Source organism: Pseudomonas oplopanacis, from assembly GCF_057128725.1.
In genome coordinates this window covers 1-113,545 of record NZ_JBSKHV010000003.1, presented here as the reverse complement: position 1 = coordinate 113,545, position 113,545 = coordinate 1, and the positions used below count along the sequence as shown (strand labels likewise).

General features: G+C 59.6%; 101 protein-coding genes, 1 tRNA gene and 2 pseudogenes (1 of these 104 cut by a window edge). 51 read left to right on the top strand and 53 right to left on the bottom strand.

Features of this window, described 5'->3' with window-relative positions; translation table 11 throughout:
• The 7 genes from ACWKV5_RS08465 to ACWKV5_RS08435 form a co-directional block, all read right to left on the bottom strand.
• Positions 1-598: the 5' portion of a 2OG-Fe dioxygenase family protein gene (locus ACWKV5_RS08465; RefSeq protein ID WP_483840930.1), read on the bottom strand. Its footprint begins 152 nt before the window's first position; the window shows 598 of its 750 coding nt (coding positions 1-598); its start codon is at positions 596-598; its stop codon lies beyond the left edge, outside the window.
• Positions 599-828: 230 nt separating this feature from the next.
• The gene (locus ACWKV5_RS08460; RefSeq protein ID WP_483840929.1) at positions 829-2,115 is read right to left on the bottom strand and encodes an OprD family porin; all 1,287 of its coding nucleotides are present in this window, start codon (positions 2,113-2,115) and stop codon (positions 829-831) included.
• 229 nt (positions 2,116-2,344) lie between these two features.
• Positions 2,345-2,959 (bottom strand): DsbA family protein, encoded by a 615-nt coding sequence (locus tag ACWKV5_RS08455; RefSeq protein WP_483840928.1) that lies wholly within the window; start codon positions 2,957-2,959, stop codon positions 2,345-2,347.
• 300 nt (positions 2,960-3,259) lie between these two features.
• Positions 3,260-3,472, bottom strand: a complete 213-nt coding sequence (locus ACWKV5_RS08450; RefSeq protein WP_123435406.1) for an HAD family hydrolase — start codon at positions 3,470-3,472, stop codon at positions 3,260-3,262.
• A 245-nt stretch (positions 3,473-3,717) separates the two neighbouring features.
• The gene (gene aguA / locus ACWKV5_RS08445) at positions 3,718-4,824 is read right to left on the bottom strand and encodes an agmatine deiminase (protein WP_123435405.1); all 1,107 of its coding nucleotides are present in this window, start codon (positions 4,822-4,824) and stop codon (positions 3,718-3,720) included.
• 5 nt (positions 4,825-4,829) lie between these two features.
• Positions 4,830-5,708 (bottom strand): N-carbamoylputrescine amidase, encoded by an 879-nt coding sequence (aguB, locus tag ACWKV5_RS08440; protein WP_483840927.1) that lies wholly within the window; start codon positions 5,706-5,708, stop codon positions 4,830-4,832.
• A gap of 213 nt (positions 5,709-5,921) precedes the next feature.
• A complete protein-coding gene (locus ACWKV5_RS08435) occupies positions 5,922-8,834 on the bottom strand; it encodes an aminotransferase (RefSeq protein ID WP_483840926.1) in 2,913 nt (970 codons plus the stop codon).
• Between the two features lie 197 nt (positions 8,835-9,031).
• Here ACWKV5_RS08435 and rfbC point away from each other — a divergent pair, with 197 nt between their 5' ends.
• The 4 genes from rfbC to ACWKV5_RS08415 all read left to right on the top strand — a co-directional run bounded on the left by rfbC (position 9,032) and on the right by ACWKV5_RS08415 (position 13,374).
• The gene (gene rfbC, locus ACWKV5_RS08430) at positions 9,032-9,577 is read left to right on the top strand and encodes a dTDP-4-dehydrorhamnose 3,5-epimerase (protein WP_483840925.1); all 546 of its coding nucleotides are present in this window, start codon (positions 9,032-9,034) and stop codon (positions 9,575-9,577) included.
• Between the two features lie 104 nt (positions 9,578-9,681).
• Entirely contained in the window at positions 9,682-11,490 is a 1,809-nt protein-coding gene (locus ACWKV5_RS08425; RefSeq protein WP_123435584.1) for a sensor histidine kinase, read from the top strand.
• A complete protein-coding gene (locus ACWKV5_RS08420) occupies positions 11,487-12,878 on the top strand; it encodes a sigma-54-dependent transcriptional regulator (RefSeq protein ID WP_483840924.1) in 1,392 nt (463 codons plus the stop codon). Before ACWKV5_RS08425 ends, ACWKV5_RS08420 begins: the two co-directional genes overlap by 4 nt.
• A gap of 40 nt (positions 12,879-12,918) precedes the next feature.
• Positions 12,919-13,374, top strand: a complete 456-nt coding sequence (locus tag ACWKV5_RS08415) for a thioesterase domain-containing protein (protein WP_483840923.1) — start codon at positions 12,919-12,921, stop codon at positions 13,372-13,374.
• Between the two features lie 160 nt (positions 13,375-13,534).
• Here ACWKV5_RS08415 and cysQ read toward each other — a convergent pair whose 3' ends face one another.
• Together cysQ and nudE are read right to left on the bottom strand one after the other, a co-directional pair.
• Complete coding sequence (gene cysQ, locus ACWKV5_RS08410; RefSeq protein ID WP_483840922.1) at positions 13,535-14,362, bottom strand: 3'(2'),5'-bisphosphate nucleotidase CysQ; 828 nt, start codon at positions 14,360-14,362, stop codon at positions 13,535-13,537.
• Entirely contained in the window at positions 14,359-14,925 is a 567-nt protein-coding gene (gene nudE / locus ACWKV5_RS08405) for an ADP compounds hydrolase NudE (RefSeq protein ID WP_483840921.1), read from the bottom strand. The genes cysQ and nudE overlap by 4 nt, the downstream gene beginning before the upstream one ends.
• Positions 14,926-15,015: 90 nt before the next feature.
• On the opposite strand from nudE, the gene yrfG reads away from it, so the two are divergent.
• Positions 15,016-15,678, top strand: coding sequence for a GMP/IMP nucleotidase (gene yrfG / locus ACWKV5_RS08400; protein ID WP_483840920.1), 663 nt, complete (start codon positions 15,016-15,018; stop codon positions 15,676-15,678).
• A 115-nt stretch (positions 15,679-15,793) separates the two neighbouring features.
• On the opposite strand, the gene lysM is transcribed toward yrfG, so the two are convergent.
• Positions 15,794-16,234 (bottom strand): peptidoglycan-binding protein LysM, encoded by a 441-nt coding sequence (lysM, locus tag ACWKV5_RS08395; RefSeq protein WP_027922218.1) that lies wholly within the window; start codon positions 16,232-16,234, stop codon positions 15,794-15,796.
• A gap of 137 nt (positions 16,235-16,371) precedes the next feature.
• Between lysM and ACWKV5_RS08390 the strand changes: the two genes are divergently transcribed.
• From ACWKV5_RS08390 to ACWKV5_RS08375, 4 genes are all read left to right on the top strand, one after another.
• A complete protein-coding gene (locus tag ACWKV5_RS08390; protein WP_123435391.1) occupies positions 16,372-17,259 on the top strand; it encodes a LysR family transcriptional regulator in 888 nt (295 codons plus the stop codon).
• A 92-nt stretch (positions 17,260-17,351) separates the two neighbouring features.
• Entirely contained in the window at positions 17,352-18,191 is an 840-nt protein-coding gene (fdhD, locus tag ACWKV5_RS08385) for a formate dehydrogenase accessory sulfurtransferase FdhD (RefSeq protein ID WP_027922220.1), read from the top strand.
• On the top strand, positions 18,188-20,536 hold the full coding sequence (locus ACWKV5_RS08380; protein WP_483840919.1) for an FdhF/YdeP family oxidoreductase: 2,349 nt from the start codon (positions 18,188-18,190) through the stop codon (positions 20,534-20,536). The genes fdhD and ACWKV5_RS08380 overlap by 4 nt, the downstream gene beginning before the upstream one ends.
• 337 nt (positions 20,537-20,873) lie before the next feature.
• The gene (locus ACWKV5_RS08375) at positions 20,874-21,362 is read left to right on the top strand and encodes a glycine zipper domain-containing protein (protein WP_483840918.1); all 489 of its coding nucleotides are present in this window, start codon (positions 20,874-20,876) and stop codon (positions 21,360-21,362) included.
• Between the two features lie 71 nt (positions 21,363-21,433).
• Here ACWKV5_RS08375 and ACWKV5_RS08370 read toward each other — a convergent pair whose 3' ends face one another.
• The 3 genes from ACWKV5_RS08370 to ACWKV5_RS08360 all read right to left on the bottom strand — a co-directional run bounded on the left by ACWKV5_RS08370 (position 21,434) and on the right by ACWKV5_RS08360 (position 25,186).
• Positions 21,434-21,853, bottom strand: a complete 420-nt coding sequence (locus tag ACWKV5_RS08370) for an acyl-CoA thioesterase (protein WP_483840917.1) — start codon at positions 21,851-21,853, stop codon at positions 21,434-21,436.
• 30 nt (positions 21,854-21,883) lie between these two features.
• Positions 21,884-23,110, bottom strand: coding sequence for a 3-hydroxyacyl-CoA dehydrogenase (locus ACWKV5_RS08365; protein ID WP_483840916.1), 1,227 nt, complete (start codon positions 23,108-23,110; stop codon positions 21,884-21,886).
• A 141-nt stretch (positions 23,111-23,251) separates the two neighbouring features.
• Positions 23,252-25,186, bottom strand: coding sequence for a RecQ family ATP-dependent DNA helicase (locus ACWKV5_RS08360; protein WP_483840915.1), 1,935 nt, complete (start codon positions 25,184-25,186; stop codon positions 23,252-23,254).
• 263 nt (positions 25,187-25,449) lie between these two features.
• Here ACWKV5_RS08360 and ACWKV5_RS08355 point away from each other — a divergent pair, with 263 nt between their 5' ends.
• The 6 genes and pseudogenes from ACWKV5_RS08355 to ACWKV5_RS08330 all read left to right on the top strand — a co-directional run bounded on the left by ACWKV5_RS08355 (position 25,450) and on the right by ACWKV5_RS08330 (position 28,554).
• The gene (locus ACWKV5_RS08355) at positions 25,450-25,596 is read left to right on the top strand and encodes a hypothetical protein (protein WP_483840914.1); all 147 of its coding nucleotides are present in this window, start codon (positions 25,450-25,452) and stop codon (positions 25,594-25,596) included.
• Between the two features lie 318 nt (positions 25,597-25,914).
• Positions 25,915-26,187 (top strand): hypothetical protein, encoded by a 273-nt coding sequence (locus ACWKV5_RS08350; RefSeq protein ID WP_483840913.1) that lies wholly within the window; start codon positions 25,915-25,917, stop codon positions 26,185-26,187.
• A gap of 75 nt (positions 26,188-26,262) precedes the next feature.
• The gene (locus ACWKV5_RS08345; RefSeq protein ID WP_483840912.1) at positions 26,263-27,390 is read left to right on the top strand and encodes a hypothetical protein; all 1,128 of its coding nucleotides are present in this window, start codon (positions 26,263-26,265) and stop codon (positions 27,388-27,390) included.
• Positions 27,391-27,618: 228 nt separating this feature from the next.
• A complete protein-coding gene (locus ACWKV5_RS08340; protein WP_483840911.1) occupies positions 27,619-27,915 on the top strand; it encodes a hypothetical protein in 297 nt (98 codons plus the stop codon).
• Positions 27,916-27,973: 58 nt separating this feature from the next.
• A pseudogene (locus ACWKV5_RS08335) lies at positions 27,974-28,078 on the top strand (transcriptional regulator); the annotation flags it as partial.
• Between the two features lie 122 nt (positions 28,079-28,200).
• The gene (locus tag ACWKV5_RS08330; RefSeq protein ID WP_483840910.1) at positions 28,201-28,554 is read left to right on the top strand and encodes a DUF1493 family protein; all 354 of its coding nucleotides are present in this window, start codon (positions 28,201-28,203) and stop codon (positions 28,552-28,554) included.
• Between the two features lie 143 nt (positions 28,555-28,697).
• On the opposite strand, the gene ACWKV5_RS08325 is transcribed toward ACWKV5_RS08330, so the two are convergent.
• From ACWKV5_RS08325 to ACWKV5_RS08315, 3 genes are all read right to left on the bottom strand, one after another.
• The gene (locus ACWKV5_RS08325) at positions 28,698-30,239 is read right to left on the bottom strand and encodes a phosphoenolpyruvate carboxykinase (RefSeq protein ID WP_483840909.1); all 1,542 of its coding nucleotides are present in this window, start codon (positions 30,237-30,239) and stop codon (positions 28,698-28,700) included.
• 180 nt (positions 30,240-30,419) lie between these two features.
• Positions 30,420-31,322 carry an Hsp33 family molecular chaperone HslO gene (gene hslO, locus ACWKV5_RS08320; protein WP_483840908.1) on the bottom strand — a complete coding sequence of 301 codons (903 nt, stop codon included), beginning with the start codon at positions 31,320-31,322 and terminating at the stop codon, positions 30,420-30,422.
• 413 nt (positions 31,323-31,735) lie between these two features.
• Positions 31,736-32,143, bottom strand: coding sequence for an RNA-binding S4 domain-containing protein (locus ACWKV5_RS08315; RefSeq protein ID WP_027922234.1), 408 nt, complete (start codon positions 32,141-32,143; stop codon positions 31,736-31,738).
• A gap of 216 nt (positions 32,144-32,359) precedes the next feature.
• Here ACWKV5_RS08315 and rimB point away from each other — a divergent pair, with 216 nt between their 5' ends.
• Both rimB and rimK read left to right on the top strand, forming a co-directional pair.
• Positions 32,360-32,839, top strand: a complete 480-nt coding sequence (gene rimB, locus ACWKV5_RS08310; RefSeq protein ID WP_007949200.1) for a retropepsin-like aspartic endopeptidase RimB — start codon at positions 32,360-32,362, stop codon at positions 32,837-32,839.
• Positions 32,836-33,741 carry a 30S ribosomal protein S6--L-glutamate ligase gene (rimK, locus tag ACWKV5_RS08305; RefSeq protein WP_007949201.1) on the top strand — a complete coding sequence of 302 codons (906 nt, stop codon included), beginning with the start codon at positions 32,836-32,838 and terminating at the stop codon, positions 33,739-33,741. The genes rimB and rimK overlap by 4 nt, the downstream gene beginning before the upstream one ends.
• Before the next feature lie 128 nt (positions 33,742-33,869).
• Here the strand turns inward: rimK and ACWKV5_RS08300 are convergent, their stop codons facing one another.
• Positions 33,870-35,183: an ATP-binding protein gene (locus ACWKV5_RS08300; protein WP_123436312.1), complete on the bottom strand. Its 1,314-nt coding sequence runs from the start codon at positions 35,181-35,183 to the stop codon at positions 33,870-33,872.
• Between the two features lie 114 nt (positions 35,184-35,297).
• Entirely contained in the window at positions 35,298-36,038 is a 741-nt protein-coding gene (gene ompR, locus ACWKV5_RS08295; RefSeq protein WP_427632099.1) for an osmolarity response regulator transcription factor OmpR, read from the bottom strand.
• 361 nt (positions 36,039-36,399) lie between these two features.
• On the opposite strand from ompR, the gene ACWKV5_RS08290 reads away from it, so the two are divergent.
• The 7 genes from ACWKV5_RS08290 (at position 36,400) to tauD (ending at position 44,800) form a co-directional block, all read left to right on the top strand.
• Complete coding sequence (locus ACWKV5_RS08290; RefSeq protein ID WP_483840907.1) at positions 36,400-38,724, top strand: Tex family protein; 2,325 nt, start codon at positions 36,400-36,402, stop codon at positions 38,722-38,724.
• Entirely contained in the window at positions 38,724-39,107 is a 384-nt protein-coding gene (locus ACWKV5_RS08285) for a PaaI family thioesterase (protein ID WP_483840906.1), read from the top strand. The genes ACWKV5_RS08290 and ACWKV5_RS08285 overlap by 1 nt, the downstream gene beginning before the upstream one ends.
• Positions 39,108-39,363: 256 nt before the next feature.
• On the top strand, positions 39,364-40,947 hold the full coding sequence (gene gshA, locus ACWKV5_RS08280) for a glutamate--cysteine ligase (RefSeq protein WP_483840905.1): 1,584 nt from the start codon (positions 39,364-39,366) through the stop codon (positions 40,945-40,947).
• Positions 40,948-41,193: 246 nt separating this feature from the next.
• Positions 41,194-42,171 (top strand): taurine ABC transporter substrate-binding protein, encoded by a 978-nt coding sequence (tauA, locus tag ACWKV5_RS08275; RefSeq protein WP_123436317.1) that lies wholly within the window; start codon positions 41,194-41,196, stop codon positions 42,169-42,171.
• A gap of 16 nt (positions 42,172-42,187) precedes the next feature.
• A complete protein-coding gene (gene tauB, locus ACWKV5_RS08270) occupies positions 42,188-42,982 on the top strand; it encodes a taurine ABC transporter ATP-binding subunit (protein ID WP_483840904.1) in 795 nt (264 codons plus the stop codon).
• Positions 42,979-43,812, top strand: a complete 834-nt coding sequence (tauC, locus tag ACWKV5_RS08265; RefSeq protein ID WP_483840903.1) for a taurine ABC transporter permease TauC — start codon at positions 42,979-42,981, stop codon at positions 43,810-43,812. Before tauB ends, tauC begins: the two co-directional genes overlap by 4 nt.
• Before the next feature lie 145 nt (positions 43,813-43,957).
• Positions 43,958-44,800: a taurine dioxygenase gene (gene tauD / locus ACWKV5_RS08260; protein WP_483840902.1), complete on the top strand. Its 843-nt coding sequence runs from the start codon at positions 43,958-43,960 to the stop codon at positions 44,798-44,800.
• A 153-nt stretch (positions 44,801-44,953) separates the two neighbouring features.
• Here tauD and mgrA read toward each other — a convergent pair whose 3' ends face one another.
• The 4 genes from mgrA to ACWKV5_RS08240 form a co-directional block, all read right to left on the bottom strand.
• Positions 44,954-45,991 (bottom strand): L-glyceraldehyde 3-phosphate reductase, encoded by a 1,038-nt coding sequence (mgrA, locus tag ACWKV5_RS08255; protein ID WP_483840901.1) that lies wholly within the window; start codon positions 45,989-45,991, stop codon positions 44,954-44,956.
• A 136-nt stretch (positions 45,992-46,127) separates the two neighbouring features.
• Positions 46,128-46,592 (bottom strand): type II toxin-antitoxin system HicB family antitoxin, encoded by a 465-nt coding sequence (locus ACWKV5_RS08250; RefSeq protein ID WP_483840900.1) that lies wholly within the window; start codon positions 46,590-46,592, stop codon positions 46,128-46,130.
• Complete coding sequence (locus tag ACWKV5_RS08245) at positions 46,589-46,771, bottom strand: type II toxin-antitoxin system HicA family toxin (protein WP_483840899.1); 183 nt, start codon at positions 46,769-46,771, stop codon at positions 46,589-46,591. The genes ACWKV5_RS08250 and ACWKV5_RS08245 overlap by 4 nt, the downstream gene beginning before the upstream one ends.
• 128 nt (positions 46,772-46,899) lie before the next feature.
• Positions 46,900-47,790 carry a LysR family transcriptional regulator gene (locus ACWKV5_RS08240; protein ID WP_483840898.1) on the bottom strand — a complete coding sequence of 297 codons (891 nt, stop codon included), beginning with the start codon at positions 47,788-47,790 and terminating at the stop codon, positions 46,900-46,902.
• 117 nt (positions 47,791-47,907) lie between these two features.
• Here ACWKV5_RS08240 and ACWKV5_RS08235 point away from each other — a divergent pair, with 117 nt between their 5' ends.
• Both ACWKV5_RS08235 and ACWKV5_RS08230 read left to right on the top strand, forming a co-directional pair.
• The gene (locus ACWKV5_RS08235; protein WP_483840897.1) at positions 47,908-48,645 is read left to right on the top strand and encodes an SDR family oxidoreductase; all 738 of its coding nucleotides are present in this window, start codon (positions 47,908-47,910) and stop codon (positions 48,643-48,645) included.
• 137 nt (positions 48,646-48,782) lie between these two features.
• A complete protein-coding gene (locus ACWKV5_RS08230; protein ID WP_483840896.1) occupies positions 48,783-49,043 on the top strand; it encodes a hypothetical protein in 261 nt (86 codons plus the stop codon).
• 17 nt (positions 49,044-49,060) lie between these two features.
• On the opposite strand, the gene betT is transcribed toward ACWKV5_RS08230, so the two are convergent.
• Together betT and epsC are read right to left on the bottom strand one after the other, a co-directional pair.
• The gene (gene betT / locus ACWKV5_RS08225) at positions 49,061-51,016 is read right to left on the bottom strand and encodes a choline transporter BetT (RefSeq protein ID WP_177327593.1); all 1,956 of its coding nucleotides are present in this window, start codon (positions 51,014-51,016) and stop codon (positions 49,061-49,063) included.
• Positions 51,017-51,383: 367 nt separating this feature from the next.
• On the bottom strand, positions 51,384-52,310 hold the full coding sequence (gene epsC / locus ACWKV5_RS08220) for a serine O-acetyltransferase EpsC (RefSeq protein ID WP_027922246.1): 927 nt from the start codon (positions 52,308-52,310) through the stop codon (positions 51,384-51,386).
• 190 nt (positions 52,311-52,500) lie between these two features.
• Between epsC and ACWKV5_RS08215 the strand changes: the two genes are divergently transcribed.
• The 13 genes and pseudogenes from ACWKV5_RS08215 to ACWKV5_RS08155 all read left to right on the top strand — a co-directional run bounded on the left by ACWKV5_RS08215 (position 52,501) and on the right by ACWKV5_RS08155 (position 65,626).
• Positions 52,501-53,499 (top strand): D-cysteine desulfhydrase, encoded by a 999-nt coding sequence (locus ACWKV5_RS08215; protein WP_483840895.1) that lies wholly within the window; start codon positions 52,501-52,503, stop codon positions 53,497-53,499.
• A 346-nt stretch (positions 53,500-53,845) separates the two neighbouring features.
• Entirely contained in the window at positions 53,846-54,646 is an 801-nt protein-coding gene (tcyJ, locus tag ACWKV5_RS08210; protein WP_483840894.1) for a cystine ABC transporter substrate-binding protein, read from the top strand.
• Positions 54,646-55,311, top strand: coding sequence for a cystine ABC transporter permease (gene tcyL / locus ACWKV5_RS08205; RefSeq protein WP_483840893.1), 666 nt, complete (start codon positions 54,646-54,648; stop codon positions 55,309-55,311). The genes tcyJ and tcyL overlap by 1 nt, the downstream gene beginning before the upstream one ends.
• Positions 55,312-55,314: 3 nt before the next feature.
• Complete coding sequence (tcyN, locus tag ACWKV5_RS08200; protein ID WP_483840892.1) at positions 55,315-56,067, top strand: L-cystine ABC transporter ATP-binding protein TcyN; 753 nt, start codon at positions 55,315-55,317, stop codon at positions 56,065-56,067.
• 492 nt (positions 56,068-56,559) lie between these two features.
• On the top strand, positions 56,560-57,324 hold the full coding sequence (locus ACWKV5_RS08195) for a hypothetical protein (RefSeq protein WP_483840891.1): 765 nt from the start codon (positions 56,560-56,562) through the stop codon (positions 57,322-57,324).
• A gap of 368 nt (positions 57,325-57,692) precedes the next feature.
• Positions 57,693-58,934 carry an SfnB family sulfur acquisition oxidoreductase gene (locus ACWKV5_RS08190; protein ID WP_483840890.1) on the top strand — a complete coding sequence of 414 codons (1,242 nt, stop codon included), beginning with the start codon at positions 57,693-57,695 and terminating at the stop codon, positions 58,932-58,934.
• A 38-nt stretch (positions 58,935-58,972) separates the two neighbouring features.
• Entirely contained in the window at positions 58,973-60,166 is a 1,194-nt protein-coding gene (locus ACWKV5_RS08185) for an SfnB family sulfur acquisition oxidoreductase (protein WP_483840889.1), read from the top strand.
• Positions 60,166-61,524, top strand: coding sequence for an LLM class flavin-dependent oxidoreductase (locus ACWKV5_RS08180; protein ID WP_483840888.1), 1,359 nt, complete (start codon positions 60,166-60,168; stop codon positions 61,522-61,524). The genes ACWKV5_RS08185 and ACWKV5_RS08180 overlap by 1 nt, the downstream gene beginning before the upstream one ends.
• 127 nt (positions 61,525-61,651) lie before the next feature.
• The gene (locus ACWKV5_RS08175) at positions 61,652-62,461 is read left to right on the top strand and encodes a MetQ/NlpA family ABC transporter substrate-binding protein (RefSeq protein WP_483840887.1); all 810 of its coding nucleotides are present in this window, start codon (positions 61,652-61,654) and stop codon (positions 62,459-62,461) included.
• A 2-nt stretch (positions 62,462-62,463) separates the two neighbouring features.
• A complete protein-coding gene (locus ACWKV5_RS08170) occupies positions 62,464-63,585 on the top strand; it encodes a methionine ABC transporter ATP-binding protein (RefSeq protein ID WP_483840886.1) in 1,122 nt (373 codons plus the stop codon).
• Entirely contained in the window at positions 63,575-64,219 is a 645-nt protein-coding gene (locus tag ACWKV5_RS08165) for a methionine ABC transporter permease (protein WP_027922257.1), read from the top strand. Before ACWKV5_RS08170 ends, ACWKV5_RS08165 begins: the two co-directional genes overlap by 11 nt.
• Positions 64,220-64,740: 521 nt before the next feature.
• Positions 64,741-64,833 (top strand): annotated as a pseudogene (locus ACWKV5_RS08160) (DUF6124 family protein); the annotation flags it as partial.
• A 163-nt stretch (positions 64,834-64,996) separates the two neighbouring features.
• Complete coding sequence (locus ACWKV5_RS08155; RefSeq protein WP_483840885.1) at positions 64,997-65,626, top strand: class I SAM-dependent methyltransferase; 630 nt, start codon at positions 64,997-64,999, stop codon at positions 65,624-65,626.
• Between the two features lie 127 nt (positions 65,627-65,753).
• On the opposite strand, the gene ACWKV5_RS08150 is transcribed toward ACWKV5_RS08155, so the two are convergent.
• From ACWKV5_RS08150 to ACWKV5_RS08140, 3 genes are read right to left on the bottom strand one after another with little or no spacing between them, the layout of a single operon-like run.
• A complete protein-coding gene (locus ACWKV5_RS08150) occupies positions 65,754-68,804 on the bottom strand; it encodes an efflux RND transporter permease subunit (protein ID WP_483840884.1) in 3,051 nt (1,016 codons plus the stop codon).
• Positions 68,801-69,877, bottom strand: coding sequence for an efflux RND transporter periplasmic adaptor subunit (locus ACWKV5_RS08145; protein WP_483840883.1), 1,077 nt, complete (start codon positions 69,875-69,877; stop codon positions 68,801-68,803). The genes ACWKV5_RS08150 and ACWKV5_RS08145 overlap by 4 nt, the downstream gene beginning before the upstream one ends.
• Complete coding sequence (locus tag ACWKV5_RS08140; RefSeq protein ID WP_483840882.1) at positions 69,874-70,977, bottom strand: efflux RND transporter periplasmic adaptor subunit; 1,104 nt, start codon at positions 70,975-70,977, stop codon at positions 69,874-69,876. The genes ACWKV5_RS08145 and ACWKV5_RS08140 overlap by 4 nt, the downstream gene beginning before the upstream one ends.
• Positions 70,978-71,152: 175 nt before the next feature.
• On the opposite strand from ACWKV5_RS08140, the gene ACWKV5_RS08135 reads away from it, so the two are divergent.
• Entirely contained in the window at positions 71,153-72,322 is a 1,170-nt protein-coding gene (locus ACWKV5_RS08135) for an AAA family ATPase (protein WP_483840881.1), read from the top strand.
• A 137-nt stretch (positions 72,323-72,459) separates the two neighbouring features.
• On the opposite strand, the gene ACWKV5_RS08130 is transcribed toward ACWKV5_RS08135, so the two are convergent.
• The 12 genes from ACWKV5_RS08130 to ACWKV5_RS08075 all read right to left on the bottom strand — a co-directional run bounded on the left by ACWKV5_RS08130 (position 72,460) and on the right by ACWKV5_RS08075 (position 84,815).
• Positions 72,460-73,323 carry a transporter substrate-binding domain-containing protein gene (locus tag ACWKV5_RS08130; RefSeq protein ID WP_123436343.1) on the bottom strand — a complete coding sequence of 288 codons (864 nt, stop codon included), beginning with the start codon at positions 73,321-73,323 and terminating at the stop codon, positions 72,460-72,462.
• Entirely contained in the window at positions 73,320-74,102 is a 783-nt protein-coding gene (locus tag ACWKV5_RS08125) for an amino acid ABC transporter ATP-binding protein (protein WP_483840880.1), read from the bottom strand. The genes ACWKV5_RS08130 and ACWKV5_RS08125 overlap by 4 nt, the downstream gene beginning before the upstream one ends.
• Positions 74,099-74,758, bottom strand: coding sequence for an amino acid ABC transporter permease (locus ACWKV5_RS08120; RefSeq protein WP_483840879.1), 660 nt, complete (start codon positions 74,756-74,758; stop codon positions 74,099-74,101). The genes ACWKV5_RS08125 and ACWKV5_RS08120 overlap by 4 nt, the downstream gene beginning before the upstream one ends.
• Positions 74,739-75,404 carry an amino acid ABC transporter permease gene (locus ACWKV5_RS08115; protein ID WP_008148239.1) on the bottom strand — a complete coding sequence of 222 codons (666 nt, stop codon included), beginning with the start codon at positions 75,402-75,404 and terminating at the stop codon, positions 74,739-74,741. Before ACWKV5_RS08115 ends, ACWKV5_RS08120 begins: the two co-directional genes overlap by 20 nt.
• A 633-nt stretch (positions 75,405-76,037) precedes the next feature.
• A complete protein-coding gene (locus tag ACWKV5_RS08110) occupies positions 76,038-76,820 on the bottom strand; it encodes a MetQ/NlpA family ABC transporter substrate-binding protein (RefSeq protein WP_027922262.1) in 783 nt (260 codons plus the stop codon).
• A 156-nt stretch (positions 76,821-76,976) separates the two neighbouring features.
• Positions 76,977-77,912, bottom strand: coding sequence for a sigma 54-interacting transcriptional regulator (locus ACWKV5_RS08105; RefSeq protein WP_483840878.1), 936 nt, complete (start codon positions 77,910-77,912; stop codon positions 76,977-76,979).
• Between the two features lie 59 nt (positions 77,913-77,971).
• Positions 77,972-78,553, bottom strand: coding sequence for an alpha/beta hydrolase (locus ACWKV5_RS08100; RefSeq protein WP_483840877.1), 582 nt, complete (start codon positions 78,551-78,553; stop codon positions 77,972-77,974).
• A gap of 284 nt (positions 78,554-78,837) precedes the next feature.
• Positions 78,838-79,239 (bottom strand): ExbD/TolR family protein, encoded by a 402-nt coding sequence (locus tag ACWKV5_RS08095; protein WP_259498175.1) that lies wholly within the window; start codon positions 79,237-79,239, stop codon positions 78,838-78,840.
• A gap of 1 nt (position 79,240) precedes the next feature.
• On the bottom strand, positions 79,241-79,966 hold the full coding sequence (locus ACWKV5_RS08090) for a MotA/TolQ/ExbB proton channel family protein (RefSeq protein ID WP_483840876.1): 726 nt from the start codon (positions 79,964-79,966) through the stop codon (positions 79,241-79,243).
• A 44-nt stretch (positions 79,967-80,010) separates the two neighbouring features.
• Entirely contained in the window at positions 80,011-80,814 is an 804-nt protein-coding gene (locus ACWKV5_RS08085; protein ID WP_483840875.1) for an energy transducer TonB, read from the bottom strand.
• 273 nt (positions 80,815-81,087) lie between these two features.
• Positions 81,088-82,431: an aryl-sulfate sulfotransferase gene (locus ACWKV5_RS08080; RefSeq protein ID WP_483840874.1), complete on the bottom strand. Its 1,344-nt coding sequence runs from the start codon at positions 82,429-82,431 to the stop codon at positions 81,088-81,090.
• Between the two features lie 23 nt (positions 82,432-82,454).
• The gene (locus ACWKV5_RS08075; RefSeq protein WP_483840873.1) at positions 82,455-84,815 is read right to left on the bottom strand and encodes a TonB-dependent receptor; all 2,361 of its coding nucleotides are present in this window, start codon (positions 84,813-84,815) and stop codon (positions 82,455-82,457) included.
• A 166-nt stretch (positions 84,816-84,981) separates the two neighbouring features.
• On the opposite strand from ACWKV5_RS08075, the gene ACWKV5_RS08070 reads away from it, so the two are divergent.
• Complete coding sequence (locus ACWKV5_RS08070) at positions 84,982-85,926, top strand: LysR family transcriptional regulator (protein WP_483840872.1); 945 nt, start codon at positions 84,982-84,984, stop codon at positions 85,924-85,926.
• Between the two features lie 199 nt (positions 85,927-86,125).
• A complete protein-coding gene (locus ACWKV5_RS08065) occupies positions 86,126-87,742 on the top strand; it encodes an alkaline phosphatase family protein (RefSeq protein ID WP_483840871.1) in 1,617 nt (538 codons plus the stop codon).
• 104 nt (positions 87,743-87,846) lie between these two features.
• Here ACWKV5_RS08065 and ACWKV5_RS08060 read toward each other — a convergent pair whose 3' ends face one another.
• The gene (locus ACWKV5_RS08060) at positions 87,847-88,767 is read right to left on the bottom strand and encodes a TauD/TfdA dioxygenase family protein (RefSeq protein WP_483840870.1); all 921 of its coding nucleotides are present in this window, start codon (positions 88,765-88,767) and stop codon (positions 87,847-87,849) included.
• A 183-nt stretch (positions 88,768-88,950) separates the two neighbouring features.
• Here ACWKV5_RS08060 and ACWKV5_RS08055 point away from each other — a divergent pair, with 183 nt between their 5' ends.
• Positions 88,951-89,871, top strand: a complete 921-nt coding sequence (locus ACWKV5_RS08055) for a LysR family transcriptional regulator (protein WP_483840869.1) — start codon at positions 88,951-88,953, stop codon at positions 89,869-89,871.
• Between the two features lie 106 nt (positions 89,872-89,977).
• Here ACWKV5_RS08055 and ACWKV5_RS08050 read toward each other — a convergent pair whose 3' ends face one another.
• The gene (locus tag ACWKV5_RS08050; protein ID WP_483840868.1) at positions 89,978-90,991 is read right to left on the bottom strand and encodes an ABC transporter substrate-binding protein; all 1,014 of its coding nucleotides are present in this window, start codon (positions 90,989-90,991) and stop codon (positions 89,978-89,980) included.
• 278 nt (positions 90,992-91,269) lie between these two features.
• Between ACWKV5_RS08050 and ACWKV5_RS08045 the strand changes: the two genes are divergently transcribed.
• From ACWKV5_RS08045 to ACWKV5_RS08035, 3 genes are read left to right on the top strand one after another with little or no spacing between them, the layout of a single operon-like run.
• A complete protein-coding gene (locus ACWKV5_RS08045; RefSeq protein WP_483840867.1) occupies positions 91,270-92,868 on the top strand; it encodes an ABC transporter permease in 1,599 nt (532 codons plus the stop codon).
• Positions 92,865-93,680 (top strand): ABC transporter ATP-binding protein, encoded by an 816-nt coding sequence (locus ACWKV5_RS08040; RefSeq protein WP_483840866.1) that lies wholly within the window; start codon positions 92,865-92,867, stop codon positions 93,678-93,680. The genes ACWKV5_RS08045 and ACWKV5_RS08040 overlap by 4 nt, the downstream gene beginning before the upstream one ends.
• A gap of 14 nt (positions 93,681-93,694) precedes the next feature.
• Positions 93,695-95,305: an arylsulfatase gene (locus ACWKV5_RS08035; RefSeq protein ID WP_483840865.1), complete on the top strand. Its 1,611-nt coding sequence runs from the start codon at positions 93,695-93,697 to the stop codon at positions 95,303-95,305.
• Between the two features lie 119 nt (positions 95,306-95,424).
• Here ACWKV5_RS08035 and ACWKV5_RS08030 read toward each other — a convergent pair whose 3' ends face one another.
• Positions 95,425-96,498 (bottom strand): fatty acid desaturase, encoded by a 1,074-nt coding sequence (locus ACWKV5_RS08030; protein ID WP_483840864.1) that lies wholly within the window; start codon positions 96,496-96,498, stop codon positions 95,425-95,427.
• A 100-nt stretch (positions 96,499-96,598) separates the two neighbouring features.
• Here ACWKV5_RS08030 and ACWKV5_RS08025 point away from each other — a divergent pair, with 100 nt between their 5' ends.
• Entirely contained in the window at positions 96,599-97,603 is a 1,005-nt protein-coding gene (locus tag ACWKV5_RS08025; protein ID WP_483840863.1) for an AraC family transcriptional regulator, read from the top strand.
• 268 nt (positions 97,604-97,871) lie between these two features.
• On the opposite strand, the gene ACWKV5_RS08020 is transcribed toward ACWKV5_RS08025, so the two are convergent.
• Together ACWKV5_RS08020 and ACWKV5_RS08015 are read right to left on the bottom strand one after the other, a co-directional pair.
• Positions 97,872-98,237: a response regulator gene (locus ACWKV5_RS08020; RefSeq protein ID WP_483840862.1), complete on the bottom strand. Its 366-nt coding sequence runs from the start codon at positions 98,235-98,237 to the stop codon at positions 97,872-97,874.
• A gap of 70 nt (positions 98,238-98,307) precedes the next feature.
• Positions 98,308-98,994 (bottom strand): Crp/Fnr family transcriptional regulator, encoded by a 687-nt coding sequence (locus ACWKV5_RS08015; RefSeq protein ID WP_483840861.1) that lies wholly within the window; start codon positions 98,992-98,994, stop codon positions 98,308-98,310.
• A gap of 84 nt (positions 98,995-99,078) precedes the next feature.
• Here ACWKV5_RS08015 and ACWKV5_RS08010 point away from each other — a divergent pair, with 84 nt between their 5' ends.
• Positions 99,079-99,597, top strand: coding sequence for an Mpo1 family 2-hydroxy fatty acid dioxygenase (locus ACWKV5_RS08010; RefSeq protein WP_483840860.1), 519 nt, complete (start codon positions 99,079-99,081; stop codon positions 99,595-99,597).
• Positions 99,598-99,681: 84 nt separating this feature from the next.
• On the opposite strand, the gene ACWKV5_RS08005 is transcribed toward ACWKV5_RS08010, so the two are convergent.
• The 6 genes from ACWKV5_RS08005 to dibA form a co-directional block, all read right to left on the bottom strand.
• On the bottom strand, positions 99,682-100,671 hold the full coding sequence (locus ACWKV5_RS08005; protein ID WP_483840859.1) for a sulfate/molybdate ABC transporter ATP-binding protein: 990 nt from the start codon (positions 100,669-100,671) through the stop codon (positions 99,682-99,684).
• A gap of 3 nt (positions 100,672-100,674) precedes the next feature.
• Complete coding sequence (cysW, locus tag ACWKV5_RS08000) at positions 100,675-101,547, bottom strand: sulfate ABC transporter permease subunit CysW (RefSeq protein ID WP_027922271.1); 873 nt, start codon at positions 101,545-101,547, stop codon at positions 100,675-100,677.
• A 13-nt stretch (positions 101,548-101,560) separates the two neighbouring features.
• Entirely contained in the window at positions 101,561-102,379 is an 819-nt protein-coding gene (gene cysT / locus ACWKV5_RS07995; protein ID WP_483840858.1) for a sulfate ABC transporter permease subunit CysT, read from the bottom strand.
• A gap of 69 nt (positions 102,380-102,448) precedes the next feature.
• Complete coding sequence (locus ACWKV5_RS07990; protein ID WP_059181841.1) at positions 102,449-103,462, bottom strand: sulfate ABC transporter substrate-binding protein; 1,014 nt, start codon at positions 103,460-103,462, stop codon at positions 102,449-102,451.
• Between the two features lie 70 nt (positions 103,463-103,532).
• Positions 103,533-103,715: a sulfur starvation response protein OscA gene (gene oscA / locus ACWKV5_RS07985; RefSeq protein ID WP_134419279.1), complete on the bottom strand. Its 183-nt coding sequence runs from the start codon at positions 103,713-103,715 to the stop codon at positions 103,533-103,535.
• Between the two features lie 196 nt (positions 103,716-103,911).
• Positions 103,912-105,831: a phosphodiesterase DibA gene (gene dibA, locus ACWKV5_RS07980; RefSeq protein ID WP_483840857.1), complete on the bottom strand. Its 1,920-nt coding sequence runs from the start codon at positions 105,829-105,831 to the stop codon at positions 103,912-103,914.
• Positions 105,832-105,978: 147 nt separating this feature from the next.
• Here dibA and desA point away from each other — a divergent pair, with 147 nt between their 5' ends.
• Together desA and ACWKV5_RS07970 are read left to right on the top strand one after the other, a co-directional pair.
• Positions 105,979-107,163, top strand: a complete 1,185-nt coding sequence (gene desA, locus ACWKV5_RS07975) for a delta-9 fatty acid desaturase DesA (RefSeq protein ID WP_027922276.1) — start codon at positions 105,979-105,981, stop codon at positions 107,161-107,163.
• 150 nt (positions 107,164-107,313) lie between these two features.
• Complete coding sequence (locus tag ACWKV5_RS07970) at positions 107,314-108,303, top strand: GGDEF domain-containing protein (protein WP_483840856.1); 990 nt, start codon at positions 107,314-107,316, stop codon at positions 108,301-108,303.
• A gap of 126 nt (positions 108,304-108,429) precedes the next feature.
• Here the strand turns inward: ACWKV5_RS07970 and ACWKV5_RS07965 are convergent, their stop codons facing one another.
• The 3 genes from ACWKV5_RS07965 to gabD all read right to left on the bottom strand — a co-directional run bounded on the left by ACWKV5_RS07965 (position 108,430) and on the right by gabD (position 112,687).
• Positions 108,430-109,644, bottom strand: coding sequence for an HDOD domain-containing protein (locus tag ACWKV5_RS07965; protein ID WP_483840855.1), 1,215 nt, complete (start codon positions 109,642-109,644; stop codon positions 108,430-108,432).
• Between the two features lie 138 nt (positions 109,645-109,782).
• Positions 109,783-111,060 (bottom strand): 4-aminobutyrate--2-oxoglutarate transaminase, encoded by a 1,278-nt coding sequence (gabT, locus tag ACWKV5_RS07960; protein WP_123436364.1) that lies wholly within the window; start codon positions 111,058-111,060, stop codon positions 109,783-109,785.
• 184 nt (positions 111,061-111,244) lie between these two features.
• Positions 111,245-112,687, bottom strand: a complete 1,443-nt coding sequence (gene gabD, locus ACWKV5_RS07955; protein ID WP_483840854.1) for an NADP-dependent succinate-semialdehyde dehydrogenase — start codon at positions 112,685-112,687, stop codon at positions 111,245-111,247.
• Between the two features lie 349 nt (positions 112,688-113,036).
• Between gabD and ACWKV5_RS07950 the strand changes: the two genes are divergently transcribed.
• A tRNA-Arg gene (locus tag ACWKV5_RS07950) sits at positions 113,037-113,113 on the top strand.
• The last annotated feature ends 432 nt before the right edge of the window (positions 113,114-113,545 follow it).

Here is a 113,545-nt window from a genome sequence, read left to right as displayed (position 1 = left end):
TGTAAGTCGTCGACGCCAGATGCTCTTGTTCATGGGCGCTGTACAAGCGGCTTTCCGCCCCCTCCACGTTATTGCGTCCCCAGAAATGCACGCCACTGAACGGGTAACCGTCGCAGTGAATACCTTCCGGGGTGATCTCCAGTTGCTTGCCTGGTTTGATCTCGATACGGATCTGGTGAATCTGGCATTGCCAGATTTCATCGTGCAGTTCCGGCGGCAGAACGTTTTTGTACACCTCGAAATCCGTGTCGATCAGGCTGCGCATCACCGGCGAATGGATGATCTCATCGGAGAAGTCCTGAAAGTGCCGAACCATTCCGCCCACATAGGCATTGTTGGCCTTGGACTGGACGTAGGCGCGGTGCTCCAGCTGCGTCAGTTCACGAGTCTTCGGGTTGTATTCGAAATCGCTGTAGCGTCGGTACCGATTGCCCGCCTCAGCCTGACCGTAGTAACTGTCGGGCTCCATGTTTTCCCAACTTCTGGTCAATCTGATGAAGTCGGAGAAGTGACCGAACAGATTGAAGTCACTACTTTTGACGTTGACGTATTTGTCGCGCCGTAGCGATTCGCCCACTTCTTTGTTCAAAACGAGCATTTTCAAAATCTCCGTGCATTTAGCAACCTAATCTAGAGAGCACAGGATTTGCGTCCATGAGAAAGAATTTCAGGCATATCAAGCGTTGCTTGAAACGGCGTTTGAAGTAGCTGCAATTTGACCATTTACGACTGAAAACAGCGTTTTCTAGCGCTTTTTAACCCTCACCAGGCAAAAAAATCCCCCGAGCCGGTCGAGGGATTTTCGATTTTTTAACGCTTACTCGATCATCAGAAGACGTTGATCGGGTAATCCACGAACACACGCAGTTCGTTACCGCTGACGTTGTACTCGCTGGACTTCTGCGACACACGCAGCACCGAGCTGCGCAGCTTCACACTCAGGTCTTTGGCCGGGCCGCTTTGCACGACGTATTTGAACTGGTTGAAGATTTCGCGCTCGGTACCGCCTTCGCTGGTGGACGTGGTGATGTTGTCACCGCGCACATACGCCACGTTGTACGTCAGGCCCGGAACGCCAAACGCGCTGAAGTCCAGGCCGTAGCCCAACTGCCAGCTGCGTTCGTCTTCTGCGTTGAAGTCGGACCAGTAGGAGTTCGCCAGGTAGATGGTGTTGCCACCGTCGCCCACGCGCCCCTGGTCTTTCTGATAGCCGCCGTAGGCGTAGCCGAGGTTGCTGTCGCCCGTGCTGCGCTGGTGCGCGAGGGTGAACGAGTGCGGGCCGGTGGCGAAGGTCGCGGCCAGGCTCCAGATCTTGTTGTCATCGCCGGTGATACCGTTTTCGCGGACGTAGGAATCGTCCAGCTTGGTGCGGTAGCCGTTGAAATCCAGGGTCAGGGACTGATCCTTGTCGATCGGGAAGATGTAGTTGGCATTCACGTATTGCTTCTTCAACACGTCTTCGACGTCGGAAGCGTACAGCGCGCCTTTGAATTGCTCGGTGAACTGGTAGCTACCGCCCAAGACGTTGATCGACTTCAAGCCACCGCTGTCACGACCTTCAGCGCTTTTACGCGATTCGGCGGTGAAACGACCGGCGTCCAGTTGCAGGCCTTTGATCTCTTTGGAGGTGATCAAGGTACCGGTGTAGCTTTCTGGCAGCAGGCGCGAGTCGTCGTAGCTCAACACCGGCAGGGCCGGCATCTGGTCGCCGTAGGTCAGCGTGGTGCTGGACAGGCGGAACTTGATCGCAGCGCCGCCCTTGGACAGATCGTCAGCCGGCTGGCCGCTGTCGCCCTTTTTGAAAAAGTCGATGCCTTGCGCACCGCTACGGTCTTCGCTGCGCTCCAGATTGAGGGCGTACAGACCGAAAGCGTCGACACCCACACCAACGGTGCCTTGGGTGAAACCGGACGAGAACGTGCCGATGGCCGCTTGGCCCCACTCGGATTTATCCGGGTTGCCGTCTTTGTAATCACGGTTGATATAGGCGTTGCGCAGCAGCACTTTGAGGCTGCTGTCTTCAACGAAACCCTTGGACTCGGCCTGGTCGTTAGCCATGGCCTGTGTAGCACTCAACATCCCCAGAGCGATCAGGCTGATTCGCTTGTTCAACATTTTGTTTTCCTTATTTCGGGTTGAAACGCGCTGTGTCGAACGGCTGAAACGGCGCTATCGCACTCTTTTTTCACCCCAAAACAAAAAGGCCCGCGCACGAGAAAATCGTGGCGGACCTTTTATTATTTTGTGAGTCGTGGCGGTTAGCCACAGGCGTTGGGCGGGATCCTAGTCGCGCCCATAATGCTGTGTCAATTTGATGAATTGACTATGGATAGAAGAAAAACGTCTAAGCGAGTTGCGCCAGCCAAGTCGCAAACGCCTCGGGCTTGCCGAGCCAAGGGCTGACATCGACCAGCGTGAACTGGCCATTTCGCTCAAGTGCCAGTGTCGGAAAACCTTGTCCGCCGAACTTGGCCAACAGGGCGCGACTGTCTTTGATGTGCTGCTCGGTATTGGCGCTTTTTAATGCCGCTTCGAAGGCCAGGGGCTCCAGACCGATCTCTTTTGCCAATTCAAGCAGCACCGATTCATCAGCGATGCGTCGACCTTCAACGTAATGCGCCGTCTGCAAACGCCCCAGCAACTCAATCCCGCGCCCGGCGATTTGTTCGGCGGCCAGCACGGCCGCAATCGGTGGAGCGGAATCAAACACCGCCGTTTCATCGCGCAGCAGACCTTCAAAATACGCTTCGCCAAACGGCTGACCGCTGTACTCGGCAATGCGTCGATCGTGGGGCATCACGTAGTTGCGCAGTTGTGGTGAAACAGCCTTGCGGTTGGCGCCCGTCATCATGCCGCCACCGTGGACAATTACCGGCAACACGCCTTGGGCCGCCTGCACCAATGGTTTGGCGCCGTAGCACCAGCCGCACAACGGGTCATAAATGTAATGAAGGATCATCAGAAGGCTCCGGCATCGAAGTTAGGAAAATTCAATGCCGGCAGACTAATCCTCAGGTGGTTGCGGAAAAACGCTGGAATGGCTTTCAGTCTGTTTCGTCGATCGGTCGAATGGCGCCGGCCGATCGCTAAACCTGTAGGAGTCAGCCTGCTCGCGATGGCGGTGTATCAGTCGCCATGAGTGTTGACTGAAAAACCGCTATCGCGAGCAGGCTCACTCCTACAGTCCCTGAAAAAACCATCGCCCATAAAAAAGCGCCGCCATCCCGGCAGCGCTTTATCAATCCTTTGTTTATTTTTCTTATCCTTCCATCACATCCCACAACGCTTCCAGCTCCGCCTCGCTGAACAAGCCAGCGGGGTAGCGCTCGATCATCATCCGGCGCGGATCAGGTTCACTGATCTGACGCGTTCCATTGGATTTGAACCAGTGCGCAAGGACCTGGAGCGATTCGCTATTAATTGCCAGGGGATGCAACGCCCGCTCGCTCACTACGTTCACTTCGGCGTTCATTTCAGCGCTCTCTCCTGGTTTGTGAGCGGCTAACTTATCCAAGGTTTATGACAGAACATCGCAGTCCTCCCCCTCCCTGTTTCACGCGATGACAGATACAAGAGCTGTGCCAATGTTTCTGAACTGTCGACAAGCGGATACAAAAAAGCCCGCGGTCCATAAGGGCTGCGGGCTTTTCAGGGTGCGGGGAGGGTTCGCCTGAACCCGGTTGATTTTGCAATCGACTCAGGCTGTTACAACCCCACTCACTCCTTGTGCGGTGCGGGTTGCTGTTGGGTAAGGCAGTGAATGTTACCGCCTCCCAGTAACAGTTCCCGGCCTGGCACCATCACCACTTCGTGTTGCGGGAACAGCGTCTGCAAAATTTCCTTTGCCGGGCCGTCCAGCGGGTCATCGAAGCTTGGCGCGATGATGCCGCCGTTGACGATCAGGAAGTTCACGTAGGAACCGGCCAGACGAACGGTTGGATTCCGCTCTTGAGTGCCGTCCACCGGGTCGACACCCGCGCACTCTTCTTCGGTCGCGTACAGCGGCCCCGGAATCGGCATCTTGTGCACCGTGAAGGGGCGACCCTTCGCGTCGGTGCTGCTTTGCAGGACTTTCATCGCCGCCTGGCAGCGCGGGTAGTTCGGGTCTTGCGGATCATCGGTCCAGGCCAGCAATACTTCGCCCGGGCGCACGTAGCAGCAGAAGTTATCCACATGGCCGTCGGTTTCGTCGTTGAACAAACCGTCCGGCAGCCAGATGATTTTATCCACAGCCAGATTGGCGCTGAGCACTGCTTCGATTTCTGCACGATCAAGGTGCGGATTGCGATTGCGGTTAAGCAGGCATTCTTCGGTGGTGATCAGGGTGCCTTCGCCATCGACGTGAATCGAACCGCCTTCGAGCACGAAGCCCTCGGTGCGGTAACGCTGGCTGCGCTCGATCTCGAGGATCTTGCCGCCCACCTGCGAGTCACGGTTCCACGGCGAATACAGGCCGCCGTCGAAACCGCCCCACGAGTTGAAGTCCCAGTTCACGCCACGGACTTCGCCACGGTTATTGATGACGAACGTCGGGCCGGTGTCGCGCACCCACGCGTCATCGCTGGACATTTCCACCACACGAATATTCGGCACGTCGAGACGGGCGCGAGCGTTTTCGTACTGGCCTGCGGAAACCGCGACGGTCACCGGCTCGAAACGCGCGATGGCTTTTGCCACCGCCACGTGTGCGGCTTGCGCCGGTTTGCCACCCAGGCGCCAGTTGTCCGGGCGCTCGGGCCAAATCATCCAGGTCTGGGTTTGTGGCGCCCATTCGGCCGGCATGTAGAAGCCGTCGGCGCGAGGCGTGGTGTGCAAAGTGGTCATGAGAATCAGGACTCCAGGGAACCGTCGAGAGTTTTCAGTGCGCCGTACAGGTTCGGGCGACGATCACGGAACGAACCCCACGCGCTGCGAATGTGTTCCAGCTCGTCGAGGTCGAAAGTGTGCACAAGAATACCTTCTTCGGTTTTGTTGAGCTCCTGAACTTTTTCGCCGAACTGGTTGGCGATGAAAGAAGAGCCGTAGAAGGTAATGTCGTAGCCGTCCTGCTCTTCGTTGCCGATGCGGTTGCTGGCGATCAGCGGCATCAGGTTGGCGCCGGCATGGCCCTGTTGCACACGCTGCCAGTGATCACGGGACGAGATGGTCTTGTCGTGCGGTTCGCTGCCGATGGCGGTCGGGTAGAACAGGATTTCCGCGCCTTGCAACGCCATGCTGCGGGCGCACTCCGGGAACCACTGGTCCCAGCAGATGCCCACGCCGATTTTCGCGTAACGGGTGTTCCACACTTTGAAACCGGTATCGCCCGGGTTGAAGTAGTACTTCTCGTGGTAGCCAGGGCCGTCCGGGATGTGGCTTTTACGATAAATCCCGAGGTTGGAACCGTCGGCATCGATGATCGCGATGCTGTTGAAACGCGCGCGGCCGGCCAATTCGTAGAAGCTGATCGGCAGCACCACTTGCAGTTCTTTGGCGACTTTCTGGAAGTGCTTGATCGCGACGTTGTCTTCAACGGTCGTGGCCAGTTGCAGGTAATCCGCGTTGGGCTTCTGGCAGAAGTACGGGGCTTCGAACAATTCCTGGACCAGGATGATCTGCGCGCCTTTGGCTGCCGCCTCACGGACCAGCTTCTCAGCGGTTTCGATATTGGCTTCAAGATCCCAGGAACAGGCCATCTGGGTAGCGGCGACGGTAACGATACGGCTCATGAATCGGCTCCTGAGCAAAGGCTTGGGGTCGAGTGTGGCATCGACCCGTGACAGAAATGGGAAGCGCTGGGCGTGGATCGTCCACACCGAGGCAGCGGTGACTTTATAGCCGATAAATATCGGCTTTAAAAGCCACCCACAAGCCTTCTGTCATTTTTTTTTGCTTAAAAGCAGATATCTATCGAATTAACTCGCTCCTACAGGGTTATGGGTTTACAGGCCCTCCGCGAGCACCTTCGAAAGCATGTCGACAAAGAAATCCACGCTCTGACGCGAGGTCACCATCGGTGGCTTGATCTTCAGCACGTTGAGGAAATCGCCAGTCGGCTGCATGAAAATCCCCAGCTCGCGCAGGCGATCACACAGCGCCGTGGTTTCTTCGGTTGCTGGTTCCAGCGTGTCGCGATTGCGGATCAGCTCGACGCCCAAATAAAACCCGGAACCGTGAACCGCGCCCACCAGCGGATGAATATCGATCAGCGCTTCCAGGCGCTCCTTGAAATAGCCGCCCACCTCCTGAGCGTTTTCCCAGAGCTTTTCTTCTTCCATCACATCCAGCACCGCTAAGCCGATCTGGCAACTGACCGGACTGCCTCCCGCCGACGAGAAGAAATAACCTTCGGCCTCCAGTGCTTCGGCGATTTCCCGGCGGGTGATCACCGCGCCCAACGGCTGGCCGTTACCCATGCCTTTGGCCATGGTGATGATGTCCGGGACCACGCCCTGCTCTTCAAAACCCCAAAAGAAATGACCCATGCGCCCATAGCCGACCTGCACTTCATCGGCGATGCACACACCGCCCTGGGCGCGAACCATGGCGTAGACCTGCTGCAAATAGCCCGGTGGCAACGAGATTCCGCCGGCATTGCCGTACACCGGTTCGCAAATGAAACCGGCCAGCTTGCGTCCTTGTGCAGCGACTTTCGCAAGATTGTGTTCGACGCTGCGCACGTAGTCCGGCGCGCTGTCCGGGCCACGGAATTCCCCGCGATACGTGTTCGGCGCGACGACTGGATGCACCCAGTCCGGACGACTGCTCAAGGCCTTGGGGTTGTCGGCAATCGACGTCGACACCGCATCGGCGCCCACCGTCCAGCCGTGATAGGCCTCCAGCACGCTCAGCATGTCGCGCCCGCCGCTGTAGGCCCACGCCAGGCGAATCGCCAGGTCGTTGGCCTCGCTGCCGCTGTTGACCAAAAACACCCGGTCCATGGAGTCCGGCGCCAGCTTCAGCAAGCGCTCGGAGAACTCGGCGACCGCCGCATAGTTGAAACGCGAGTTGGTGTTGAGCAGCGACCACTGGCGACCGGCGACCGCCGCCATGCGCGGATGACCATGGCCGAGCACCGCGACGTTGTTGAGCATGTCGAGGTAGGAGCGGCCCTGCATGTCGATCAGGTGGTTGCGCCAGCCGCGTTCAATGCGCGGCGGGTCGATGTAATAGTGCTTTTGGGTCCGGGCGAAACTGGCACTGCGGCGCGCCAGCAGCGTCTGCGAATCCAGTTCCTCTTCAGCGTCACAAGCCAGCCCCAGCAATGTCGCGGGCGACGGGCACAAGGCTTGCCAAGCCAGGGCACGCGAAGGTGTGCAGAACAGCGGCGCATTGAACGCAGTGCCTCGGCACAACTGCACGATCAGCGGACCGCTGACCGAGCCCAGCACCTGGCCTTTGACCAGCGCGGCGCCCACGTGCAGCGACGGGGTCACGCCCCACAGCCGTACGCTCAGTTGCGGACCGTCGAGTTGCAGCACGCCCGCCGAGGGTTGATGAACCACCCCGGCAAACGGCGATTCGACCGCCGTGCCGTGGGGCACTCGCAACTCGACGTGCAACGGGCAAGTGTCCGGCTCGTCCGCAGTGTCTGGCCGGGTTCGCGACAACCGGTATTGCCCATAGCGACTGGCGGCCAACCCGTGGGTGGCGGCGGCTTCCGTCAACAGTCGCTGGTCGATCCCTTCCTGCTCCCAATTGCCCGCCTCGAAATGCGGGCTGAGGACGCCCAGATCGATCAGCGCAAACTCGCGCCCCACCAGGCTTGGCAGCAATGGCGCGAACCCTTCGCTGCCGATGCTCGGCAGGCTCTGGCCAACACACGCCAGAATCGCCGCTTCCATCAGTTCCAGCGGCACCGAGGTGGCCACGCGGAAAATTTCCCACTCATGGGTCAGGTTGTCGCGGCTGTATTGGTTGCCCGGATCAATGCTGACTTGCTGCTCGCCGCTGAGCACCAGCACCGCCGCACGCGCGACGATCAGCGGCCAGAGCGCCAGCAGTTCTGCGGGCTGCAAACGGTTGACCGCGTGATACGCCTCGATGGCCGGCAAAATGTAGAACGGGTCGCTGTTGGCGTGGTGCAGCAGCGCCGCGCACGTCACCGAAAGATCGGTGATGCGCCAGGTGCGGACCAGGTCGCCGAAATCGATCACGCCCTGCAACTGCCACTGGCGTTGCGCATCGCGCTGCCAGACCACGTTGTCGTCAGTGATGTCCATGTGAATGGCCTGCACCGGCAACTTGTCCACCAGCGGTTGCAGATGACGTTCGGCGCGCTCGGCAGCCTCGGCGATCAACCGGCGCTGCGCGTCATCCTTGATCACCGGCAGCAAATGGCCGATCAATGCGTTGGCGTGACGGGCGTCCCACTGCAATGTGCGCTCAAGGCCCGGATGGTCGAACGCGGCCAGGGCCAGGTCCATTTCGCCGCACAACTGACCGAAACCCGCCACCACGGCACCCGGCAGGTGATCCAGATGGGTGAGCGACTGACCTTCGATGTAGTCGAGCAGGCGCACGTGTACCGATTGACCCGCGACATCCAGCGTGAGCAGATCAGCACCATTTTTCGCCAGGATCACTCGCGGCACCTTCACGCCGGACTGCTCACGCAAATGCTTGAGCCCCGCGTGCTGGGCGTGCAGTTCCAGCGCCGAGTAATCGCCGCGGCAGATTTTCAGGACGAAACGCCCCTTGTCGCTGTCCACACGAAAGTTGAGATCCTGCTGGCTGCCCAGGGCCTGCAACGTTCCGCTCAGCCCGTAATGTCCCTCCAGCAGCTCTAGCGCTTGCTGCGCAGACACTTGCGGGCTGGGCAAACTGGCGCGATGAATCAACGTGGCGAGCGGCATACAGCGACCTCTTAAATGTTATTAGCCGCTTATATCGCCACTGCCAGAGGCGATACGCAACCCCCTTTCGATTGCCTGAACTGCCCTTACACTCAACACAACCAGCGATCGGATTAGAAAAAATCAAGTCGTACTCGCCTCCCTCGGCACTTTGCGCAAGAATGTCCGCCATCAACGCCTATTACCGGAGAAGCACCATGAATGTTGTCACCACCGACCTACCCGGTGTTCTGATCATCGAACCCAAGGTTTTTGGTGACGAACGCGGCTTCTTCTATGAGAGTTTCAATGCCAAGGCCTTCGAAGAAGCGACGGGGCTGGACACACAGTTTGTCCAGGACAACCATTCCCGTTCGCAAAAAGGTGTACTGCGCGGCCTGCATTACCAGTTGGAAAACACCCAAGGCAAACTGGTCCGCGTGACGGCCGGTGAAGTGCTGGATGTGGCGGTGGATATTCGTCGTAGCTCACCCCATTTCGGCAAATGGGTAGCGGTGCGTCTGTCGGCCGACAACCATCGCCAACTCTGGGTCCCGGAAGGTTTCGCCCACGGTTTCGTGGTGCTGAGCGAGTTCGCCGAATTCCTCTACAAAACCACCGACTACTACACCCCCTCCGCCGAGCGCAGCATTCGCTGGGACGACCCGGACCTGGCCATCGATTGGCAACTGGAAGACGCACCGCAACTGTCCGGAAAAGACCAGGCAGCCGCATTCTTCAAGGACGCTGAAGTCTTTTCCTGAAACCCTGCCTGCATCTTCGTCGCCACCACGACTTGGCCAAGGTGCGCAGACTGCGCCATCAAGCCTAGGCATAATGCGCCTGTACCCTCAGGCGCTCGATGCTCATGACTCCGACCCTCCCTCGCAGACCCCGCTGGCGCAGCCTCGCCCTGCTGGCGCTGTGCCTGGCGCCGCTGCTGTGGCCGCTGGAGCATTTGGCCGAGCGCTACTACCGCAGCGAACTGGCCGGACAGAACCGTCAGACCCTCGACCTGTACGTCGCCAACCTGCTGGGCACGTTGCACCGTTATGAAGTCTTGCCGCAGATCCTCGGCGACCTGCCGGCCCTGCGCGCCGTACTCGGTGCGCCAGACGATAGCGTCACCCAAGGCAACGCCAACCGCTTGCTGAAAAACATCAGCACCCAAACGGGTGCCGAAGTCATGTACCTGATGGACACCCGTGGCAAGACACTGGCGGCGTCCAATTGGGACAAACATGACAGCTTCGTCGGGCGTAATTTTTCCTTCCGGCCTTATTTCAGTGAAGCTATGGCCGGGCGGCTCGGACGGTTTTTCGGCCTGGGCACGACCTCGGCCAAACGCGGCTACTTCTTCGCCGCCGCGGTACGCGATGGCGAAAAAGTCATCGGCGTGCTGGTGGTCAAGGTCGACCTGGACCACACCGAAAGCCTCTGGGGCAAAACCCCGGAACAACTTCTTCTGACTGACCACAACGGCGTGGTCATTCTCACCTCGCGACCGGAGTGGCGCTTTCGCTCGACCCGCCCGTTGAGCGATGAAGAAAACCAGGCCATTTCTGCGATCCAGCCGTATCCGACCCGCGATCCGAAGCCGCTGAAACTCAATCCCAATGCCTGGCTGACGCAGACCCGGCAAATCGCCGAAACCGGCTGGAACGTCAGCATCCTTGCCCCACGCACCCTGATCGATCGCCCGGTGCGCACGGTGGTCGCCATTGGTGGCGCAACGCTGTTGGTGGTAATGCTGTTGCTCGGGCTGATGATGCAGCGCCGACGCCATTACCTCGAACGGATCGCCTTCGAAGCCAAGGCCCGGCGTGAACTCGAAGGTCGGGTCGCCGAGCGCACCAGCGACCTTGAAGGCCTCAACCGCCGATTGAAACAGGAAGTGCTGGAGCGCGAGCATGCCCAGCAAGAGCTGGTTCGCGCCCAGGATGATCTGGTCCAGGCCGGCAAATTGTCGGCACTCGGCACGATGTCGGCGAGCATCAGCCACGAACTCAATCAACCGCTGGCGGCGATTCGCAGCTATGCGGAAAATGCCGAGGTGCTGCTCGATCATCAACGCACCGACGATGCGCGTGGCAACCTCAAATTGATCAGCGAATTGACCGGGCGCATGGCCTCGATCATCGCTCACCTGCGCGCCTTCGCCCGCCGTGATCGTCACGCGCCGGAAAGCGTGGCCCTGCAACCGGCGCTGGATGACGCGTTGGCGTTGCTGGCCAAGCGTCGACGCAGCATGGAAGTCGAATTGATCCGCGATTTGCCCGCCGCCACGCTGTGGGTCGAGGCCGGGGAAACCCGTCTGCGTCAGGTGCTCGGCAACCTGTTGGCCAACGCCCTCGATGCGCTGACCGAAAAAGGTCCGCCGCGTAAACTCTGGTTGAGTGCCCAATCCACCGCAGACGGCGTCACTTTGTACATTCGCGATAACGGCCCCGGCTTTTGCATGGAAGCCTTGGGGCGTGCGAGCGAGCCCTTCTACACCACCAAGACCCGCACACAAGGGCTTGGACTGGGGCTGGCGATTTGCGAAACCCTGATGCGTGCCTTCGGAGGTGAACTGTCGTTCGCCAACCACAAGGAAGGTGGCGCCCTGATTACCCTGAAGCTGCGCGCTGGCGCACCGGGCGTGAGCCTGCAACCGTCCGAGGACCGAAGTGCATGACCATCGACAATCGCATTCAGGTCGTGTTGATCGACGACGATCCCCATTTGCGTCAGGCCTTGAGTCAGACCCTGGACCTGGCCGGCCTGAAAATCCTGCCGCTGGCCGAAGCCAAAGGCCTGGCCGCGCAACTGGAGCGCGACTGGCCGGGCGTGGTGGTCAGCGACATTCGGATGCCGGGCATGGACGGTCTCGAATTGCTGACCGAACTGCATGCCCAGGACCCGGAGCTGCCGGTGCTGTTGATCACCGGCCACGGCGATGTGCCGCTGGCGGTACAAGCCATGCGCGCCGGGGCTTATGACTTCCTCGAAAAACCCTTCGCCAGCGATGCCCTGCTCGACAGCGTGCGCCGTGCGCTGGCCTTGCGCCGGTTGGTGCTGGATAACCGCAGCCTGCGTCTGGCCTTGAGTGATCGCAACGAACTGAGCACCCGCCTGGTTGGGCAATCGGCGCCGATGCTGCGCCTGCGCGAGCAGATTGGCGCACTGGCCGCGACCAAGGCTGACGTGTTGATCCTCGGTGAAACCGGCGCGGGCAAAGAAGTCGTGGCCCGTGCGCTGCACGATTTGTCGAACCGTCGGAATGGCCCGTTCGTGGCGATCAACGCCGGCGCACTGGCCGAGTCGGTGGTGGAAAGCGAGCTGTTCGGCCACGAGCCCGGCGCGTTCACCGGCGCGCAAAAACGTCGCATCGGCAAGTTCGAGTTCGCCAATGGCGGCACGCTGTTTCTCGATGAAATCGAAAGCATGAGCCTGGATGTGCAGGTGAAATTGCTGCGCTTGCTGCAAGAACGCGTCGTCGAGCGCTTGGGCGGCAATCAGTTGATCCCGCTGGACATCCGCATCATCGCCGCGACCAAGGAAGACCTGCGCCAGTCCGCCGATCAAGGGCGCTTCCGCGCTGACTTGTATTACCGCCTGAACGTCGCGCCCTTGCGCATTCCGCCGCTGCGCGAACGCGGCGAAGACGCGTTGATGTTGTTCCAGCACTTCGCCGACGAAGCCAGCGCCCGCCACGGTTTACCGCCCCACGAATTGCAACCGGGGCAACGCGCCCTGTTGCTGCGCCACACCTGGCCGGGCAACGTGCGTGAACTGCAAAACGCCGCCGAACGCTTTGCCTTGGGCCTGGAGCTGGCGCTGGACAACAACACGTCGGATGGCGCAAGCAGCGTGCCAGTTGAAGGGGTCAGCGGCGGCTTGAGCGAGCAAGTGGAAAACTTTGAAAAGAGCCTGATCGCCGCCGAACTGGCGCGCTCTCACAGCTCCGTGCGCAGCCTCGCCGAAGCGCTGGGCATCCCGCGCAAAACCTTGCACGACAAGCTGCGCAAACATGGGCTGAACTTCGCGGGTAGCGCCAGCGGTACGAGCGACGATCTCGATTGAGCGTCCGTTAATTCATCACTTTCAAACAAGAGGTCCGTGCATGAGCCGCGACAGTCGTCACCTGGAATCCATTCTCCATCACGACATCCCACTGACGCAGGCGATGGGCGTCAAAGTGCTCGACTGGCACGACCAGCAACTGCGCCTGTACTTGCCGCTGGAAGCCAACGTCAACCACAAAAGCACCATGTTTGGCGGCAGCCTGTATTGCGGCGCGGTGCTGGCGGGCTGGGGCTGGCTGCATTTGCGCTTGCGTGAAGAAGGGATTGAAGACGGGCACATCGTGATTCACGAAGGGCAGATCAGCTATCCACTGCCGGTGACCATGGACGCGACGGCGATTTGCCGGGCACCGAGTGCGGCGGTTTGGAAGAAGTTTCTGGCGATGTATCAGCGTTATGGGCGGGCGCGGTTGACGCTGCATTCCAGGATTGTGAATGTCGACAGTGATGAGGATGCGGTGCGGTTTACCGGGCAGTACGTCCTCCACCGCTGAGTAGAGGCCAGCACAAAAACATGTGGGAGCGAGCCTGCTCGCGAAGAGGGCGTGTCAGCCGACATTAGTGTTGTCTGATACACCGCCTTCGCGAGCAGGCTCGCTCCCACAGGGGTTTTGCATAGTTGGCAGATTGCTGGGCAGAGCCCTCTACCCGCGGTCAGGAACGGGCCAGTTCCAGCAATTTTTCGCGCCACGCAGCCTTCGCCGGCAGCGCCAAAAAGAATTCATTCAACAACGACTCCCGCGCCGGATAGCAAAACGGCGCACCGCTCAAATCCAGCACTTCGCCGCCCGCGCCTTCCAGCACGCCTTGCGCCGCGGCCGTGTCCCACTGCGAAGTCGGTGCCAGACGCGGATAACAATCCGCCGCCCCTTCCGCCAACAGACAGAACTTCAACGAACTGCCGATGTTGGCCAACTGCAACTCACCCAGGCTATCGCTCAACCCGGCCAGCAAGCGCTCCTGCTCCGGGCTCGAATGTCGACGACTGGCAACCACCGTAAACGCTTCCCCCGCCGCAGGCACTTCGCGGACCTGGATCGGCAATGGCGAGCTGCCCTTGTCGCCACGCCAGGCGCCCAAACCGGCACCACCGACGTAGAAACGCCCGTTGGTCGGCATCGACACCACGCCAAATACCACCCGTCCCTGCTCAATCAGCGCGATGTTGACGGTGAATTCTTCACTGCCGGAAATGAATTCCTTGGTCCCGTCCAACGGGTCCACAAGCCACCAGCGCTGCCACCCGGCGCGCACGCTTTGCGGAATGTTGGCGTCCTCTTCGGACAGCACCGGGATGCTGGGGTCCAGCGCGGTCAACCCGGCCAGAATCAAATGGTGAGCCGCCAGATCGGCAGCGGTCACCGGCGAATCGTCAGCCTTGGCCGTCACCGCCGTGCCGGTGCGCCAGAACGGCAAAATCGCATCGCCAGCCTTCAACGCCAGTTCAACCACCGGCGCCATCAATGGATGTGGAAAATTCATGGCAGATACACCCCGCGCTGGGTCAGCAGATCACGGGCCAGGTACAGCGCCGCCAAGGCACGGCCTTCGGTGAAACGCGGGTTCTGTGCCAGCGCAGACAGCTCACGCAAGTTGATCCTTTCCACGCCCATCGGCTCGGGCTCGTCGCCCTCAAGGCTTTCTTCATACAGATCGGTGGCCAGCACCACCTGGATTTTCTGGCTCATGTAACCGGGCGACAACGACAACTCGGTCAGATGCTCCAATTGCCGCGCGCCATACCCGGCTTCTTCCTTGAGCTCACGCTCGGCCGCCGCCAGCACGTCTTCACCCGGCTCGATCAGGCCTTTAGGCAAGGACAGTTCATATTCATCGGTGCCGCCGCAGTATTCCTCGACCAACACCGCGTGATCGGCATCGAGCATGGCCACGATCATCACCGCGCCGTAGCCTGCGCCTTTGCCGACCAGACGCTCGTAGGTGCGCTCCACGCCATTGGAAAAGCGTAGTTTCAGCTCCTCGACACAGAACAGACGGCTGGTGGCGACGATCTCGCGGGCGAGTACGGTGGGTTTCTGGCGCATGAAAAGCTCCTGGGCGTGAACGCGTTACTATACCCGGCCTATCCTGATTGTTGACCTCGGATATCTCTTTTACCGCTGGAGAAGTTTTTTATGTCCCTGCTGCCCTGGCGCGACATCGACACCGTTCTGCTGGACATGGACGGCACGCTGCTGGACCTGCATTACGACAACCATTTCTGGATGGAGCACTTGCCACAGCGTTACGCCGAGTTGCACGGGGTGAGCCGGGCCATGGCCGAGATGGAGTTGCAGCCGCTGTTCGAACGCAATGCCGGCCAGTTGCAGTGGTACTGCCTGGATTTCTGGAGCGCCGAATTGAAACTGCCGGTGCGCGAACTGAAGCTGGAAACCGCGCACTTGATCGCCTTGCGCCCGGATGCGGATACGTTTCTGGCGGCGATCAAACAGGCCGGCAAGCGGGTGGTGATGATCACCAATGCGCACCGCGATTCGCTGTCATTGAAGCTGGAAAGGATTGAACTGGCGCCGTATTTCGAGCGTTTGATCAGCTCGCATGATTACGGTTTTCCCAAGGAGAATCCGCAATTCTGGGACGCGTTGCAGGCCGATATCGGCTTTGATCCGGCGCGCAGTCTGTTTATCGACGATACGTTGCCGATCCTGCGCAGTGCGCGCGCTTTTGGCGTAGCGCATCTGTTGGCGGTGAGTGAGCCGGACAGTCGCAAAGGGCCCAAGGACACGGCGGAGTTTGCGGCGGTGGGGGATTATCGGGAGCTGATTGCCGGGCTTTGATTCAAGATGCGGTCATTGTGGCGAGGGTGCTTGCTCCCGCTCGGCTGCGGAGCAGTCGCAAAGACTTTGGGGGCGCTTCGCGCCCCAGCGGGAGCAAGCTCCCTCGCCACAGGGATTACTCAGGAATCCGCAAGGTTTGTCCCGGATAGATCTTGTTCACATCCTTGAGCATTGGCTTGTTGGCCTCAAAGATTTTTTGATACTTGTTGGCGTCATGGTAAACGCGTAACGAAATCGCACTTAAAGTATCGCCCTTCTCAACAACGACGAATCTCGCGGCCACCGCCACCGGCCCGGTCACTGTGATCTGATCATCCACACTGCCCACGCCGGCAATATTGCCCACCGCCAACAGAATCTTTTCCTTCTCCTCCTGGCTGCCGACTTCCCCGGTCACGGTCACTTTGTCGCCATCCACCGTGGCCTGCACATTCGGGTTACCCAGGCCGACCTTGCTGATGTGTTCCTTCAACTGTTCGCTGGCATTGGCATTGCCGGGGGTCAGCAAATCGAGCAGTTTTTCGCCTGCTTCTTTCACAAAGCTCAAAAGACTCATGGTGCACTCTCCTTGGGTTTTGGGTTCCAGACGCAAAAGCCTAGACCAAGCTTGTAATCCCCGGTTCCAACCCGACCAATGACGTTGATCCGGCGCAAGCGCTAGAATCCCCTCCCTCACCGCGCCCTGGAGCGAAGATGGACATCAAGCAGCTGAAATTCCTCATCGCCCTCGACGAAACCCGGCACTTCGGTCAAGCCGCTGCGCGCTGCCACATCACCCAGCCGACCCTGTCCATGCGCCTGCGCAGCCTCGAAGAAGAACTTGATTTGCCACTGGTCAATCGCGGCCAGCGCTTTGAAGGTTTCACGGCACCGGGTGAACGGGTGCTGGCGTGGGCGCGCACGGTGCTGGCTGCTTACGACGGTTTGCAGGCTGAAGCCGCGGCGTGTCGCGGCAATCTGGTCGGTACGCTGCGGTTGGGCGTGGTGCCGCTGTCGAGTTTCGACCCACTGCCCTTGATGCAACGCCTGCATGCCGAACACCCGAACCTGCGTTTCGAACTCTCGGCCCTAAGCTCCGAGCAAATCCTCGAACAACTGGCGAACAACCGCCTCGACCTCGGCGTGTCCTACCTGGAACGCCTGGACGGCGAGCGTTTCGACTCGCTGGCCTTCAGCGAAACCCGCATGGGCCTGCTCTACGATCATCGTTTCTTCAGTTTCGGCGAAGCGCCGCTGACATGGGAATCGCTGATCGAGTTGCCCTTGGGCATGCTCACCAGCGGCATGCACTTTCGTCAGTCCATTGACCACAACTTCCACAGCCGCGGCCTGACGCCCCAACCCCTGTTGCAAACCGACGCCGTCCATCAATTGTTACAAGCGGTGCACGGCGGCCTCTGCTGCGCGGTGATGCCGTTGGACGGAGGCCTGGAAAACCTCACCGATCATTTGCGTCTGCAACCCATCGAAAAAGCCCAGACCCTCGCCCGGCTGGGGCTGATCATGCGTCGAAGCGCACCGCGTTCGGCCTTGGCGGAGGCCTGTTTCGCGATCTATCAGAAATCACCGACAGACTCTTGATCGACGTCATCTATCGGCAGATCAGTAATAGCGATTAGACGCGACCTATTGACGCGCCTAGGCTTAAGCCTGACCAATCCGTCGGTGATGCCATGAACGCCAAGCGCCCTTCCTGCGCGGCGCCAGCCCTTGAAACGCCCGCGCCAGACGCAAGCCAGACCTACAGCTATAGCGACCTCCAATACACCGAATCGGCCAGCACCGCGCTCGCCGAGGAAGTGGCGTTGGCGATCGCCTACAACGGCATCAGCCAGGCGGTGATGCTGGTGACGCCGACTGACCTTGAAGACTTCATCGTCGGTTTCAGCCTGGGCAGCGGCATCATCGAAGACGCCACCGACATCTATGACCTGCAACTCAGCGGCTCGGGGTCGGCGCAATACGCGCAAGTGACCATCGCCAATCGCGCCTTCTGGAACCTCAAGCAGCAACGTCGGCAACTGGCCGGCACCAGCGGTTGCGGGCTGTGTGGCGTGGAAGCGGTTGAACAGGCATTGCCCGACCTCAAGGTATTGCCGGGCGCGCCACTGCCGCCCGCCGAATGGCTCGATGGCCTGCGCCAGCGCATCGGCGCATTCCAGCCGCTCGGTCAGCACTGCGGTGCGGTGCATGCGGCGGTGTTCATGAACGGTCAGGGCGAGTTGCTGCTGGGCCGCGAAGACATCGGCCGCCATAACGCCCTCGACAAGCTGATTGGCGGGCTGATCCGCCAGAAGATCCCGACCACCGGCGGCCTGGCGATTGTCACCAGCCGTTGCAGCCTCGAATTGATCCAGAAAGTGTTGCGTGCAGGCATCCAGACCCTCGTCAGCCTGTCGTCGCCCACGGGCCTTGCCGTGCAATGGGCCCGACGTCACAACCTCAACCTCATCCATCTGCCCCAGAAGAATGCGCCGCGGGTCTACAGCCCGGCTTTGGAGAATCAAGCGTGAGTCAACACCGTCAAGCCGACCAGACACCTGTTCCTCGTTACAAGCCTTACAAAGGTCCGGCCGGTGGTTGGGGCGCGCTGGCCAGCGTTGCCCGGGCCTGGTTGACCAGCGACAACGCGCTGAAAAACCTGCGCATGATGCTCAAGACCAACAAGAACGGTGGGTTCGACTGCCCGGGTTGCGCCTGGGGCGACTCCAAGGAAGCCGGCATGGTGGCGTTCTGCGAGAACGGCGCCAAAGCGGTGAACTGGGAAGCGACCAAGCGCCGTGTCGATGGTGCGTTTTTCGCCCGGCACAGCGTCAGCTCGTTGCTGGAGCAAAGTGATTACTGGCTCGAGTACCAGGGCCGTTTGACCGAGCCGATGTGCTACGACGCCGAAACCGATCGCTACAAGCCGATCAGCTGGGAAGCCGCGTTCGCCTTGATCGCCAAACATTTGCAAGGCCTGTCGAGCCCCAACCAGGCCGAGTTCTACACCTCGGGCCGCGCCAGCAACGAAGCGGCGTACCTCTATCAATTGTTCGTGCGCACTTACGGCACCAACAACTTCCCCGACTGCTCGAACATGTGCCACGAGGCCAGCGGTGTGGCATTGGCACAGAGCGTTGGCGTTGGCAAAGGCACCGTGACCTTTGACGACTTCGAACATGCGGACGCGATTTTCGTCTGGGGCCAGAACCCCGGCACCAACCACCCGCGGATGCTCGAACCACTGCGCGAGGCGGTGAAACGCGGCGCGCAGGTGGTGTGTATCAACCCGCTGAAAGAGCGTGGCCTGGAACGCTTCCAGCACCCGCAACACCCGATCGAAATGCTCACCAACGGCGACAAGCCGACCAACACCGCGTACTTCCGTCCGGCATTGGGCGGCGACATGGCGATCATGCGTGGCATGGCGAAGTTCCTGCTGCAATGGGAACGCGATGCGCAGAAGGCCGATGAGCCTGCGGTGTTCGACCACGACTTCCTCAACGAACACAGCGCCAACGTGCTGGATTACCTGGCCGCCGTCGACGATACGCCGTGGGAACAGATCGTCGAGCAGTCCGGCCTGACCCTGGTGGAGATCGAGCAAGCGGCACGCATGTACGTCAAGGCCAAGAACGTCATCATGTGCTGGGCGATGGGGATTACCCAGCACCGCCATTCGGTGGCGACCATCCAGGAAATCGCCAACCTGATGCTGCTGCGCGGCAACATCGGCCGACCGGGTGCCGGTCTGTGCCCGGTGCGTGGCCACAGTAACGTGCAGGGCGACCGGACCATGGGCATCAACGAGCGTCCGCCGGTGGCGTTCCTCGATTCGCTGGAGCGCCGTTTCCAGTTCAAGGTGCCGCGTGACAATGGCCACAACGTGGTCGAAGCGATCCATGCCATGGCCGACGGTCGCTCCAAAGTGTTCATCGGCCTGGGTGGCAACTTCGCCCAAGCCACGCCGGACAGCTCGCGCACTTTCCAGGCGTTGAGCAATTGCGACCTGACCGTGCAGATCAGCACCAAGCTCAACCGCAGCCATTTGGCTCACGGTAAAGACGCGTTGATCCTGCCGTGCCTGGGCCGTACCGACATCGATATCCAGACCGAAGGCCCGCAAGCGGTGACCGTGGAAGACTCGTTCAGCATGGTCCACGCCTCCAACGGCCAGCTGCAGGCGCTGTCGAACCAGATGCGCTCGGAGCCGTCGATCATTGCCGGCATCGCCGCCGCCACGCTGGGCAGCAAACCAGTGGACTGGAACTGGCTGGTGGCCGATTACGACCGCATCCGCGATCTGATTGCCGACACGATCCCGGGCTTCCGGGACTTCAACGAAAAGGTCAAGAATCCGGGCGGTTTCTACCTCGGCAACAGCGCCGGTTCGCGTAAGTGGAATACTGCGTCGGGCCGTGCGAATTTCCGTGCGAACGTCTTGCCCAAAGACCTGGTGCACGAACGCACCCGCGCGACGGGCGTGCTGCCCGATCTGATCATGCAGTCGATGCGTTCCCATGATCAGTACAACACCACGATTTATGGTCTTGATGACCGTTACCGCGGGGTGAAAGGCCAGCGCGATGTGTTGTTTGTGAACGAAGCCGACATCATTCGCCTGGGTTTCAAACCGGGGCAGAAGGCCGACATTGTTTCGATCTGGGATGACGGGCGTGAGCGCCGCGTGAAGGGCTTCACGCTGTTGGCGTTTGATATTCCGGCGGGGCAAGCGGCGGCTTACTATCCGGAAGTGAATCCGCTGGTGCCGCTGGAAAGCATCGGGGATGGCAGCCATACGCCGACGTCGAAGTTTGTGGCGATCCGGTTGGAAATGGCGAGTGAGACTGGGTTGATATTGGCCAAATCGGCTTAACGCAGCGTCTGATCTGGCCCCATCGCGAGCAGGCTCGCTCCCACAATGGATCTGTGTTGAATACAAGATCCCTGTAGGAGCGAGCCTGCTCGCGATGGCGATAGGTCATTTGGCGAATTTCTCGGATCAACCACTTTCCCATCGCCCACAAAAAAGGCCGTTTCTATAAAGAAACGGCCTATCCGAAGTAACTAAAGACCGGCGAAAAACAGTTAAGTTCCGTCTAAAAAACAGTAACTTATAGAAATGTGCTGAAGTCGTGTTACTCGTCGGATTTCGATTGTCACCACCCTGACACAGCCTCAGGATCGCGCCGTCATCCCCTTGAGGTTCCTCCATGAAGTTCTCCTCGATTCTCTTGTTGTCCCTTGGCTTGTTCAGTGGCCTTGCTTCTGCTGGCGGCACCACCGAAGCAGGTGTGGGCGGCGCATTGGGCGGGGTTCTTGGCTCGGTCGTCGGTCAATCGCTGGGCGGCAATACAGGTTCCACCATCGGCGCGGCCCTGGGCGGCGCGGGTGGTAGCGCAGTTGGCGCAAACAAACACAGCCGCGGCGAAGCCGCCATCGGTGGTGCTCTGGGCGCAGCAGGCGGTAACGTGGTCGGCCGCAGCATGGGCGGCACCACCGGCAGCCTGATCGGCTCCGCAGCAGGCGGCGGCGCCGGTGGCGCGCTGGGTAACTACATGGGCAACAAGAGCAATGATGACGACGATGATCATCGCTCCTATCGTGGCCATGGCGATGATCGTCGCTACTACCGTGACCGCCACCCTGGCCGCGGTCATGCCTACGGGCATCGCAAGCATCACAAGTATTACCGCGACTAAGGCTTCAATCGCCTCGTTGACCGGTACATAAAAAAATCGCAGCCCTTGGGCTGCGATTTTTTTTGCCTGGTTTATACCACCAGGCGTTCCAGCGCCCCACGCAACCCGGCAGGAATCGGTACCGGCTGATTCGAAGCACGATCGACAAACACATGCACAAAGCGCCCGGCCGCGCAGGCATCGTCGTCCCCGTGCTTGAACACCGCCAATTCGTATTGCACTGAACTGTTGCCGAGCTTGCCGACCCGTAGGCCGATCTCGATCCGGTCCGGAAAGGCGATGGACGCAAAGTAATCGCACGCCGAACTCACGACAAAACCCACCACTTCGCCGTCATGGATATCCAGGCCACCCACTTCGATCAAGTAAGTGTTCACCGCCGTGTCGAAGAAGCTGTAGTAGGTGACGTTGTTGACGTGACCGTAAGCATCGTTGTCGTGCCAACGCGTGGTGATGGGCTGGAAGTGTGGGTAGTCGGTGCGTTGGTTCATGCGCAGCTCTCGTCTGGAAGTGGCTGAAGTCTACCGGTCTGCAAAGCCTTTACCCATCGCAGCCAACTCGCCGATCAGGCGTGCCGGTTTCCAGTGGTCGCCCTGCCGGGTTTCCAGGGTCATCAAGCGCTGGTGGATGTCTGCCAGGCCTTGCTGATCCGCCCAGGCCATTGGCCCGCCCTTGGCCGCCGGGAAGCCGTAGCCGTTGAGGTACACCAGATCGATATCGTGAGCGGACTGCGCAATGCCTTCCTGAAGGATCTTCGCCCCTTCGTTGACCAGTGCCAGCAAGCAACGCTCAAGAACCTCCTCAACGCTGATCTCACGACGCTGGAAGCCCAATCCTTCGCTGACCTGCAGCACCAGCGCATCGACGTCCACATCGTGCTCCGCCTGACGGCTGCCGGGCTCGTAGTGGTAATAACCGTTGCCACTCTTCTGACCGAAACGCCCGAGCTCGCAGAGCCGGTTATCCACTTGAACCTCCGGTGCATCCTGCCCTGTGCCCGACAGTTCCCGAGCGCGCCACCCGAGGTCGACGCCCACCACGTCGTACATACGGAACGGCCCCATGGCGAAACCGAAACCTTGCAGCGCGGCATCCACCTGATAGGGATAAGCGCCCTCCAGCAGCATCTTGCGCGCTTCGAGCACGTAGGTATTGAGCATGCGGTTGCCGATAAAACCGTCGCAGTTGCCCGCCACCACGCTCACCTTGCCCATGCGCTTGCCCAGTGCCAGCGCTGCATCAAGCACCGCCGGCGCAGTCTGGGCGCCACGGACCACCTCCAGCAGTTTCATGATGTGGGCCGGACTGAAGAAGTGCAGGCCCAGCACTTGCTGCGGACGGCGAGTGGCGGCGGCGATGGCGTCGATATCCAGCGCCGACGTGTTACTGGCCAGAATCGCTTCGGGTTTGAGCAGGCCGTCCAGCTCGCGGAAGATTTTCTGTTTCAGTTCGAGGTTTTCGTATACCGCTTCGATCACCAGATCGACCTCGCGGATCGCTGCGTAATCCGCCGCTGCGGTCACTCGCGCAGTACGCGCATCGGCCTCAGCCTGATCGATACGCCCTTGTCGCACATTATGTGCGTTGGTTTCGGCCACCGTGGCCAGCGCCTGTTCAAGCATCTGCGGATTGTTATCCACCCACTGCACCGGCACCCCGGCGTTGGCCAGGCACATGACAATGCCACGGCCCATGGTGCCCGCCCCGATGACGGCGGCGCGCTGAATATTGAATGGCGTCTGGCTCATGATTTGCTCTCTTGTTGGCGATCCAAAGACAGCCCCCACCATAGTCAGCCATCGTAGTTTTTTGAAATTTATTCCTGTGATGAGCAACATTCAGCGGATGGATGTGGCCGCAAGATCACCGCAAATTCCTGTGGGAGCGGTTCAGCCCGAGAGATGTTGTTCTGCCCATTCCCGCACTTGGGCATACGGATAGTTTTCCAGCGCCGCGAACCCTGAAACAGCCCGCGCCTTCATCTTGGTAAACAGCGGCACGCTGATCCCGCACAGGAAACGCGTCACCCGTTCAGCAGATGGAACGTTGCCAGTGTGTTGCTCATGCCTGTGGATAAAGTCAGCGCACAGCGCTTCAAAATTTTTATCCACAAGCGTCGGCAATTCAGGCGGCGCAGGCAACCGCGCCACATGCCCGTGACACACCGAGCAATGCCCACATTGCCGAGGCGCATTTTCGTCGCCGAAATACTCGGCCAGGCGGTAGCCCAGGCAGCGGTCAGTGGCGAACAGATCCAACATGGCGTGAATCCGCGCGATCTCGGTACGCTCATGTTGTGTGAAATAAGCGTGCAGTTCGGCACTCAAGGCCTGACTGTCAAAACTCGTTTGCAGCAAGCTGTACACCTCGGTCATCTGCTTGCTCTCAAGCTCGACCCAACCCTTCTCCTGGAAATAATCCAGCGCCTTGACCACCCGATTGCGCTCGGCCTGATGCTGCTCGTACAGCGCATCGAAATTCACCGTGGCCCAGGTTCGTGCGCGGCTGGAGGTCTGGATGATCGCGGCGACGAATTCCTTGCGCTCACCCTCGAACCGCGCAAGCAAGGCCTCCGGCTCTTGCAAATACTTGAACCGGTATTCGGCGTAGTAGGCGTAACGCGGGGCGATCAAGCCGCGAAGCTCCAGTTGAACCAGCAAGGTCTTGAGTGGCAACTGGCGAATGTTGCTTTGATCGGCTAACGGCCCCAACAAGAACTCCCACTGCCCCTCAGGCGCGGCGGCGAGCATTTCATCGAGCACACAGCGGATCCCGTCCTGCTCAGGTGTGTCGCCGTAGACAAAGTTTTCCAACACGTTGAGGCTGTCGCGGTTGGCCAATACCAGGCAGTCGGATGGCTGCCCGTCACGCCCGGCGCGGCCGATTTCCTGGCTGTAGTTTTCAATGGATTTGGGCAGGTCGAAATGCACCACGTTGCGGATGTCGCTTTTATCGATGCCCATGCCAAACGCGATGGTGGCGACAATGCAATTGGACTGTCCGGCCATGAACCGCTTCTGTATGCCTTCACGTTGATCGTGAGGTAAACCGGCGTGATAGGCCTCCGCTTGAATACCGTTGCGCCCTAAGTGTTCGGCGATGTGTTCAGCGGTTTTTTGCAGGGTGACGTAGACGATGCTTGGCTGATTGGGGCGTTCGCTCATCCATTCGACCAGACGTCGGCGTTTGTCCTGACCGCGAACGGGCTCGACCAACAAATTGAGGTTTGGCCGGTAGAAACCCGTGGTCACCACGTCTTCCGGGGCGATGGCGAATTTGGCCTGCATGTCGGCGATCACCTTGGGCGTCGCAGTCGCGGTCAGCAGCAGTGCCTGCGGGATATTGAACTGACGCTGGTAGTCGGGCAGCTTGAGGTAATCGGGGCGAAAGTTGTGGCCCCACTCCGAGATGCAGTGCGCCTCGTCCACCACCAGCAGCGAGATGGGGACTTGCTGCAGGAAGTTGCGGAAGCGCTCGTTCTTCAGACGCTCCACGGAAATCATCAAGATCTTCAACTCACCGGACTTGGCCCGAGCCATCACATCGCTGGCATCATCGCGACTCTGCGCCGAATCGATACTGCCCGCCGCAATGCCATGGCGTTGCAGGAACGCCAGTTGATCCTGCATCAACGCCAGCAACGGAGAAACCACCAGCGTGAGGTGCGGCAGCAACAGGGCCGGCAGCTGATAGCAAAGAGACTTGCCTGAACCGGTGGGAAAAATCGCCGCTGCCGAGCGCCCGGCCAACACCGCGCTGACTGCCGCCTCCTGGCCGGGTCGAAACTGTGGATAACCGAAAACCTGTTCCAGGGTGTTGTGCATAAGCTGTCACTCCGTTGACCGCTGCGAAGCCCAAAGCCTAGCCGGCAAACGCAGCGAGTCGAGAAAAGGTCGGGACCAAAACGATACGGGATGATACAGCGTCGCCCTATGGGGCTTGGCCACAGAATGAAACAAACGAAACACTTTGTTCCTCGCAGTGCCGTTCAGTCTGACGGTAAGGTCTTTCTCGCAAAACAACCGTCCGCGCACTTCACATCACGGCAGGACGCCTGATGGGCGCGGCATTTGAACAAGGAATGACCATGCTCCAAAAATCGATTGTTGCCGTTGCGCTGATCCTGACGTCCCTGCTGCTGAGTGCCTGCGATGGACCACTGACGGAGCCACCGTTACTCGCTACGTGCGACACCCTGGAGTGTTCGACCCAACAGGCTTGGCGAACTTCCTGACAACTGCGGGTCAAGTGTCCCGGCTCTTGCTCGCCCACACAGCTTAAGCCGGGCTGATTCCCCGTAAGCGCACAGTCGTTTTCGAAACGTCCTACAGATTCTGAAGCAACCTCTTCCGAGGTTTGAAGCGCTGTGCCTGACGATCCCGTAGGAAATTCGCCTCCCAAGGGTATTGCTGAAAAAAACCTCGGGCCGCACGTAGGCAAAAGGCGACAACAGCAGTAAATCCCCTACAAACCCTGTCCATTTGCGCGGTATTGCGAGGCTTCGATGCAGGCCCCTATAGTTTGCCGCGCCGCTGAAAACAGGACGGACCTCATGCAAGATCGCTATCGCCCACTCAAAACCAGTTACAGCGAAACTCCCGTGTTGGTCATTGATACCGCTGCCAGTACCGGCGCGATCCTTGACGCCGCGCAACAACGCTTGCGCGCGGCCAGTGACTTGCTCGAAACGCTTTATTGCCTGTGCTTCAAACAGGCGGATGTAAAAGATATCCCCAACATAGTAAATGCGCTGTATTTATTAACGCAGGACGGCTGTGAACTTCTCGATATTGCCAGACAAAGAACACCACCCTCACAAACATAGAAACAATCCATCACTTTCAATATTTAAACTACCGACACTAATCTGCCCGCTCTTTAATCAAACAAGAGCACAACAATGACCACTTTAACTATTTTCTTTTGCGGAACCGGCTCGACTAAATTTGACAGTAAAAATCCAACTTACTGGAACGGCGAACTGGTTTCGACCCTGGCTTCCCTGCACGGTGGGCGAGAGTTTGCCGAATGGATCGTGATCGATGGCCCCGGCACCAGTAACCTGCAAGCGGATGAACTGTTCACCCAGTCCAAAGACTACGGCCTCAGCGGCACCTTGTTCGGAAAAGGCTGGGAGGAGAACGTCAAACACGCCGTCAATGTCATCAAAGGCAAATGTGACTGGCAGCGGGAACAATTGACCGAGACCGAATACAACCGCCTCAAAGCTGCCGGTATTCCGATTGAAGATGTGAAAGTCGAAGGTTCCTGGCTATGGCGTAAATATAATTATGGCGAACGCAGCGTGACCCAACAAAAATTACAGGAACAAATCATCAAGACCTTCCGCAAAGACGGCATTATCCCCACCAAAGTTAATTTGGTCGGTTGGAGCCGTGGAGGCATAAGTTGCCATATGCTGGCCAACGCCATGTTTAAAGATGCGGCATTAAAAAACATTCCCGTCAGTATCTTTGCGATTGATCCCGTACCCGGCATCAGTAACTTTCAGGAAGACAGAGTAAAACTCAATGCCAATGTAAAGGAGTATGTCGGCTTCTACGCCCGCGACGAGCGCTCCAAAGGCTTCAGCTGTGTCATCCCGCAAACGGCCACCGGCACCCGAACCCACATTTACCCCCTGCCCGGCCGCCATGGCACGCTGGTCGGCAATGCCTCAGCCGATGGTGTCAGCGGCCCCAAAACCCTGGCCGAGCCTGGCCTGATCGTCCGCCACTTTGCCGAAGTGTGCTTGAAGCGCTGGGGCGTACCGCTGAACAAAACCCTCAACCTGACCCCGGCCGACCTGCAAAACCATCACAACACCATGACCCGCGACGCCGCAAAATACAAAGCCATGGAAAAGTACTCGTACACCTACTTCACCGAACTGGACCAGGGCGAGCGGTATGTTTCGCTGGGCAGTAACGGGGTGAAGTTCTCGGCGGTGCGGGGCACGATCTACGCGCCGGCGACCGGGTTGAACACTGGCTTGGCGGATGTGGACTCGTATCGGCATATTCGTTGAAGTGAGGGGCGCCGGATCGAGAAAACGAGAGAAATTGTGTCGCGGAAAATTCCTATAGAAAGGGACTAGCCGAGGTTCGGCCGGTTCCTACAGGTCTGGACTCTTTGTCGTCTATCGCTGGTTGGTGGCTCGACCTATAGTCGTGACCGTCGCTGCAAAATCAGCGACTCGGGCTTGGTCACCCGACAAAGAGAGCTCACATTACCCATTACATATAGGTGTTCATCAGTGACAACGTTAAATCCTCTTTTTGATCGCTACCGCCCCCTGCAAACCAACCTCACCGATACCCCGCCCCTGATCATCGACACAGAGGCCAACCCCCAGGACATCCTCGAAGCTGCCATGCAGCGCATCCGCGCATCCAGCGACCTGCTTAAAACCCTGCACTGCATTTGCTTCAAACACGGTGACGTCGAAGACATCCCCCACATTACCCACGCACTTTACCTGCTGACCCAGGACGGCTTCGACCTGATGCAAGTCGCCCAGCAACGCATGATGGGCTGGAAAGCACCAGCCTGATGCCTGCGTGAGTATCGTTCCCACGCGGAGCGTGGGAACGATCAAATACAGGAAAACCATGAGCACATTGTTCGATGATTTACTGGAAAGCGTGCAGCAGATGGATGACATCTTAAGAGGTGCGCGTCGGCCCTCCCGCGAATTTCATATTGGTGCGCTACAAGGGCAAGCAAAAGAAAACCGGGATCATTCCAATGTCTTAGTCGAAGGGAAGAGCAGATCCACCCTTCCCCCAAAGCCAGCCCCCCAATAAGATCCGCGTAAGCCCAACCAGACACCTGAGCAATGAACCTCGCCCCCAACTTCCCCGACGACCACACCATGCACCTGCTCATGCAGCTGCTGCATGAAGAACTCGGTCTGCCCGAACGCAAAACCATCAGCCTGACCACCTCGATCAATTTCGACCTGGGTTGCGACGGTGCCGATGCGCAGCATTTGATGGAAGCGCTGGAAGAGCAGTTCGGGGTCGATTTGGTGGACTACGACGCCTATCGCTATTTTCAGCCGGACGGCTTTGACGTTTCCCTCAAGCGTCGCGCGAAGGGTCGTGGCGACAAGCTCCCACTGACCATTGGCATGCTCTACCAAACTATCAAGACACAACGGTGGGGCACGGAGAAACTGGAAGGCATCTAGCCAACCCTATAAGTGCCATTCTTCTGGTCGTTTGACGCGCTTTCAGCTGGAATATTGGCAGTTGTAGGGTCATTGCTGAAAACCGAACGCCCACAAAAAAGCCGCCCTCAAAGGGCGGCTTTTTCATTACATCAAACCAACACTTACAACTTAGGACCGGCAGCCTTGATCGCGTCGCTCACTTCAAACTTCTTGAAGTTCTCGACAAACAATCCAGCCAGTGCTTTAGCGGCTTCATCGTAAGCAGCCTTGTCAGCCCAGGTGTTACGTGGGTTCAACAGGCCAGTCTCAACGCCCGGTACAACCAATGGCACGTCGAGGTTGATGGTGTCGAGGTGTTCGGTTTCAGCACCGATCAACGCACCGCTCTGGATCGCTGCGATCACGCCACGGGTAGTCGGGATGTTGAAGCGCTTGCCAACGCCGTAGCCGCCGCCGGTCCAGCCAGTGTTAACCAGGTAAACCTTGGAGCCGAAGCCACGGATGCGCTTGATCAGCAGCTCTGCGTATTCGCCAGCCGGACGCGGGAAGAACGGTGCGCCGAAGCAGGTGGAGAAGGTCGACTTGATGCCGCTGCCGGAACCCATTTCGGTCGAGCCCACCAGTGCGGTGTAGCCGGACAGGAAGTGGTAGGCCGCTTGTTCTTCGCTGAGGATCGACACTGGCGGCAGCACGCCGGTCAGGTCGCAGGTCAGGAAGATCACAGCGTTTGGCTCGCCACCGAGGTTCTGCTCGGAACGCTTGGCAACGTGCTCCAGCGGATAGGCTGCGCGGCTGTTCTGGGTCAGGCTGACGTCAGCGTAGTCGGCGTGCTTTGCATCGTCGATAACGACGTTTTCCAGGACTGCGCCGTGCTTGATGGCTTTCCAGATGACCGGCTCGTTCTTCTCGGACAAGTCGATGCACTTGGCGTAGCAGCCGCCTTCGATGTTGAAGACAACGCCTTCGCCCCAGCCGTGTTCGTCGTCACCGATCAGGTAACGGCTTTCGTCAGCCGACAGAGTGGTTTTACCGGTGCCGGACAGACCGAAGAACAGGGTCACGTCGCCTGCTTCGCCGATGTTGGCCGCGCAGTGCATCGGCAGCACGTCGGAAGCCGGCAGCAGGAAGTTCTGCACGGAGAACATGGCTTTCTTCATTTCACCGGCGTAACGCATACCAGCGATCAGCACTTTCTTCTGTGCGAAGTTGATGATAACGCAACCGTCGGAGTTGGTGCCGTCACGCTCAGGAACGCATTCGAAGTTGGCGACGTTGAGCACCTGCCACTCATCACGGCCAGCCGGGTTGTACTCGGCCGGGTTGATGAACAGGCAACGACCGAACAGGTTCTGCCAGGCAGTCTGGGTGGTCATTTTCACGGCCAGGTAGTGATCGGCAGCCGCGCCTACATGCACGTGGGAAACGAAATGCTCTTGCGCGTTGTTGAACGCCTCGACGCGGTCCCACAGGGCATCGAACTTGTCGGCCGGGAACTTGCGGTTGATCGGGCCCCAGGCAATAGCAGCCTGAGTGGTCGGCTCGTCAACGATGAAACGGTCGACTGGCGAGCGGCCGGTACGGTGACCGGTGCGAACAACCAGCGCGCCGGTATCGGCAAGCTCGCCTTCACCGCGATTCAGGGCTTCTTTAACCAGATCATCAACACTCAGATCGGTGTACACGGCGTTATTGGCTTGCGTCATGAGGTTCCCCATCGGCCAGTGGCCGAGTGCTCCAAACGTTTTGTAGTAGAAAGTCGTGCACTACTACCGCGAGAAAAAGTGGGCCGGATTATGCCAGAAAAGCCCAAAAAGAGTAGGGCCCTCCCGTCGTAACGGCGTAATACCGGCGCTAACCAGTGAATTTACCTGCGCTGAACCGTTTTAGTGACGGGTATCTGACGGCGTGTCGACGCCCGCCCCGGCGAATAATTGAGCGATATCGGCGGCATCGAACAGGTAGCGCTGATTGCAAAACTGGCAATCGATCTCGATGTTGCCACCGTGTTCGACGACCAGGTTTTGCGCATCTTCCACACCCAGACTGACCAAGGCATTGGCCGAACGTTCGCGCGAGCAGCTGCAACGGAAGCGCAGTTTCTGTACGTCGAACAGGCGCACCTGCTCTTCGTGGTAGAGGCGATGGAGCACGGTTTCGTTGTCCAGGCTCAGCAGCTCATCGGCGGTCAGGGTGCTGGCCAGCGCGGTGAGGTGCTGCCAGTTGGCGGCGCGTTCTTCTTCGTCTTTCAAGCGGTCGGCGGGCAGTTGCTGCAGCAGCAGGCCACGGGCACGACGGCCATCGGCGTACAGCCAGAAGCGCGTACCGACCTGCTGGGACATGACGAAATAGTTGGTGAAGCATTCGGACAGGGTTTCACCGTCGAGGTCGACGATGCCCTGGTAGCGCTGACCCTGGGTCGGGTCGACCGTCAGCGCCAGGACGCCGTTGGGCATCAAGTCGGCCAGTGTCGCGTCAGGGGCGATCTGGTCGGCCTCGTATCGGGCCAGGCCGCGGATATCGCGCTCACTGGAACACTCGATCATCAGCAGCGGGATCGGGCCGTCGGAACGGGCCTGAAGAATCAGCAAGCCATCGAACTTCAGCGCACCGACCAGCAGCGAGGCGGCCGCCATCAGTTCGCCGAGCAGTTGCTGGACCGGTTCCGGATAGGCGTGCTTGGCCAGGACTTCGGCGTAGCTGAGCTCCAACGAGACCAGCTCGCCACGGGTGTCGCTGTCATCGAAGATGAAGCGTTGGGTGAAGTCGTTATCCGGTAGGTCGGTCATAGGTCTGGGTATCTGAATGGGTGACAATGGGGTTCAACGGTCAAAAATCGCGTGTGTTCGGCATGGCCGGTATTTTATGAACAATCCGGGGGTTGTTCCAAGCAAGGTGGAACGTCCGCCGGTTAGGGCTCTCGCGATTTTGCGTGTCTGGCACTGCTGGCCTTCTGGTTATGGCCTACAGGTCAGAGGCTGTGTGTGATTTTCGACGAGTGGCTGTTTGTCCGCTCGATGCGCCGCTGGCGAATCACCCGATATGGTTACTCAATCGGGTAATTACAAGTCTTCCCCAAGATCCGGTGGCGACTGGCGAGTGCTGCGCACTCGATCGCGGGCAAGTCGAATCGTCGCACCGCACGCTCCCACAGTAGACCGTATATCGCTGTGGGAGCGGGCTTGCCCGCGATGGCTGCAACTCACTCGTCGTTGCTGCTGCCACGGAACTTGAACAAATCCCGGCGCTGTTTCTTGCTCGGCTTGCCATCGGTGGTCATCCCCAACGCGCCTGCCTTGCGCTGGGCGGCGGCGTTTTCGCGCTTGGCGATGCTGGCCTCGGTTTCGGCATACAGCGTCTGAGCCTCCGGCGCGCCACGGCGAACGATCGACAAGGCCTGAACCACCACCGTGCGCTCTTCGAAACCTGCGCGAATCACAAATTCATCGCCTACTCTTGGCTCCTTGCCTGGTTTGCAGCGCTCGCCACGGCAATGCACCTTGCCGCTTTCAATCGCGGCCTTGGCCAAGGCTCGGGTTTTGTAAAAACGTGCAGCCCACAACCATTTATCGAGACGGACTTTGTCGTCCTCTTCGTTTTTTTGTGCCATGGGATTTCCTCATTCTGAAATATTGGTGAACTGTACTACCGTTTCAGTCGTACCAAGAATTCCACCGGCGCGGATTACAATGCATGCATTCCAGAACCTCCTCGGAGGGCTGGAAATCCGGGCCGTAGATATCTGTCGCCTTTTAACCATTATTCTGCGTGAATACCGCGAATTCGGCCGCTTGCGGACCGTGCGGTTTCTACCGGTTGAGCAACTTTGAAGACATTTGATCATTTGACCGTTGTCGGTCTGCGCGAGTGGGTGGCGCTCCCGGATTTGGGAGTCGCGGGCCTGCGGGCAAAAATCGACACCGGTGCCAGTACCTCCAGCCTGCATGCCACCGACATCGAGCCGTTCGAGCGCGATGGCGAGCAGTGGGTTCGCTTCACCGCGCACTTGGGCACGGTGGTGCAACTGCGTCATCGACGCTGCGAAGCGCCGCTGGTGACGATGAAAACCATTAAAAGCTCCAACGGCCACGCGCAGAAGCGCTACGTGGTCAGCACCACCCTGGCCCTCGGTGATCGGGTCTGGCGGGTCGAGTTCACGCTCGCCTGCCGCAAATCCATGCGTTATCGCCTGTTACTCGGCTCCAAAGCCCTGATTCACGGCCAACTGGTGGTCAATCCGGGCATCAAGTACGTACAAGACAAGCCGGTGTTCCCGGTATCTACCTCCTCCACAGGTGTTGCATGAAGATCGCTGTGCTGTCGCGGAACCCGCGTCTGTATTCCACTCGTCGTCTGGTTGAAGCCGGTACCGAGCGTGGCCACGAAATGGTGGTGATCGACACCCTGCGCGCCTACATGAACATTGCCAGCCACAAGCCGCAGATCCACTACCGCGGCAAGCCGCTGGAAGGGTTCGATGCGGTGATCCCGAGGATCGGTGCGTCGGTAACGTTTTATGGCTGCGCGGTGTTGCGTCAGTTTGAAATGATGGGCGTGTTTCCGCTCAATGAATCGGTGGCCATTGCCCGCTCGCGGGACAAACTGCGCTCGCTGCAATTGCTGTCACGTCGCGGGATCGGTTTGCCGGTGACCGGGTTCGCGCATTCCCCGGATGACATTCCCGACCTGATCGACATGGTCAACGGCGCCCCGCTGGTGATCAAGGTGCTGGAAGGCACCCAAGGCATTGGCGTGGTGTTGTGTGAAACCGCGACGGCGGCGGAGTCGGTGATCGAAGCGTTCATGGGCCTGAAGCAGAACATCATGGTTCAGGAATACATCAAGGAAGCCGGCGGTGCGGACATTCGTTGCTTCGTGGTCGGCGACAAGGTGATCGCAGCGATGAAGCGTCAGGCCAAGCCAGGGGAATTCCGTTCCAACCTGCATCGGGGTGGCAGCGCCAGCCTGATCAAGATCACCCCCGAAGAACGCATGACCGCATTGCGTGCGGCGAAGGTGATGGGCCTGGCGGTGGCGGGTGTGGATATCCTGCGCTCCAATCACGGGCCGCTGGTGATGGAAGTGAACTCGTCACCGGGCCTGGAAGGGATCGAGACCACCACCGGGAAGAATGTGGCGGGGATCATCATTGAGCATCTGGAGAAGAATGGTGGGCCGAACATGACGCGCACCAAAGGGAAGGGTTAATCCAGATTGTTATGGCGGCCGCGAGGCCGCCTTCGCGAGCAGGCTCGCTCCCACAGTTGACCGCGTACTTAGTGTGGGAGCGAGCCTGCTCGCGAAGGGGCCATCCGCCCCAGCCAGGATGTCAGCTGTTAAACCGCATCCCGAGGCAACATCAGCCCCAGCGGCAACCGCACTCGCGCTTCCAGTCCGCCACCGGACCGATTGCGCAGCTCGACATTCCCGCCATGCATCGAAGCAATCCGCTTCACGATCGCCAGCCCTAAACCAGTCCCCTTGCCACCCCGGGCACGATCCCCGCGGGTGAATGGATTGAAGATCGCTTCCAGCTCGGAAGGATCAATCCCCGCCCCACGGTCCATGACACTCAGCACCACATACGGTGCGCTGGTATCGCCGGAGACATAAGCCGCCACCTCAACGCCACTGCCCGCGTGATGCAAGGCATTGCCGATCAGGTTGTTCAACAGGCGTTTCATCGACACCCGACGCAACGGAAACGGCTGGATCGGCTCCAGGCGCAGACGTACCTTTTCTTCGTTCTGGTTATACGGCGCAGCAACTTCGCGAACCAGGTCGCTGAGGTCAACCTCTTCCACCGATTCGTCACGGCCATCGCGAATGAACGCCAGGAACTGGTCGAGAATCGCGTCCATATCCTCGATGTCGCGCACCATGTCGTCGGTGAGGTCGGTTCGATCCCCCATCAACTCGAGGGACAGGCGCAATCGGGTCAAAGGCGTACGCAAGTCGTGGGACACCCCCGCCAGCATCAGCTCGCGCTCTCGTCCGGCCTGCTCGACGTCCTCGGCCATCTGGTTGAAAGCGCGATACACCTCGGTCATTTCGCTGGGCGTGTCACTGATCGGCAGACGCACGCTGCGTCCCTGGCCAAGTTGCCTTGCGGCATACACCAGACGCTTCAACGGCTGATTGAGCTGGCTGACGAAAATCCACGCCGACGCAGTCGACAGCAAGCCAATGGCGAGGAACCAGCCGAGCACGTTCCAGATTTTCTGGCCACGCAACGGATGCGGATACAGCGGTACTTTCAGCCAGCCATCGCCCAGGCTCGGTGCCCGGACCCACAGCGCTGGCGGTGAGTGCATGCGTAATCGAACTTCAGTATCGGCACCCAGCTCGGCCTGCATCTGCCGCTGGTAAATCTCGCTGTACGGCCAATGCTGTTCACCCTCCGGCACACCCGCCCCCACAACCCGGATCAGGGTGGCGGCATCGGCAATTTTTGCGCGATTTTCTTCATCGGCGGCCCAGTAGGCGCGCAGCGTCAGGGCGACGCCGTGGCTGTATTGACGGTCCACCAGCACGTCTTCGTTCATCAACAGATAAACCAGGGTCAGCGCCTTGGAAAACAGGACGACGATCAGCACCAGCCAAAGGGTGCGGGAGAAGAAGCTTTGGGGGAACCAAACGGGGGTTTTCATGGATAACCGCTACACACTTGCAGGAGCGAGCGATGCTCGCATATTGCGGATCGCGAGTCTGCGGACAAAGTCATCTGACTACTGCCCGCAAGACCCGCTCCTACAAATCGCCGATCACTTGGTAGCGGCGCCATCCGGAACGAACACGTAGCCCACGCCCCAGACAGTCTGGATGTAACGCGGCTTGGACGGATCAGGTTCGATCATCCGGCGCAGACGGGAAATCTGCACGTCGATGGAGCGCTCCAGGGCATCCCACTCGCGGCCACGGGCCAGGTTCATCAGTTTGTCGCGGGTCAATGGCTGACGCGCGTTCATGACCAAGGCCTTGAGGACCGCAAACTCACCGGTGGTGAGCATGTGCACTTCATTACCGCGCTTGAGCTCGCGGGTCGCCAGCGACAGTTCGTAATCACCAAAGGTGACACTTTCATCTTCGCTACCCGGTGCACCTGGCACAGGCGTCGACTGACGACGCAGGACCGCTTTGACGCGGGCCATCAGCTCATCCGGGTTGAACGGCTTGGCCAGGTAATCGTCGGCGCCCAGTTCCAGGCCCTTGATACGGCTCAGCTCATCGCCCTTGGCGGTCAGCATGATGATCGGGATCTGATTGTTCGCCGTGCGCAGGCGGCGGCAGGCGGTCAAGCCGTCTTCGCCAGGCAGCATCAGGTCGAGGACGACCAGGTTGAACACTTCGCGCGCCAGCAGGCGGTCCATTTGCTCGGTGTTCGGTACGGCGCGGGCACGGTAGCCCTTGCTGACGAAAAAGCGTTCCAGCAGGCTGCTCAGCCCTGGATCGTCGTCAACAATAAGAATTTTTTCGCCTTCAGCAATGTTTGCAGTGCTGCTCATTAGATGCTCCTTTTAGCTCGGCGCGCATTATGGCGTAGCTGCCGTTATACGCACCGTGTGCATTGTTAGCAGATTTTTCCTCTACCGCCAGCAAGCCGGCCATTGTCCCTCCAGTCTGCGATGCCCCCGAACGGTCGAACGCTGGTTATAATGCGCGGCCTTTTGTGTCAGGCAACATCAGACAGGTACTACAGAACGGCGCCATTTATTTCCCGGGCGCGCGCAGTAATTGTTCGATTTCACGGGTCAATGGGGTGCCCTTTGATCCAGGCAGCGGCGCAGGCCAGGCCGCTCAACCAGACTCGCAGAGCCTCTATCTCTGCGCCTGCGAGCCTGCTTTCACAATTTGTCAGGTGGTTTTATGGACAGCATCAACAGCCGCATCGCCGAGGAACTCGGTGTACGCCCACAACAGGTCGAAGCGGCCGTCGCGCTACTCGATGAAGGCTCTACCGTTCCCTTCATCGCCCGTTACCGAAAAGAAGTGACCGGCAGCCTCGATGACATCCAGTTGCGGCATCTGGAAGAGCGTCTGCGCTACCTGCGAGAACTCGACGAACGGCGCATCAGCATCCTCGCCAGCATCGAAGAGCAAGGCAAGCTGACCCCGCAACTTGAGCGTGACATCAAACTCGCCGACACCAAGACCCGCCTCGAAGACTTGTACCTGCCGTACAAGCAGAAGCGCCGCACCAAGGGCCAGATCGCCCTGGAAGCCGGCCTCGGCGAACTGGCCGACGGCCTGTTCAACGACCCGTCCGTGACCCCGGACACCGAAGCCGCACGCTTCATCAACGCCGAAAAAGGCGTGGCCGATGTCAAGGCAGCCCTCGAAGGCGCCAAGTACATCCTCATGGAACGCTTCGCCGAAGACGCCGGTTTGCTGGACAAACTGCGCAGCTACCTGAAGCAGGAAGCCACCCTCAGTGCCCGCGTCATTGCCGGCAAGGAAGAGGAAGGCGCCAAGTTCCGCGACTATTTCGAACACGACGAACCGCTGAAAAGCATGCCATCGCACCGCGCGCTCGCCATTTTCCGTGGCCGCAACGAAGGCATTCTGAGTTCGGCGCTGAAAGTCGGCGACGAACTGCCGGGCACCATGCACCCATGCGAAGGCATGATCGGCCAGCAATTCGGCATCCAGAACCAGAACCGCGCCGCCGACAAATGGCTGGGCGAAGTGGTGCGCTGGACCTGGAAGGTCAAGCTCTACACCCACCTCGAAACCGATTTGCTGGGCGAACTGCGCGATGGCGCGGAAACCGAAGCGATCAATGTGTTCGCGCACAACCTGCACGACTTGCTGCTGTCGGCCCCGGCCGGCCCGCGCGCCACACTGGGTCTCGACCCGGGCCTGCGCACCGGTTGCAAGGTCGCCGTGGTCGACGCCACCGGCAAGCTGCTGGATCACGCCACGGTTTACCCGCACGTGCCGCACAACAAGTGGGATCAGACCCTCGCCGTTCTTGCCGCCCTGTGCGCCAAACATTCGGTCGACCTGATCGCCATCGGCAACGGCACCGCCAGCCGCGAAACCGACAAGCTGGCCGCTGAACTGATCAAAAAATACCCAGCGATGAAAATGACCAAGGTCATGGTCTCCGAGGCCGGCGCATCGGTTTACTCGGCGTCGGAACTGGCTTCCAAGGAATTCCCGGATCTGGACGTATCGATCCGTGGCGCGGTGTCGATTGCCCGTCGCTTGCAGGATCCACTGGCTGAGCTGGTGAAGATCGATCCGAAATCCATCGGCGTCGGCCAGTACCAGCACGATGTGTCGCAACTGAAACTGGCCCGTGGCCTGGACGCGGTGGTCGAAGACTGCGTGAACGCCGTGGGCGTCGACGTCAATACCGCCTCCGTGGCGCTGCTGGCCCGCATCTCCGGCCTCAACGCGACCCTGGCGCAGAACATCGTCAGCCACCGTGACGAACACGGCGCCTTCAAAACCCGCGCCGCGTTGAAGAAAGTCGCGCGCCTGGGCGAAAAAACCTTCGAGCAGGCCGCAGGCTTCCTGCGCGTGATGAACGGCGACAACCCACTGGATTCGTCGGCCGTTCACCCGGAAGCCTATCCGCTGGTGCAGCGCATTGCCGCCGAAACCGACCGTGACATCCGCTCGCTGATCGGCGACGCCAGCTTCCTCAAGCGTCTCGATCCGAAGAAGTACACCGACGAAACTTTCGGTCTGCCAACGGTCACCGACATCCTGCAAGAGCTGGAAAAACCGGGTCGTGACCCGCGTCCAGAGTTCAAGACCGCCGAGTTCCAGGAAGGCGTCGAAGACCTCAAGGACCTCGAACTGGGCATGATCCTCGAAGGCGTCGTGACCAACGTGACCAACTTTGGCGCGTTCGTCGACATCGGCGTGCATCAGGACGGTTTGGTGCACATCTCTGCGCTTTCGGAGAAGTTCATCAAGGACCCACGTGAAGCGGTGAAGGCCGGTGATGTGGTGAAGGTGAAGGTCATGGAAGTCGACATCCCGCGCAAACGCGTAGGCCTGTCGATGCGCATGAGCGACACCCCGGGCGAGAAAATCGACGGCGCTCGCGGCGCACGTCCGGGATCGGCACCACGCCAGTCCCAGAACACTGCACCGCGCAAGGAAACCACGGCAGCGGCCCCGGCCAACAACGCTATGGCTTCGCTGTTCGCCAACGCCAAGCAGTTGAAAAAACGCTGATGGACATCCCTGCCGGGTACACCGAAAGCGCCTTTTTCAAGCTACTGGGGTGTCGTTTGCACAGCCTGGAAACCGGGGTGGCGCACGTCGCCCTGGTGCTTGAGCCAGAGCTGCGCAATCGCGCTGGCAAGCTGCACGGCGGGGCCTTGTTCAGTCTGGTGGACATTGCCATGGGGCTGGCCTGTTCCAGCACTCATGGCTTTGACCAGCAGAGCGCGACCATCGAATGCAAGATCAACTACATTCGCGCCGTCTCGGACGGTGAAGTGATGTGCACGGCGCGAGTGATCCACCCGGGCCGCCGCACGCTGGTGGTCGAGGCCGATGTGATGCAGGGCGACAAACTGGTCGCAAAAGCGCAAGGCACGTTCGCTGTCCTGTAGCTACTCGTCATCAATTTGAGTTAATTTCAGCGCTGTGACCGCAGCGCCGAAGTTTCCTGTGGGAGCGAGCCTGCTCGCGAAGGCGGTGTATCAGACAAATTCAATGTTGACTGACACTCCCTCTTCGCGAGCAGGCTCGCTCCCACAGGGATTGCGCCGATCCAAAACCAGGCGAAAACGCCAGTTTTAACTTCACCCTTGTAGACCGTCTTGCCCACCCCCATATTGGGGCGACTGACGCGTGAAGGAATCCAACTTGAGCGAACTTCTCAACCGCCGCCTGGCCCTGCTTGGCGAGCGCGCTAACCTCTCTCTGCTCGAACAGTGCCTTCACGGCATCGAACGTGAATGCCTGCGCGTGACCGGCGAAGGTCGCCTGGCGCAAACGCCGCACCCGGAAGAATTGGGTTCCGCGCTGACCAACGAACAAATCACCACCGACTATTCCGAGTCGCTGCTGGAGTTCATCACGCCCGCCCTGCCCGACCCGGCGGATACGCTGGCGAGCCTGGACAAGATCCATCGCTTTGCCTACAGCAAGCTCGGCAACGAGTTTCTGTGGAGCCCCTCGATGCCGTGCCCGTTGCCGGCCGAGGAAGACATCCCGATCGCCTATTACGGCACGTCCAACATCGGTCAGCTCAAGTACGTCTATCGCAAGGGCCTGGCCCTGCGGTACGGCAAGACCATGCAGTGCATCGCCGGGATTCACTACAACTTTTCCCTGCCGGAAAAGCTCTGGCCGCTGCTCAAGGAATCGGAAGGCTTTGTCGGCACCGACCGCGACTATCAGTCCTCGGCCTACATCGCGCTGATCCGTAACTTCCGCCGCTACAGCTGGCTGCTGATGTACCTGTTTGGCGCCTCGCCTGCGCTGGACGCCGGCTTCCTGCGCGGTCGTTCGCACCAGTTGGAACAACTGGACCCGGACACCTTGTACCTGCCGTACGCCACCAGCCTGCGCATGAGCGACCTGGGTTACCAGAGCAATGCCCAGGCCGGTCTGACGCCGTGCTACAACGACCTGTCGAGCTACACCGACAGCCTGCGCAAAGCGGTCGCCACGCCGTATGCGCCGTACGTTGAAGTCGGCACGCACAAGGACGGTGAGTGGGTTCAGCTCAACACCAACATCCTGCAGATCGAAAACGAGTACTACTCCAACATCCGTCCGAAACGCGTGACCTACACCGGCGAACGGCCGATTCAGGCACTGGTGGCCCGTGGCATTCAGTACGTTGAAGTGCGTTGCCTGGACATCAATCCGTTCCTGCCGATGGGCATCGACCTCACCGAGTCGCGCTTCCTCGACGCGTTCCTGCTGTATTGCGCGTTGAACGACAGCCCGCTGTTGACCAATACATCCTGCAGCAACGCCACCTCGAACTTCCTCAGCGTGGTCAAGGAAGGTCGCCGTCCGGGCCTGCAATTGCACCGCGACGGGCAGCCGGTGGACCTGAAAGAGTGGGCCAGCGAGTTGCTGGAGCAGATTGCTCCGTTGGCCGCGATGCTCGATCAGAGCCACGGTGGCGATGCTCATAGCAAGGCGCTGGATGTTCAGTTGGCCAAGGTCAGGGATCCGTCCCTGACGCCTTCTGCCCAGGTGCTGGCGGCGATGGCCGAGCACAAGGAAAGCTTTGCTCAGTTCTCTCTACGTCAGAGCCAGGTGCATGCGGAGTATTTCCGCAGTGAGCCGTTGAGTGTCGAAGACCAGGCGAAATTTGAAACCCTGGCGCGTTCGTCGCTGGCGGCTCAGGTTGAGCTGGAGCAGAACGAAGTCGGCGATTTCGATGTGTTTGTCGGGTCGTATCAGGCGAGTATTCTGGCGATCAGTAACTGACCCCGGAAGGTCCTGCGGACCTTATCGCGAGCAGGCTCGCTCCCACAGGGGTGATGGTTGTCCACAAAATTTGTGGCCACCACCCATCCACTGTGGGAGCGAGCCTGCTCGCGATGACCGCGAAGCGGTCGCTTTTTAGTATTTTCCACACATAAGCTAATTCGAAAAAGTTATTTATTTTCGGATTCTTAGATCATTTAGTCTCCTTTCACGCCGACTCTCGGTCGCCTGACAAGGAGCTTCCCAATGAAACTGCATTTCCCTCTTCGCCTCTTGGCGGCCGCCTCTCTGGCTGCAGCGAGCTTCTTTGCCCAGGCGGCTGACGTTACCGTCGCTTACCAGACCACCGTGGACCCGGCGAAAGTTGCCCAGGCCGACGGCGCCTACGAAAAAGCCACCAACGCCAAAATCGACTGGCGCAAATTCGACAACGGCGCCGACATCATTGCCGCCATTGCCTCCGGCGACGTGCAGATCGGCTACCTCGGTTCCAGCCCCCTGACCGCCGCGATCACCCGCAAAGTCCCGGTCGAAACCTTCCTCATCGCCACCCAGATCGGTGCCGCCGAAGCCCTCGTCGCTCGCGACGGTTCCGGGATCAAGACGCCACAAGACCTGATCGGCAAGAAAATCGCCGTGCCCTTCGTGTCCACCGGTCACTACAGTCTGCTGGCCGCGCTGAAACACTGGAACATCGATCCATCGAAAGTCACCGTACTCAACCTCGCGCCGCCCGCGATCATTGCCGCGTGGAAACGTGGTGACATCGACGCCACCTACGTCTGGGACCCAGCCCTGGGCGTGGCCAAGGAAAACGGCAAAGTGCTGATCACCTCGGGTGAACTGGCCAAGTTCGGCGCGCCGACGTTTGATGCCTGGATCGTGCGCAAAGACTTCGCCGAGAAGCACCCGGAAATCGTCACCGCGTTCGCCAAAGTGACCCTGGACGCCTACGCCGACTACCGCAAAGACCCGAAAGCCTGGCTCGCCAATCAATCCAACGTCGACAAACTGGTGAAACTCTCCGGTGCCAAGGCCAGCGATATTCCGTTGCTGCTGCAAGGCAACGTCTACCCGCTGGCGGCTGATCAAGTGATCACCCTCGGCGCGCCGACCACCAAGGCCATCACCGACACCGCCACGTTCCTCAAGGAACAAGGCAAGGTCGAAGCCGTGCTGCCGGACTACGCCCCGTACGTCAGCGCCAAGTTCATCACCAACTGATCGGGAGTTCACTGCGATGGCCTTGCTACAGCTGGAGCGCATCAGCGCACAGTACCCCGGCAGTCCGGAACCGGTACTGACGGATATTTCCCTGAGTCTTGGGCCCCAGCAATTGCTGGTCGCCCTCGGCCCGTCCGGCAGTGGCAAGACTTCGCTGTTGAACCTGATTGCCGGTTTTGTCGAACCGAGCGCCGGGCGTATCACCCTCGACGGCGTGCCGGTCAAGGGCCCGAGCGCCGAGCGTGGCGTGGTGTTTCAAGACGATGCATTACTGCCTTGGCAGGACGTGCTGGCCAACGCCGGATTCGGACTTGAACTGGCCGGTGTCTCCCGGGAAAAACGTGAAATCCGCGCCCGGGAAATGCTCGCGCTGGTCGACCTGACCGGTTTCGAAAACCGTCGTATCTGGCAGCTCTCGGGCGGCCAGAAGCAACGTGTCGGCCTCGCCCGCGCCTTGGCTGCCGATCCTCGTGTCTTGCTCATGGACGAGCCCTTCGGCGCCCTCGACGCCTTCACCCGCGAGCAGATGCAAGAGTTGCTGCTGCAAGTCTGGCAACGCACCGCCAAACCCATATTCCTGATTACCCATGACATTGAAGAGGCCGTGTTCCTCGCCACCGACCTGATTCTGCTGGCGCCGAACCCGGGGCAAATCGTTGAGCGTCTGAGTCTGGATTTCGGTCAGCGTTATGCCGCCGGTGAATCCGCCCGAGCCATCAAGTCCGACCCTCGTTTTATCGAAACCCGCGAACACGTACTCGCCAAAGTGTTCTCCCAACGCAGCGCCGCCACGCGGCAGGAGCGCGCATGAGCAGCTATCAAATTCCGGCCATCGCGGTGAAACCCGGTTCGACCGTGATTCCGGTTCGCCGCAGTTTGAGCACTCGCTGGATCAGCGTACTGACGCTGGTTGCCCTCGTTGCTCTCTGGTGGGCCGTCACCGCCACGGGAATGATCGAGCCGCTGTTCCTGCCGCCGCCGTCCGCCGTGCTGCAAAAGGGCTGGCTGCTGGTGACCAGCGGCTATATGGATTCGACGTTGTGGCAACACTTGGGCGCGAGCCTCAGCCGAATCGGCCTGGGCCTGGGCTTTGCCGTGTTGACGGCGGTGCCGGTCGGCATCGCCATCGGCCATAACCGCATCGCGCGCGGCATTCTTGACCCGCTGATCGAGTTCTACCGCCCGATTCCACCGCTGGCCTATTTGCCGCTGATCGTGATCTGGTGCGGCATTGGTGAGCTGTCGAAGGTGTTGCTGATCTACCTGGCGATTTTCGCCCCGATTGCCATCGCCACCGCCACCGGTGTGCGCACCGTTGACCCGGCCAAATTACGGGCGGCGCAATCGTTGGGCGCTACTAGGGCGCAGTTGATTCGTCATGTGATTCTGCCGAGTGCCTTGCCGGACATTTTGACTGGCGTGCGCATTGGCCTGGGGGTGGGCTGGTCGACCCTGGTCGCCGCCGAATTGATCGCCGCCACCAGCGGGTTGGGCTTCATGGTGCAGTCGGCCGCGCAGTTCCTGGTCACCGATGTGGTGGTGCTGGGGATTCTGGTGATTGCGCTGATTGCCTTCGCCATGGAAATGGGCCTGCGCGCCCTGCAACGCAAACTGGTGCCGTGGCACGGCCAGGCTCACTGAACCATTGCGTGGTGAAAAACCCTGTGGGAGCGAGCCTGCTCGCGAATGCTGAGTGTCAGCCAAAGCTGCTGCAACTGATCCACCGCTTTCGCGAGCAGGCTCGCTCCCACACAAAGCATGACCCCCGAATTCGAAGAGAACCACCATGAGCCAGTTGACCATCGTTCCTTTAAGCTACGCCCTCGGCGCACAGATCAGCGGCGTCGACATCAGCCAGCCGCTGACCCCGGAGCAACGCAACGCCATCGAACAGGCGCTGCTCAAACATCAAGTGCTGTTCTTCCGTGAGCAGCCGATCACCCCACAACAGCAGGCACGATTCGCCGCCAATTTCGGTGACCTGCACATCCACCCGATCTACCCGAATGTGCCGGAACAACCGGAGGTATTGATCCTCGATACCGCCGTCACCGACGTGCGTGACAACGCGATCTGGCACACCGACGTGACCTTCCTGCCGACCCCGGCCATGGGCGCGGTGCTCAGCGCCAAGCTGCTGCCGGAGTTTGGTGGCGACACGTTGTGGGCCAGCGGGATTGCCGCGTATGAAGCGTTGTCGGCACCGATGAAAAGCTTGCTCGAAGGGCTGACGGCGACCCACGACTTCACGCGTTCGTTTCCATTGGAGCGTTATGGCAACACACCAGAAGCGCTGGCTCAGTGGGAAGAAGCGCGGCGCAAGAATCCGCCGCTGTCGCACCCGGTGATTCGCACACACCCGGTGAGCGGACGCCGCTCGTTGTTCGTCAACGAAGGCTTCACGTCGAGGATCAATGAGCTGTCGGAAACCGAGAGTGAAGCGATTTTGAAGTTGTTGTTCGCCCACGCAACGCGGCCGGAATTTACCATTCGCTGGCGCTGGCAGAAGGATGACGTGGCGTTTTGGGATAACCGCGTGACCCAGCATTACGCGGTGGACGATTACCGGCCGGCGCGGCGGGTGATGCAGCGAGCGACGGTGTTGGGAGATGTGCCGTTTTTCCGGTGATCCCTGAACTCTGCGGTGATTGATATGGCCCCTTCGCGAGCAAGCCCGCTCCCACATTTGACCGTGTCCTTACTTGGCAACTCGGTCAAATGTGGGAGCGGGCTTGCTCGCGAAAGCTATCTAACAGGCACCGAATAGTCCGGCGCCAATCGCTTACTCAGCCGTCGAAGGCTTCTCCCAAAGATTGATCCCGCCTTCCTGGGCAAACCGGTCAATCTCCGCCAATTCTTCTGCGCTAAAGCTCAAATTCTTCAACGCCCCGACGTTCTCGATAATCTGCTCCGGCCGGCTCGCGCCGATCAGCGCCGAGGTCACCCGCGGATCGCGCAGCGTCCAGGCCAATGCCAGTTGCGCCAGACTCTGCCTACGGCGCTTGGCTATCTCATTGAGCCCTCGCACATGCGCAATGTTGGCCTCAGACAGGTGCGAGGACTGCAACGAACCACCGCCCGGACGATTGACCCGCGCATCCTTCGGAATGCCATTAAGGTATTTATCGGTCAGCAGCCCCTGCGCCAACGGCGTGAAAGCAATCACGCCAGTGCCGAGTTCGTCGGTGACGTCCAGCAGGTCCTTTTCAACCCAGCGATTGAGCAGGTTGTAGGCCGGCTGGTGAATCAGCAACGGTACTTTCCACTCTTTCAACAGTGCCGCCATTTCACGGGTCTTCACCCCGGAATACGACGAAATCCCGATGTACAACGCCTTGCCTTGTTGCACAGCGGTGGCCAGTGCGCTGGCGGTTTCTTCCAGCGGAGTGTCCGGGTCGAAACGGTGCGAATAGAAAATGTCCACGTAATCCAGGCCCAGGCGCTGCAGGCTTTGATCCAGGCTGGCGAGCACGTATTTACGCGAACCGCCGCCCTGCCCGTAAGGGCCAGGCCACATGTCCCAACCGGCTTTGCTGGAGATGATCAACTCATCGCGATACTGCTTGAAGTCTTCACGCAGCAAACGACCGAAGTTGATCTCGGCACTGCCGTACGGCGGGCCATAGTTGTTGGCCAGGTCGAAGTGGTTGATGCCCAGGTCGAACGCGGTGCGCAACAACGCGCGCTGGGTATCGATCGGCGTGCTGTCACCGAAGTTGTGCCACAGGCCCAGGGACAGTGCCGGCAGCACCAGACCGCTGCGACCCACGCGGCGGTAAGGGATGGAATCGTAGCGGTTTTCGGCAGCGGTGTAGGTCATCGAATCCTCTCTTGTCGGTCTTGAATGTGGTATCGACTGCTTCGCAAGTTGCCCAGCATACGCCCAGACAAACGCCGATAAACCTCGGACTCGAGAAAATGCTGAAACGTTTCACAGATTTTTAATCTGACCCACTTTATGCCGACAACTCACGCAACGCGGCAGCTGCTAAAAACCCGGATCTTGAGCTGTATCGCTGATCTCGCCTGACCGTCTGGTCGATACGCTCAAGCAACTGCTCTGGAAGCGTGGCATTAAAGCGCACTGACTTGCCGAAGTACGGCGTGATATCGAACTCGACCACCCCCCACACTCCGCCCGCGTAATCGGGGTTATCCAGATGAGCATCAATCTCTCGCACCAGAGGCAATGGGTCACCATCGGCGACCAGGCCTTCATAGTGCAACGCCAACGCCTCCTTCACGTTTTCAAATGCCTGCGCCACCGTAGCGCCAGCGGAGAAACAACCCGGCACGTCCGGGATAATCACTCCGTATTCTGAGTCGGCATCCTTGTGCAGAACGACCGGGAATTTCATTTCGGTGAGTCCTTCCTGTGATGTGGCCTCTTTGAGGCTCTCGTTTCCGATGTCGGGCCTCATTTCAGACCCGCCTGTTTCAATATGCTGTTGATCGTCCCTTTTGGAAGATCCGAATCAGGGTGCTTGATCGTTACCCTGCCTGGCTTATACAAATGCTTGTACTGATGGTGGCTGCCTTTGACGACCACCAGATACCAACCATCCTCCTCGATCATCCTGATCATTTCCCGACTTCGCATCACCTTCGTCCTTGTGGGCAGCATCTGCCGAGCACATTACGCGATGACCACAGGATTTATACACACGATACACACTCTGATAAATATTAACAGAATGCAAGCCGGTAAGAGTGGCCGTAGACCACCGGCTACCTCGCCCCCGCAAACACCTCCCCCAACCAATCCACAAACACCCGAACCCGTGGCGACATGTGGCGGTTATGCGGATACAGCACCGATACCGGCATCGGCGGGGGTGGTGTGTCGGTGAGGACTTCCTGCACCAGCCCTTGGGCAATCTGGGTTTCCATCCGGTAATGCGGGCACTGGATCAGCCCGAGCCCGGCAATGGCGGAGGCGGCGTAGATTTGCGCGCCGAACACTGACAGCGCGCCGTCGATGGCGACTTCCTTGAGTTCGCCATTCACCATGAATTCGAACGGAAACAACTTGGCGCTGGTGCGCGAGACGTAGTTCACCGCGCGGTGATGCTTGAGGTCGTCGAGGGTTTTTGGTTCGCCGAATTTGCGCAAATACGCGGGGCTGGCGCAGGTGATCTGGCGCAGGTTGGCGATGCGTTTTCCGATCAGTGCCGAATCACTCAACGTGCCCGCGCGCAGTACACAGTCGACGCCTTCGGCGATCAAGTCGACAAAGCGGTCGGACTCGCTGATGGACAGTTCGATCTGCGGATAGCGTTCCATGAACTGCGGCAATGCGGGGATCACAAAACTTTTCGCCAGCGTGCCGTGCAGGTCGACGCGCAACCGGCCTTTCGGTGCACAGCCACGAAACGCCAGTTCAGCCTCTTCCAGTTCCGCCAGCAGTTGCACGCAACGCAGGTAATACGCCTCGCCGTCCAGCGTCGGGCGCACCTTGCGCGTACTACGCTCCAGCAACCGCGTGCCGAGCCAGGCCTCGAACTGGTTCAGGGTGTGCGTCAACGTGGCACGCGGCAGGTTCAGGTCTTCGGCCGCCAGGGTGAAGCTGCTGCGCTCGTAAATGCGCACGAACACCTTCATCGCTTTGACTTGATCCACGCAGCCTCCGATTGTTGGCGATTATTGAACAGTCAAGGCAACTCTCGTGTATTTATCGGCCTGAGTAAACATGTGAATCTGGCTTCACACCGAGCCCCCTCATCAGGAATCAACACCATGACTGCTACTCAGAAAGTTGCCATCGTCACCGGCGCCTCGCGCGGCATCGGCGCTGTAATCGCCAGACAATTGGCCAGCGACGGTTTCGCCGTCGCGATCAATTACGCCAGCAGCGCCACTGAAGCGTCGGCCCTGGTGGTGGAGTTGCGTCAGGCCGGCCATCAAGCCATAGCGATCAAGGCTGACGTGGCCAACGCCGACGACGTGCGCCGGATGTTCGACGAGACCGAAACACAACTGGGGAAAGTCGATGTGCTGGTCAACAACGCCGGCATCCTCAAGGTGCTGCCGCTGGCGCAGCACACCGATGAATTGTTCGAACAGACGTTCAACATTCACGCACGCGGCACGTTCAACACCTTGCGTGAAGCGGCGACGCGATTGAACAGCGGCGGTCGGATCGTCAATTTTTCCAGCAGCACGGTCGGCCTTAACTTGCCGGGTTACGCGGTGTACATCGCCAGCAAAGCGGCGGTGGAATCGCTGACCCAGGTGTTTGCCAAGGAAATGCGCGGACGCAACATCACCGTGAATGCCGTGGCGCCGGGGCCGGTGGCCACCGAGCTGTTTTTGCATGGCAAGAGTGAGGAGCAGATTCAAAGTTTCGCGAAGATGCCTCCACTGGAACGCCTGGGCCAGCCGGAGGATATTGCTCGGGTGGTGTCGTTTCTGGTGGGGCCGGATTCGGCTTGGGTCAATGGACAGATTTTGCGCGCTAATGGTGGGTTGGTTTAACTATGCTCAATCCGAGACCATAGTGACCCTTTCGCGAGCAGGCTCGCTCCCACATGAGATCGAGGTCTAATGTGGGAGCGAGCCTGCTCGCGAAGGCGGCCGATCAGGCAACAAAAATCTGAAGGATGGACCTCACCATGCACACAGCCATCATCATCACCTTCGGCCTGGCCCTCCTCGCCATGATGCTGTTCATCGGCGAGAAAGTCGGCTTCAGCCGCCAGACCCTGACCTACTGCTTCGTGGTCCTGTGGCTGGCGCTGACGGTGATCAACGGCGCCATCGGCGTGGTCACTGCCGGCCAGTCCTTGAGCTCGGAGCTGGGGATTGGCACGGTGGTGTTCAGTGTGCCGGTGGCGGCGCTGGTGCTGTTCATGGTGTTGAGCGCAGAGGCCTGAAGACAGACCCCGCGTTACTAACGCACCAAATGCAAAAACTGCAGATGCCGTTCGTACTGGTCAAGGATGTCGTTGATGATCTGATCCTTGGTGTAACCCACCAGATCGTAATCCTGACTGCCCTCGCTCAAATGCACCTCTGCCCGGTAGTAACGACGGTTGTTGAGCTGCTTGGAGCCCATGCCGCCACGGGCAAAGGATGGCGTGAAGTAACCGCGCATCTGCACCTGATAAATGAACGGATGCTCTTCACCGTGACCGATTTCCAGGCTGACGCTGTCGTTGACCGGGTCCGGTTGGGTGATCACGTTCAAACCCTTCTCGACGAACACCGCCGACACTTCCTCGATCGCCGGGCGCACCGTCGTATCGAGAAAACGGTACACCTCATCCCGGGACGGGAAGTGCACCGCCTGACTCAGGCGCTGACGCCAGCCGCCGCGCCGTGAGCCGGCCACCGGGGCAAGGGAATGCAGTTGCGCGATCTGCTTCTGCGACTCCAGGTAGAACGCCTTGTGCAGCCCCCACATCATCAATAGCAGAATCAGCGAGAACGGTAGCGAGGTCAGCACCACCGCCGACTTCAACGCATCGATGCTGCCGGAGAACAACAGCGCACTGGTCACCAGCGCGGTCATCGCGCCCCAGAACACCCGCAGCCATTTCGGCCCGTCTTCATCCGGGTTGCCGCCCTTGGCGGACAACGTCGACAGCACCACCGTGCCGGAGTCGGCCGAGGTGACGAAGAACACGAAGCTGATGAACACCGTCACGGCGATCACCGTTTTGCTCCACGGATAGGTTTCCAGCAGCAAGTAGAGGGTCATCGACGGGTTGTCGATGGCCGACATGCCGAGCGCGCTCATGCCATGGTTGAGCACTTGATCGATGGCGCTGTTGCCGAAGATCGACATCCACGCCAGGGTGAAACCGAGCGGGATCAGCAACACGCCGAAGACGAATTCGCGGATCGTGCGGCCACGGGAAATCCGCGCGATAAACAGGCCCACGAACGGTGACCATGCGATCCACCAGGCCCAGTAAAACACCGTCCAGCCGCCCAGCCAGTCGCTGGGTTTGTCGTAGGCGTACAGGTCGAAACTCTTCATCGGCAAGGCGCCGAGGTAGTCGCCGATGTTCTGGATCAGCGTGTTCAGCAGGTGCTGCGTGGGGCCGGCAAACAACACGAACAGCAGCAGCGCGCAGGCCAGCAGCATGTTGATGTCGGACATCACCCGCACGCCTTTATCGACACCGGACACCGCGACGATGATCGCCGCGCCCATCATCAGCGTGATCAGGCCGACCTGTATCCACTGGGTGTGAGCGATGCCAAACAGGTAGTCCAGCCCGGAGTTGAGGTGCAGCACACCGAAGCCCATGTCGGCACCGAGGCCGAACACCGTGGCGATGATGCCGAAGCCGTCCACCGCATAACCGATGGGACCGTTGATGCGCTTGCCGATCAGCGGATACAGCGCCGAACGCAAGGCCAGTGGCAGGTTGTGCCGGTAGGCGAAGTAGGCCAGCGCCATGCCGACAAAAGCGAACACGCCCCAGCCGTGCAGGCCCCAGTGCAGAAACAGAATCTGCATCGCCTGACGCGCAGCCTCCGGTGTACCGGCCGTGCCTTGAGGCGGTTGCGCCAAATGCGTTAGCGGCTCGGACACGCAAAAGAAAAACAGCGTGATGCTGATCCCGGCGGCGAACAACATGCCGGCCCAGGACAGGTAACTGAATTCGGGTTCGTCGTGGTCGGCACCGAGCTTGATCTTGCCGTAGCCGGACAAGGCGGTGACCACCACGAAGACCAGATACAGGGTCATCGCGAGCATGTAGTACCAGCCAACCGTATTGGCCGCCCAGTTTTGCGCTGCCAGCAACCAGGCACCGGCTTGCTCGGGCATGGCGATGACGACAATGCCGAAGAGCAAAATGAAGCTCGCCGAGAAGTAGAACACCGGCGGATTCATGCGGACCAGGCCGCTGGGTGGGATAGACGATGCACTCATGAAACGTGCACCTCGACGGGGTAAAACGTGGCTGTAGAAATCAGACTCAGCAAAGGCAAGCCTCCTGTTGTGAGCGGGCAGCGAACTGCCGATTTAACTTGAATGAACGTTCAAGTTAAACATGAATAGGGGGCTAAGGACTAATCCCTGGGCTCGGCGGTACGGTTTGTACGCTAGCTCAAGGGAGGAAATAAGCAGGATTTAAAAGCTTCGCGAGCAGGCTCGCACAGGGTTCCTGGTCGGTCACAACGTTGTGTGCACCAGAGATCCATTGTGGGAGCGAGCCTGCTCGCGAAGAGGCCAGTGCAGTCAACGGAGATTCAAAGGCCTACTTCTGCGTCCCGTCATCATGCTGCAAATTCGCCTGCGTCAGGTTGCAACCCGCCGGCACGCTGCGGGTCAGCCACACGTTGCCGCCAATGGTCGACCCCTTGCCGATGGTGATCCGCCCCAGAATCGTCGCCCCGGCATAAATCACCACATCATCCTCGACAATCGGATGCCGCGGATGGCCCTTCTGCAACTGACCGTCTTCATCAGACGGGAAGCGCTTGGCGCCCAGTGTGACCGCCTGATAAATCCGCACGCGCTCGCCGATAATCGCGGTCTCGCCGATCACCACGCCTGTCCCGTGATCGATGAAGAAGCTGCGACCGATCTGCGCGCCAGGGTGAATGTCGATACCGGTAGCCGAGTGGGCGATTTCCGAGCTGATCCGCGCCAGCAACGGCAACCCGGCGCGGTACAAATGGTGCGCCAGTCGATGGTGAATCACCGCCAGGATGCCCGGATAGCAAAGCAACACTTCATCGACACTGCGCGCCGCCGGGTCGCCGTGATAGGCGGCCAGCACATCGCTGTCCAGCAAACTGCGCAGCCCCGGCAGGGCGAGTGCAAAGTCCTGAATGATCTGAATGGTTTTCGCCTCGATGTCCGCCTCCGCCTGCTGACTGTGGCGCGCGGCATAGTGCAATTCGAGTCGTGCCTGGGCCAACAGCGCGTTCAACGCCACATCGAGGGTGTGGCCGACGTAGAAGTCTTCACTCTCTTCGCGCAAATCCACCGGCCCCAGGCGCATCGGGAACAATGCCCCGCAGAGCGCTTCAAGAATCTCCGCCATGGCCGCTCGGGAAGGCAATTCGCGCCCGCCCTGCTCGGTGCTGGCACGGCCATTTTGTGCGCGCCACTGCGAACGCGCCGTGCGCAGTTGGCTGACGATGGTCTGCAGTTGCCAATGACTGGAACGCTCGCTCACGGTAAAAACTCCTCACGGGCGGCCGGACTGTCTGGCCGCGCTGACGGCGTTTACTTTACGGCAAGGTCTTGAGGCCGAATTAAGAACCAATTGTGCAGAGCTAAGAATCTTTGGCTATAAGCGATTGGCGGTTGCCCAGGCAAATGGGCGTGCCTATAGTCCTTTCATCTTTCTCCGCCAGTACGGACCCATGATCAAACAACAGCTCGCTCGTTTTAACCGTCTCGATTTACTTGGCCACCCCACCGCCCTGGAAAAACTTGAACGCTTGTCGACCTGGCTGGGCCGCGATGTGTACGTCAAACGCGATGACCTGACGCCACTGGCCATGGGCGGCAACAAACTGCGCAAGCTCGAATACCTCGCCGTCGATGCACTGGCACAAGGCGCCGACACGCTCATCACCGCAGGAGCGCTCCAGTCCAACCACGTGCGCCAGACCGCGGCCATTGCCGCCAAACTGGGCCTGGCTTGCGTCGCGCTGCTGGAAAACCCTTTGGGAACCGACGACGCCAATTATCTCGGCAATGGCAATCGCCTGTTGCTGGACCTGTTCGATACCAAGGTCGAGCTGGTGGAAAACCTCGACAACGCCGACGAGCAATTGCAAGCCCTGGCCGATCGCCTGCGCAACAACGGCAAGAAGCCGTACCTGGTGCCGATTGGTGGCTCGAATGCGCTGGGCGCGTTGGGTTATGTGCGCGCCGGGCTGGAGTTGGCCGAGCAGATCAAGGACACCGGTTTGAATTTCGCCGCCGTGGTCCTGGCCTCGGGCAGCGCCGGAACCCACAGCGGTCTGGCGTTGGCGCTGAGTGAAGCACTGCCGGATTTGCCAGTGATTGGCGTCACGGTTTCCCGTAGTGATGAAGACCAGCGACCGAAAGTCCAGGGGCTCGCCGAACGTACGGCCGAACTGCTCGGCGTGCAGCTGCCAGCGAGTTTCAAAATTGAACTGTGGGACGAATATTTCGGGCCGCGCTATGGCGAGCCGAATGCCGGAACACTGGCAGCCGTGAAGCTGCTGGCGAGTCAGGAAGGCTTGCTGCTGGACCCGGTGTATACCGGCAAGGCCATGGCCGGGTTGCTGGACGGGATCGGACGCGGACGCTTCGATGAGGGGCCGATTATCTTCCTGCACACCGGTGGGGCACCGGCGTTGTTTGCCTACAAAGACTCACTGACTGGATGACGCGTTTTGTGGCGAGGGAGCTTGCTCCCGCTGGGTGCGAAGCGCCCCAAATCTTGCACCGCGGTGTTTTAGTTCAATCGCGGTGACTGGATTTACGACCGCTGCGCAGCCGAGCGGGAGCAAGCTCCCTCGCCACAGGGGTTGCGTCCACCGCATATTCTATTAAAGTATAAATAGATCAATATTTAGTATTTTCCAATCTATAGGCATCATCATATAGTCGCGCCGCAGGCGAATTTGCAGCGAGACGCATATGCTGCTTTAGGGCAGGATATCGCAGTCGTCCAAATCCCGGATTTGCCAACATTCCTAAAGCGTCTTCCATAAGAAAACACAGGGGCTTGTCATGAATTTTTCCGCACTACGTCGAAACCTGCTGGTTGGTTCGCTGGGCCTGGCGCTGAGCGCTGGTTTGCTCGGCCAGGCCGTTGCCGGTGAGCAACTGCAAAAAATCAAGGATGCTGGCGTGATCAACGTCGGCCTGGAAGGCACTTATCCACCGTTCAGTTTCGTTGACGCCGACGGCAAACTGGCCGGCTTCGAAGTCGAGCTCTCCGAAGCACTGGCTAAAAAGCTGGGCGTCAAAGCCAAGATTCAGCCAACCAAGTGGGACGGTATTCTTGCTGCTCTGGAATCCAAGCGCCTGGACGTAGTGGTCAATCAGGTCACCATCTCCGACGAGCGCAAGAAGAAGTATGACTTCTCCGAACCGTACACCGTCTCCGGGATTCAGGCGCTGGTGCTGAAGGACAAGGAAGCCGCGCTGAACATCAAGACTGCCGCTGACCTGTCCGGCAAGAAAGTCGGCGTAGGCCTGGGCACCAACTACGAACAGTGGGTCCGCGCCAACGTGCCGGGTGCTGACGTGCGCACCTACGACGATGATCCGACCAAGTTCGCCGACCTGAACAATGGCCGTACCGACGCCATCCTGATCGACCGTCTGGCTGCGCTTGAATACGCCAAGAAAGCACCGAAAACCGTCGCTGCCGGTCAAGCGTTCTCCCGCCAGGAAGCCGGTATTGCCCTGCGCAAAGGTGAGCCGGAACTGCTGGCAGCCGTGAACAAGGCCCTCGATGAGCTGCGTGCCGACGGCACCCTGAAAAAGCTTTCGGAAAAATACTTCAGCGCTGACGTCACTCAATAATGGAAGAAGCTTTCCAACTCGCACTGGATTCCGCGCCCTTTCTGCTCAAGGGCGCGTACTACACAGTGATCCTCAGCCTGGGCGGAATGTTCTTCGGCCTGGTGATGGGTTTCGGCCTGGCACTGATGCGCCTGTCGCGCTTCAAGCTGGTGAGCTGGATCGCCCGCATCTACGTGTCGTTCTTTCGCGGCACGCCGTTGCTGGTGCAACTGTTCGTGATCTATTACGGCTTGCCGCAACTGGGTGTCGAACTTGATCCGCTGCCGGCCGCCCTGATCGGCTTCTCGCTGAACATGGCGGCCTACGCCTGCGAAATCCTGCGTGCCGCGATCAGCTCCATCGAGCGCGGTCAGTGGGAAGCCGCCGCGAGTATCGGCATGACCCGCGCGCAAACCCTGCGCCGGGCGATCATCCCGCAAGCGATGCGCACGGCCTTGCCGCCGCTGGGCAACAGCTTCATTTCGCTGGTCAAGGACACGGCACTGGCCGCCACCATTCAGGTGCCGGAACTGTTCCGTCAGGCGCAGCTGATTACCGCCCGGACTTTCGAAGTCTTCACCATGTATCTTGCCGCCGCGCTGATCTACTGGATTCTGGCCACGGTGCTGTCGCACCTGCAGAACACCTTGGAAGCGCGGGTCAATCGGCACGACCAGGAGTCCTGACCCATGATTGTCGTGGAAAAACTGACAAAGCAGTTCAAGGGTCAAGTCGTGCTCAACGGCATCGATCTTGAAGTGAAGGAAGGCGAGGTCGTGGCGATCATCGGGCCCAGCGGCTCGGGCAAGACCACGTTCCTGCGGTGCCTGAATTTTCTGGAAGAACCCACCAGCGGCCGGATCAAGGTCGGCGACATCGAGATCGATGGCAGCCGCCCGCTGAACCAGCAGCAAGGTCTGGTACGACGCCTGCGCCAACACGTCGGCTTCGTGTTCCAGAACTTCAACCTGTTCCCGCACCGCACTGCTCTGGAAAACGTCATCGAAGGCCCGATCATCGTGAAGAAGATCCCGCACGCCGAAGCCGTTGTCCTGGGCAAAAAGCTCTTGGCCAGGGTTGGCCTGGCGGGCAAGGAAGATGCTTACCCGCGACGCCTTTCCGGTGGTCAGCAACAGCGCGTGGCGATTGCCCGGGCGCTGGCGATGGAGCCGGAAGTGATCCTGTTCGATGAGCCGACCTCGGCGCTCGATCCGGAACTGGTCGGTGAAGTGCTGGCGACCATCCGCAGCCTCGCCGAGGAGAAGCGCACCATGGTCATCGTCACGCATGAAATGGGTTTTGCCCGGGATGTGGCCAATCGTGTGGTGTTTTTCGACAAGGGTGTGATCGTTGAACAAGGCGAAGCAAAAGCGCTGTTTGCCAACCCGAAAGAAGAACGAACAAAACAGTTCCTCAGCAAGTTTCTGAACAACACTCACTGAAACATCGCTTCACTACTTGTTAACTTCCATGGATGGAAGTGACAACTACCCTGCCAACAAACGCCCTTCCCACCGACTCTTTTCACTTACATCTTAGATAATTTATCGGATGCCTTGTGCGGTACATATATATGTCCTGCAACAGGTCTTTCTCACCTAAGATTTGCTAAACCCTGCGCCCGATGCCGCGCAAGTCTCAGCCATCAGCATCATGAGTGCGCGGTTAAAATCGTGGCCATGTTCGACAGCGTGCTGCGGCATATTAACTTCAGCACGTAGGATTATTCTGAATAACAGGTGATCCAACACTTAACCAGCCAACTCTATTGACACCTATTCAAGCGCACTCTTATCTAGTCGCCAACAGGCGCCAACCTTTGCACTTCAGCTTACTTCCAACTTCCAAGTAACAAGCCGATTTGTTGCCGGGTAATGCGCGCCTTTGAACTTTCAGAAACGGAACTTCGCTGCAAGGCTTCAAGGAGAAAAACCATGACAAGCACTTCGAACACACCCGAACTTGCGGCCCCGACCCTGGCGCAATCGCACAAGGCCGGGGTCAACATGATTGCCGCGACTCATCTCATGATCGACGTGGCGCCCTACCCCGGCATGGACGCTGGCGACCTGATCGAACTGTTCTGGGACAACTGCTACGTCGCTTCCCGCGTACTGGACGCCGACGACGTCGGTGAAGTGATTGGCCTGCGCGTGCCGGAAAGCTTCATTGCCAACGGCAGCGTACGCATTCATTACAAGGTCATGCAGGTGGGGCAAGGGCCTGCGTTGTCACCGGCGACGCGGGTCCAGATCAAGCTGGATTGCCCTGGTGGCCCGCTACCAGCCCTGTGCGGCGATGAAAACCAAAGCCTGGCACCGGTGGGGCTCCCCGAAACCATCCGCCGCCAAGGGGTCAATCCGAACCAGATCAAGCGTGGCGTACCGCTGACCATCGAACCTTATCTGAACATGGCCGTCGACGATGAAATCACCCTGCGCTGGGGCGATGTGCGCATGGACCTGCCCCGGCTCAAGGCAGACGAGGTGGGCCAGCCGATTCAGGTCTGGGTACCGCCGGCAATCATTCTCGAAGCCGGCGAAGACCTGCGGCTGGAAGTGACCTATTGCATCCTCGACCGCGTGGGCAACAACTCGCGTTGGGCACCCCCGCGCTGGCTGAAGATTGGCTGCGCCAATCCCTATCTGAAGGCCCGGCCGAAGGAGATGTTGATGGCGGCCGAGCCCCGCAAAAAATGACACCAAACCTGTGGCGAGGGAGCTTGCTCCCGCTGGGTGCGAAGCACCCCAAAATCTGAAATCGCATTTTTCCCAGTTGAAATGCGTTAGCCAGTTTGCGACTGCTGCGCAGTCGAGCGGGAGCAAGCTCCCTCGCCACAGGGATTGCGGTGACCTCTCTAGAACACCCTTCTATGTATATTCCTAAAAGTTAGTTTATTAATTTTTTATACGCGCTTAGGGTATATACACCGGACCACCGGACATTCTTGATTTTATTCGTCGCCACCCCGCGACGATCCCATGAGATGTGAGGTAGGTATGGTCCGGAACACAATCACCCCAGTGCAGATCGCCAGGGCATTGCGTGCAGCCAAGGAGAGGCACTGATGTCCAGTCTGGCAGATGCAATCGTTCAGAGTGATCTGGACATCGCCCCCTTGTTGTTGCCCGCGCAAGTCTTGCGCAACGACGCACAAGCCATCGAAGCCGCCCATGATCTGGCGCAAGTAGCTCGTCTTCACGCAGCCAAACGTGACCGGCAGCGCAAGTTGCCATGGTCGGAAATCGAACAGTTCACCCGCAGCGGTTTAGGCAGCATTGCCATCCCCCGTGAGTACGGTGGCCCACAGGTTTCTTTCGTCACCGTCGCCGAGGTGTTCGCGATCATTTCCGCGGCAGACCCGGCCTTGGGGCAGATCCCGCAGAACCAGTTCGGCATTCTCAACCTGGTGCTGGGCAGTGCCACTGAAGCGCAGAAAAAACAGCTGTTCAAAAGCGTGCTCGACGGTTGGCGCATCGGCAATGCCGGGCCTGAGCGCGGCACAAAAAACACTCTGGAACTCAAGGCGCGCATTACCGTCGACGGCGACGGTTTTGTCCTCAATGGCCAGAAGTTTTACTCCACCGGCGCACTGTTCGCCCACTGGGTCGCGGTCAAGGCGCTGAACGACGACGGCAAGCAAGTGCTGGCCTTCGTCCGTCGCGGCACGCCGGGGCTGCGCATCGTCGATGACTGGTCGGGCTTCGGTCAGCGCACCACCGCCAGCGGCACCATTTTGCTCAACAACGTGCGGGTCGACGCCGAGTTGGTGGTGGACAACTGGAAGATCAACGACAAGCCGAACCTGCAGGGCGCCGTGTCGCAACTGATTCAAGCCGCCATCGACGCGGGGATCGCCCGGGGCGCCATCGACGACGCCATCGAATTCGTGAAAACCCGCGCGCGTCCATGGATCGACGCCAAGGTTGAACGAGCCAGCGACGACCTCTATGTGATTGCGGATATCGGCAAGTTGAAAATCGAATTGCACGCCGCCGAAGCGCTGCTGCGCAAGGCCGGGCAAGTACTGGATCAGGTCAACGCCGCCCCCGTCACCGCCGAGTCGGCCGCCCGCGCCTCGATTGCCGTGGCCGAAGCCAAAGTGCTGACCACCGAGATCTCGCTGCTGGCCAGCGAAAAACTTTTCGAACTGGCCGGCAGCCGCGCCACCCTCGCCGAATTCAATCTCGACCGCCATTGGCGCAACGCCCGCGTGCACACGCTGCACGACCCGGTGCGCTGGAAGTATTACGCCGTCGGCACCTATCACCTCAACGGCACCTTGCCGGCGCGGCATTCCTGGATCTGACGACCCGTACCCTTTTGACCAGATCTCTGGAGAAACACATGACTTATTCCCACCACGTCGCGGTCATAACCAGCGATGAGCACGCCCTGGTCGTCGCCAGTGACTTGGCTGACGATTTCAAACGCGACAGCGCGCTACGCGACCGCGAACGCCGTTTACCGTACCCGGAACTCGAAGTGTTTTCCCGCTCGGGCCTGTGGGGCATCAGCGTACCCAAGGAGTACGGCGGCGCCGGTGTGTCCAACGTGACGCTGGCCAAGGTAATCGCCTTGATTGCCCAGGCTGACGGTTCGCTTGGGCAAATCCCCCAGAACCATTTCTACGCCCTCGAAGTGCTGCGCGTGAACGGCAGCCCTGCGCAGAAACAACGCCTGTACGCCGAAGTATTGGCCGGCCAGCGCTTCGGCAATGCACTCGCCGAACTCGGCACCAAAACCGCACACGACCGCGTCACCAGCCTCAAGCGCGACGGTGACGGCTATCGCATCAACGGTCGCAAGTTCTACGCAACCGGCGCGATTTACGCGCAACGCATCCCGACCTCGGTGGTGGATGAACACGGCGTGCAGCAACTGGCCTTCGTGCCGCGCGACAGCAAAGGCCTGACGGTCATCGACGACTGGAGCGGCTTTGGCCAGCGCACCACCGGCAGCGGTTCGGTGGTGTTCGAAGACGTGTACGTGGCGGCCGAGGACGTGATCCCGTTCCAGAGTGCGTTCGAACGCCCGACCACCGTCGGCCCGCTCGCGCAAATCCTTCACGCCGCCATCGACACCGGCATCGCCCGCGCCGCCTATGAAGATGCGCTGCATTTTGTGCGCACCAAAACCCGACCATGGATCGACGCCACCCATGAAAAAGCCACTGACGACCCGCTGACCATCAAGAGTTTCGGGCACTTGAGCATTCGCCTGCATGCCACCGAAGCCCTGCTGGAACGCTCCGGCGAATTCCTCGACAAGGCCCAGGCCGACACCAACGCCGAGACTGTCGCCGCCGCCTCGATTGCCGTCGCCGAAGCCCGGGCCATCAGCACCGAAATTTCCCTCGCCGCCGGCAGCACGCTGTTCGAACTGGCCGGCAGCCAGGCGACCCTGATCGAACACGGCCTGGACCGGCACTGGCGCAACGCCCGCGTGCATACCCTGCACGACCCGGTGCGCTGGAAGTATCACGCGGTGGGCAACTACTACCTCAACGATGAAAACCCTCCGCTACGAGGGACCATCTGATGGCCGACGCGAAAAAGAAAATCCTGCTCAACGCGTTCAACATGAACTGCATCGGGCACATCAACCATGGCCTGTGGACGCACCCACGGGACAATTCCACGCAGTACAAGACCATCGAATATTGGACCGAACTGGCGCAGCTGCTGGAGCGCGGGCTGTTCGACGGACTCTTCATCGCCGACATCGTCGGCGTGTACGACGTCTATCAGAACTCGGTGGACGTGCCGCTGAAAGAATCGATCCAGCTGCCGGTCAACGACCCGCTGCTGCTGGTGTCGGCCATGGCCGCCGTGACCAAAAACCTCGGCTTCGGCCTGACCGCCAACCTCACTTACGAACCGCCGTACCTGTTCGCCCGACGCATGTCGACGCTCGATCACCTGAGCCGTGGCCGGGTCGGCTGGAACATTGTCACCGGCTACCTCGACAGCGCCGCCAAGGCCATGGGCCTGAGCGAACAGGTCGAGCACGACCGTCGTTACGACCAGGCCGAGGAGTACCTGGAAGTGCTCTACAAACTCTGGGAAGGCAGCTGGGAAAACGGCGCGGTGCTCAACGACCGCGAGCAACGGATCTACGCGCAACCGGAGAAAGTGCACAAGGTCGAGCACAAGGGCGAGTTCTATCAGGTCGAGGGTTGTCACCTGTGCGAGCCGTCACCGCAGCGCACACCGGTGCTGTTCCAGGCCGGCAGTTCGGATCGCGGTTTGCTGTTCGCCGGGCGCCATGCCGAGTGCGTGTTCATCAGTGGCCAGAACAAACCGTCGACCAAGGTTCAAGTGGACAAAGTCCGCGCCAGCGCCGTTGAGGCCGGACGTAATCCCGAGGACATCAAGGTGTTCATGGGCCTGAACGTGATTGTCGGCGCCACTGAAGAACTGGCCTGGGCCAAGCACGCCGAGTACCTGAGCTATGCCAGTGCCGAGGCTGGCGTGGCGCATTTTTCAGCATCGACCGGGATCGATTTTTCCGAATACACCATCGACGAACCGATCCAGTACGTGAAGAGCAACGCGATCCAGTCGGCGACCAAAAACCTGCAAAACAACGACTGGACCCGCCGCAAATTGCTCGAACAACACGCCCTCGGTGGCCGCTACATCACGGTGGTCGGCTCACCCGAACAAGTGGCGGATGAACTGGAATCGTGGATCGCCGAAACCGGCCTGGACGGCTTCAACCTGACACGGATCGTCACCCCGGAAAGCTATGTGGATTTCATTGAGCTGGTGATTCCGGAGTTGCAAAAGCGTGGGTCGTACAAGACCGCTTATGACGATGGCAGCTTGCGGGAGAAGCTGTTTCACGCAGAGGCGCATTTGCCTGAGCAACACACCGGCTCGGCTTACCGCCGCTAAAAGCTTCGCGAGCAGGCTCGCTCCTACAGGGATTGTGTGAACACCAAAAAACCACTGTGGGAGCGAGTCTGCTCGCGAAGAGGCCCGCCCAATCACCCCAAATTTATGCACTGACTGGAAAACCATCATGACCAAGACCTACTTCTCTCACCCAGTCAAAGCACTGGCCCTGGCCCTCGGTCTGTTCAGCTCGGCAGTATTCGCCGCCGACGCACCATTGAAAATCGGCACCACCGCCGCCTTCGCCATCCCCCTCGAAGCCGCCGTCGAAGAGGCCTCCAAACAAGGCCTGAAAGTCGAGCTGGTGGAGTTCAGCGACTGGATCGCCCCGAACGTCAGCCTCGCCGCCGGTGACATCGACGTGAATTATTTCCAGCACATCCCGTTCCTGGAAAACGCCAAGGCCGCTTCCGGTTTTGACCTGGTGCCGTTCGCACCGGGAATCATCAACAACGTCGGCCTCTACTCGAAGAAATACAAAAGCTTCGACGAACTCCCACAAGGCGCCAGCGTCGCTATCGCCAACGACCCGATCAACAGCGGCCGCGGCTTGCAACTGCTGGCCAAGGCCGGCCTGATCACGCTGAAACCGGGCGTCGGCTACAAGGCCACCGAAGAAGACATCATCGCCAACCCGAAGCAGATCAAAATCCTCCAGGTCGAAGCCGTGCAACTGGTGCGCGCCTACGACGATGCTGATCTGGTCCAGGGCTACCCCGCTTACATCCGTCTTTCGAAGACCTTCGATGCCGGTTCCGCGCTGCTGTTCGACGGCCTCGACCACAAGGAATACGTGATCCAGTTCGTGATCCAGCCGAAGAGCAAAACCGACCCGCGCCTGATCAAGTTCGTCGACATCTACCAGCATTCGCCGGCCGTTCGTGCAGCGCTGGACAAGGCTCACGGCAAGCTCTACCAAGCTGGCTGGGAAAGCTGAGGATGACGGTAGCCACCCAACTGCGACTGGAAATTCCAGAGCCCCATAACGCTATACAAACCGAACTGCACCCGGACCTGAACCGCGCCCACGTACGTTTCATCGGTCTGGGCAAAACCTACAACGGTCAGCAGGGTCCGGTGGCGGCATTGCACGGCATCGACCTGGCGATCCAGCACGGTGAAGTGTTCGGCATCATCGGCCGCAGCGGTGCCGGCAAATCGTCGCTGATCCGCACCATCAACCGGCTGGAGCAGCCGAGCACCGGCCGCGTGCTGATCGATCAGGTGGACATCGGCGAGTTCGATGAAGACCGCCTGGTGGCGCTGCGTCGACGGATCGGCATGATCTTCCAGCACTTCAACCTGATGTCGGCCAAAACGGTGTGGCAGAACGTCGAGCTGCCGCTGAAAGTCGCCGGTGTGCCCAAGGACAAACGCGAGCAGAAGGTTCGCGAACTGCTGGAACTGGTGGGCCTGCAAGGCAAGCACAACGCGTATCCGGCGCAGTTGTCCGGCGGGCAGAAACAGCGCGTCGGCATCGCCCGCGCGTTGGTGCATGACCCGGCGATTCTGCTGTGTGACGAAGCCACTTCAGCGCTGGACCCGGAGACCACCCAATCGATCCTCGGTCTGCTGCGCGAGATCAATCAGCGCCTGGGCCTGACCATCGTCCTGATCACGCACGAGATGGCGGTGATCCGCGATATTTGCGACCGCGTCGTGGTGCTCGAACACGGCAAAATCGTCGAGCAAGGGCCGGTCTGGGAAGTCTTCGGCAACCCGCAGCATGAAGTCAGCAAGACCTTGCTCGCCCCGCTGCAACACGCCCTGCCGGAAGAACTGCAAAGCCGTTTGCGCCCACTGCCGCCATCCTCGGACGCGGCGGTGGTGCTGCGTTTGCAGTTCACCGGCAGCGCCACCGACGAGCCGGACCTGGCCGCGTTGTTCAGCGCCCTCGGTGGTCGCGTGCGCTTGCTGCAAGGTGGCGTGGAACGGATTCAGGGCCATGCGCTGGGGCAGTTGTTGTTGGCGGTCACCGGCTCGCCGTTGGATGCCGAAGATTTATGCCAGCGCGCCAGCCAATGGGCACAACAGGTGGAGGTGCTGGGTTATGTGGTTTGATCGCTTGCTGCAAGGCTTCATCGACACCTTCCTGATGGTCGGTGTGTCGTCATTGATCGCGCTGTTGGTGGGCATTCCGCTGGCGGTATTTCTGGTCACCAGCTCCAAGGGCGGGATCTACGAAGCACCGACGCTGAACCGTGCATTGGGCGCGTTTGTGAATCTGTTCCGCTCGATTCCATTCTTGATTCTGATGGTGGCGTTGATTCCGTTTACCCGGCTGATTGTCGGCACCACGTATGGCGTCTGGGCGGCCGTGGTGCCGCTGACTATCGCCGCAACGCCGTTCTTTGCACGGATTGCCGAAGTCAGTTTGCGTGAGGTCGATTTCGGCTTGATCGAAGCCGCGCAGGCGATGGGCTGCCGGCGTTGGCACATCGTCTGGCATGTGTTGCTGCCGGAAGCGCTGCCTGGGATTGTCGGCGGGTTCACGATTACGCTGGTGACGATGATCAACTCATCGGCCATGGCAGGGGCGATTGGGGCCGGAGGGTTGGGCGACATTGCGTACCGGTATGGGTATCAGCGTTTTGACAGCCAGATCATGTTGACGGTGATTGTGTTGCTGGTGGTGTTGGTGGCAATCATCCAACTGGGTGGGGATCGGTTGGCTCGGGGGCTCAACAAGCGCTGAGTCTGCTGCAACTGTCGAGCTTTTGTGGCGAGGGAGCTTGCTCCCGCTCGATTGCGCAGCAATCGCAAAACCTGCCGACCGGGTTAATCTGACACACCTGATTGAATGGATTGGGTCTGCTTCGCAGCCCAGCGGGAGCGAGCTCCCTCGCCACAAAAACACCGCTGCCGAAGGTGATCACTGACTTCAGAAAGGAAGTTTTCGTACAGGAAAATCAGAGCTCCTGAAGGTCCGTTCCCTTTCCTTTGAAGGACATTTCCTAGATCATTCCGCTCGCTTGCGCCTGCCAATTTCCGTGGCTAGTCTCGGTCCGTCACTGCTCATCAGTGATCGGGTTTAGTCGCCCGGACCGGACGCATAGTGCTACCCATATTCAGGTGTTTTTTATCGCCTGAAATCTATGGTGGCTGTGCGTAGGGCACTTTCGGGTGCGCCGGTTCCCGGTGCCCGGTCGACTAACCTGCGTGCAGCCGCCACCCCTAATCGTTTAGTCGCGATATCGGTTGGCTCCAACTACATCGGCCATGGTGTTTTCGGTCTGGCATTTGCTGGAGATTGCCAAAGCCATGGTTGATCGTTCGATTGATTGCCTGGGGATGAAGCAGGCTGAGTGATGGGTTGTCAGTGATACCGCTTTCGCGAGCAGGCTCGCTCCCACAGGGGATTTGTGAGCGACATAAATCACTGTGGGAGCGAGCCTGCTCGCGATGGGCTGCGAAGCAGCCCCGGGGTTGATGGCGTATATTCGGCAAACCCCAATTGCCTGCGCAGCCCCTCATGAAACAGACCCCCGACGACCTCCAGCAAATCACCGCCACCACCCTGGGCCATTACAATTCAGTGGCTGAAGGTTTTCGCGAAGGCACTCGTGATCACGATGTCAGCCAGAACATCGATGCCCTGTTGCGGCACATTCAGGGCGAGGCGCCGTTCGACATTCTCGACTTCGGCTGCGGCCCCGGCCGCGACTTGCAAACGTTCACGCGCATGGGACATACCGCCGTCGGCCTCGACGGCTCGGAAAAGTTTGCGCAGATGGCGCGTGAGGACAGCGGTTGCGAAGTCTGGCAGCAGGACTTTTTGAAACTTGATTTACCGGCCGAACGCTTCGACGGGATTTTTGCCAACGCGGTGTTGTTTCACATCCCGCGCCAGGAACTGCCTCGGGTGTTGAAGCAATTGCGTGGGGCGTTGAAACCGGGTGGGGTGTTGTTCAGTTCCAATCCTCGCGGGGAAAATCAGGAAGGCTGGAATGGGCCGCGTTATGGGGCTTATCACGATCTTGCGGCGTGGCAGGATTTGCTGATTGAGGCGGGGTTTGTGGAGTTGGAGCATTACTATCGGCCAGCGGGGCTGCCGCGGGAGCAGCAGCCTTGGTTGGCGAGTGTTTGGCGTAAGGCGGTGTAACCCGTCAAAGCCCCTTCGCGAGCAGGCTCGCTCCCACATTGGATCTGTGGCGTTCACAAATCACCCTGTGGGAGCGCGCCGGCTCCGGGCGGCGCTCCGACGAATAGAGCGCGAAGCGCTCGATTTTTTAAGCCGCCTCTTTCTTCGGTTCGCGAATCTTGTACCAGGCCACATACAGCGCCGGTAAAAACAGCAGCGTCAGCAACGTCGCGATGATGATCCCGCCAATCATCGCGTAGGCCATCGGCCCCCAGAACACTTCCCGGGCAATCGGGATCATCCCCAGGCTCGCCGCCGCAGCCGTCAGCAGGATCGGCCGACGTCGATGCTCGGTGGCCTCGACCACCGCGTCCCACGGCGCATAGCCCTTCTTCTCGTACTCATCGATCTGGGTCACCAGAATCACCGAGTTACGAATGATGATGCCGATCAGCGCCAGAATCCCGAGGATCGCCACAAAGCCCATCGGCGTCCCCGTCGGCACCAACGCAATGACCACGCCGATCAGGCCCAACGGCGCGACGCTGGCCACCAGGAACAGCTTCTGCACGCTGTGCAACTGGATCATCAGGAAGGTCGCCATCAAGAACAGCATCAACGGCACAACCTTGGCAATCGGCCCTTGGGCCTTGCCGCTCTCCTCCACCGTACCGCCGGTAGCGACCTTGTAGCCTGCCGGCAGCTTGGCGGCGAAAGCGTCGATGGACGGCTTGAGGATTTTCACCAGGTCCGTCGGCTGGATCTCATCGCGTATTGCCGCCTTGATAGTGATGGTCGGCAGGCGATCGCGACGCCACACCAGCGGCTGCTCCAGTTCGTAGCGCACCGTGGCGAATGCCAGCAACGGAATCGAGGTGCCGCTCGGCGTGAGGATCTGCAGGTTTTGCAGGGTTTCCGGCGTACCGCGCTCGGAGTCCACGGCACGACCGACCACGTTGATCAGATAGATGTCGTCGTCGACCTGGGTCACCGCCTGGCCGCTGACGATGCCGTTCATCAAGTTGGCCACGTCTTCGGAAGACAGCCCTAACTGCCGCGCCTTGTCCTGGGCGATGTCGATCCGCAGCACTTTGCCCGGCTCGTTCCAGTCGTAGATGATTTCGCCAACGTGCGGATTCTTGTCCAGCTCTGTGGCCAGGTCGATGGCATGTCGGCGCACCTGATCGATGTCTTTGCCGCTGACGCGGTACTGGATCGGACGCCCTACCGGCGGGCCCATTTCCAGTGCCTGGACATAACTGCCGATGCCGACGAAGTCGTTGCGCAAGCGCTCGCGAAGCTTCTGCATCATGGCCTCACGGGTCTTGCCTTTGCTGACGATCACCAACTGCGCGTAGAACGGGTTTTGCAGTTGCTGGTCCAGTGGCAGATAGAAACGGATGGCGCCCTGACCGACGTAGGTGCTCCAGCGCACGATATCCGGATCGTCCTTGAGCGTGGCTTCGAGACGATCGACAGCCCTGCGGGTTTCGTCGATCGAGGCGTTTTGCGGCAGGTTCAGGTCCACCAGGATTTCCGGCCGGTCCGAAGACGGAAAGAACTGGTTCTGCACGAAGCGCATGCTGAATAGCGCCAATGCAAAGCACAGCACGGTGATGCCGATGGCCCACCAGCGATTGCGCATGCACCACAGCAGCCCGCCATTGAAGGCTTTGCCGATGCGTCCGGGTTCACCTTCGTGAGGCTTCACGTTGGTGCTGAGAATGTGCACGCCGATCACCGGCGCGAACAGCACCGCCACCACCCACGACACCAACATGGCGCAGGCAATCACCGCAAACAGCGTGTAGGTGTACTCACCAGCGGAGCTGGCGTTAAGGCCGATCGGCACAAAACCCGCCACCGTCACCAACGTACCAGTGAGCATCGGGAACGCGGTCGAGGTGTAGGCGAACGTGGCCGCCTGCTCCTTGGTCTCGCCCATCTCCAGGCGCGTGACCATCATCTCCACGGTGATCATCGCGTCGTCCACCAACAGGCCGAGGGCGATGATCAGGGCACCCAGGGAAATCCGCTGCATGGTGATGCCGCTGTACTCCATGTACACAAACACCATCGCCAGCACCAACGGGATCGAGCACGCCACCACCAGCCCGGCGCGCACGCCGAGGCTGATGAAGCTGACCACCAGCACGATGATCACCGCCTCGAACAGCGCACTGGTGAAGCCGCCGACGGCCTCTTCCACCACCACGGCCTGGTCGGAGACGTTGTAAATGCCGACGCCTATAGGCAGGTCGGCGGTCAGTTGGTTGATCCGCTCATGCAAGGCCTTGCCGAACGCCTGGACGTTGCCACCCTTCTGCATGGCAATCGCCAGGCCGATGGCCGGTTTGCCGTTGTAGCGAAATTCCGGCGAGGCCGGATCGACGTAGCCACGGCTGATGTCGGCAATGTCGGCCAGACGGTAATAGCGGTCGTTGAGCTTGAGGTTGACCTCGGCCAGGTCTTTCTCCGAGGCGAACTTCCCTGAAGTGCGCACCGAAATCCGCTCCGGCCCGGCCTCGATGACACCCGCCGGGGTCACGGCGTTCTGGCTTTGCAGGCTCTGCACCACCTGACGCTCATCAATGCCCAGCGCTGCGAGTTTGCGTGTGGAGAAGTTCAGGTACAGCACTTCATCCTGCTGGCCGACCATTTCGATCTTGCCCAGACCCGGCACACCGCGAATTTCCATGCGGGCCTGTTCCACGTAGTCGCGCAACTGACGCAAGGTCAGGCCGTCGGCAGTAAAGGCATAGATCGATCCGAAGACGTCACCAAACTCGTCGTTGAACGACGGTCCCTGTATGCCTTGCGGGAACTGGTACTTGATGTCGTTGATCTTCTTGCGCACCTGGTACCAGATTTCCGGGATGTCCTTGGCACTGGTGGTGTCACGCAAGTACACGTAGACCGTGGACTCGCCGGGGCGCGTGTAGCTTTTCACATAGTCGAGGGAATCGAGTTCCTCGAGTTTTTTCTCGATGCGGTCGGTGATCTGCTTGAGGGTTTCCTCCTGCGTCGCCCCCGGCCATTTGCTCTGGATCACCATGGTCTTGATGGTGAAGGAAGGGTCTTCTTCGCGCCCCAGGTTGAAATACGAGAACACCCCCATCAGCAACGCGACGAACATCAGGTACCAGACGAACGACTGATGCTTGAGGGCCCATTCGGAGAGGTTGAAAGGCCCTTTCATTGACTGTCCTCGTCAAATTTCACTGGTTGCCCCGGTTTGAGGCTGTTTACGCCGGCCGTGATGACGCGCTCGCCGTTCTTGACGCCGCCGGCCAACACCACGGTGCTGTCAGTACGGCTGATGACCTTGACGTCCCTGGGTGCCACGGTCTTTTTCTGTGTATCAATCACCCAGATGCGGGGTTTGCCGTCGACCTCCTGCAACGAGGTGAGAGGCAGTTCGATGCGCGGCTTGATCGCCGAACTCAGGGTGACGCTGATCGCAGTGCCCAAGCGAAAGCCTTCCGGCGTTTCAGCGAGGGTCAGGCGCGCACGACGGGTGCGCGTGGCACTCTGCGCCTGGGGTTCGATTTCGCGGATGATCGCGGTGGTGTTGGTGTTCGGATCGAGTTGGGCGGCGACCTGAAACACCACATCCTCGGGCAGTTGATCGACCAGGGTATCGGGCAGGTCGATGACCGCCTCCTTGATGTCCGGTTGCGCCAGGGTCACCACTTGCTGGCCGGCAGAAACCACTTGGCCGGCCTCGGCGTTCCATGCGGTGACCACGGCTTTATGGTCGGAGCGCAACTCGGTGTAGCCGAGTTGATCCTGGCTCTGGCTGACCGCCGCCTGAGCTTGCTCGAGGGAGGCCTGGGTGGTTTTCAGATCGGTCAGGGCGGCGTCCAGCTGCGCTTGCGCACCCACTCCGCGATCAAACAGGGCCTGCTGGCGCGACGCACTGGCTTTGGCATTGATCAATTGCGCGTAGATTTTCGCCAGGTCGCCCTGAGCCGAACGCAACTGGTTTTGTTGATCAGAAGGATCAAGGGTCGCGAGCAATGTGCCCTTCTCGACCTCGGCCCCGACATCGACGTTACGACTGGCGATGCGCCCGCCCACCCGGAAGCCGGTATTGCTTTCGTAGCGCGCCTGGATGCTACCGGCAAACCGGCCCAGATCCTCTTCGTTCAACGCCTCGACCTTGACCGACAGCACCGGGCGTACCGGCTCCGGCGGTGGCTCGTTTTTCGAGCAGGCGCTCAGCGCCAGCCCGAGGGACAATCCAAGGGGCAATGCCCACAAAGGCTTCATGGCTTGGCTCCCCAACTCAGATCCTTATAAGTATTTTCGGCAATTTCGACTTCCATGCCCGGGTGCAACAACTGTCCGCCGGCGACGATGACTTTGTCACCCTCCTGCAGGCCTTTGCTGATAATGACCCTGCCCGTCAGGTAGCGCAGAACGGTGACCGAGTGCAATTGGGCCTGGCCCTTGTCGTCGACCAGCCAGACAGCAGGCTCACTGATGTTTTTGGTCAGGGCTGACCACGGCAGCTCAATCGCCGACTTGCCCGAACCTTTGGCCGTGGCGCTCACCACCGAGCCCAGTTGCATGCCGTCGGGCAGGCTGTTGAGGCCAACCTTGACCTGCACGGTGCCGGACTGAGCGGACACTGACGGGGTCACTTCGCGTACGGTGCCGGTGGTTTTGATGGCGGGGTTGTCGAGCAGGCTGAGGACAATGGTTTGATCCGCCGGCTTCTCGGCCAGCAGCGCTTCATACACATTGAACACCGCATCCCGATCGCCATCACGAGCCAGGCTGAACACCGGCATGGTTGCCTGCACGACCTGACCGACTTCTGCCTGACGCGCGGTAATGATGCCGGGGGCATCGGCAACCAATGCGGTGTAACTCAGTTGATCCCGGGCATTGGCCAACTGCGCCTGGGCAGCGGCCAAGGCGCTCTGACTGCTGCGCAACGCTGCCTGCGCCGAGTCATATTCGCTCTGGCTGGTGTAGCCCTTGGGCAGGAGTTTTTGCTGGCGTACGAACGCCGCGGCATTCTGTTTCACCAGCGCCTGTTGGGCGGCCACTTGGGCCTGGGCCGAATCGACGCTGGTCTGTAAATCCTTGGGATCGAGCCGCGCCAGCACTTGCTTGGCGGTCACCCGATCACCGACATCCACTGAACGCTGGATGATTTTGCCGCCAACGCGGAATGACAGCTCGGTCTGGACGCGTGCCTGTATGTCTCCCGTCAGCGTTACCGAGGCCGCGTAATCCGCCGGTTTGACCACTTGTACGAATACCCTTGGAAGGTATTCCTGAATCGGTTTTTTCTCGTCGCACGCCGTCAGCAGGGTTGCGACACTCAAGGCCATGATGACTTTCAATCCGGAAACCGCCATGCAAACTCCTTGGCCTTTTTTTGGACAACACGACAGAGAGCTTAGAACAAAGTTGCGACCTTGCACGACCGACTTATGAGGAAAAATTTTTAACGATTTCTGCTGAAAACACTTGCCGTAGACGCCTGCGCGTACCTGACAATGCCCGCCGATTGATCCCGCCCAAGGAACACGCATGCTCAAAACTCTCGCGGTGGCCAATTACCGCTCGATCAATAAATTGGTGATTCCGTTGGGCCGGTTGAACCTGATCACCGGCCCCAATGGCAGCGGTAAATCCAACCTCTACCGCGCGTTGCGCCTGCTGGCGGAAACGGCTCAGGGAGGCGTGGTCAATGCGTTGGCCCGTGAGGGCGGGCTGGATTCGACCTTCTGGGCCGGGCCGGAAAACATCACCCGGCGCATGCGCAATGGTGAAGTCCCGGTCGAAGGCAGCGTCCGTCAATCGCCCATGCGTTTGCGCCTGGGCTTTGCCGGTGAAGACTTCAGCTACGCCATCGCTCTGGGCCTACCGATGCCGCAGCCGGAGCACATCACGTATTTTTCGCTGGACCCCGAGATCAAGCGAGAATGTATCTGGGCCGGCGCCGCTTACCGTCCTGCCAGCCTGCTGGTGGACCGCAATGGCCCGATGGTCCGTGCCCGGGACGGTCGCCAGTGGGAAGTGCTGGCCCAACACACGCCGGATTTCGACAGCCTGTTTGATCAGGTCGGCAGCTTTCGCACCACGCCGGAAGTCATGCAACTGCGTGAATTTATTCGACGCTGGCGTTTCTACGATCACTTTCGCAGTGATGCCGACGCACCGGTTCGCCAGCCACAACTCGGTACCCGCACGCCCGTGTTGCACCATGACGGTCGTGACCTGGCGGCGGCGTTGCAGACCATCAGGGAAATCGGCGATCCCGAGGCGTTGCAGGCGGCGATCAGCGATGCCTTTCCCGGCGCGCGGCTGAACATCGCGCCGTTGCAGGGCGGGCGGTTTGCCATTGAGTTTTATCAGGAAGGGTTATTGCGGCCGTTATCGGCCGCCGAATTGTCGGATGGCACGCTTCGCTATTTGCTGCTGGTCGCTGCGCTGCTGACACCACGCCCACCCACATTGATGGTGCTGAACGAACCGGAAACCAGCCTGCATCCAGACCTGTTGCCGGCGTTGGCGCGGTTGATTATCCGGGCCTCGGAGCAATGCCAGGTGTGGGTGGTGTCTCATGCGCGGCGGTTGATTTCGGCGTTGCAGGAAGACCCGGAATGCAATTGCATCGTGCTGGAGAAAAACCTCGGCCAGACCGGGATTGTCGGGCAGAGGATGCTGGATGAGCCGGCGTGGAACTGGCCGGATTGAGGCTTATCCCCGGCTCTCTGTGGCGAGGGAGCTTGCTCCCGCTGGGGCGCGTAGCGACCCCAAATCCTTACGGCTGCTACGCAACCGAGCGGGAGCAAGCTCCCTCGCCACAGGTGGGAATGACCATCAGGCTGGAATCACCCCTGCCACTTCCCACCTTCGACAATCACGCTCTCAGGCTTGGTGTCATCGCTCAGTTCCTTGCGCACGTACTGGTCGTACAGCTTGAGCAAATATTTCTCCTCCCCCAGCTTCGCCAACTCGGCATTCACCCAGTCACGCAACTCGATATTGCCCTTCTTCACCGCTGGCGCAATCGGTGCCTCGGCGCCCAGGGTCTGGCTCAACACGCGATAGCCCGGGTTCTGTTTGGCCCAGCTGAACAGCACCAGATTGTCCTGCGCATACGCATCACCGCGACCATTGGCCAGGGCTTGCAGCGATTCGGAGTTTTTCTCGAATTTCAGCAGCTTCCAGTCCGGGTGGTTTTTGGTCAGCCAGATATCCGCCGTCGTACCGGTAGTGACGATGGTCGTGCGCGTGGCCAGGTCGTCGAGGTTTTTCACCGTGCTGGCTTGTGGCACCAAGGCCTGTACCGCGACTTTGAGGTTCGGGTTGGTGAATTCCACCGCCTCTTTGCGCTCCGGGGTGACGGTCATGTTGGCCAGGATCAGGTCGACCTTGTCGCTTTGCAGGAACGGAATCCGGCTGGCCGGCTCCACCGCAACGAACTCGACCTTGTTTTCATCGCCCAACAAATCCTTGGCAAATTGACGGCCGATGTCGGTATCGAAACCTACATAGCGCCCGGCTTCGTTGACGAAGCCGAACGGTGGTTTGTCGGTAAACACGCCAACGATCAGCTTGTCCCGGGCCTTGATTTTTTCCAGGTAGCTGGCGGTTGCGGCAGGCTTGGCCGGTTCTTCGGTTTTGTTGCAACCGGCCAGCAACGCGAGGCCGAGCAGCGGGAGTAGCAGCAGTGAAGCCTTGGCAGTTTTCATAGCAGTTCCAGTTCCTTTGTGTGAGTCGTTTGGGGTAGTGCGGCGACGTAGGAGAACTTCTCCAGGAACTGCTGCGCTCGTGCGGTTTGCGGGTTCGTAAAGAAAGTCTCGGGAGGGTTTTGTTCAAGGATTCGCCCGCCATCCATGAACACGATGCGGTCCGCCACAGCGCGGGCGAAGGCCATTTCGTGGGTAACAATCAACAGGGTCATGCCGTCGCGGGCCAGGCCTTGTATGACTTCCAGCACCTCCTTGACCATTTCCGGGTCAAGGGCGGCCGTGACTTCATCGAAAAGCATCACTTGGGGGTTCATGCACAAGGAGCGGACGATGGCGATGCGTTGCTGCTGGCCACCGGAGAGCTGGCGCGGGAACGCATCGCGCTTGTCCGAAAGGCCCACACGCGCCAGCAAGGCTTCGGCCTGGTCACGGGCTTCACGGCGATCACGCTTCTGCACTTTCAGTGGGCCGAGCAGCAGGTTGTCGAGCACGTTCATGTGCGGAAACAGGTGATAGCTCTGGAACACCATGCCGATCTGCTGGCGGACTTCGCGCCAGTCGGTGCCCTTGTCCAGCAGTTCGCGGCCGGCAAAATTCAGGCTGCCGCTGTGCGCGACTTCCAGGCCATTGAGGCAACGCAGCAAGGTACTTTTACCGCAACCGCTGGGGCCGAGGATGACGATCACTTCGCCCGTTTTCACTTGCAGGTCGATGCCGTCCAGTACCTGCTGTTCGCCGAAAAACTTGTTGAAACCCTTGAACTCGATCAATGCGCTCATGCGTGTGTCCAGCGCCGTTCCAGCACACGCGAGGCGGCCGACAACGGGTAGCAAATGAGAAAGAAAAACAGGAACAGGGCGCCGTAGATCAGCACCGATTCGTAAGTGCGCTCGATGATTTGCTGGCCGACCTTGATCACGTCCACCACACCGATCAACACCGCCAGGGAACTGGTCTTGATGATGCGCGTGTAGACGTTGAGGGTCGGCGGGGTCATGCGTTTCAACGCTTGCGGCAGCAGCACATAGCCGTAGAGCTGCGGGCCGCTCAAACCAATCGACTCCCCGGCTTCACGCTGCCCGCGCGGCAATGAATGCAACGCGCCGCGCACCACTTCGCCGACTTCGCTGGCGCCCCACAGCGACAACACCAACACCGCGCACCAGAAGCTCGGAATGCTCAGACCAAAGAAAATCGGCAAGCCAAAGAACAGCAAATACAGCCAGACCAGCACCGGGATCGCCCGGAACAATTCCAGGTACACCCGCAGGATTGCGTTCAGCCACTTCGAATTCAGCGTGCGCAACACGCCGTAGAGCACGCCGCCGACGGTGCTGATGGCGATGCTCAGAAACGAGATCGACAAGGTTTGCGCGGCGCCCTTGCCCAGTTGCGGCAACGACACCCAGAGCAATTCAAGACCCGAACTGGCCATGCTGGAGCCTCCTTTCCAGACGGCTGAGCAGCAGCGACAGCGGCAAAAACAACAGCACGCAAATCAGCGTCAACACGGCGAGCATTTCGTAGGTTTTGTAATACAGCGCGATGTAGCTTTTGGTGGTGTAGAGAATTTCCGGCACCGCCACGGCCGAGACCACGGTGGTTTCCTTGAGCAGGAAAATGAAATTGGCGAACAGCGAGGGCAGGCTGAGAATGCCGGCCTGCGGCAGGATCACGTAACGCAGCAACTGCCCGTGAGACAGGCCGATGGAGCGGCCCGATTCAAGTTGCGCCTGAGGTACCGCGTCCACACCGGCGCGCAGCACCTCGGTGAGGTAGGCGCCGCCGAGAAAGGTCATGGTGATGATCGCCGCGGCAAAGCCCGACACCTTAATGCCCAGCGCCGGCAAGGCGAAATAGACGAAGAACAACTGGATCAGCAACGGCGTGTTCCGCGCCAGCTCGACGTAGAGCCCGACCAGCCGTTGCAGGTAAGGCGTGCGGAACACCAGAATCGTTGCGTTGATCAGCGCCACCAGTAGCGAGGTGCCAATGGCGATAAAACCAACCTGCAGCGTCACGCCCACGGCCTTGAGAAACGCCGGCAGGGTGCTGAGGATAAATGCGTAATCGAAGTTCATTGAAGATCCTGGACGCCGCTCGGTAAGCGACGGTGGCGCAGTCCATGGGCCGTGGATAACGACCCGGCGGATACCGACTTTAAAGGTATAAAAACAAGAATTTAAATACCGTTAAAGCATATTGATATCACGCAAAAAACTATCCGCTGATTTGCTGTCGCAACAGATGACGACTATTTTCCTTTGCGCTGTAGGAGGGATCTTTTTTTCGAAATGCCCCTCCAAGGACGGACAGCTTTTGGCCAGACTCCCTCGGCCGAACCCTCACAAGGAAGAGAAAATGGCTAACGTAAAAGTGCCAGAGCGACTGGATCCGCAGGACATCGTGAAGTTATTGGTGGCGTTGCGCCGGGCGTTGAAGGCTGGGGTGGCCTGATTCTCCAGAGCGCACAGATTCACCTGTGGCGAGGGAGCTTGCTCCCGCTCGGCTGCGCAGCAGTCGCAAACCAGTCAACGCGGTGCGCCTGAAGAAACGCATGTGTCGGTCTTTAGGGTCGCTTCGCAACCCAGCGGGAGCAAGCTCCCTCGCCACAGAGACCTCATTTGCCAAAAATTGTATGCGCACACAAAAACGCCGACGCTTTATCAGCCGTCGGCGTTTGAAACCTTGAAGGGTTTTGTTGCTGCGTCGAATCAGAACGCCGGCAGAACTGCGCCGCTGTACTTCTTCTCGATGAAGGCTTTCACTTCAGGACTGGTCAAGGCCTTGGCCAGCTTCTGGATGGCAACGCTGTCCTTGTTGTCCGGACGAGCCACCAGGAAGTTCACGTAAGGCGAATCTGCACCTTCGATTACCAGTGCGTCTTTAGCCGGGTTCAGACCCGCTTCCAGCGCGTAGTTGGTGTTGATCATGTCCAGGTCGACCTGATCCAGCACACGCGGCAGCATGGCCGATTCCAGTTCCTTGAACTTGAAGTTGTGCGGGTTCTTGGCGATGTCTTTCGGCGTAGCCAGTGCGTTTTTCGGGTCTTTCAGCTCGATCAGGCCAGCCTTTTGCAGCAGGATCAGGGCACGGCCGCTGTTGCTGCCTTCGTTAGGGATGGCAATGGTCGCGCCATCTTTCAGCTCAGCCAGGGTTTTGACTTTCTTCGAGTAGCCGCCGAACGGTTCGACGTGCACACCGATCACGGTTACCAGGTTGGTGCCTTTGCCTTCGTTGAAGCTTTTCAGGTAAGGCAGGGTCTGGAAGTAGTTGGCGTCCAGACGCTTCTGGTCAACCTGTACGTTTGGCTGAACGTAGTCGGTGAAGACTTTGATTTCCAGGTCCACGCCTTCTTTGGCGAGGGTTGGCTTGATCAGCTCAAGAATCTCGGCGTGTGGAATCGGGGTCGCCGCAACTACCAGTTTCTCGCCAGCCTGGGCCAGGCCAGCAGTCAGGGCAGCCGCCAATGCGGTGAACAACAGAACCTTTTTCATGCAGTGTCCTTATCGAAAATCTCGGTCGTCATCGACGACGGCTAAATACAAGTGCCAGTGAAGTGCTATCGCTGGCGTGAAGCGGACAATACCGGGATTTTTTATTCCCGAACAATATCTTTTATTCACTTTCATATTCCATTTTGTTCATACAGATCATTCCAGCGTCTGCGTCAGGCTTTCCAGCAAACGCTTGAGCGCGGAACGTTCCGTGGCAGTGCCGTTTTTGATCAACTGAACCGCCTGCTGCTCGATCTGCGCCAGCGATACGGGCGTCTCCAGCAAATTCAGATGCTCGGGCAAAATCTCGTCGCCGGTGCTCACCAGCAACGCGAAATGAATGACATTTTCCAGCTCCCGGGTATTGCCCGGCCAACTGTGGCGCTCTAGCACCAGTTGCGCGGCCTCGCTGATCAGCGGCACCGGCAGGTCGAGGCGATGGCTGTAGATGCCGAGGAAGTACTCGGCCAATGGCAAAATATCGCCCACGCGGTCACGCAATGCCGGCAACTCCAACTGACCTTCACTGAGGTAGTGATAAAGCCGCTCATGAAATTTCCCGGCGGCCACTGCCTGGGCCAGATCAATGCTGGTGGCAGCGACCAGACGCACGTCGACGGGACTCGGTTGATGAGCGCCAACCCGGGTGACTTCGTGATTCTCAAGTGCTGACAGCAATTTGATCTGGATTGGCAGCGGCAAATCGCCGATCTCATCCAGATAGAGCGTGCCGCCATTGGCCGATCCGAACCACCCGGCGCGGCTGCTGGCCGATCCGGTGTAGCTGCCGGCGGCATAACCGAACAATTCGGCATCGGCGTAGGTCGGGCTGATCGCGCCGCAATTGACCGAAACGAACAAGCCGCCGCGATCACTGGCGCGATGGATATGCCGCGCCAGCAATTCCTTGCCCGTACCGGTTTCACCGCGGATGAGCACCGAAATCGAACGCGGCGCCAATAGCTCCAGGTCCTTGCGCAACTGTCGTGAGCGTGGATCGACAAACACCAACGCCTTTGCGCGAATGCTCAGGGGACTTTTTTCTGCATCGGGGAAGGTCAGCAGCGGCTGACCGAAGTGTTCAAAGCTCATGGCAGACTCCCGCCCAAAACCGCCGGGAGACGGGGGGCGATTCTAAAAGAAGAAAAGGTTCAAGCGCGGCGCAGAGCGTGATGTTCCATGCGGTTCTGCAAGCGATAGAGGTAGGCAAAACCCTGCTCCCAGCGCTGGTGACCGGACTTCACATTGATGTGCCCGGCCCCTGACAAAATCCCCGACTCGGCACCCCAATTACGCGCTAGTTCAAGGGCTCGCGGCGCACTCACGGCGCTGTCGTTATCGGAACTGACGACCTGGCTCGGGAACGGCAGCAGGTCGGTGGGAATCGGTGCGAAGTTACGCAACGCCGGCGCGCACGCCGGGCGCTCGACATCCGCAGGCGCGACCAGCAAGGCACCGCGCACCTGACGCAGAAACTGTACGGGCGCAGCGGCGGCCCAATGGGCGACGGTGATGCAACCCAGGCTGTGAGCGATCAGGATCACCGGCGTGCTGTCGGCGGCAATCGCCTCGGCCAGCGCCGCGACCCAGTCTTCACGACGTGGAGTCAGCCAATCGGCCTGCTCCACCCGCGCGCTGTTCGGCAGGCTGTTCTGCCAGTGGCTTTGCCAATGATCTTCCGGCGATCCTTGCCAGCCCGGCACAATCAGATAGCGAATTGATTCGTTGCGCATGGGGGAGCTCTCCTGCTGCGTGTCTGTTCCTGATCGAGTATAGGGAGAGGATTTATATTCGTTAAGGAATAAGAAGCTATTTATTAAGACCCATATCGAATATAAACACGATCTACTGTGGGAGCGGGCCTGCTCGCGAAGAGGGCCTCACATTCAACATTGATGTCGCCTGACACTCCGCCTTCGCGAGCAGGCTCGCTCCCACAGGGGATTGGGGTTACTGCCGCGGAATAAAAAAAGGGCCGCACCCTGCCAAGGAGACGGCCCCGGAAAACTGAAATCTGTCAGCGCGCGGTGATCACCGATAATTTGGTAATCCCGGCCCGCTCAATCGACGCCATCGCTCGCGCCACCTCGCCATAATTCACCCCGTCATCGGCCTGCAATTGCACGCGCACCTCCGGGTCCTTGGCTTTCGCCGCTTGCAGCTTGAACTCCAGCACATCCGGCTGGATTTCATCCTTGTTGATAAACAGCTTGCCGGCGCCGTCGATGCTCACCACCAGCGGGTCTTTCTGCTCCACCGGCGCCACGGCTTCGGTCTTGGGCAGGTTGATCGGAATCGCGTTGGTCAGCAGCGGCGCGGTGACGATGAACACCACGAGCAGCACCAGCATCACGTCCACCAGTGGTGTTACGTTGATCTCGCTCAGCACCTCATCGCTGTCTTGCGTGGAGAAGGCCATATCAGGACGCCTCCTTCACTTTTTGCGCGTTGCCCGAGGTTGCAACCTTGTGCGCCGTCGGGTGGATCAATACGCGGAACGAACTCTTCTGCGCCAGGCTGTAGAAGTCATGAGCGAAGTCATCCAGGTCCGCCGCCGTCAGTTTCAACCGGCGTAAAAAATAGTTGTAAACCAGCACTGCCGGCACCGCGACGGCGATCCCCACGCCCGTCGCAACCAAGGCCGCGCCAATCGGCCCCGCCACCGTTTCAAGGCTCGCAGAGCCCGCTGCGCTGATGCCTTTCAACGCTTCCATGATTCCCCACACCGTGCCGAACAAACCAATGAACGGCGAGGTGCTGCCGATACTCGCGACCACCGCCAGACCGGTTTCCAGCGAGCGACGTTCACGCACAATCTGCTGTCGCAACGCACGCTCCAGTCGATCCTGATGGTTGATCGCCTGGCTCAAATCATTCGCCTGTGGCGCCTCGCCGACCTGGATCGCCGCATAGCCGGCCTGTGCCACCCGGGCCGCCGCGCCGGGCTGTGTCTCGCTCAACTCGGCCGCTGAATCCAGACTCGAAGCGGCCCAGAATTGCTTGTGAAATTTACGGTCCTGCGCCTTGAGACGGCCGAACTGCACGCCCTTGAGCAATGCCAGGCCCCACGTGGCGACGGAAAAAACCACCAGCAGCCAGATCACCGCGCTTTCGATGGATTCAAGTGGAGATGCCAATAACGTCATGATGAATTCCTCGTGTAAACGTTTCGCGCTAAATAGGTTTCGGTTTAATGAATCTTGAAATCGATGGGCACGCTGACCCAGCCTTCCTGGGCGACATCACCTTGTTTGGCCGGCACGAAACTCCAACGCTTCACGGCGTTCAGCGCTGCCTCGTCGAGGGCATCGCGACCGCTGCTTTTCTGAATCTGGATCTCGCCGGGTTTGCCATTGGCGAGCACATGCACGCGCAGCAACACCGTGCCTTCCCAACCGCGACGCTGCGCCAGTGACGGGTATTCCGGCGCCGGGTTTTTCAGGTACGCGGCACTGGCCGAGGCCGGTGTGACCGGTGCGGGCGCCGGGGGTGCAGGCGGCGCGGCGACCGGGGCTGCCGGTTGTGGCGGCGCCGGCGGTTGCTCGACGGCTTTGGGCGCCGGTTTCGGCACGGGTTTGGCGACCGGTTTGGGTTTAGGAATCGGTTTGGGTGGCGGCGGCTTTACCGCCAGTTCGTCTTCCACCGGAGGCGGCGGTTCGACCACCGGTTGAACCGGCTGCGGCGGTGGAGGCTCGACCACGGGTGGCGCCGGACGCGAGAACTCGATGGTCATCGGCGGAATCTCCGGCGGCACAATCGGCAGCGCTTTCACCGGCTGCTGATTCACCCAATAAATCACCGCGCCATGCACCAGCAGCGCCAATACACCGAGCAGGATCGCTTCGCGTCGACTCAGAATGCCCTTGGGCGTGCGCTGCAAACGCAGCTGGCCCAAGGGCACGCGGTGCGGCCGGCCGAGGTCGACCAACTCACCACTCGGTGCCTGGCGCCACAGCACCTCATGTGCGCTGGCGGCGGTCTGGACATTGCCCATTGTTTAACTCCCTGCGGTCTCTTTGCGATCACCCGAAACGCCGTGCCTGACATCCCCCGCACGACGTGTCGATGGATGAATCATTGGCGTTGACGCTTATCTCTTAAAGTAATCTTTGAAGTTATGTTTAGACTCGAAACGAATATGCAAAACACCCGTTTCTCGCCAGGCCCCGCCGTTCAAGGGCTGCGGCGCGGCGACGAAAAACCCATGCTTTGACGGCATCCAAAGTATTCATCGCAGGCATGGTTTTTCGCCGTTTTTGCCCGGGTTTCAGCGGCTGGCGCTGATTTGGCGGGCGCTCACAGCGGGTGCAATCACCGCCGTTTCCGAGCGCGGCGTCCCCTGCGGCACCCAGTCATAACTCACCGGCAATGCGCGATAGACCCAGTTGCTGATGGCATCGCTGCCCGGCGCTTTTCCGAGGTAAGGGCTGACGTATTCCCAAACGTTTTCACCGCTCGCCGTCACCTGGAAGAACCGCCCGTTCATGCCTTCGTCGATCAATGTGTTGCCATTGGGCAAACGTCGCGCACTGCTGATGAACGAGCTGTAGAACGCCCAACCCGGCTGCTTCGAATTGGCCGCGCTGTACTGCCAGACGACCTGGTTTTTCACCGGGTCGATCTCCAGCACCCGCGAGCCGCTGATCAACCCGAGCGTGACCGATGGATACCCGGCCGAACCCTGGTTATCGAACACCAGCAAATTGCCCGCGCCGGGCAGGCCTGCGGGAATGATGTGAGCGTCATGCTGCCCGACGAACTGATCCACCGGACGTGGCAGTTTCTGCGCGGTTTTCGGATCGATCAGCGGCAGATTCGGACCAAGACGCCAGACAACCTTGCCACTGCTCTTGTCGATGATTGCGATGAAATTAGCGTTGCGCGAGTCGAGTAGCAGGTTGTCCGGGTTGAAGCGTTTGTCGCCGGCATCGAACCACTTGTTCGGGCCAACCAGGCTGAGGTTGTTGATGTGCAGGTAGTCCGGGTTGTCACTGGCGTACACGAGTTTCAATTGATCGGGGGTGAAGCCGAATTCACCCAGGTGCTCGGACGCTAGCCATTGCCATTTCACCTCACCTTTGGCGCTGACTTCGTAGATTGCGTCGTCGATCACCTCGGGGACTTTGAAGCCCTCGACCTTGTGCACTTTGTTCGCCAACACCACGGTGTTGCCGTTACTCAGGCGTCGCTGATCATGGTGCTGTTGCGCAGCGCCACCGGGTGCCTTGTCGCCCCACTGCCAGACGACTTTGCCGTTCCAGTCCAGTTCGCCGACGCTCTGATTGCCCAGACCGTTGCCGGCAGAACCGAGTTTGCCGGGGTCCTTGTCACTCAGTTGCAGCAGCACGTGACCGCGCTCGCCGCCGACCAGTTTCGGGTCGATGACAGCTGACGGGAAACCCGCCTGCGGCCAGGTTTTCACCTCGTTGCCATTCATGTCGATCAGGTGCGTCTGTTTGTCCGCGCCGCTGAAAATCACGTACTGATTAAAGGCCTTGGCCGGGTCATAACGGGTCACACCCGTGGGGTAAACGCTCGGCGCCGCGAACGCGCCGGCACTGATCACCGCACTGGACAGCAACACCGGTAAAGCCGTTTTGATGCTCATCATGTTGACGCTCCTTGAATGACGAATCAGAAGTCGTAGCGACCGGTCAGGCCCAGGGTTCGTGGCGTGCCGAGCAAGCCTTCATAACCACCGTTGGAGGCGGTCCACAGGGTCGTGTAATAGGTTTTGTCGAAGGCGTTTTTCAGCCACAGCGAGACGTCCCACTGGCCTTGGTTGAAATCACCGCGCAGGCCGGTGGACAGGTTGACGACGGCGTAGCTCGGGATCTGCCCGAAGTCGGAATCCTCAACCGTGCCCACTGCTTTTGAACGGAAGGCATAGCTGCCGGTGACGTATTCTTCGAGGCCGTTGCTGAGGTTCCATTTGTATTCGCCGTTGGCGTTGCCGATCCATTTCGAGGCGCCGACCACTTGATGGCCGCTCAAGTCGCAAGAGGCCGGTGCGCCGGGGGCCAGGCTGACTTCCGGTGGGCACGGCGCATCTTTGTACGAGAGGTAGCTGACGTCGTTGTACGAGCCGTTGATGTTTAGCGTCAGGCCGCGCAACGGGATCACCGTGCTTTCAAATTCCACGCCGCGTGAGCGAACGGAACCGGCGTTGGTCAGGTATTGCACGCGGTTGACGTCGTCGTAGGCATTGGTCTGGTAGGCGTTGACCTGGGTCCAGAAGACGTTGGCGTTGAGTTGCAGGCGTCGGTCCCAGAGGGTGCTTTTGAAACCGAGTTCGGCGTTGTTGGCGCGCTCGGTGCCGATCAGCAACGAGTCGGCGCCAGCGACGGGCGCGGAGCCGACGCCGAGGTTCACGCCGCCCGATTTCTCGCCGTGGGACAGGGTCGCGTAGCCGAGCAGGTCTTCGGTGAAGTGGTAGCTGAGGTTCAACAGACCGGAAGGACTGGAGCTGTACTGATTCAGATCGCCGGAGTCGTAAGCGCCAGCACGACCGCGCCGGGCGGTGGCCGCCGCGCCGGTCACTGCTGCGCCGCCCAGCGGTGCATCGCGAGTCACCCAGGCATTTTTCTCTTCATAGGTGCCACGCAGGCCAGCGGTGAAGTCCAGTCGTTGGGTGAGGTGCCAGGTGCCTTGGGCAAACAGGGCGAAGCTGTTGGTTTCGATATGGCCATTGCCGACGCTGTCGACGTTGGCCAGTGCACCGCGTGGCGTGCCGTTCCAGATGTCCGCTTGCGGGCCGTAATAAGAAAATGATTTGTTGTCCAGGTCGGAACCGAAATAGTAGGCGCCGAGCACGTAATCAAAGAATTCGCCCTTGGGCGAGGCCAGACGAAATTCCTGGGAATACTGCTTATCCTCCACCGAGACACCCGCGTTGAACGACGCCGGCACGTTCAGGCCATCGTCGTTGCGTGGAGTGAAATTCCACCAGCGATAGGAACTGATGGAGGTCAGGGTGAAATCGCTCGGCAAGGTCCAATTAGCTTCGACCGAGGTGCCACCCTGATGCACGGTGACGTGCTGGTCATTGTCCAGATTGACCTTGCGGTGCGGGCCGTTGACCAGTGTCGCGCCAGCGGCGTTGGCCCGAGCCTGATAGAGGTTAACGCCATTGATGGTCGGCCCGGTGTTGAACAACACGCGGGTCCCGGCACTGGAATCTTCTTCGTTGTAATCACCGATCCAGCGCAGGTTGAACGACTCATTCGGTTTGAACAGCAACTGCCCACGGAAGCCTTCGCGCGAACCGCCATTCAATTCATGGCCGTTGAATTCGTTCTTGATGTCGCCGTCGCTACGGGTGCGATAGGCCGAAAATCGCCCGGCGAGCTCATCGTTCAACGGGCCGGAAATGGTGCCCTTGGTCTGGAAATAACCGTCCTCGCCCACCGAAGTTTCGATGCTGCGTTCAGGGGTAAACGTCGGCGCGCGGGTATTGATGTTGATCACGCCCGCCGTGGTGTTTTTGCCGAACAGCGTGCCCTGCGGACCGCGCAGGACTTCAAGCTGTTCAATGTCCATCAGGTCGAACACCGCCATGCCCGGCCGACCGAGGTAAACGTTGTCGATGTAGAGGCCGACACTGCCTTCCAGACCATCGCTCGCCGGGTTGTTGCCCAGGCCACGGATCGACACGCTGGACTGCCGCGCATGCATGTAGGCGACGTTGACGCTGGGCACCAGTTGCTGCAAATCCTGGATGCGATAGACCCGTTGGGTTTCCAGCACCTGGCCGCTGACCACGCTCATTGGCGTCGGCACATCTTGCGAACTTTCCTCGCGGCGGCGGGTGGTGACGGTCACGGTTTCCAGTTGCGAACTGTCGGCTGTGGCTTTGCCCGCGGGGGCCGGTGAGGGGGTCGTGGTATCGGCCGCATAACCTTGGGTCCAACTGGCGCTCCCCGCCAGCAACAGGGCCAGGGGCAGGCGTTTGAGCCGTCGGGGTGTCAGGGGTGAGGCGAGGTTCAACGGACTCATAAAACGGCTCCTGATCAAAAAACACACAGCGGCTATTCAGCGATGCATATTCTTAAAAGTTATTTATTTATGTTTTTACAAAGATTTACTGCATAAGAGATAGCCTTTATAAGGAGTCGACCTAATGCATATCCAATGCATTTCCCCGATATTTTTTATGTGAAAAATGCATATCGATTTGCGTCAACTCCGCCACTTCATCGCCCTCGCCGATCAGCGCAGCTTCGTTGCGGGCGCATTGGCGGTGAACCTGTCGCAATCGGCGTTCAGCCGCAGCATCCAGGCGCTGGAGCACAGCGTCGGGTGTCAGTTGGTGGATCGTGGGCGCAAGGACCTGGCGCCGACCAAACAGGGGCAAATGCTGCTCGAGCACGCACGGCGGCTGGTCAGCGGCGCACAGCAGATGGCCAACGAGATCAGCCAGTTCAATGGCCTGGAGGCGGGCGAGTTGCGCTTCGGTTGTGGGCCGGCACCGGCGGCGGGATTGATCCCGCGCGCCATCGGCAGCTTTATCGGGCGCTACCCGAAAGCGCGGGTGCAGTTCCAGGTGGATGACTGGCAGAGTTTGAGCAAGCGCCTGCTCAGTGAAGAGTTCGAATTTTTTGTCGCCGACACCCGTTACTTCGAGGCCGATCCGGATTACCTGACCCAGCGCCTGCGCCCGCGCAAATGGCATTTCTGCTGCCGCGCCGGGCATCCACTGGCCGCCCGCGAAAGCGTCAGTGCCGAGGAATTGATGAGCTATCCGATGGCCGTCAGCATTCGCCCACCGAACCTGCGCAAGGTCATCGTCGACTTGAGCGGTCGGCCGGATTTCACCCCCAATGTCGAATGCGAGAACAGCTACAGCCTGTTGAGTGTGGTGATGCGCTCGGAGGCGATCGGGATTGTCGGCGCGTATTCGGATGCGCTGCATAACGCCAAGGGTGAGCTGGTGTGTTTGAAGGTCGACGGGTTGGCGGATGATCTGGAGGAGCTGTATACGCGGTACGGGATCGTCAGCCGGGCGGGGTATCGGTTGTCACCGTTGGCGGAGGCGATGATTGCGCAGATAAAGGCGATTGATGAGCAGGATGAGGAAGTGTGTTCGCTGGAGAATCTCGCTGTCTGATCTGTCCCCTTCGCGAGCAGGCTCGCTCCCACAGTTGATCCCCAGTGTATGCAAGACCCATGTGGGAGCGAGCCTGCTCGCGAAGGCGTCAGCTCAGGCAACGATGCACCTGCTGCATAAAACCCATTCCCCAAATGCACTTGCCCCAACCCCGCCCCACCAGCGAAAACCCTCGCCTGTCTTCTGATCGGTGAACCCCATGTCCAACCCCCAAAACCCCGTGCGCAACGTGCTCTACATCATGTGCGATCAACTGCGCCGTGATTACCTGTCGTGCTACGGCCACCCGCATCTGCACACGCCCAACATCGATCGCCTGGCCGCCGCCGGTGTACGTTTCAGCCGCGCTTATACCCAAGGCACGATCTGCGGGCCGTCGCGGATGTCGGCCTACACCGGGCGCTATGTCAGCAGCCATCAAGTGGCGTGGAACGCCGTGCCTTTACCGCTGGAAGAGCTGACCATCGGCGACTATCTGCGCCCCCACGGCATCCGCACCGCACTGGTCGGCAAGACCCACGCCACGCCCAATCTCGATGCCCTGCAACGGCTGGCCATCGACCCGCTCGGCGATCAAGCCTCGGCGCTGAATGAAGTCGGTTTCGAAGCGTACTTTCGCCATGACGGCATCTTCCCCGACGACCCGCTGTTCGACGATAAACGCGAATCCGCGCCCTACACCCATTACTTGCGCGCCCACGGCTTCGAAGGGCGCAACCCGTGGCACGAATGGGCCAATGCCGCCGAAGGTGATCAGGGCGAAATCCTCAGCGGCTGGAAAATGCGCAACGCCCATTTGCCCGCCCGCATTCCCGAACAGCATTCGGAAACCGCCTACACCACCGACCGCGCCATCGACTTTATTGCCGAGCAAGGCGAGCAGCCGTGGTGCCTGCACTTGTCGTACATCAAACCCCACTGGCCCTACATCGCACCGGCGCCGTACCACGCGCTGTACAGCGCCGGGCAGGTGATCGACCCGGTGCGTGCGGAGCCTGGAGAGGAAAGCGATCACCCGGTGTACAACGCGTTTCGTCAGCATGAAGAGAGCCTGAATTTTTCCAGGGATGTCGTGCGCCTTAACGTGATTCCGACCTACATGGGCTTGATCAAACAGGTCGACGATCAGCTCGGGCGCCTGTTCGACTTTTTGCAAAGCAATGGCCGATGGGATGACACGCTGATCGTGTTCACCAGCGATCACGGCGACTTCCTCGGCGATCATTACCTGGGTGAAAAAGAGTTTCTGCTGGAGCCTGCCGTCGGGGTGCCGCTGATCGTTCGCGACCCGCGTCCGGCGGCCGATATCACCCGGGGTTCGGTGGATGATCGACTTGCGGAAACCATCGATGCGTTGCCGACCTTTCTTGAAGCCCTTGGCTTGCCAAGCGCCGAGCATCGGCTGGAGGGACGCTCGTTGATTGCGCTGCTGCACGGCATTGAAACCGACTGGCGCGGCTATGCGATCAGCGAGTACGACTACGCGTTCCAAGCGCCGGCTCGCGAACGTTTGGCGCAACCGATCGACCGTTGCCGCATGACCATGGTGCGCAGCGAGCGCTGGAAATATCTGGCGTACGACGGCTTTCGACCGCAGCTGTTTGATCTGCTGAATGACCCGCAGGAGTTACGGGATCTGGGAGCTGATCCAGCGTTTGCCTCGGTTCGCGAGGAGCATGCGGGGTATTTGTTTGAGTGGGTGCGGGGGTTGAAGCGCAGGACGACGATCAGTCATCAGGAGATTGATTTGCGTGGGCAACGGTTTCGTTATGGCGAGCCTGAAACCGAGAAAATGGTGCAAATCGGCGTGTGGTAAAAAGCATCCTCGGAACACCGCCCGGAGCAAGCGCGCTCCCACACTGGATCTCTGTCAAACCCTAGATCCCCTGTGGGAGCGAGCCTGCTCGCGAAAGCGTCCGATCAGACGCCGCTGATTTCAGCTCCCTTGATCGTCTGACTCCGCTGCCCCGCCACCCCGACCGGCACTTCACCTTTGAGCGTCACACGCCGCACCACACGGTCCTGAGTTCCGTAATCATCAACCGCGTAATGCTGGGTCGAACGGTTGTCCCAGATCGCCACATCACCCGCCTTCCAGCGCCAGCGCACGGTGTTCTCTTGACGAATCACATGGCTTTGCAGCAACCCGAACAAGTGCGCGGAATCCGCCTGCGAATAGCCTTTGATGCGCTTGACGAAATGCCCCAGCAACAAGCTCTTCTCGCCGCTGATCGGGTGTACGCGCACCACCGGGTGTTCGGTCTCGTAAACGGTCGAGGTGAAGATTTTGCGGTAGCGCTCCAGCTTCTCCGCCGAGACGTCAGGCTTGCCGCCAGCGTAGTCATATTCGTTGCTGTGCACCGCCACCAGTTTGTCCGCCAGTTCACGCAGTTCAGGCGCGAGTTCGTTGTATGCGGTCGCGGTGTTGGCCCACACCGTGTCGCCACCGAACGCCGGCGCCACGACCGAGCGCAGGATCGAGGCTTTCGGATAGGCCTCGACGAACGTCACGTCGGTGTGCCACGAGCTGGCGCGCTGACCTTCGGCACCATCGAGTTCCAGCAGAAAACGCGTGCCTTCACGCACCGGCACCGTCGGGTGCGCCACTGGTTCGCCGAGCAGATGAGCGAAGGCCTCCTGGCGTTGATCGTCGAGCTGAGTCTGTTCGCGGAAGAACACCACCTTGTATTGCACCAGCGCCTGTTGAATGGCTTCGACGGTGCTGGCGTCCAGCTCACCGGACAGTTGCACGCCGCGGATTTCGGCACCAATGCGACCGGCCACCGGATGGATTTCAAGCGCGTGAACAGCGGGTTTTACAGCTAAAGCGGCATTGCTCATGGGTAGACCCTCTATCGGATTGCTGACGGTTGAGTGACAGCGAAACAACGCTCTATCTATATTCACTTTAGGTCTAATAGATATTCACATGCTTCGTTGACGGAATAAGAGCTTGCATTTAAAACCTCTAGCAACCCTCGTCGCAAATGCCTTCGAGCTATTTTTAGGATGCCGGGAAAGCATATGGATCTTCGTCAGTTGCGCTACTTCATCGCCCTCAACGAACACCGCAGTTTCGTCCGCGCGGCCGACGCCATGGGCATTACTCAACCGGCGTTCAGCCGCAGTATTCAAGGGCTCGAGCAAGAATTCGGCTGTGTGCTGGTGGACCGTGGCAACAAGGACTTGCGCCCCACGCCGGAAGGCCAGGTGCTGCTGCAACACGCCCTGACGCTGGTCCAGGGCGCGGCCTTGCTCAGCGCGGAAGTGACGCAAATGACCAAGCTCGACGCCGGTGAACTGCGCTTTGGTTGTGGCCCCGCACCGGCGGTCAAACTGGTGCCGGATGCGGTGGCCCGGTTCATCAATGCGCACCCGAAAGTGCGCACCCGTTTCGAGGTGGATAACTGGGAAAAACTCAGCCGCGCCTTGAGCCGCGAAGAGATCGAATTCTTCATCGCCGACATCCGTCATTTCGAAGCCGACCCGAATTTCCAGACGCGGGCACTGACGCCCAAGCGCGGGGTATTTTTCTGCCGGCCCGGGCACCCGTTGCTGGCCAAGGAGAGCCTGTCGACCAACGACATGTTCGATTACCCGCTGGCCACCACGTTGATCCCGCCGGGCATTCGCAAGTTGTTGGCGAATCTCAGTGGGCGGATGGATTTTTCACCGAGTATCGAAACTGAACATTTCCCGGCACTGGTGAAGATCGTGCTGCAGTCGAATGCGATTGGCGTCGGCACGGAAGAAGCGTTTATCGAGGACATTGCCAAGGGGTCGTTGGCGTTGCTGCACTGGCGCAATTTGCCGCAGAACATTGAGAGCATGAATGCGCGGTGCGGGATTGTGAGTCGTACCGGGTTTCGGTTGTCGCCGGCGGCGAGGGCGATGATTGAGACGTTGGTGGCGGTGGATACGCAGCAGATGGGTGTCGCGGTTTAGGGACCCTTCGCGAGCAGGCTCGCTCCCACAGGGGATCCAGGGTGTGGCAGAGATCCAATGTGGGAGCGAGCCTGCTCGCGATAGCGTCCGCATGAACGCCAGAGATTCAGAGTTTTGCAGCCGCCAGCTCAGGCGCCACCCAATCACTCACCTTGAACGGCTTGCGAATCAGCTTCTGCTGCGAAGCCAGGTCCACCGCGTCCTGCAACTTGCCAAGAAACACCGGATCCAGCGTCGACGGGAACACCTCACTGAGCTTCTGATCCTGCAAATCCCGCGTGAGGATCACCGGTGGATAACTCGCCAGTCCCGACACCAGATCGATGTACGCCTGCTTGTTGCTGTCCTGCGTCAGCCACGCCACCGCCTGCTGCTGCGCCTTGAGCAGTTTGGCGACCACCTCGGGGTTTTCGTCGACAAACTTTCCAGTGCCGACCAGTACGGCCTGAACGCTACCCGCTCCGCCCAGATCCTTGGTGCTCAGCGGTAACTCGGCCAACCCTTTTGCTTGCAACGCGGCCAACCCGGAGCTGCCCCAGGACGCGTCGATCTGCTTGGCCGCGAGTGCCGCGACGGCACCGCTGAAGTCGAGGTTGATGACCTTCACGTCCTTCTCGCTTAACCCCTGACTGGCCAACGCCGCATCAAAGGACAACTGGGTGGCGGTCCCCCGGAAGATCGCCACGCGTTTGCCTTTGAGGTCTTGCAGCGTCTTGATCCCCGAACCAGGCACCACCCCCAGATACTGCTTCACCCCCCGCGCGGAGGCACTGAGCAGCCGGGTATCCAGACCGTTCGACTTGCCGATGATTGCCGCCAGATCCCCCAGGTAAGCCAGGTCCACCTGGCCATTGGCAAACGCTTCATTGATCACCGGCCCTGCGCCCTTGAAGAAACTCCACTGGATCTTGATGCCCTGATCCGCGAAGGCTTTTTCAAAAACCTGCTGGTCACGCAGCACGTCCACCACGCCGCCACCGCTGTGCTGAGTACCGGCACTGAGGTCAGGCACCGCGATTCTGATTTCCTTGAGTTCGGCGGCGTTGACGGTGAATGCCAGCAAACCCGCCAGGGCCGGTGCGGCGAACAGACTGATGACACGTTTAAAGGGAAGGCTCATGGGTGCGGCTCCTGATGGCGACGGGCGTTGAGGAGCTGAAAGTAGGCGCAATCGGCACCAACACTTAAATACTAAAAATTCACATTTTTAGATCATTTAGTCCTAAGCAAGTCACGCCGGGCATCCTGGGACGGTATGCATAACCAGCATCGAAAATATTCTCCGAATGCATTGGATGCGTGTCGGCTGTAGGCCTTAAATGGCTTGGCTTATCTCTCAATAGCATTGATTTGAAATTTTATAGATCGATTTTGCATACCAGACAACGGAGGTCGCCCATGGCCCGTGTTTCCCTGCTCAGCCTGCCTTTGGCCGCCCCGTCGCTTAAAGCCAGGCCACTGCGGCCGAGGCTGAGCCAACGGTTATTGCCTTGGTTGCTGCCGACCGCCTTGTTTGCCCTTTGGTGGCTGGCCAGCCGCAATCACTGGATGAGCGAGCAGATCCTGCCGACGCCTTCGCTGGTCTGGAACAGCGCGGTGGAATTGTCCCAAGGCGAGTTATGGAGCCACTTGTGGATCAGCCTGCAACGGCTGTTCTGGGGACTGCTGGCCGGTGTCAGCGCCGGGGCTGCACTGGGTGCGGCGCTGGGTTTCAGTCGCCGGCTTGAACGCCTGGTGTTCCCGACATTTGCCGGGTTGGCCCAAGTGCCGACATTGGCCTGGATTCCGCTGTTCATGGTGTTTTTCGGCATCGGCGAAGTGCTGAAACTGGTGGTGCTGATCAAGGCCATTGTGGTGCCAGTCACTCTGCACACACTCGTCGGCGTGCGCGATGCGCAACCCAAATTGCGTGAAGCTGCGGCGGTGTTGCGCTTGCCACCACGGCTGCTGATTCGACGCCTGGTGCTGCCCGCCGCGTTGCCGGCGTTCATGGCGGGCGTGCGCCTGGCACTGGCCGCCGGCTGGACATCGTTGCTGGCGGTCGAACTGCTCGCCTCCAGCGAAGGCATCGGCTACTTGATGGTGTGGGCACGGCAGTTGTTCATGCTCGACATCGTATTCGTCTGCATCGTGGTCATCGGGTTGATAGGTGTGGCGATGGATCGCGGCATCGGTTGGCTGGACAAAAAATGGGTGCACTGGCCGCATCCCGCGACTGCAGAGATTCGTCGCGGTCCACGTTATGAAGGCTGGCAGCGTCTGCAACCGTGGCTATTGCCGGTGACGTTGCTGGTGGTGTGGCAATTGACGACGGATCAGCAGTGGATCGACGCCAACATTCTGGTCAGCCCGTTGGCCGTGCTGGAGACCACGTGGATCGGCCTGCTCGACGGTACGTTGATCAGCGGCATGGCCCTGAGTCTGGGGCGCACCCTCGGCGGTTTGTTGCTGGGCGGCGGGCTCGGATTTGCCTTGGGCTTGTTGCTGGGATTGTCGCGCAGCAGTGAGCGCGTGCTGGGCCCGACCCTCGCCGCCATCCGCCAGATCGCAATTTTCGCCTGGGTGCCTTTGCTCACGGCATGGTTCGGCCTGGGGGAATTGGCCAAGTGGGTTTTCGTCGCCCTCGCCGCATTCTTCCCGTTGTTCATCGCCACCCAACGCAGCGTCGCCAACCTCTCGCCGCACCTCAACGAAGCGGCGCAGGTGTTGCGCCTGAGCCTCGGACAACGGCTGCACAGACTGGTCCTGCCGGGCGCTGCGCCAGGGATTTTTGCCGGTCTGCGCCTGAGCCTGATTTACGCCTGGCTCGGCACCATCGGCGCCGAATATTTCATGCCGTCCAACGGCGGCATCGGCAGCCAGATGATCGGCGCCCAGCAACTGCTGCGCATGGACTTGATCATGGCCGGCATGTTGCTTGTCGGCCTCACCGGCGCCCTGCTCAACCTCATCGGCCAACGCCTCGAAATCCGCGCTACTCGCTGGAGACACGCATGAACGCACCGATTGTCAGCTTCAACCACGTGGGCAAATCCTTCGACGTCGACGGCTTTGAGCTGGAGGCGATTCGCGAATTCAACCTGGACATCGCCGAAGGTGAATTTGTCGCCATCGTCGGCGCCAGCGGCTGTGGCAAATCCACGTTGCTGCGACTGTTGGTCGGGCTCGACACGCAGTTTCGCGGCCAGATCACCGTGGATGGCAAAGCCGTCAGCGGCATCGGTGGCGAGCGCGGCATTGTCTTTCAGGAACACCGTTTGTTTCCGTGGCTGACGGTGGCCGACAACATCGGCCTGGGCCTGGTCAACGAACCGTTGAGCAGCGAACAAAAGCACAAACGCGTCAACGATTTCATCGAACTGGTGGGCCTGAGCGACTTCACCCGCGCCTACCCGCATCAGCTCTCCGGCGGCATGGCGCAGCGCGTGGCGATTGCCCGCGGCCTGGTGGCCAGCCCACGAATTCTGCTGCTGGACGAACCCTTCGGCGCCCTGGATGCACTGACCCGCCAGCAGATGCAGGACGAACTGCTGGCGATCCGCTCGCGGGCAAAAATCACCACGATTCTGGTCACCCACGATGTCGAGGAAGCGATCTTTCTCGCCGATCGCGTGGTGGTGATGGAGCCGCGTCCCGGACGGATCAAGCAAGTGGTCGAGATTGCCCTGCCCCATCCGCGCCAACGCAGCAGTTTCGACTTCCACCAATTGCGTGAAGAACTGCTGCACGAACTCACCAGCGACGACCACTACCAACCGCCCGTACAGGTGCAGGTGCGCGATCTGCCGCTGTCTTTCATTGCCTGCTGAACTGGAGATTCTTGATGCCGCAACGTCCCAATTTTTTAGTGATCCTGGCCGATGACCTGGGCTTTTCTGATATCGGCGCATTCGGCGGCGAAATCGCCACGCCGAACCTTGATGCGCTGGCCTACAACGGTCTGCGCCTGACCGACTTCCACACCGCGCCGACCTGCTCGCCGACCCGTTCAATGCTGCTCACCGGCACCGACCACCACATCGCCGGCATCGGCACGATGGCCGAAGCGCTGACCCCGGACTTGATTGGCAAACCGGGCTATGAGGGTCACCTTAACGACCGGGTGGTGGCATTGCCGGAGCTGTTGCGCGAGGCCGGTTACCAAACGTTGATGAGCGGTAAATGGCATTTGGGCCTGACCGCCGAACTCGCGCCCCACGCCCGGGGTTTCGAGCGTTCGTTTTCGTTGCTGCCTGGTGCCGCCAACCATTACGGTTTTGAACCGACCTACGATGAACAGACGCCCGGCCTGCTGAAATCCACCCCGGCGTTGTACATCGAGGACGACACTTTCATCGACGAATTGCCGAAGGATTTCTATTCCTCCGATGCCTTCGGCGACAAGCTGCTGGAGTACCTCAAGGAGCGTGATCAGACCCGGCCCTTTTTCGCTTACCTGCCGTTTTCCGCGCCGCACTGGCCGTTGCAGGCGCCGGCCGATGTCGTCGAAAAGTATCGCGGCCGGTATGACGCGGGACCGGAGGTGCTGCGTCTTGAACGCCTGGAGAAACTCAAATCCCTGGGGCTGATTGAAGCCGATGTCGAGCCGCATCCGCTGATCCAGCTCAGCGCGCAATGGGATGCCTTGACCGACGAGCAACGGCAGATTTCCGCGCGAGCCATGGAGGTGTACGCGGCGATGGTCGAGCGCATGGACTGGAACATCGGGCGCGTCGTCGACTACCTGCGCCAGCAAGGGCAACTGGACAATACCTTCATTCTTTTCATGTCGGATAACGGCGCCGAGGGCGCGCTGCTGGAGGCGTTTCCAAAGTTCGGGCCGGAGTTGCTGACGTATCTGAATCAGCATTACGACAACAGCCTCGACAACATCGGTCGCGCCAACTCTTACGTCTGGTATGGACCGAACTGGGCACAAACGGCGACCGCGCCCTCGCGCTTGTTCAAGGCGTTTACCACCGAGGGCGGGATCCGCGTGCCGGCGCTGGTGCATTACCCGCAACTGTCGCTCAAGGGGCAAATCAGCCATGGGTTTGGCACGGTGATGGACATTACGCCGACCATTCTCGACCTGGCCGGTGTACGGCATCCAGGCAAGCGCTGGCGTGGCAAGGACGTGGCGGAAGTTCGCGGGAAATCGTGGCTGGGCTTTTTATCGGGCGAAACGGCACAGGTGCATGACGAGCACACCGTCACCGGGTGGGAGTTGTTTGGGCGACGGGCGATTCGGCAGGGGCAATGGAAGGCGGTTTACATCCCGAGACCGGTGGGGCCGGCGACTTGGCAGCTTTATGATTTGGGGAGTGATCCGGGGGAGATTCATGATTTGGCGTTGAGTCAGCCAGAGAGGCTGAATGCCTTGATTGAGCATTGGCAGCAGTATGTGGATGAGACTGGCGTGATATTGAGTGAGTCGCCGTTTCAGCCGGATTGATGGTGCCTGAGATACCGCCTTCGCGAGCAGGCTCGCTCCCACAGGGGATTTTTAGTGTTCACAAGTTTTGTGTTCACCGGAGATCCAATGTGGGAGCGAGCCTGCTCGCGAAGGGGCCATCAGACGCGCACGCCCTCCACGGTTTGCCCCTGAACTTCTTCCTTGCGCTCAAACCGGTTCGCCCTTCCAAACGTCCCGAAATCATTGAAGCGCACACCCATCTCGCGCATCACTTGATGCGCCACCGGCACGGTCATCTGGCGGATGTAAAACGGTTCCTTCACCACAAAGTGATGGATGCCATGGCTGCTGCCGAAGTTGAAGCAAAATGCCTGCAACGGCCACAACCACCAGGCGTTCAGCACTTGGCACTGCTTCATCACGTTGCCCGGCTCGATGTCGCCGTAGTAGTGCATGTTCGAGCTGATGAAGTGCAGGCAGAAGGTGCGCAGCACGTTCGGGCCGATGATCACCACGGCCGCGATGTCGATCACCTGCATCACCGACAACGTCGTTGCCGACCACTCGATTGGCGCGCCCATCAGTGACGCGATGCCGTTGGCCGCATGGAAGCCGAGGAACACGTACCACGCGCCCCAATGCACCAGCGCCAGCGGTGCGTAGACCTTCAGCGTGCGATGGACGATGCTGAATTTGTGCGCCCAGGTCTTGGCTCGCAGCATGCGGATGAACGACGACATCATGTTGTCACCAACCATCAGCAACCGCGCAATCCCCCAAGGTTCGCCGTTGGTGATGGCGCGTTCTTCCATGTCGGTTTCAGTGCCCGACACCTTGTGGTGATTGAGGTGCAGATGGCGGCGGATCCACGGATTGATCGTGCTCGGCCGCGCCAGCCACACCAGCCCCATCATCAGGTTGTGCGGCACACGCTGTTTGCGAAAGTACATGCTGTGGATCAGGTCGTGTTCCAGCTCGTGGGTCAACGAGGCGAAAAACGCGTTGAGCAACAGGCATGCCCACCAGGCCATGTGCCCGCTCATGTACAGCGCCGCCGAACCGATCATCCCGGCCAGGGCAAAGGTCAGAATGCCGGCGCCGAGGGCATCCTGATGATTGAGAATCGGGTAGCGTTGACGCAGTTCGACGCCCTTGGCCAGCACCACTTCACGAATATGTGCTGATCGCTGCGCTGCATTCAGTCGCTGGGGACTTGCAGAAGTACCGTGCATGCTTCCATCCTCTGGTTATTGATGTTCGCATCCTGCCTTGTGAATGTTTACAAGGTGGTAGCCATGAACGCCAACCTGTTGACCGGAAGCGCCAATCAGCATGACTGAACCGACCTCCCTCGCCAGCTGGACCCGCGCCCTGCGCAAGCAACTCGATGCGCTGGGCCTCGACAGCACCGCCCTGTGCCATCAGGCGGGGCTCGATCCGCAATTGATGGACGACCCGAACGCCCGTTACCCGTTGTCCGGCACCACGCGCCTGTGGGAAATCGCCGTGCAGGTCAGTGGCGATCCGGCGATCGGCCTGCGCGTGTCGCGTTTCGTCAGCCCCACCACGTTTCATGCGCTCGGCTATGCGCTGGTGGCCAGCGGCAGTTTGCGCGAGGTGTTCGAACGGATCGTGCGCTATCACCAAGTGGTCAGCGATGCCCTGGAACTGGAGCTGACCCGCGCCGAGGACCGCTACCGCTTTCGCCTGAAAATCCCGGTGGGTAACCCGGCACCTGCATTCGAAGCCATCGACGCCTTCACGGCGATTTACGTGCGCACTTGCCGCAATCGCCTCGGTCGCGACTATGCCCCGCTGGCGGTGTACCTGCGCCGCCCGGAACCCGCCGATGCGCATCAATGGCATAAAGTCTTCCGCTCACCGGTGTATTTCTCGGCGGAAGAAGACCGCGTGGAGTTTTCCCTGGTGGATTTCGACAGCCACCTGGACGACGCCAACCCGGAACTGGCTGTACATAACGAAACGGTGCTCAACCGCGCCTTGGCACAGCTCAAACCGCTGACCTGGGAGCGCAAGGTCCGCGACGCCATCGAAGAGCAATTGCCCGAAGGCGAGCCCAGCGCCGAACACATCGCCAAGGCCCTGCACCTGAGTTTGCGCAGCCTGCAACGGCATTTGGCGGACGAGGGCTGTCGGTTCGATACGCTGCTCAATGAAAGTCGCGAAAACCTGGCGCTGCTGCACCTGCGCGATCCGCAATGTTCGTTGAGTGAGGTCAGTTACTTACTGGGGTTTGCCGATACCAGCAGCTTCAGTCGCGCATTCAAGCGCTGGACGGGAATGACGCCGGGGCAGTTTCGGGATGGGTTGCGCTAACCGGTCCAGATATTGAGTCGCCTCGCCCGGCCTCTTCGCGAGCAGGCTCGCTCCCACAGGGTTTTGCGTTACCCACAGATTTGGAGGTCAACAAAGATCTCCTGTGGGAGCGAGCCTGCTCGCGAAGGCAATCCTCAGCTCACCACCATTTTCCTCAGTGCCAACCTGCACCGTATACAGTGCAAATCAATACAATCTTTGGAAATGCATTGTATTTAGTGCAGTTTCAATCTGAAAACCCGCCCAGCTTTGACCTGACTTCCAGAAATCACCGCCCGCGATCCCGCCGCAACAACTTGCGCACCCGCGCCACCAACTCGCTCACCGCAAACGGCTTGAGCAAATAATCGTCTTCATGCAACTCCAATCCACGCAGGCGATCCTCGATGCCGTCCCTGGTGGTCAGGAACAGCACCGGCGTCTCTCCGAGCTTGCGAATTTGTTGCTGCAACTGCCAGCCGTTGAGCCCCGGCAGCATCACGTCGAGGATGATCAGCTCGTATTCGCCGGTCTCGATAAAGCGCCGGCCGTCCATGCCGTTAAGCGCAACATCCACCGAATAGCTCGCCTCGTTCAGGCCGTTGGCCAGGAGTTTGGCGGTCTCCGGTTCGTCTTCCACTAGCAGTACACGCATGGCACACCTCGATTATCGTCGTCACAGGCTAGGCGCCTTCGCGGGCAAAGCCCACCTATAACGTCGCGCTTTAAAAAATCGCCAGTGCCCGCAATCGATCAGCATCGATAATTTCGATCTCGCCGTACTTGAGATTCAGAATTCCCTGGCCCTGCAATTCCTTGAGCAACTGGTTGGTGGTCTGGCGCGACAGCGACAGCAGCGACGCCAATTGCTCCTGCGGCAGTTGCAGCACACGGCGGGGTGGATCGATTTCGCCGTAGCCTGCGGCGATCATCAGCAAGCGATGGGCGAGACGTGCCGGGGCGGGCATCAGGCTCAACTGTTCGAGGTTGATGAAGGTCAGGCGCAACTTGTGGCTCATCAGCAACGCCAGTTGCCGCCAGTACACCGGCTGTTCGTCGAGCACTTTCAACAGCGCCGCCTGCGGAATGTGCAACAAGGTGCACGTCCCCACCGCGAAGGCGTCGTGGGTCCGCGCCTGGCCATCGAACAGGCAGATTTCGCCGAACCAGTGTGGCGGTTCCACCAGGCTCAACAGCGCTTCCTTGCCCTGTTCACTGACCGCGCCGATGCGCACCGAGCCTTCGAGCACCGCATACAACCCGCACGGCGGATCGCCGCGTTTGAACAGCAATTGCCCGGACGACAGGCGCCGCAGCCGGGCCACGGCCAGCAGACTATCCTGAAAGGGAACAGGTAGATGACTGAACCACTGGCCGCTCATCAAGCGCGAGCGCCAAACCTGCATGTCCATGGAAACTCCTGGAGATTGTCGCCTGCCTGACAGAGCGGAAAGTGAACCCGGGGCATGATCAATCACCCTACAGGAGGAATAACAATGAAAAGCCTCGTTGACCATCTCAGTCAATACGCCGCTTACCACCGTGACCCGCGCAACATCGCCAGCCACTTTATCGGTATTCCATTGATTGTGGTGGCCGTTGCGGTGTTGCTGTCGCGGCCGCAATGGGCGGGTGGCTGGCTTTCGCCGGCGGTGCTGGTGTCGTTGGCTTCGGCGTGGTTTTACCTGCGCCTGGAGGTGCGCCTCGGGGTGCTGATGACCGTGTTGCTGGGGCTGTCCGTTTGGGCGGGGCAAGTGTTGGCGCAGCAAAGTACCCTGGTGTGGTTATCGAGCGGTATCGGGATGTTTGTGGTGGGCTGGGCGATTCAGTTTGTCGGGCATCACTATGAAGGGCGTAAGCCGGCGTTTGTCGATGACGTGACCGGGTTGATTGTCGGGCCGTTGTTTGTGGTGGCGGAGTTGGCGTTTCTGTTGGGGTTGCGGCATGACCTGAAAGAACAGATCGAGGCGCGGGCCGGGGGTGTGCGGATCAATCCGAATCGCGCTGCGGCCTAAGACGCTTTCGCGAACAGGCTCGCTCCCACATTGGATTGTGGGAGCGAGCCTGCTCCGGGCGGCGTTCCGACGAAGCTTTTGATCTTAGAGGTTGGCGAGTTTCTGCCAGACCTTGGGCTTGAAGAACAGCGTTTCACCCTTCGCCAGACCGATCAGGCTGTCGTGATCCTTCACCACTTCCGCCTCGATCAATTCGCTCTGACCTTCAACTTTCAGCGTCACCCGAGTCGTCGCGCCCAACGGACGGATATCGCGCACTTCAGCCGCGTGGTGATCTTCCAGTTCATGCCGCGACAATGACACCTCGTGCGGACGGAACAGCACGTGGTTGTCCTCGCCCAAATGCAGTCGGTTGGAATCACCGAGGAAGTGATAAACAAAATCGCTGGCCGGGTTTTCGTAGACATCGCCCGGTGAGCCAATCTGCTCGATCACACCCTTGTTCATCACCACGATCCGGTCGGCCACTTCCATCGCCTCTTCCTGGTCGTGGGTCACGAATACCGACGTCAGGTTGATGTCTTCGTGCAGCCGCGCCAGCCAACGGCGCAGTTCTTTACGGACCTTGGCGTCGAGGGCGCCGAAGGGTTCGTCGAGCAGCAGGACTTTCGGTTCCACCGCCAAGGCGCGAGCCAGGGCGATACGCTGACGCTGGCCACCGGAGAGTTGCTCCGGGTAGCGATCCGACAGCCAGTCCAGTTGCACCATGTTCAGCAGTTCGTGGACTTTTTCCGCGATCCTGCTTTCATTCGGACGCTGGTTTTTCGGCTTCATACGCAGGCCGAACGCGACGTTGTCGAACACGGTCATGTGGCGGAACAAGGCGTAGTGCTGGAACACGAAGCCGACGTTGCGATCACGCACGTCGTGGCCGGAAACGTCTTCGCCGTGGAACACGATGTTGCCCTGATCCGGGGTTTCCAGGCCGGCGATGATCCGCAGCAGCGTGGTTTTACCGCAACCCGACGGGCCGAGCAGCGCCACGAGTTCACCGCTCTGGATGTCCAGGCTGATGTTGTCCAGCGCCTTGAACGCATTGAAATTCTTGCTGACGTTACGCACTTCGATCGACATGAATTATTCCTCCGCGGCGCTGGCGCGCAGGCGGTTAATACGGTTTTCGCTCCACTGCTTCAGCAGCAGGATGAAGAGCGCCATGATCAGCAACAGGCTCGCTACCGCGAACGCGGCCACGTGGTTGTATTCGTTGTAGAGGATCTCGACGTGCAGCGGCAGGGTGTTGGTCACCCCGCGAATGTGCCCGGAAACCACCGACACCGCACCGAACTCACCCATCGCCCGCGCGGTACACAACACCACGCCGTAGATCAGGCCCCATTTGATATTGGGAACGGTGACGTGCCAGAACATCTGCCAGCCATTGGCGCCCAGCAGGCGCGCGGCCTCTTCCTCTTGCGTGCCCTGTTCCTGCATCAGCGGGATCAGCTCACGCGCCACGAACGGCACGGTGACGAAAATCGTCGCCAGCACGATGCCCGGCAAGGCGAAGACGATCTGGATATCGTGATCCTGCAGCCACGGCCCGAACAGGCCCTGGGCGCCGAACATCAGCACGTAGACCAGGCCGGCGATCACCGGTGACACCGAGAACGGCAGGTCGATCAACGTGACCAGCATGCTCTTGCCGCGGAACGAGTACTTGCTCACGCACCACGCGGCGCTGACGCCGAACACCAGGTTCAGCGGCACCGAAATCAGCACGGCGATCACTGTGAGTTTCAGCGCCGACAGAGCATCCGGTTCGAAGATCGCGGTGAAGAACGCCCCAAGGCCCAGCTTCAGGCCCTGGGACACCACGATGAACAGTGGCAACAGCAGAAACAGCGCAAAAATCAGCCAGCCAAGGCCGATCAGGATTCTTCGCGAAGTGGCACTGCCACGGCGCGCAGCGTTGGCCGAAGAGGCGGCAGCAATAGACGATTGGGACATGGTTCGCGCCTCCTTATGGGGTTTCGATGCGACGTTGCAGCAAGTTGATCAGCAGCAACAGGACGAAGGAAACCACCAGCATCAGTACACCAATGGACGTGGCGCCGGTGTAATCGTACTGGTCGAGCTTGACCATGATCAGCAGCGGCAGAATCTCGGTTTTCATCGGCATGTTGCCGGCGATGAAAATCACCGACCCGTACTCGCCGACCCCGCGGGCAAAGGCCAACGCGAAACCCGTCAGCCACGCAGGGAGCAACGCGGGCACCAGAATGTAACGGAACACCTGTAAAGGTTTTGCCCCGAGACACGCCGCCGCTTCTTCCACTTCACGCGGGATATCAGCCAATACTGGCTGTACGGTACGTACTACGAATGGAAGTGTCACAAAAGTGAGGGCAAGGGTGATGCCGAGGGGGGTGTAGGCGATCTTGAAACCCAGGTCCGCTGCAAACTGACCGACCAAACCGGTGGGGGTGTACAACGCAGTCAGCGCGATACCCGCTACCGCCGTCGGCAAAGCGAAGGGCAAGTCGATCATTGCATCGATGATTTTGCGACCGGGGAAGGTATAGCGCACCAGCACCCAGGCCAGCAGCGTGCCAATGATGCCGTTGATGATCGCGGCATAGAGCGCGGTGCCGAAGCTCAGCTTCAACGCCGCCAGCACCCGTGGCGCCGAGATAATCGCCCAGAACTGATCCCAGGTGAGTTGGGCGGCATGGACGAACATCGCCGCCAGTGGAATGAGCACAATCAGGCTGAGGTACACCAAGGTGTAGCCCAGCGTCAGCCCGAAGCCGGGTATGACGGGGGAGATACGACGCGACATAAAAGTCCTTGGTTGAGAACGCGCAAAGCCCCGACGGTTAAATCGGGGCTCGTTGATGGCTATTTAAGACTACTGCGCCTGATAAATCTGGTCGAACACGCCGCCGTCATTGAAGAACTTCGGTTGCGCGGTTTTCCAGCCGCCGAAGTCTTTGTCGATGGTCACCAGGTCCAGGGTCGGGAACTGCTTGGCATACTTGGCAGCCACGTCCTTATCACGTGGACGATAGAAGTTTTTCGCGGCAATTTCCTGACCGGCCGGGCTGTACAGGTGCTTGAGGTACGCTTCGGCGATCTGCTCGTTGCCCTTTTTCTCGGCGTTCTTGTCGACTACGGCCACTGGCGGCTCGGCAAGGATCGACAGCGAAGGCACGACGATTTCGAATTTGTCGGCGCCGCCGTCTTCTTTCAGCGCCAGGAACGCTTCGTTTTCCCAGGCCAGCAACACGTCGCCCTGACCGTTGTTGACGAAGGTGATGGTCGAACCGCGAGCGCCGGTGTCCAGCACAGGCACGTGCTTGAACAGGGTCTGGATGTAGTCCTTGGCCTTGGCTTCGTCACCGCCGTTGGCTTTCAGGCCATAGGCCCAGGCTGCGAGGAAGTTCCAGCGTGCGCCGCCGGAAGTTTTCGGGTTCGGGGTGATGACCGAGACATCGTTCTTGACCAGATCGCCCCAGTCCTTGATGCCTTTCGGGTTGCCTTTGCGCACCAGGAACACGATGGTCGAGGTGTACGGCGTGCTCGCTTCCGGCAGACGCTTCTGCCAGTCCGCCGGCAGGGTCTTGCCGAGTTTGGCGATTTCGTCGATGTCACCCGCCAGGGCCAGGGTAACGACATCGGCACGCAGACCGTCGATCACCGCGCGGCCCTGCTTGCCCGAACCACCGTGGGATTGCTGGATTTTCACCGTGTCGCCGGCGTGGTCCGCCTGCCAGTACTTGATGAACTCGGCGTTGTAGTCCTGATACAGCTCACGCGTCGGGTCGTACGACACATTGAGCAGCTCGTAATCCTTGGCAACCGCGGAACCCGCAAAAAGGGCGCTGGCCAGGGCGGCCAAAGCGAAATGACGAATCGACGACATGGTGAAAGCTCCTGGAATTCTGTTTGTGTTGGCTTTTTTTTATGGAGGCGGGAAACGGGTTGCCGGTTGCTTAGCTCGGCTTGTTGCTCGGACTCTGCAGACGGAATTTCTCTTTGCGTTCGATCTGGACGACCTGGGCGTTATGCACAGTGATCTCCACAGCCCCAAAGCGCAGATCGCGCAATGCGCTTTGGATCTCACGCAAAATGGTTGCTTCGTCTTGGCCATCAACACTACGTAGGGATGCGCTCATGGTGCTGCTCCTTCAACTGAGAGGTTGCCTGGCAGTGACGGCACTGCTTGCGGCGTGAGACCAATAGTAGTGAGGAGTAGATATTCTTAAAAAGACTATTTAAGAATGTTTATATAACCGAAATGATTTGCTTGCTGGGACGCGGGTTTGCGGTGTTTTTGACATTGACTCGCCACAAAAAAGCTTAAAGGCAGGGTTAGCGAATAACGGGCGCGCACATCCAATCCAGTTGCTCTGCCGGCACCGGCCGCCCAAACCAGTAGCCTTGCCCCAGATCACACTCATGCTCAAGCAGGAATGCAGCCTGCTCGACCTGCTCGATCCCTTCGGCATGCACCTGCATCCCCATGCTCTGCGCCAAGGCGATGATCACTCGCACAATCGCCGCGTCATCTTCATCACACGGCAACCCGGCGACGAAGCCCTGGTCGATCTTGAGTTTCTGCACCGGTAATCGCTTGAGCCGCAGCAGTGACGAATATCCCGTGCCGAAATCGTCGATGGCCAGCCGCACACCCAACTCGCGCAGGCGATGCATCTGCTCCAGCGCGACCTCCGGATCCTCCATCACTGCGCTTTCGGTCACTTCCAACTCCAGATACGCCGGATCAAGCCCCGTGGCATCCAGCACCTGAGCCACCTGCTGATACAGTTCGCGCCGGGCAAACAGTCGCGATGAAACATTCACCGCCACAAACGCCAACTCCACGCCCGCCGCTCGCCACTGGCACATTTGCTGGCAGGCCTGGCGCATGACCCAGGCATCGATCTCGGCAATCAGCCCGGTACGCTCGGCGATGGGGATAAACTCTGCCGGCGACACCAGCCCGCGCTGCGGATGCGCCCAACGCACCAGCGCTTCGACGCCGATCAGGCGACTGGTCTTGAGGTCATGCACGGGTTGGTAATAGACGCGCAGCTCTTGCTGCTGGAGCGCGCGGCGCAGCTCAAAGGCAATTTCCACCCGCTGCTGAGCGTGGGCGGTCAACTCTTCGGTATAGAGCGCGTAGCCATCCCGGCCCGCACTCTTGGCCTTGAACAAGGCCGAATCGGCGTTGCGCAACATTTGCTCGGCACTCAAGGCATCACTCGGAAACTGACTGATGCCGACGCTGGCATTGATAAACAGTCGATGCCCGTCAATGTGGAACGGCTCGCGCAGGCCATCGATGATTCGTTGAGCCAGCGCCGCAGCTTGGGCCACTTGCGGACAGCTTTCGGCGAGCACCGCGAATTCGTCACCGCCCAGACGCGCCAGGGTCATGCCTGGCCCGAACATGGCATTCAAATGCTCGGCCACCGCCTTCAGCAGTTGATCACCGACGGTATGCCCGAGGCTGTCGTTAATCATCTTGAAGTGATCCAGGTCGATCATCAGCAACGCGCAGCCCCGTTTATGGATTTGCGCCGATGCCAGCGCCTGTTCGACACGGTCGGTGAACAACAGCCGATTGGGCAGATCGGTCAGTGGATCGTGATGAGCCAGGTGCTTGAGCTCGTGCTCGGAGTTTTTGATCGCACTGATATCGGAAAACACCGCCACGTAGTGGCTACATCGGCCCTGATCGTCATGAATGATGCGGATGGTTTGCCATTGCGGATAGATTTCACCGCTTTTTCGGCGATTCCAGATTTCCCCGCTCCACTCACCGGTGCTGTTGAGTGTCGCGAACATCGACTGGTAGAACGCGGGCGGATGATGGCCGGATTTGAACAGACTGGGTTGCTGGCCCAGCACCTCGTCACACTGATAACCGGTGATCGCCATGAAGGCCCGGTTCACATGGACAATCAGCCCGTTGCTATCGGTGACCAACACACCCTCACGGGTGCAATCGAACACAGCGGCGGCCTGGCGCAAACGCTCACGGTCGGCATGGCGCTCGCGCAGTCTGGCGCCGATCCCCAGGCATTTGAACAGTCGGGCCCGGGCAATGAAGATCAAACCGGCGCTAAGTGCCACCCAGAAGTAACCGTTGATCAGTTGCCATCGTAATAGCTCGGCAGAGCTATCGAAGAATCTGTTCAATAAATAGCCACTAACGGCCATCCAGGTGACTGAAAGCAGAAGGTAAAGCAGCGCTGCACGCAAGGCATCGCGATAGGTGGCAGACATTAGAGCGTCCATGTCCCCATAGAAAGGTTGGAATTATAGGTCAAGGACACATTCAGCCACTCTTATCTGAAAGGGCGACTGGTTTTATCCGTGGGCTTAGTGATAATGCAACGGCTGTTTTTTTCTTTATCGAGGGCCCTACAGCCTATGTGGTACGAAGGTTTACTCGGCTTGTCGCCCTGGTCACTGGTGGCAGTCACCCTGCTGATGACCCACGTCACGATCGTTGGCGTCACGGTCTATCTCCATCGTTATTCAGCCCATCGCTCGCTTGAGCTCAATGCCGGCCTGAAACATTTCTTCCGCTTCTGGCTGTGGCTGACCACGGCGCAGAACACCCGCGAGTGGACCGCTATCCACCGCAAGCATCACGCCAAATGCGAAACCGTCGATGACCCGCACAGCCCGGTCGTCAAAGGGCTTTCCACCGTTTTGCGCAAAGGTGCCGAGCTGTACCGCGCCGAAGCGGAAAACCCGGAGACCCTGCGCATCTACGGCAAGAACTGCCCCGAAGACTGGATCGAACGTAACCTCTACAGCCGATTCCCGCTGTTGGGTGTGGCGATCATGGGCGTCATCGACCTGCTGCTGTTCGGCACCATCGGTATCACCATCTGGGCCATTCAGATGATGTGGATCCCGGTGTGGGCCGCCGGCGTGGTCAATGGCCTTGGCCATGCCATCGGCTACCGCAACTTCGAATGCCGCGATGCAGCCACCAATCTGGTGCCTTGGGGCATCCTTATCGGCGGTGAAGAACTGCATAACAACCATCACACCTACCCTAACTCGGCAAAATTGTCGGTGAAGAAGTGGGAGTTCGACCTCGGTTGGGCCTGGATCCAGGTCTTCAGTTTCTTCCGTCTGGCCAAAGTCCAGCGGGTCGCTCCTATCGCGCACCGGGTTGAGGGCAAAGGCAGCCTGGACATGGACACCGCCATGGCGATCCTCAACAATCGCTTCCAGATCATGGCCCAGTACCGAAAATTGGTAATCGCGCCTCTGGTCAAGCAAGAGCTGGAAAAGGTCGATCACTCTGTCCGCCATCAATTCCATCGCGCCAAGCGCCTGCTTTCGCGGGAAACCAGCCTGCTGGACGAAAAACACCACGTTCGCATCCAGACCATGCTCGAACACAGCCAGGCGCTGAAGGTAATTTACGAGAAACGCCTGGCCTTGCAGCAGATCTGGGTCAAGACCAGCTCAAATGGTCACGACATGCTCGCCGCCATCAAGGATTGGGTGCATGAAGCTGAGGCCAGCGGCATTCAATCCCTGCGCGACTTCGCCGACCAGTTGAAGACCTACTCCCTGCGCCCTGCCGCTGTCTGATGCCGTTGATCGGTGCGCCCCGCCAGCGGGCGCACCCTTCGGAACTAAGCTCCAAATCCCCTATCTCAAAGACACTTCGCCACCCCTGGCGGGTTTCGTTGTCGCCGCTTTCGAATCCAGAACAGCGCACGCCCTTTGAGATTTGTCCCGATGGTCCCCAAAAACCTGCACGACTCATCCTTTGCGCAATCGCCCGACACGGCTCAAACCCTGATGGCGCTGATGCATGCCCAAAGTGAAGTGGCGCGACTGAGCGAACGCGAACAGCTGTTCAGTTCGCTGCTGGTGAGTGTCAATGCGGTGCTGTGGGCATTCAACTGGGAAACCCGGCAGGTGCTTTACGTCAGCCCGGCCTATGAGCGAATTTTCGGTCGCTCCGCCGGCAGCTTGCTGTCCGACTACAACGAATGGCGCGACAGCATTTACCCCGACGACCTGGACTACGCCGAACGCAGCCTGGCCGACGTGCTGGTCAAAGGTGCGGTTGAAGACCGCGAATACCGCATCATCGATGCTAATGGGCAGGTGCGCTGGCTCAGCGACAAATGCTTCGTCAACCGTCAGGCGGAACCTGGCCAACCCGTGATCATCGTCGGCATTGCCGAAGACATCACCGAAAAGAAGCGGATGGAAGCCGAACTGCAGCGCCTGGCCACTACCGATGTACTGACTCAAAGCAGCAATCGCCGGCACTTCTTTGAGTGCGCGCAAAAGGAGTTCGCCCAGGCACGCAAGCAAGGAACACCGCTGGCGTTCCTGTTGCTGGACATCGATGATTTCAAAGGGGTCAACGACACATACGGTCATCCGCAAGGTGACGTGGTGCTGCAACAGATCGCAGAGAGCGGTCGCGCAGCGTTACGCCGAGGCGACGTGTTCGGGCGGATCGGTGGTGAAGAGTTTGCGGCAGTGTTTCCCGGCTGCGCGCCCGACATGGCCCTGCAAGTGGCCGAACGGTTGCAACGGCAGATTCAGCAATTGAGCTTTAGCCATGACGAGCAGACGTTTGGCATTACTGTCAGCCAGGGTTTGACCAGCCTCACCGACGAGGACGAAAGCCTCGACAGCCTGTTTGCCAGGGCGGATGCGGCGATGTATGAAGCCAAGCGGCAGGGCAAGAACCGGATCATTTCCGGTTAACTAACCGAACACTTCCCCACTGTGGGAGCGAGCCTGCTGGCGATGGCGGTGTGACGTTCAAAACAGATGCTGACTGATACACCGCTATCGCGAGCAGGCTCACTCCTACAGGGGTATTTGGCAGGTTCACTTTTTGCGTAATCGCATCAGTTCCGGCAAACCAATCTTGAGCAACCGTGCTGTTCGGCTTTTCGCCACCGCTTCCACGCCCTCATGTTCGGTCAGGCGCGCCAATTGCGCCGCCATGTTCATCACCAGCGCTTCGCGTGAGTAAACCCCGCCACCGAGCTGATAGACCGCCGCAATCAGCTCTCGCAACTCCAGCGGCAGACGCCAGCGCGTGCGCAGTGCCGAACCGTAGGCCGCGCCGAACTCGGCCAGCGCATTGCCGACTTCCTCCCATTCATCCAGATCACCTCCGCCCTGCTTCCACTCTTGCAAACATCGCAGCAGCGCCAGGTCGCCAAGACGATGCAGCATGCCCGCGCAGTAACACCGCTCTTGTTCCAGATCCAGCAAGCGTGCCAGCGTGCGGGCGTATTCGGCGGTGTGCAGCGACAACTCCCAATTACGCTCGGCATAGTCCGCCAGTAGCGGATCGTCGAGCCGGGCGCTGCGCTTGAGGGCCAACCCCAGAATCAGGTTCATGCTTTGCCCGGAGCCCAAACGGTGCAAGGCCTGAGACAGGGTCTGCACAGGATCACCCAGGTGATGCGCAGCACTGTTCGCGGCGGCGATCAGCACAGCGGTAATCTGCGGATCGGAGCGAATTTCGTCTTCCAGCCGCTTCAGATCCAGTCCGCCGGGATTGAGGCTGCGCTGGACTGCAATCTGTACGTCAGTCATCAACGGCGCACCGTCTGTCAATTCTCGACGACGCTCCAGATACACCGACAACGTCATGCCGGGGGCCAACTTTGGCACCTCACAGGAAACCTCCTCACCGGCGTTCAGCAGCAGCTCTTGCAGACGCTGGGTAAGGTTTTCCATGTTCAGGGGTTTGGTCAGGTACGCCGTGGGCGCCAAAGGCAAAGCCTCGTGCACGCTGCCACTGTCGTTGCGGCTGCTCATCAGAATGAACGGCAGTGGCGGATTGCGTCGGCGTTGACGCACGTTTCGCAAAACATTCAAGCCATCGACACCGGGCAACTCCCAGTCAACGATCGCCAGGTCGTAAGGAATTTCCGCCAGCCTGTCGATAGCGTGCTGACCATCAGCGCACAGGTCCAGCCGCGCGTCGCAGCGCACATTCAATAACACCTGTTTGAGCAGGTCTCGAGACCACGGGTCGGCCTCGGCAATCAACACCCTCGGTGCAGCGGGTAAATCAACGACAGTCATGCAGCACGCTCCCTCGCAATGCTTGAACCTTAGTCAACACTGGCGATTCGAGACAGTTCAAATGACCTGAATGTGTTTCAAGAGGCGTAAAAAAACCCGCCGGAGCGGGTTTTTTGTCGATCAGGTCACACTAGGTGATCACAGCTCGGAGAAGCACTCTTCGATGATCGCCAGACCTTGGTCCAGTTGCTCGTCCGGCGAAGTCAGCGGTACTAGGACGCGCAGAACGTTGCCGTAGGTGCCGCAGGACAGCAGGATCAGGCCCTTATCGCGAGCCTTGGCCACAACCGAAGCTACTGCAGCAGCGTTTGGCTTGTGGCTGTCGCCGTTTTCGAACAGCTCCACAGCGATCATCGCGCCCAAGGCACGGACTTCGCCGATCACCGGGTACTTGGCCTGGATGGCCTTGAGGCCAGTGACCAGACGCTCGCCAACAGCCTTGCAACGGTCCAGCAGGTGTTCTTCTTCGAACACTTCCATCACGGCCAGGGCCGCGGCGCAAGCGATCGGGCTACCGGCGTAAGTGCCGCCCAGGCCGCCTGGAGCGATGGCGTCCATGTATTCGGCCTTGCCGCACACACCGGCCAACGGGAAGCCGCCAGCGATGGATTTGGCGAAGGTGGTCAGGTCGGCGGACACGCCCATCTGTTCCATGGCGAAGAAGGTGCCGGTACGGCCAGCGCCGGTTTGCACTTCGTCAGCGATCAACAGGATGCCGTGCTGGTCGCACAGTGCGCGCAGACGCTTCATGAACTCTTTAGGCGCGACGTAGAAACCGCCTTCGCCCTGAACCGGCTCGATGATGATGGCAGCGATGTCACGCGGCTCAGCGTCGTTCTTGAAGATGCGTTCGATGCTGGCGATCGAGTCGTCGACGCTCACACCGTGCAGTTCATTCGGGTACAGCGCGCGGAATACGCCGCCTGGCATCAGGCCCATGCCGGCCGAGTAGGGAACGACTTTACCGGTCAGGCCCAGGGTCATCATGGTGCGACCGTGGTACGCGCCGGTGAAGGCGATCACGCCAGCGCGGCCGGTGGCGGCACGAGCGATTTTCACGGCGTTTTCTACCGCTTCGGAACCGGTGGTGACCAGAAGGGTTTTCTTGGCGAAATCACCAGGTACCTTGGCGTTGATTTTTTCGCACAGCTCTACGTACGGTTCGTAGGCCAGGACCTGGAAGCACGTGTGGGTCAGCTTGTTCAGCTGCTCGGTCACGGCGGCGATGATTTTCGGGTGCACGTGACCGGTGTTCAGCACGGCGATACCGCCGGCGAAGTCGATGAACTCGCGACCTTCAACGTCAGTCACGGTGGCGTTCTTCGCGGACTCGGCGAAGATTGGGTGAATCTGGCCAACACCGCGTGGTACAGCGGCTTCGCGGCGTTTCATCAGGGATGCGTTAGTCTTGCTCATAAAGTCCTCATTCGCCGCTCATCGGGCGGCGTGGCTCAAGGAAAATGCAGCGGGGAGGCAACTACGGCAGCATGCGATGATCGACTGCCACAGCTTTCCCGGCCGCAGATAAATTTCGTTTGAAGCGCGCAAAGGGACAGCGCTCTCGTGCCCTTTGCGTTTGAAGCAAAATCCCTGGCCGGGCTTAGATGCCCAGGCAGAGGTATTTGATTTCCAGGTAATCCTCGATGCCGTACTTGGAGCCTTCACGGCCCAGGCCCGACGCCTTGATGCCGCCGAACGGCGCGACTTCGTTGGAGATCAACCCGGTGTTGACGCCGACCATGCCGTATTCCAGGGCTTCAGCCACACGGAACACACGGCCCAGGTCACGAGCATAGAAGTACGAGGCCAGACCGAACTCGGTGTCGTTGGACATCGCGATCACTTCGGCTTCGTCTTTGAAGCGGAACAGCGGAGCCAATGGACCGAAGGTTTCTTCCTTGGCCACGGCGGCGTTCTTCGGCACGTTGGTCAGGATGGTCGGTTCGAAGAAGTTGCCTTCCATGACCTTGCCACCGGCCAGAACGGTTGCGCCTTTGCTGATCGCGTCAGCAATGTGCTCTTGAACCTTGGCCACGGCTTTTTCGTCGATCAGCGGGCCAGTGGTGGTGCCTTCTTCCAGACCGTTGCCGATCTTGAGTTTGGCCACGGCCACTTTCAGCTTCTCGGCGAACGCGTCGTAGACAGAATCCTGAATGTACAGACGGTTGGCGCAGACGCAGGTCTGGCCGTTGTTGCGGTATTTGGAGATGATCGCGCCTTCGACGGCCTTATCCAGGTCCGCGTCGTCGAACACGATGAACGGCGCGTTGCCGCCCAGTTCCAGGGACACTTTCTTGATGTCCTTGGCGCATTCAGCCATCAACTGGCGACCGATTTCGGTCGAGCCGGTGAAGGACAGTTTGCGAACGATCGGGTTGCTGGTCAGCTCGCTACCGATGTCGCCGGCGCTGCCGGAAACAACGCTGAATACGCCTTTCGGGATGCCAGCACGCTGAGCCAGTTCAGCCAGGGCGAACGCGGAGAATGGGGTTTGCGAAGCAGGCTTGAGCACCATAGTGCAACCAGCGGCCAGGGCCGGGCCGGCTTTACGGGTGATCATCGCGGCCGGGAAGTTCCACGGGGTGATGGCAGCGGTCACGCCGATTGGCTGCTTGATCACGATCAGGCGCTTGTCTGGCTGGTGGCCCGGAATCACGTCACCGTAGACGCGCTTGGCTTCTTCGGCGAACCATTCGATGAAGGAAGCGGCGTAAACGATTTCGCCCTTGGCTTCGGCCAATGGCTTGCCCTGTTCGAGGGTCATCAGGCGAGCGAGGTCGTCCTGGTTCTCAATGATCAGCTCAAACCAGCGACGCAGTTTGTTCGCGCGATCCTTGGCGGTCAGTGCACGCCAAGCCGGCAGCGCTTTGTCAGCGGCTTCAATCGCACGGCGGGTTTCGGCAGCGCCCATTTTCGGCACGGTACCCAGAATTTCGCCGGTGGCCGGGTTGTTTACTTTGATCGTCTGACCATTGTCCGCGTCGACCCAAGCGCCATCGATAAAGGCTTGCTGGCGGAACAACTGGGTGTCTTTAAGCTGCATGTCGGCTTTCCTTAACAGCACCGCGGCAGGCGCGGAGCGAATTATGATTGTAGAAAGGCGCCCTATAGGCTGCCGTCAGGGAAATCATTCACTGGGCTGAAGCACATAAATAGCGCACTGATTGATACCGTGCGGTTCAGCACCCAGACAAGAGCGTTTGATATCTCAAACGAATCCTAGGATCAAAGGGGGTAAAGGACAATAGCCTGTTCGAAAAAAAGAACGAAAACGCCGCATTTACCTAATTTTTCTGATCAACGTAGCAAACGCAGATTACGCTTTCAAAAAACACAGGCGATTCAGCAGCATGGACGCACGCAGCACATATGAGTATCATGGCGCCCGCATTGCACCAGTAGCTCAGCTGGATAGAGTACTGCCCTCCGAAGGCAGGGGTCGTGGGTTCGAATCCCGCCTGGTGCACCATACGCTGCAAATGAAAAAGCCTCAGATCTTAGGATCTGGGGCTTTTTTGTGGGTAATGGTTTATCAACTTCGGACAATGACGTTGTTTTTGGCGTGAACTGGCGCTGCGCATCACTTAAGGGAGCCCGATCTCTGAGACTTGCGAGGCCGTCGGGGGCATAGGTCACCCTGCGAGCCCTGATCGAGTCTCAGGGGCCTGTCACGTGGCTTGGAAGTCATGACCAAGGCCTTGAACTGGCCGGCTCACCATCAGAACTGCCCCCAAATCATGAGTCCCGCACCGTGCTGTTGAAACACAGCACTACGGTACGAACTTTCCTGCGGGCAAAACAAAACCCCAACTGCTTTCGCAATTGGGGTTTCGGAATTTAATCTTGACGATGACCTACTCTCACATGGGGAAACCCCACACTACCATCGGCGATGCATCGT

What these genes read in the sequence shown, in the direction of transcription:
- cysQ (WP_483840922.1), bottom strand. Translation starts at nt 14,362, where the DNA reads ATGAATTTTCCACATCCATTGATGGCGCCGGTGGTTGAACTGGCGTTG.
- ACWKV5_RS08090 (WP_483840876.1), bottom strand. Translation starts at nt 79,966, where the DNA reads ATGACGTTATTGGCATCTCCACTTGAATCCATCGAAAGCGCGGTGATC.
- ACWKV5_RS08215 (WP_483840895.1), top strand. Translation starts at nt 52,501, where the DNA reads ATGATCAAACAACAGCTCGCTCGTTTTAACCGTCTCGATTTACTTGGC.
- tauB (WP_483840904.1), top strand. Translation starts at nt 42,188, where the DNA reads ATGGCCTTGCTACAGCTGGAGCGCATCAGCGCACAGTACCCCGGCAGT.
- ACWKV5_RS08420 (WP_483840924.1), top strand. Translation starts at nt 11,487, where the DNA reads ATGACCATCGACAATCGCATTCAGGTCGTGTTGATCGACGACGATCCC.
- ACWKV5_RS08450 (WP_123435406.1), bottom strand. Translation starts at nt 3,472, where the DNA reads ATGAACGCCGAAGTGAACGTAGTGAGCGAGCGGGCGTTGCATCCCCTG.
- cysW (WP_027922271.1), bottom strand. Translation starts at nt 101,547, where the DNA reads ATGTCCCAATCGTCTATTGCTGCCGCCTCTTCGGCCAACGCTGCGCGC.
- ACWKV5_RS08315 (WP_027922234.1), bottom strand. Translation starts at nt 32,143, where the DNA reads ATGGCACAAAAAAACGAAGAGGACGACAAAGTCCGTCTCGATAAATGG.
- tcyJ (WP_483840894.1), top strand. Translation starts at nt 53,846, where the DNA reads ATGAATTTTTCCGCACTACGTCGAAACCTGCTGGTTGGTTCGCTGGGC.
- ACWKV5_RS08365 (WP_483840916.1), bottom strand. Translation starts at nt 23,110, where the DNA reads ATGAGCCAGACGCCATTCAATATTCAGCGCGCCGCCGTCATCGGGGCG.
- ACWKV5_RS08025 (WP_483840863.1), top strand. Translation starts at nt 96,599, where the DNA reads ATGACTGAACCGACCTCCCTCGCCAGCTGGACCCGCGCCCTGCGCAAG.
- ACWKV5_RS08015 (WP_483840861.1), bottom strand. Translation starts at nt 98,994, where the DNA reads ATGGACATGCAGGTTTGGCGCTCGCGCTTGATGAGCGGCCAGTGGTTC.
- ACWKV5_RS08325 (WP_483840909.1), bottom strand. Translation starts at nt 30,239, where the DNA reads ATGACGCAAGCCAATAACGCCGTGTACACCGATCTGAGTGTTGATGAT.
- ACWKV5_RS08150 (WP_483840884.1), bottom strand. Translation starts at nt 68,804, where the DNA reads ATGAAAGGGCCTTTCAACCTCTCCGAATGGGCCCTCAAGCATCAGTCG.
- betT (WP_177327593.1), bottom strand. Translation starts at nt 51,016, where the DNA reads ATGAATCCGCCGGTGTTCTACTTCTCGGCGAGCTTCATTTTGCTCTTC.
- ACWKV5_RS08030 (WP_483840864.1), bottom strand. Translation starts at nt 96,498, where the DNA reads ATGCACGGTACTTCTGCAAGTCCCCAGCGACTGAATGCAGCGCAGCGA.
- ACWKV5_RS08115 (WP_008148239.1), bottom strand. Translation starts at nt 75,404, where the DNA reads ATGAACTTCGATTACGCATTTATCCTCAGCACCCTGCCGGCGTTTCTC.
- ACWKV5_RS08345 (WP_483840912.1), top strand. Translation starts at nt 26,263, where the DNA reads ATGACCACTTTAACTATTTTCTTTTGCGGAACCGGCTCGACTAAATTT.
- rimK (WP_007949201.1), top strand. Translation starts at nt 32,836, where the DNA reads ATGAAGATCGCTGTGCTGTCGCGGAACCCGCGTCTGTATTCCACTCGT.
- ACWKV5_RS08250 (WP_483840900.1), bottom strand. Translation starts at nt 46,592, where the DNA reads ATGAGGCCCGACATCGGAAACGAGAGCCTCAAAGAGGCCACATCACAG.
- ACWKV5_RS08010 (WP_483840860.1), top strand. Translation starts at nt 99,079, where the DNA reads ATGAAAAGCCTCGTTGACCATCTCAGTCAATACGCCGCTTACCACCGT.
- oscA (WP_134419279.1), bottom strand. Translation starts at nt 103,715, where the DNA reads ATGAGCGCATCCCTACGTAGTGTTGATGGCCAAGACGAAGCAACCATT.
- ACWKV5_RS08130 (WP_123436343.1), bottom strand. Translation starts at nt 73,323, where the DNA reads ATGAAAACTGCCAAGGCTTCACTGCTGCTACTCCCGCTGCTCGGCCTC.
- ACWKV5_RS08245 (WP_483840899.1), bottom strand. Translation starts at nt 46,771, where the DNA reads ATGCGAAGTCGGGAAATGATCAGGATGATCGAGGAGGATGGTTGGTAT.
- ACWKV5_RS08235 (WP_483840897.1), top strand. Translation starts at nt 47,908, where the DNA reads ATGACTGCTACTCAGAAAGTTGCCATCGTCACCGGCGCCTCGCGCGGC.
- nudE (WP_483840921.1), bottom strand. Translation starts at nt 14,925, where the DNA reads ATGCGCCAGAAACCCACCGTACTCGCCCGCGAGATCGTCGCCACCAGC.
- ACWKV5_RS08285 (WP_483840906.1), top strand. Translation starts at nt 38,724, where the DNA reads ATGGACATCCCTGCCGGGTACACCGAAAGCGCCTTTTTCAAGCTACTG.
- ACWKV5_RS07970 (WP_483840856.1), top strand. Translation starts at nt 107,314, where the DNA reads ATGGTCCCCAAAAACCTGCACGACTCATCCTTTGCGCAATCGCCCGAC.
- ACWKV5_RS08100 (WP_483840877.1), bottom strand. Translation starts at nt 78,553, where the DNA reads ATGCGCAACGAATCAATTCGCTATCTGATTGTGCCGGGCTGGCAAGGA.
- ACWKV5_RS08300 (WP_123436312.1), bottom strand. Translation starts at nt 35,183, where the DNA reads ATGAAAACCCCCGTTTGGTTCCCCCAAAGCTTCTTCTCCCGCACCCTT.
- ACWKV5_RS08175 (WP_483840887.1), top strand. Translation starts at nt 61,652, where the DNA reads ATGACCAAGACCTACTTCTCTCACCCAGTCAAAGCACTGGCCCTGGCC.
- ACWKV5_RS08065 (WP_483840871.1), top strand. Translation starts at nt 86,126, where the DNA reads ATGTCCAACCCCCAAAACCCCGTGCGCAACGTGCTCTACATCATGTGC.
- ACWKV5_RS08110 (WP_027922262.1), bottom strand. Translation starts at nt 76,820, where the DNA reads ATGAAAAAGGTTCTGTTGTTCACCGCATTGGCGGCTGCCCTGACTGCT.
- gabT (WP_123436364.1), bottom strand. Translation starts at nt 111,060, where the DNA reads ATGAGCAAGACTAACGCATCCCTGATGAAACGCCGCGAAGCCGCTGTA.
- ACWKV5_RS08155 (WP_483840885.1), top strand. Translation starts at nt 64,997, where the DNA reads ATGAAACAGACCCCCGACGACCTCCAGCAAATCACCGCCACCACCCTG.
- ACWKV5_RS08170 (WP_483840886.1), top strand. Translation starts at nt 62,464, where the DNA reads ATGACGGTAGCCACCCAACTGCGACTGGAAATTCCAGAGCCCCATAAC.
- ACWKV5_RS08370 (WP_483840917.1), bottom strand. Translation starts at nt 21,853, where the DNA reads ATGAACCAACGCACCGACTACCCACACTTCCAGCCCATCACCACGCGT.
- ACWKV5_RS08140 (WP_483840882.1), bottom strand. Translation starts at nt 70,977, where the DNA reads ATGGCGGTTTCCGGATTGAAAGTCATCATGGCCTTGAGTGTCGCAACC.
- tauC (WP_483840903.1), top strand. Translation starts at nt 42,979, where the DNA reads ATGAGCAGCTATCAAATTCCGGCCATCGCGGTGAAACCCGGTTCGACC.
- tcyL (WP_483840893.1), top strand. Translation starts at nt 54,646, where the DNA reads ATGGAAGAAGCTTTCCAACTCGCACTGGATTCCGCGCCCTTTCTGCTC.
- ACWKV5_RS08230 (WP_483840896.1), top strand. Translation starts at nt 48,783, where the DNA reads ATGCACACAGCCATCATCATCACCTTCGGCCTGGCCCTCCTCGCCATG.
- ACWKV5_RS08070 (WP_483840872.1), top strand. Translation starts at nt 84,982, where the DNA reads ATGCATATCGATTTGCGTCAACTCCGCCACTTCATCGCCCTCGCCGAT.
- ACWKV5_RS08360 (WP_483840915.1), bottom strand. Translation starts at nt 25,186, where the DNA reads ATGCACAACACCCTGGAACAGGTTTTCGGTTATCCACAGTTTCGACCC.
- ACWKV5_RS08415 (WP_483840923.1), top strand. Translation starts at nt 12,919, where the DNA reads ATGAGCCGCGACAGTCGTCACCTGGAATCCATTCTCCATCACGACATC.
- ACWKV5_RS08105 (WP_483840878.1), bottom strand. Translation starts at nt 77,912, where the DNA reads ATGAGCTTTGAACACTTCGGTCAGCCGCTGCTGACCTTCCCCGATGCA.
- ACWKV5_RS08185 (WP_483840889.1), top strand. Translation starts at nt 58,973, where the DNA reads ATGACTTATTCCCACCACGTCGCGGTCATAACCAGCGATGAGCACGCC.
- dibA (WP_483840857.1), bottom strand. Translation starts at nt 105,831, where the DNA reads ATGTCTGCCACCTATCGCGATGCCTTGCGTGCAGCGCTGCTTTACCTT.
- lysM (WP_027922218.1), bottom strand. Translation starts at nt 16,234, where the DNA reads ATGAGTCTTTTGAGCTTTGTGAAAGAAGCAGGCGAAAAACTGCTCGAT.
- ACWKV5_RS08350 (WP_483840913.1), top strand. Translation starts at nt 25,915, where the DNA reads ATGCAAGATCGCTATCGCCCACTCAAAACCAGTTACAGCGAAACTCCC.
- ACWKV5_RS08125 (WP_483840880.1), bottom strand. Translation starts at nt 74,102, where the DNA reads ATGAGCGCATTGATCGAGTTCAAGGGTTTCAACAAGTTTTTCGGCGAA.
- ACWKV5_RS08075 (WP_483840873.1), bottom strand. Translation starts at nt 84,815, where the DNA reads ATGAGTCCGTTGAACCTCGCCTCACCCCTGACACCCCGACGGCTCAAA.
- ACWKV5_RS08040 (WP_483840866.1), top strand. Translation starts at nt 92,865, where the DNA reads ATGAACGCACCGATTGTCAGCTTCAACCACGTGGGCAAATCCTTCGAC.
- ACWKV5_RS08020 (WP_483840862.1), bottom strand. Translation starts at nt 98,237, where the DNA reads ATGCGTGTACTGCTAGTGGAAGACGAACCGGAGACCGCCAAACTCCTG.
- mgrA (WP_483840901.1), bottom strand. Translation starts at nt 45,991, where the DNA reads ATGACCTACACCGCTGCCGAAAACCGCTACGATTCCATCCCTTACCGC.
- ACWKV5_RS08425 (WP_123435584.1), top strand. Translation starts at nt 9,682, where the DNA reads ATGACTCCGACCCTCCCTCGCAGACCCCGCTGGCGCAGCCTCGCCCTG.
- rfbC (WP_483840925.1), top strand. Translation starts at nt 9,032, where the DNA reads ATGAATGTTGTCACCACCGACCTACCCGGTGTTCTGATCATCGAACCC.
- hslO (WP_483840908.1), bottom strand. Translation starts at nt 31,322, where the DNA reads ATGACCGACCTACCGGATAACGACTTCACCCAACGCTTCATCTTCGAT.
- ACWKV5_RS08095 (WP_259498175.1), bottom strand. Translation starts at nt 79,239, where the DNA reads ATGGCCTTCTCCACGCAAGACAGCGATGAGGTGCTGAGCGAGATCAAC.
- ACWKV5_RS08045 (WP_483840867.1), top strand. Translation starts at nt 91,270, where the DNA reads ATGGCCCGTGTTTCCCTGCTCAGCCTGCCTTTGGCCGCCCCGTCGCTT.
- ACWKV5_RS07965 (WP_483840855.1), bottom strand. Translation starts at nt 109,644, where the DNA reads ATGACTGTCGTTGATTTACCCGCTGCACCGAGGGTGTTGATTGCCGAG.
- gabD (WP_483840854.1), bottom strand. Translation starts at nt 112,687, where the DNA reads ATGCAGCTTAAAGACACCCAGTTGTTCCGCCAGCAAGCCTTTATCGAT.
- ACWKV5_RS08330 (WP_483840910.1), top strand. Translation starts at nt 28,201, where the DNA reads ATGAACCTCGCCCCCAACTTCCCCGACGACCACACCATGCACCTGCTC.
- ACWKV5_RS08050 (WP_483840868.1), bottom strand. Translation starts at nt 90,991, where the DNA reads ATGAGCCTTCCCTTTAAACGTGTCATCAGTCTGTTCGCCGCACCGGCC.
- ACWKV5_RS08005 (WP_483840859.1), bottom strand. Translation starts at nt 100,671, where the DNA reads ATGTCGATCGAAGTGCGTAACGTCAGCAAGAATTTCAATGCGTTCAAG.
- ACWKV5_RS08195 (WP_483840891.1), top strand. Translation starts at nt 56,560, where the DNA reads ATGACAAGCACTTCGAACACACCCGAACTTGCGGCCCCGACCCTGGCG.
- cysT (WP_483840858.1), bottom strand. Translation starts at nt 102,379, where the DNA reads ATGTCGCGTCGTATCTCCCCCGTCATACCCGGCTTCGGGCTGACGCTG.
- aguA (WP_123435405.1), bottom strand. Translation starts at nt 4,824, where the DNA reads ATGACCACTTTGCACACCACGCCTCGCGCCGACGGCTTCTACATGCCG.
- ACWKV5_RS08290 (WP_483840907.1), top strand. Translation starts at nt 36,400, where the DNA reads ATGGACAGCATCAACAGCCGCATCGCCGAGGAACTCGGTGTACGCCCA.
- desA (WP_027922276.1), top strand. Translation starts at nt 105,979, where the DNA reads ATGTGGTACGAAGGTTTACTCGGCTTGTCGCCCTGGTCACTGGTGGCA.
- ACWKV5_RS08460 (WP_483840929.1), bottom strand. Translation starts at nt 2,115, where the DNA reads ATGTTGAACAAGCGAATCAGCCTGATCGCTCTGGGGATGTTGAGTGCT.
- ACWKV5_RS08035 (WP_483840865.1), top strand. Translation starts at nt 93,695, where the DNA reads ATGCCGCAACGTCCCAATTTTTTAGTGATCCTGGCCGATGACCTGGGC.
- ACWKV5_RS08135 (WP_483840881.1), top strand. Translation starts at nt 71,153, where the DNA reads ATGCTCAAAACTCTCGCGGTGGCCAATTACCGCTCGATCAATAAATTG.
- tauA (WP_123436317.1), top strand. Translation starts at nt 41,194, where the DNA reads ATGAAACTGCATTTCCCTCTTCGCCTCTTGGCGGCCGCCTCTCTGGCT.
- ACWKV5_RS08165 (WP_027922257.1), top strand. Translation starts at nt 63,575, where the DNA reads ATGTGGTTTGATCGCTTGCTGCAAGGCTTCATCGACACCTTCCTGATG.
- ACWKV5_RS08080 (WP_483840874.1), bottom strand. Translation starts at nt 82,431, where the DNA reads ATGATGAGCATCAAAACGGCTTTACCGGTGTTGCTGTCCAGTGCGGTG.
- ompR (WP_427632099.1), bottom strand. Translation starts at nt 36,038, where the DNA reads ATGAGCAGCACTGCAAACATTGCTGAAGGCGAAAAAATTCTTATTGTT.
- aguB (WP_483840927.1), bottom strand. Translation starts at nt 5,708, where the DNA reads ATGAGCCGTATCGTTACCGTCGCCGCTACCCAGATGGCCTGTTCCTGG.
- ACWKV5_RS08375 (WP_483840918.1), top strand. Translation starts at nt 20,874, where the DNA reads ATGAAGTTCTCCTCGATTCTCTTGTTGTCCCTTGGCTTGTTCAGTGGC.
- tcyN (WP_483840892.1), top strand. Translation starts at nt 55,315, where the DNA reads ATGATTGTCGTGGAAAAACTGACAAAGCAGTTCAAGGGTCAAGTCGTG.
- ACWKV5_RS07990 (WP_059181841.1), bottom strand. Translation starts at nt 103,462, where the DNA reads ATGTCGTCGATTCGTCATTTCGCTTTGGCCGCCCTGGCCAGCGCCCTT.
- fdhD (WP_027922220.1), top strand. Translation starts at nt 17,352, where the DNA reads ATGAACGCCAAGCGCCCTTCCTGCGCGGCGCCAGCCCTTGAAACGCCC.
- ACWKV5_RS08190 (WP_483840890.1), top strand. Translation starts at nt 57,693, where the DNA reads ATGTCCAGTCTGGCAGATGCAATCGTTCAGAGTGATCTGGACATCGCC.
- ACWKV5_RS08145 (WP_483840883.1), bottom strand. Translation starts at nt 69,877, where the DNA reads ATGAAGCCTTTGTGGGCATTGCCCCTTGGATTGTCCCTCGGGCTGGCG.
- ACWKV5_RS08435 (WP_483840926.1), bottom strand. Translation starts at nt 8,834, where the DNA reads ATGCCGCTCGCCACGTTGATTCATCGCGCCAGTTTGCCCAGCCCGCAA.
- ACWKV5_RS08085 (WP_483840875.1), bottom strand. Translation starts at nt 80,814, where the DNA reads ATGGGCAATGTCCAGACCGCCGCCAGCGCACATGAGGTGCTGTGGCGC.
- ACWKV5_RS08120 (WP_483840879.1), bottom strand. Translation starts at nt 74,758, where the DNA reads ATGGCCAGTTCGGGTCTTGAATTGCTCTGGGTGTCGTTGCCGCAACTG.
- ACWKV5_RS08180 (WP_483840888.1), top strand. Translation starts at nt 60,166, where the DNA reads ATGGCCGACGCGAAAAAGAAAATCCTGCTCAACGCGTTCAACATGAAC.
- ACWKV5_RS08055 (WP_483840869.1), top strand. Translation starts at nt 88,951, where the DNA reads ATGGATCTTCGTCAGTTGCGCTACTTCATCGCCCTCAACGAACACCGC.
- ACWKV5_RS08060 (WP_483840870.1), bottom strand. Translation starts at nt 88,767, where the DNA reads ATGAGCAATGCCGCTTTAGCTGTAAAACCCGCTGTTCACGCGCTTGAA.
- ACWKV5_RS08390 (WP_123435391.1), top strand. Translation starts at nt 16,372, where the DNA reads ATGGACATCAAGCAGCTGAAATTCCTCATCGCCCTCGACGAAACCCGG.
- ACWKV5_RS08455 (WP_483840928.1), bottom strand. Translation starts at nt 2,959, where the DNA reads ATGATCCTTCATTACATTTATGACCCGTTGTGCGGCTGGTGCTACGGC.
- yrfG (WP_483840920.1), top strand. Translation starts at nt 15,016, where the DNA reads ATGTCCCTGCTGCCCTGGCGCGACATCGACACCGTTCTGCTGGACATG.
- tauD (WP_483840902.1), top strand. Translation starts at nt 43,958, where the DNA reads ATGAGCCAGTTGACCATCGTTCCTTTAAGCTACGCCCTCGGCGCACAG.
- ACWKV5_RS08355 (WP_483840914.1), top strand. Translation starts at nt 25,450, where the DNA reads ATGCTCCAAAAATCGATTGTTGCCGTTGCGCTGATCCTGACGTCCCTG.